This window comes from Kitasatospora sp. NPDC058032 (genome assembly GCF_042885845.1).
Taxonomy (GTDB): Bacteria; Actinomycetota; Actinomycetes; order Streptomycetales; family Streptomycetaceae; genus Kitasatospora.
The window spans coordinates 1-112,532 of record NZ_JBHVRK010000005.1 but is presented as its reverse complement, the minus strand read 5'-3'; the positions used below and the strand labels follow the sequence as shown (position 1 = coordinate 112,532).

Annotated in this window: 95 protein-coding genes, 1 tRNA gene, 1 pseudogene and 1 riboswitch (1 of these 98 running past the window's edge); of the genes and pseudogenes, 40 read left to right on the top strand and 57 right to left on the bottom strand. The window is 73.6% G+C overall.

What is annotated here, in order from left to right; all coding sequences use genetic code 11:
- On the bottom strand, window positions 1–151 hold the beginning of the coding sequence (ychF, locus tag ACFVUH_RS10550; protein ID WP_355369968.1) for a redox-regulated ATPase YchF. 923 nt of this gene lie to the left of the window's left edge; the window shows 151 of its 1,074 coding nt (coding positions 1–151); its start codon is at window positions 149–151; the stop codon falls past the left edge of the window.
- Between the two features lie 443 nt (window positions 152–594).
- Between ychF and ACFVUH_RS10545 the strand changes: the two genes are divergently transcribed.
- A complete protein-coding gene (locus tag ACFVUH_RS10545) occupies window positions 595–1,035 on the top strand; it encodes a DUF6542 domain-containing protein (RefSeq protein ID WP_355369966.1) in 441 nt (146 codons plus the stop codon).
- A gap of 50 nt (window positions 1,036–1,085) precedes the next feature.
- Here ACFVUH_RS10545 and ppgK read toward each other — a convergent pair whose 3' ends face one another.
- Together ppgK and ACFVUH_RS10535 are read right to left on the bottom strand one after the other, a co-directional pair.
- Complete coding sequence (gene ppgK / locus ACFVUH_RS10540) at window positions 1,086–1,832, bottom strand: polyphosphate--glucose phosphotransferase (protein WP_355369964.1); 747 nt, start codon at window positions 1,830–1,832, stop codon at window positions 1,086–1,088.
- A 151-nt stretch (window positions 1,833–1,983) separates the two neighbouring features.
- A complete protein-coding gene (locus tag ACFVUH_RS10535; RefSeq protein WP_355369962.1) occupies window positions 1,984–2,961 on the bottom strand; it encodes a 4-hydroxy-3-methylbut-2-enyl diphosphate reductase in 978 nt (325 codons plus the stop codon).
- 87 nt (window positions 2,962–3,048) lie between these two features.
- On the opposite strand from ACFVUH_RS10535, the gene ACFVUH_RS10530 reads away from it, so the two are divergent.
- The 4 genes from ACFVUH_RS10530 to ACFVUH_RS10515 all read left to right on the top strand — a co-directional run bounded on the left by ACFVUH_RS10530 (window position 3,049) and on the right by ACFVUH_RS10515 (window position 6,697).
- Window positions 3,049–4,419: an APC family permease gene (locus ACFVUH_RS10530; protein ID WP_355369960.1), complete on the top strand. Its 1,371-nt coding sequence runs from the start codon at window positions 3,049–3,051 to the stop codon at window positions 4,417–4,419.
- Window positions 4,420–4,429: 10 nt separating this feature from the next.
- Complete coding sequence (gene xseA / locus ACFVUH_RS10525) at window positions 4,430–5,641, top strand: exodeoxyribonuclease VII large subunit (RefSeq protein WP_355369958.1); 1,212 nt, start codon at window positions 4,430–4,432, stop codon at window positions 5,639–5,641.
- Between the two features lie 56 nt (window positions 5,642–5,697).
- The gene (locus ACFVUH_RS10520) at window positions 5,698–5,961 is read left to right on the top strand and encodes an exodeoxyribonuclease VII small subunit (protein ID WP_355369956.1); all 264 of its coding nucleotides are present in this window, start codon (window positions 5,698–5,700) and stop codon (window positions 5,959–5,961) included.
- 136 nt (window positions 5,962–6,097) lie between these two features.
- Entirely contained in the window at window positions 6,098–6,697 is a 600-nt protein-coding gene (locus tag ACFVUH_RS10515) for a malonic semialdehyde reductase (protein ID WP_355369954.1), read from the top strand.
- 69 nt (window positions 6,698–6,766) lie between these two features.
- Here ACFVUH_RS10515 and ACFVUH_RS10510 read toward each other — a convergent pair whose 3' ends face one another.
- Window positions 6,767–7,282, bottom strand: a complete 516-nt coding sequence (locus ACFVUH_RS10510) for a DUF4245 domain-containing protein (protein WP_387912772.1) — start codon at window positions 7,280–7,282, stop codon at window positions 6,767–6,769.
- Between the two features lie 235 nt (window positions 7,283–7,517).
- Here ACFVUH_RS10510 and glpX point away from each other — a divergent pair, with 235 nt between their 5' ends.
- Entirely contained in the window at window positions 7,518–8,558 is a 1,041-nt protein-coding gene (gene glpX / locus ACFVUH_RS10505) for a class II fructose-bisphosphatase (RefSeq protein WP_355369950.1), read from the top strand.
- 108 nt (window positions 8,559–8,666) lie between these two features.
- Here the strand turns inward: glpX and ACFVUH_RS10500 are convergent, their stop codons facing one another.
- Both ACFVUH_RS10500 and ACFVUH_RS10495 read right to left on the bottom strand, forming a co-directional pair.
- Window positions 8,667–9,023: a WhiB family transcriptional regulator gene (locus ACFVUH_RS10500; RefSeq protein ID WP_355370030.1), complete on the bottom strand. Its 357-nt coding sequence runs from the start codon at window positions 9,021–9,023 to the stop codon at window positions 8,667–8,669.
- Window positions 9,024–9,386: 363 nt separating this feature from the next.
- Complete coding sequence (locus ACFVUH_RS10495; RefSeq protein WP_387789822.1) at window positions 9,387–10,118, bottom strand: DUF1707 domain-containing protein; 732 nt, start codon at window positions 10,116–10,118, stop codon at window positions 9,387–9,389.
- Between the two features lie 212 nt (window positions 10,119–10,330).
- On the opposite strand from ACFVUH_RS10495, the gene ACFVUH_RS10490 reads away from it, so the two are divergent.
- The 3 genes from ACFVUH_RS10490 to ACFVUH_RS10480 all read left to right on the top strand — a co-directional run bounded on the left by ACFVUH_RS10490 (window position 10,331) and on the right by ACFVUH_RS10480 (window position 12,696).
- On the top strand, window positions 10,331–12,022 hold the full coding sequence (locus ACFVUH_RS10490) for a fumarate hydratase (RefSeq protein WP_387912430.1): 1,692 nt from the start codon (window positions 10,331–10,333) through the stop codon (window positions 12,020–12,022).
- A 144-nt stretch (window positions 12,023–12,166) separates the two neighbouring features.
- Window positions 12,167–12,439 carry a type II toxin-antitoxin system Phd/YefM family antitoxin gene (locus tag ACFVUH_RS10485; RefSeq protein ID WP_387912429.1) on the top strand — a complete coding sequence of 91 codons (273 nt, stop codon included), beginning with the start codon at window positions 12,167–12,169 and terminating at the stop codon, window positions 12,437–12,439.
- Complete coding sequence (locus ACFVUH_RS10480) at window positions 12,436–12,696, top strand: Txe/YoeB family addiction module toxin (RefSeq protein WP_387912428.1); 261 nt, start codon at window positions 12,436–12,438, stop codon at window positions 12,694–12,696. Before ACFVUH_RS10485 ends, ACFVUH_RS10480 begins: the two co-directional genes overlap by 4 nt.
- A 13-nt stretch (window positions 12,697–12,709) precedes the next feature.
- On the opposite strand, the gene ACFVUH_RS10475 is transcribed toward ACFVUH_RS10480, so the two are convergent.
- Window positions 12,710–13,471 (bottom strand): GntR family transcriptional regulator, encoded by a 762-nt coding sequence (locus ACFVUH_RS10475; RefSeq protein ID WP_355369946.1) that lies wholly within the window; start codon window positions 13,469–13,471, stop codon window positions 12,710–12,712.
- Between the two features lie 218 nt (window positions 13,472–13,689).
- Between ACFVUH_RS10475 and ACFVUH_RS10470 the strand changes: the two genes are divergently transcribed.
- Window positions 13,690–13,974, top strand: coding sequence for a hypothetical protein (locus ACFVUH_RS10470; RefSeq protein ID WP_387912426.1), 285 nt, complete (start codon window positions 13,690–13,692; stop codon window positions 13,972–13,974).
- A 351-nt stretch (window positions 13,975–14,325) separates the two neighbouring features.
- On the opposite strand, the gene ACFVUH_RS10465 is transcribed toward ACFVUH_RS10470, so the two are convergent.
- Window positions 14,326–14,568 (bottom strand): hypothetical protein, encoded by a 243-nt coding sequence (locus tag ACFVUH_RS10465; RefSeq protein ID WP_387912425.1) that lies wholly within the window; start codon window positions 14,566–14,568, stop codon window positions 14,326–14,328.
- A gap of 232 nt (window positions 14,569–14,800) precedes the next feature.
- Here ACFVUH_RS10465 and ACFVUH_RS10460 point away from each other — a divergent pair, with 232 nt between their 5' ends.
- The 3 genes from ACFVUH_RS10460 to ACFVUH_RS10450 all read left to right on the top strand — a co-directional run bounded on the left by ACFVUH_RS10460 (window position 14,801) and on the right by ACFVUH_RS10450 (window position 21,070).
- Entirely contained in the window at window positions 14,801–17,764 is a 2,964-nt protein-coding gene (locus ACFVUH_RS10460) for a BTAD domain-containing putative transcriptional regulator (RefSeq protein ID WP_387912424.1), read from the top strand.
- A 688-nt stretch (window positions 17,765–18,452) separates the two neighbouring features.
- Entirely contained in the window at window positions 18,453–19,148 is a 696-nt protein-coding gene (locus ACFVUH_RS10455; RefSeq protein WP_387912770.1) for a class I SAM-dependent methyltransferase, read from the top strand.
- 110 nt (window positions 19,149–19,258) lie between these two features.
- Window positions 19,259–21,070, top strand: coding sequence for a SpoIIE family protein phosphatase (locus ACFVUH_RS10450; protein ID WP_355369939.1), 1,812 nt, complete (start codon window positions 19,259–19,261; stop codon window positions 21,068–21,070).
- Window positions 21,071–21,125: 55 nt separating this feature from the next.
- On the opposite strand, the gene ACFVUH_RS10445 is transcribed toward ACFVUH_RS10450, so the two are convergent.
- A complete protein-coding gene (locus tag ACFVUH_RS10445) occupies window positions 21,126–23,324 on the bottom strand; it encodes an MMPL family transporter (RefSeq protein WP_387912422.1) in 2,199 nt (732 codons plus the stop codon).
- A gap of 151 nt (window positions 23,325–23,475) precedes the next feature.
- Here ACFVUH_RS10445 and ACFVUH_RS10440 point away from each other — a divergent pair, with 151 nt between their 5' ends.
- Window positions 23,476–24,099, top strand: coding sequence for a TetR family transcriptional regulator (locus ACFVUH_RS10440; RefSeq protein WP_355369935.1), 624 nt, complete (start codon window positions 23,476–23,478; stop codon window positions 24,097–24,099).
- 9 nt (window positions 24,100–24,108) lie between these two features.
- Here the strand turns inward: ACFVUH_RS10440 and ACFVUH_RS10435 are convergent, their stop codons facing one another.
- A complete protein-coding gene (locus ACFVUH_RS10435) occupies window positions 24,109–25,062 on the bottom strand; it encodes a LysR substrate-binding domain-containing protein (protein ID WP_355369933.1) in 954 nt (317 codons plus the stop codon).
- A gap of 188 nt (window positions 25,063–25,250) precedes the next feature.
- Here ACFVUH_RS10435 and ACFVUH_RS10430 point away from each other — a divergent pair, with 188 nt between their 5' ends.
- Window positions 25,251–25,802, top strand: coding sequence for a peroxiredoxin (locus tag ACFVUH_RS10430; RefSeq protein WP_355369931.1), 552 nt, complete (start codon window positions 25,251–25,253; stop codon window positions 25,800–25,802).
- A gap of 3 nt (window positions 25,803–25,805) precedes the next feature.
- Window positions 25,806–26,348, top strand: a complete 543-nt coding sequence (locus tag ACFVUH_RS10425) for an alkyl hydroperoxide reductase (RefSeq protein ID WP_355369929.1) — start codon at window positions 25,806–25,808, stop codon at window positions 26,346–26,348.
- A gap of 86 nt (window positions 26,349–26,434) precedes the next feature.
- Here ACFVUH_RS10425 and ACFVUH_RS10420 read toward each other — a convergent pair whose 3' ends face one another.
- The 4 genes from ACFVUH_RS10420 to ACFVUH_RS10405 form a co-directional block, all read right to left on the bottom strand.
- Window positions 26,435–27,838 (bottom strand): AI-2E family transporter, encoded by a 1,404-nt coding sequence (locus ACFVUH_RS10420; RefSeq protein WP_387912420.1) that lies wholly within the window; start codon window positions 27,836–27,838, stop codon window positions 26,435–26,437.
- Window positions 27,839–28,260: 422 nt separating this feature from the next.
- Complete coding sequence (locus tag ACFVUH_RS10415; RefSeq protein ID WP_387912418.1) at window positions 28,261–29,034, bottom strand: lytic transglycosylase domain-containing protein; 774 nt, start codon at window positions 29,032–29,034, stop codon at window positions 28,261–28,263.
- Window positions 29,035–29,489: 455 nt separating this feature from the next.
- A complete protein-coding gene (locus ACFVUH_RS10410) occupies window positions 29,490–30,824 on the bottom strand; it encodes a PhoH family protein (RefSeq protein WP_387912416.1) in 1,335 nt (444 codons plus the stop codon).
- A 247-nt stretch (window positions 30,825–31,071) separates the two neighbouring features.
- Window positions 31,072–31,866, bottom strand: a complete 795-nt coding sequence (locus ACFVUH_RS10405) for an isoprenyl transferase (protein WP_355369919.1) — start codon at window positions 31,864–31,866, stop codon at window positions 31,072–31,074.
- Window positions 31,867–32,289: 423 nt separating this feature from the next.
- Between ACFVUH_RS10405 and ACFVUH_RS10400 the strand changes: the two genes are divergently transcribed.
- Window positions 32,290–33,909 carry a chitinase gene (locus ACFVUH_RS10400; RefSeq protein ID WP_387912414.1) on the top strand — a complete coding sequence of 540 codons (1,620 nt, stop codon included), beginning with the start codon at window positions 32,290–32,292 and terminating at the stop codon, window positions 33,907–33,909.
- Window positions 33,910–34,032: 123 nt separating this feature from the next.
- Here ACFVUH_RS10400 and ACFVUH_RS10395 read toward each other — a convergent pair whose 3' ends face one another.
- A complete protein-coding gene (locus ACFVUH_RS10395; protein WP_387912413.1) occupies window positions 34,033–34,749 on the bottom strand; it encodes a prepilin peptidase in 717 nt (238 codons plus the stop codon).
- Between the two features lie 156 nt (window positions 34,750–34,905).
- Here ACFVUH_RS10395 and ACFVUH_RS10390 point away from each other — a divergent pair, with 156 nt between their 5' ends.
- The gene (locus ACFVUH_RS10390; protein WP_387912411.1) at window positions 34,906–35,694 is read left to right on the top strand and encodes a hypothetical protein; all 789 of its coding nucleotides are present in this window, start codon (window positions 34,906–34,908) and stop codon (window positions 35,692–35,694) included.
- Between the two features lie 111 nt (window positions 35,695–35,805).
- On the top strand, window positions 35,806–37,020 hold the full coding sequence (locus tag ACFVUH_RS10385; RefSeq protein WP_355369911.1) for a pyridoxal phosphate-dependent aminotransferase: 1,215 nt from the start codon (window positions 35,806–35,808) through the stop codon (window positions 37,018–37,020).
- Window positions 37,021–37,174: 154 nt separating this feature from the next.
- Here the strand turns inward: ACFVUH_RS10385 and ACFVUH_RS10380 are convergent, their stop codons facing one another.
- Complete coding sequence (locus ACFVUH_RS10380; protein ID WP_355369909.1) at window positions 37,175–39,016, bottom strand: phosphoenolpyruvate carboxykinase (GTP); 1,842 nt, start codon at window positions 39,014–39,016, stop codon at window positions 37,175–37,177.
- Between the two features lie 284 nt (window positions 39,017–39,300).
- Here ACFVUH_RS10380 and ACFVUH_RS10375 point away from each other — a divergent pair, with 284 nt between their 5' ends.
- On the top strand, window positions 39,301–39,975 hold the full coding sequence (locus tag ACFVUH_RS10375) for a hemolysin III family protein (protein WP_380680162.1): 675 nt from the start codon (window positions 39,301–39,303) through the stop codon (window positions 39,973–39,975).
- Here the strand turns inward: ACFVUH_RS10375 and ACFVUH_RS10370 are convergent.
- A complete protein-coding gene (locus ACFVUH_RS10370; protein ID WP_387912408.1) occupies window positions 39,946–40,473 on the bottom strand; it encodes a hypothetical protein in 528 nt (175 codons plus the stop codon). The genes ACFVUH_RS10375 and ACFVUH_RS10370 overlap by 30 nt on opposite strands.
- A 308-nt stretch (window positions 40,474–40,781) precedes the next feature.
- Here ACFVUH_RS10370 and ACFVUH_RS10365 point away from each other — a divergent pair, with 308 nt between their 5' ends.
- Both ACFVUH_RS10365 and ACFVUH_RS10360 read left to right on the top strand, forming a co-directional pair.
- Window positions 40,782–42,383, top strand: a complete 1,602-nt coding sequence (locus ACFVUH_RS10365; RefSeq protein ID WP_355369903.1) for an MFS transporter — start codon at window positions 40,782–40,784, stop codon at window positions 42,381–42,383.
- Between the two features lie 8 nt (window positions 42,384–42,391).
- Window positions 42,392–43,048: a TetR family transcriptional regulator gene (locus ACFVUH_RS10360; RefSeq protein WP_355369901.1), complete on the top strand. Its 657-nt coding sequence runs from the start codon at window positions 42,392–42,394 to the stop codon at window positions 43,046–43,048.
- Between the two features lie 83 nt (window positions 43,049–43,131).
- Here the strand turns inward: ACFVUH_RS10360 and ACFVUH_RS10355 are convergent, their stop codons facing one another.
- Entirely contained in the window at window positions 43,132–44,001 is an 870-nt protein-coding gene (locus ACFVUH_RS10355) for a hypothetical protein (protein ID WP_387912407.1), read from the bottom strand.
- 8 nt (window positions 44,002–44,009) lie between these two features.
- Window positions 44,010–44,657 (bottom strand): papain-like cysteine protease family protein, encoded by a 648-nt coding sequence (locus ACFVUH_RS10350; RefSeq protein ID WP_387912405.1) that lies wholly within the window; start codon window positions 44,655–44,657, stop codon window positions 44,010–44,012.
- A gap of 287 nt (window positions 44,658–44,944) precedes the next feature.
- On the opposite strand from ACFVUH_RS10350, the gene ACFVUH_RS10345 reads away from it, so the two are divergent.
- Window positions 44,945–45,877 (top strand): hypothetical protein, encoded by a 933-nt coding sequence (locus ACFVUH_RS10345; RefSeq protein ID WP_355375027.1) that lies wholly within the window; start codon window positions 44,945–44,947, stop codon window positions 45,875–45,877.
- 68 nt (window positions 45,878–45,945) lie between these two features.
- Here ACFVUH_RS10345 and ACFVUH_RS10340 read toward each other — a convergent pair whose 3' ends face one another.
- The 4 genes from ACFVUH_RS10340 to mca all read right to left on the bottom strand — a co-directional run bounded on the left by ACFVUH_RS10340 (window position 45,946) and on the right by mca (window position 50,150).
- Entirely contained in the window at window positions 45,946–46,806 is an 861-nt protein-coding gene (locus tag ACFVUH_RS10340; protein WP_387912403.1) for a GNAT family N-acetyltransferase, read from the bottom strand.
- 97 nt (window positions 46,807–46,903) lie between these two features.
- Complete coding sequence (locus ACFVUH_RS10335) at window positions 46,904–48,961, bottom strand: thioredoxin domain-containing protein (protein ID WP_387912401.1); 2,058 nt, start codon at window positions 48,959–48,961, stop codon at window positions 46,904–46,906.
- Window positions 48,962–49,003: 42 nt separating this feature from the next.
- Window positions 49,004–49,195, bottom strand: a complete 192-nt coding sequence (locus ACFVUH_RS10330; RefSeq protein WP_355375040.1) for a hypothetical protein — start codon at window positions 49,193–49,195, stop codon at window positions 49,004–49,006.
- A gap of 49 nt (window positions 49,196–49,244) precedes the next feature.
- On the bottom strand, window positions 49,245–50,150 hold the full coding sequence (mca, locus tag ACFVUH_RS10325; protein WP_355375043.1) for a mycothiol conjugate amidase Mca: 906 nt from the start codon (window positions 50,148–50,150) through the stop codon (window positions 49,245–49,247).
- 241 nt (window positions 50,151–50,391) lie between these two features.
- On the opposite strand from mca, the gene ACFVUH_RS10320 reads away from it, so the two are divergent.
- Window positions 50,392–50,802 carry a DUF4307 domain-containing protein gene (locus ACFVUH_RS10320; RefSeq protein WP_387912399.1) on the top strand — a complete coding sequence of 137 codons (411 nt, stop codon included), beginning with the start codon at window positions 50,392–50,394 and terminating at the stop codon, window positions 50,800–50,802.
- A gap of 272 nt (window positions 50,803–51,074) precedes the next feature.
- Window positions 51,075–51,572, top strand: a complete 498-nt coding sequence (greA, locus tag ACFVUH_RS10315) for a transcription elongation factor GreA (protein ID WP_355375048.1) — start codon at window positions 51,075–51,077, stop codon at window positions 51,570–51,572.
- A gap of 80 nt (window positions 51,573–51,652) precedes the next feature.
- Here the strand turns inward: greA and ACFVUH_RS10310 are convergent, their stop codons facing one another.
- The 3 genes from ACFVUH_RS10310 to ilvA form a co-directional block, all read right to left on the bottom strand.
- Window positions 51,653–52,510, bottom strand: coding sequence for an ABC transporter permease (locus ACFVUH_RS10310; protein WP_387912397.1), 858 nt, complete (start codon window positions 52,508–52,510; stop codon window positions 51,653–51,655).
- Between the two features lies 1 nt (window position 52,511).
- On the bottom strand, window positions 52,512–53,555 hold the full coding sequence (locus ACFVUH_RS10305; RefSeq protein ID WP_355375054.1) for an ATP-binding cassette domain-containing protein: 1,044 nt from the start codon (window positions 53,553–53,555) through the stop codon (window positions 52,512–52,514).
- A 78-nt stretch (window positions 53,556–53,633) separates the two neighbouring features.
- The gene (gene ilvA, locus ACFVUH_RS10300; protein WP_387912394.1) at window positions 53,634–54,845 is read right to left on the bottom strand and encodes a threonine ammonia-lyase; all 1,212 of its coding nucleotides are present in this window, start codon (window positions 54,843–54,845) and stop codon (window positions 53,634–53,636) included.
- Window positions 54,846–54,967: 122 nt separating this feature from the next.
- Between ilvA and ACFVUH_RS10295 the strand changes: the two genes are divergently transcribed.
- Window positions 54,968–55,456: a MarR family transcriptional regulator gene (locus tag ACFVUH_RS10295; RefSeq protein WP_355375059.1), complete on the top strand. Its 489-nt coding sequence runs from the start codon at window positions 54,968–54,970 to the stop codon at window positions 55,454–55,456.
- 26 nt (window positions 55,457–55,482) lie between these two features.
- Here ACFVUH_RS10295 and ACFVUH_RS10290 read toward each other — a convergent pair whose 3' ends face one another.
- Entirely contained in the window at window positions 55,483–56,637 is a 1,155-nt protein-coding gene (locus ACFVUH_RS10290; protein ID WP_355375062.1) for a cystathionine gamma-synthase, read from the bottom strand.
- 190 nt (window positions 56,638–56,827) lie between these two features.
- Here ACFVUH_RS10290 and msrA point away from each other — a divergent pair, with 190 nt between their 5' ends.
- Window positions 56,828–57,499 (top strand): peptide-methionine (S)-S-oxide reductase MsrA, encoded by a 672-nt coding sequence (gene msrA / locus ACFVUH_RS10285; RefSeq protein WP_355375065.1) that lies wholly within the window; start codon window positions 56,828–56,830, stop codon window positions 57,497–57,499.
- 112 nt (window positions 57,500–57,611) lie between these two features.
- Window positions 57,612–57,980: a cupin domain-containing protein gene (locus ACFVUH_RS10280; RefSeq protein ID WP_355375068.1), complete on the top strand. Its 369-nt coding sequence runs from the start codon at window positions 57,612–57,614 to the stop codon at window positions 57,978–57,980.
- A gap of 18 nt (window positions 57,981–57,998) precedes the next feature.
- Here ACFVUH_RS10280 and ACFVUH_RS10275 read toward each other — a convergent pair whose 3' ends face one another.
- The 6 genes from ACFVUH_RS10275 to ACFVUH_RS10250 all read right to left on the bottom strand — a co-directional run bounded on the left by ACFVUH_RS10275 (window position 57,999) and on the right by ACFVUH_RS10250 (window position 63,904).
- Window positions 57,999–58,499: a DUF1203 domain-containing protein gene (locus tag ACFVUH_RS10275; protein ID WP_387912392.1), complete on the bottom strand. Its 501-nt coding sequence runs from the start codon at window positions 58,497–58,499 to the stop codon at window positions 57,999–58,001.
- Between the two features lie 68 nt (window positions 58,500–58,567).
- Complete coding sequence (locus ACFVUH_RS10270) at window positions 58,568–59,461, bottom strand: hypothetical protein (protein ID WP_387912390.1); 894 nt, start codon at window positions 59,459–59,461, stop codon at window positions 58,568–58,570.
- A complete protein-coding gene (locus tag ACFVUH_RS10265) occupies window positions 59,458–60,018 on the bottom strand; it encodes a SigE family RNA polymerase sigma factor (protein ID WP_387912388.1) in 561 nt (186 codons plus the stop codon). Before ACFVUH_RS10265 ends, ACFVUH_RS10270 begins: the two co-directional genes overlap by 4 nt.
- Window positions 60,019–60,141: 123 nt before the next feature.
- A complete protein-coding gene (locus ACFVUH_RS10260; protein ID WP_387912387.1) occupies window positions 60,142–61,536 on the bottom strand; it encodes an Ig-like domain-containing protein in 1,395 nt (464 codons plus the stop codon).
- A gap of 169 nt (window positions 61,537–61,705) precedes the next feature.
- Entirely contained in the window at window positions 61,706–62,044 is a 339-nt protein-coding gene (locus ACFVUH_RS10255) for a hypothetical protein (protein WP_387912386.1), read from the bottom strand.
- Between the two features lie 456 nt (window positions 62,045–62,500).
- A complete protein-coding gene (locus ACFVUH_RS10250; protein WP_387912385.1) occupies window positions 62,501–63,904 on the bottom strand; it encodes a cystathionine beta-synthase in 1,404 nt (467 codons plus the stop codon).
- Between the two features lie 199 nt (window positions 63,905–64,103).
- On the opposite strand from ACFVUH_RS10250, the gene ACFVUH_RS10245 reads away from it, so the two are divergent.
- From ACFVUH_RS10245 to ACFVUH_RS10235, 3 genes are all read left to right on the top strand, one after another.
- Window positions 64,104–65,189, top strand: coding sequence for an SGNH/GDSL hydrolase family protein (locus ACFVUH_RS10245; protein ID WP_387912384.1), 1,086 nt, complete (start codon window positions 64,104–64,106; stop codon window positions 65,187–65,189).
- 62 nt (window positions 65,190–65,251) lie between these two features.
- The gene (locus tag ACFVUH_RS10240) at window positions 65,252–66,472 is read left to right on the top strand and encodes an acetyl-CoA C-acetyltransferase (protein ID WP_387912383.1); all 1,221 of its coding nucleotides are present in this window, start codon (window positions 65,252–65,254) and stop codon (window positions 66,470–66,472) included.
- Between the two features lie 302 nt (window positions 66,473–66,774).
- The gene (locus ACFVUH_RS10235) at window positions 66,775–67,719 is read left to right on the top strand and encodes a hypothetical protein (protein ID WP_355375092.1); all 945 of its coding nucleotides are present in this window, start codon (window positions 66,775–66,777) and stop codon (window positions 67,717–67,719) included.
- A gap of 139 nt (window positions 67,720–67,858) precedes the next feature.
- On the opposite strand, the gene ACFVUH_RS10230 is transcribed toward ACFVUH_RS10235, so the two are convergent.
- The 3 genes from ACFVUH_RS10230 to ACFVUH_RS10220 form a co-directional block, all read right to left on the bottom strand.
- Window positions 67,859–68,278, bottom strand: a complete 420-nt coding sequence (locus tag ACFVUH_RS10230; protein WP_387912381.1) for a hypothetical protein — start codon at window positions 68,276–68,278, stop codon at window positions 67,859–67,861.
- A 92-nt stretch (window positions 68,279–68,370) separates the two neighbouring features.
- Window positions 68,371–69,267, bottom strand: a complete 897-nt coding sequence (locus ACFVUH_RS10225) for a Bax inhibitor-1/YccA family protein (protein ID WP_387912380.1) — start codon at window positions 69,265–69,267, stop codon at window positions 68,371–68,373.
- Between the two features lie 142 nt (window positions 69,268–69,409).
- Window positions 69,410–69,491: transfer RNA gene (locus ACFVUH_RS10220), tRNA-Leu, on the bottom strand.
- Window positions 69,492–69,907: 416 nt separating this feature from the next.
- Between ACFVUH_RS10220 and ACFVUH_RS10215 the strand changes: the two genes are divergently transcribed.
- Complete coding sequence (locus ACFVUH_RS10215; protein WP_387912379.1) at window positions 69,908–70,681, top strand: ABC transporter ATP-binding protein; 774 nt, start codon at window positions 69,908–69,910, stop codon at window positions 70,679–70,681.
- Between the two features lie 54 nt (window positions 70,682–70,735).
- A complete protein-coding gene (locus ACFVUH_RS10210) occupies window positions 70,736–73,294 on the top strand; it encodes an ABC transporter permease (RefSeq protein ID WP_387912378.1) in 2,559 nt (852 codons plus the stop codon).
- Window positions 73,295–73,481: 187 nt separating this feature from the next.
- Here the strand turns inward: ACFVUH_RS10210 and ACFVUH_RS10205 are convergent, their stop codons facing one another.
- The 7 genes and pseudogenes from ACFVUH_RS10205 to ACFVUH_RS10175 all read right to left on the bottom strand — a co-directional run bounded on the left by ACFVUH_RS10205 (window position 73,482) and on the right by ACFVUH_RS10175 (window position 81,666).
- Complete coding sequence (locus ACFVUH_RS10205; RefSeq protein ID WP_387912377.1) at window positions 73,482–74,852, bottom strand: NAD(P)/FAD-dependent oxidoreductase; 1,371 nt, start codon at window positions 74,850–74,852, stop codon at window positions 73,482–73,484.
- A 427-nt stretch (window positions 74,853–75,279) separates the two neighbouring features.
- The gene (locus tag ACFVUH_RS10200; RefSeq protein ID WP_355375653.1) at window positions 75,280–76,221 is read right to left on the bottom strand and encodes a Ppx/GppA phosphatase family protein; all 942 of its coding nucleotides are present in this window, start codon (window positions 76,219–76,221) and stop codon (window positions 75,280–75,282) included.
- Window positions 76,222–76,370: 149 nt separating this feature from the next.
- Window positions 76,371–76,898: pseudogene (locus ACFVUH_RS10195) on the bottom strand (DUF501 domain-containing protein); the annotation flags it as partial.
- Complete coding sequence (locus ACFVUH_RS10190; protein ID WP_355375658.1) at window positions 76,870–77,382, bottom strand: septum formation initiator family protein; 513 nt, start codon at window positions 77,380–77,382, stop codon at window positions 76,870–76,872. The pseudogene ACFVUH_RS10195 and the gene ACFVUH_RS10190, both read right to left, overlap by 29 nt.
- Before the next feature lie 150 nt (window positions 77,383–77,532).
- On the bottom strand, window positions 77,533–78,819 hold the full coding sequence (gene eno, locus ACFVUH_RS10185) for a phosphopyruvate hydratase (protein ID WP_380688062.1): 1,287 nt from the start codon (window positions 78,817–78,819) through the stop codon (window positions 77,533–77,535).
- A 245-nt stretch (window positions 78,820–79,064) separates the two neighbouring features.
- Window positions 79,065–79,994: a transglycosylase family protein gene (locus tag ACFVUH_RS10180; protein WP_387912375.1), complete on the bottom strand. Its 930-nt coding sequence runs from the start codon at window positions 79,992–79,994 to the stop codon at window positions 79,065–79,067.
- Window positions 79,995–79,999: 5 nt separating this feature from the next.
- A riboswitch (cyclic di-AMP (ydaO/yuaA leader) is annotated at window positions 80,000–80,143 on the bottom strand.
- A 236-nt stretch (window positions 80,144–80,379) separates the two neighbouring features.
- Window positions 80,380–81,666 (bottom strand): cytochrome P450, encoded by a 1,287-nt coding sequence (locus ACFVUH_RS10175; protein WP_387912373.1) that lies wholly within the window; start codon window positions 81,664–81,666, stop codon window positions 80,380–80,382.
- A gap of 208 nt (window positions 81,667–81,874) precedes the next feature.
- On the opposite strand from ACFVUH_RS10175, the gene ACFVUH_RS10170 reads away from it, so the two are divergent.
- Window positions 81,875–82,300, top strand: coding sequence for an SDR family NAD(P)-dependent oxidoreductase (locus ACFVUH_RS10170; protein WP_387912371.1), 426 nt, complete (start codon window positions 81,875–81,877; stop codon window positions 82,298–82,300).
- 54 nt (window positions 82,301–82,354) lie between these two features.
- On the opposite strand, the gene ACFVUH_RS10165 is transcribed toward ACFVUH_RS10170, so the two are convergent.
- The 4 genes from ACFVUH_RS10165 to ACFVUH_RS10150 all read right to left on the bottom strand — a co-directional run bounded on the left by ACFVUH_RS10165 (window position 82,355) and on the right by ACFVUH_RS10150 (window position 88,208).
- Window positions 82,355–83,392: a MazG family protein gene (locus ACFVUH_RS10165; RefSeq protein ID WP_387912370.1), complete on the bottom strand. Its 1,038-nt coding sequence runs from the start codon at window positions 83,390–83,392 to the stop codon at window positions 82,355–82,357.
- A 111-nt stretch (window positions 83,393–83,503) separates the two neighbouring features.
- Complete coding sequence (locus tag ACFVUH_RS10160) at window positions 83,504–85,144, bottom strand: protein kinase (protein ID WP_387912368.1); 1,641 nt, start codon at window positions 85,142–85,144, stop codon at window positions 83,504–83,506.
- Window positions 85,141–85,929, bottom strand: a complete 789-nt coding sequence (locus tag ACFVUH_RS10155; RefSeq protein WP_387912366.1) for a hypothetical protein — start codon at window positions 85,927–85,929, stop codon at window positions 85,141–85,143. The genes ACFVUH_RS10160 and ACFVUH_RS10155 overlap by 4 nt, the downstream gene beginning before the upstream one ends.
- 128 nt (window positions 85,930–86,057) lie before the next feature.
- Window positions 86,058–88,208 (bottom strand): N-6 DNA methylase, encoded by a 2,151-nt coding sequence (locus ACFVUH_RS10150; RefSeq protein WP_387912364.1) that lies wholly within the window; start codon window positions 88,206–88,208, stop codon window positions 86,058–86,060.
- A 247-nt stretch (window positions 88,209–88,455) separates the two neighbouring features.
- On the opposite strand from ACFVUH_RS10150, the gene ACFVUH_RS10145 reads away from it, so the two are divergent.
- Window positions 88,456–89,088: a DUF4352 domain-containing protein gene (locus tag ACFVUH_RS10145; protein WP_387912362.1), complete on the top strand. Its 633-nt coding sequence runs from the start codon at window positions 88,456–88,458 to the stop codon at window positions 89,086–89,088.
- Window positions 89,089–89,223: 135 nt separating this feature from the next.
- Here ACFVUH_RS10145 and mfd read toward each other — a convergent pair whose 3' ends face one another.
- Complete coding sequence (gene mfd, locus ACFVUH_RS10140) at window positions 89,224–92,853, bottom strand: transcription-repair coupling factor (RefSeq protein WP_387912361.1); 3,630 nt, start codon at window positions 92,851–92,853, stop codon at window positions 89,224–89,226.
- Window positions 92,854–93,493: 640 nt separating this feature from the next.
- Here mfd and ACFVUH_RS10135 point away from each other — a divergent pair.
- Window positions 93,494–94,810, top strand: coding sequence for a nucleotide sugar dehydrogenase (locus tag ACFVUH_RS10135; RefSeq protein WP_355375685.1), 1,317 nt, complete (start codon window positions 93,494–93,496; stop codon window positions 94,808–94,810).
- Between the two features lie 96 nt (window positions 94,811–94,906).
- Here ACFVUH_RS10135 and ACFVUH_RS10130 read toward each other — a convergent pair whose 3' ends face one another.
- On the bottom strand, window positions 94,907–95,308 hold the full coding sequence (locus ACFVUH_RS10130) for a beta/gamma crystallin domain-containing protein (RefSeq protein WP_355375688.1): 402 nt from the start codon (window positions 95,306–95,308) through the stop codon (window positions 94,907–94,909).
- Window positions 95,309–95,595: 287 nt separating this feature from the next.
- Between ACFVUH_RS10130 and ACFVUH_RS10125 the strand changes: the two genes are divergently transcribed.
- Window positions 95,596–96,381 carry a hypothetical protein gene (locus ACFVUH_RS10125; protein WP_387912360.1) on the top strand — a complete coding sequence of 262 codons (786 nt, stop codon included), beginning with the start codon at window positions 95,596–95,598 and terminating at the stop codon, window positions 96,379–96,381.
- An 87-nt stretch (window positions 96,382–96,468) separates the two neighbouring features.
- Here the strand turns inward: ACFVUH_RS10125 and ACFVUH_RS10120 are convergent, their stop codons facing one another.
- The 7 genes from ACFVUH_RS10120 to ACFVUH_RS10090 form a co-directional block, all read right to left on the bottom strand.
- Window positions 96,469–97,800, bottom strand: coding sequence for a hypothetical protein (locus ACFVUH_RS10120; protein ID WP_387912359.1), 1,332 nt, complete (start codon window positions 97,798–97,800; stop codon window positions 96,469–96,471).
- A gap of 267 nt (window positions 97,801–98,067) precedes the next feature.
- Complete coding sequence (locus ACFVUH_RS10115) at window positions 98,068–100,806, bottom strand: SUKH-4 family immunity protein (RefSeq protein WP_387912358.1); 2,739 nt, start codon at window positions 100,804–100,806, stop codon at window positions 98,068–98,070.
- Between the two features lie 84 nt (window positions 100,807–100,890).
- The gene (locus ACFVUH_RS10110) at window positions 100,891–101,892 is read right to left on the bottom strand and encodes an SMI1/KNR4 family protein (protein WP_387912357.1); all 1,002 of its coding nucleotides are present in this window, start codon (window positions 101,890–101,892) and stop codon (window positions 100,891–100,893) included.
- A gap of 143 nt (window positions 101,893–102,035) precedes the next feature.
- On the bottom strand, window positions 102,036–103,151 hold the full coding sequence (locus ACFVUH_RS10105; protein WP_355370190.1) for a DegT/DnrJ/EryC1/StrS family aminotransferase: 1,116 nt from the start codon (window positions 103,149–103,151) through the stop codon (window positions 102,036–102,038).
- A 75-nt stretch (window positions 103,152–103,226) separates the two neighbouring features.
- Window positions 103,227–104,375 carry a DegT/DnrJ/EryC1/StrS family aminotransferase gene (locus ACFVUH_RS10100; protein WP_387912355.1) on the bottom strand — a complete coding sequence of 383 codons (1,149 nt, stop codon included), beginning with the start codon at window positions 104,373–104,375 and terminating at the stop codon, window positions 103,227–103,229.
- Between the two features lie 113 nt (window positions 104,376–104,488).
- Window positions 104,489–105,469, bottom strand: coding sequence for an NAD-dependent epimerase/dehydratase family protein (locus ACFVUH_RS10095; protein ID WP_387912354.1), 981 nt, complete (start codon window positions 105,467–105,469; stop codon window positions 104,489–104,491).
- Window positions 105,466–106,623, bottom strand: a complete 1,158-nt coding sequence (locus ACFVUH_RS10090) for a Gfo/Idh/MocA family oxidoreductase (protein ID WP_355370198.1) — start codon at window positions 106,621–106,623, stop codon at window positions 105,466–105,468. Before ACFVUH_RS10090 ends, ACFVUH_RS10095 begins: the two co-directional genes overlap by 4 nt.
- A gap of 380 nt (window positions 106,624–107,003) precedes the next feature.
- Here ACFVUH_RS10090 and ACFVUH_RS10085 point away from each other — a divergent pair, with 380 nt between their 5' ends.
- Together ACFVUH_RS10085 and ACFVUH_RS10080 are read left to right on the top strand one after the other, a co-directional pair.
- Window positions 107,004–107,468, top strand: coding sequence for a YwqJ-related putative deaminase (locus ACFVUH_RS10085; protein WP_387912352.1), 465 nt, complete (start codon window positions 107,004–107,006; stop codon window positions 107,466–107,468).
- A gap of 118 nt (window positions 107,469–107,586) precedes the next feature.
- The gene (locus ACFVUH_RS10080) at window positions 107,587–108,096 is read left to right on the top strand and encodes an SUKH-3 domain-containing protein (RefSeq protein ID WP_355370202.1); all 510 of its coding nucleotides are present in this window, start codon (window positions 107,587–107,589) and stop codon (window positions 108,094–108,096) included.
- A 12-nt stretch (window positions 108,097–108,108) separates the two neighbouring features.
- Here ACFVUH_RS10080 and ACFVUH_RS10075 read toward each other — a convergent pair whose 3' ends face one another.
- Entirely contained in the window at window positions 108,109–109,380 is a 1,272-nt protein-coding gene (locus ACFVUH_RS10075) for a histidine kinase (protein ID WP_355370205.1), read from the bottom strand.
- A gap of 310 nt (window positions 109,381–109,690) precedes the next feature.
- Between ACFVUH_RS10075 and ppc the strand changes: the two genes are divergently transcribed.
- Window positions 109,691–112,489, top strand: a complete 2,799-nt coding sequence (ppc, locus tag ACFVUH_RS10070; RefSeq protein ID WP_355370208.1) for a phosphoenolpyruvate carboxylase — start codon at window positions 109,691–109,693, stop codon at window positions 112,487–112,489.
- Window positions 112,490–112,532: the final 43 nt, after the last annotated feature.

The following is a 112,532-nucleotide window of genomic DNA, read 5'->3' as shown; positions in this document are numbered from 1 at the left end:
GCCGCTCGTCCGGGACGCCGACGACGCCGACGTTGGGCTCGATGGTGGCGAACGGGTAGTTGGCCGCCAGCACGTCGTTCTTGGTCAGGGCGTTGAACAGGGTCGACTTGCCGACGTTCGGCAGGCCGACGATTCCGATCGTGAGCGACATGAAGCGCAGTCCCGTGGGCTTGGAGGAGTTGGGCCGGCCCGGACGCCGGACCGATCCCCCAGTCTACGGGCAGCGGGTCCGCCGTCGGCCGCCCCGGCGGCGGCGGTGCAGTTGAGCGGCGGTCACACCAATACGCCGTCCGGGGACACGGACCAAGCCCCGACAGCCCATTACACAGTGTGGCGATGATCGGACCGTACGTTGGGTGGGTGGAGCAGAGCATCCGTACCCAGCCGCCAGGGCCCAGACGCCGACCGCCGAACGGCGCGGCCGGGGCCGCCGTCCCCGGGCCGGGCCGGGCCCGCGAGAGTGCGGGGGAATCGGCCGTTCCCGCCCTCAGGGCCAGGGGGAGAACCGCCGCGAAGGCCGCGGGCAACCCCCCCGGCAAGGCCTCGGCCAAGACCCCCGCACGGGGCGGCGGCTCCGGGTCCCGGCTGCGCGCCGTGTCCGGCCCCCCTGAGCGGCCCCGGATCACCGGGCGGCTCTACGGGCGGCGGCGCAGCGGCCGGCCGGCCCGGCTGACCGCGGTCGGCACCGGGGTGGTCGCGCTGACCGCGACGGTGGCGGTGGCCGGCCTGGACCGGCTGGCCTTCGGCGGGCTCGGGGTCCTGTTCGGCATCGGCTACCTGCTGATCTGCTTCCAGCTGGCGGTCCGGGTCCGGTACGCCGACCTGCTGGCCGCGCCGATCAGCGGGCCGATCGCCTTCGCCGTGGCGCTGCTGGCGTTCGGGCCGGTCACCTCCACCGGGATGACGGCGCAGGTGGTGGCGCTGGCGACCAACCTGGCCGGCCGGGCCGGCTGGCTGTTCTCCGGCACCGGCCTGGCCGCCGTGATCGTGCTGGCCCGGTTCGTGGCCCAGCGCCGGATCCACCGCGCGCGCTGAGGACGCGCCCGGGGAGCCGGCCAAGGGACCGACGGCGGGCCCCCGGGGGTTCAGGCGGTGGCGCGGGCCGCCGCCATGGCCGCGCCGACGATGCCGGCGTCGTTGCGCAGCTCCGCCGGGACGAGCCGCGCCCGGCGCTCGCGCAGCAGCGGCAGGAACTTCTCGTGCTTGCGGCTCACCCCGCCGCCGATCACCACCAGTTGCGGCGAGAACAGCATCTCCACCAGGTCCAGGTACTCGTCCACCCGCTCGGCCCACTGCGCCCAGCTCAGCCCGTGCCGCTCCTTGGCCGCCGAGGAGGCCCGCCGTTCGGCGTCCTTGCCGCGCAGCTCCAGGTGGCCGAGCTCGGTGTTGGGCACCAGCACGCCGTCCACGAACAGGGCGCTGCCGATGCCGGTGCCGAAGGTGAGGACCAGGACCACCCCCGCCTGCCCGCGGCCGGCGCCGTGCGCGGTCTCGGCGAGGCCGGCCGCGTCGGCGTCGTTGAGCACCACCGCCGGCAGGTCGAGCGCCTCGCGGAACAGGCCGGCCGCGTCCAGACCGACCCAGCCCTTGTCGACGTTGGCGGCGGTCCTGGTCTGCCCGTCGACGACCACGCCGGGGAAGGTCAGTCCGACCGGGCCCCGGTGGCCGAAGTGGCGGACCACCTCGCAGACGGCGTCGACCACGGCCCGGGGGTCGGAGGGCTGCGGGGTGAGGACCTTGTGCCGCTCCTGCGCGAGCGCGCCCCGGGTGAGGTCGACGGGGGCTCCCTTGATGCCCGACCCGCCGATGTCCACACCGAATACCGCCGTCATGACGACCGCCCTCCGCCGAAGGTTCTCCACAGGCCTGTGCACGACCACGGGCCCTGTGCACAGAACCTACGAGAACCCGCCTGCCCCCGCACAGCGGAGGACCCGGCACCCGAACGGGCCACCGGGTCCTCCGCCGGAACGCGGGACGGTCCTACAGCTTGCCGGCGGCCTCGGCGCGCAGGTCGCGGCGGAGCTCCTTGGGCAGCGAGAAGATCAGGTGCTCCTCGGCCGTCTTCACGATCGAGACCTCGCCGTAGCCGCGCGCGGCCAGCCACTCCAGCACGCCCTCGACCAGGACCTCCGGCACCGAGGCGCCGCTGGTCAGGCCGACCGTGCTGACGCCCTCCAGCCACTCCTCCCGGATCTCCTCGGCGAAGTCCACCAGGTGGGCGGCCTTGGCGCCGTACTCCAGGCCGACCTCGACCAGCCGCACCGAGTTGGAGGAGTTCTTCGAGCCGACCACGATCAGCAGGTCGGCCTCCGGGGCCAGCTGCTTGACGGCGACCTGGCGGTTCTGGGTGGCGTAGCAGATGTCGTCGCTGGGGGGGCTGACCAGCAGCGGGAAGCGCTTCTTCAGCTCGCCGACGGTGGCCATCGTCTCGTCCACCGAGAGCGTGGTCTGGGACAGCCAGACGACCTTGGACTCGTCGCGCACCTGCACCCCGGCGACGTCCTCGGCACCGTCCACCAGGTGGATCCGGTCCGGGGCCTCGCCCATCGTGCCGATGACCTCCTCGTGGCCCTCGTGGCCGACCAGCAGGATGTCGTAGCCCTCGTCGGCGAAGCGCACGGCCTCCTTGTGCACCTTGGTCACCAGCGGGCAGGTGGCGTCGACGGTGGCGAGCTTGCCGATCCGGGCCTCGTCGTGCACCGAGGGTGCGACACCGTGGGCCGAGAAGACCACGATCGAGCCCTCGGGCACCTCCTCCGTCTCGTCGACGAAGATCGCGCCCTTCTTCTCCAGGGTCTGCACCACGTACTTGTTGTGGACGATCTGCTTGCGCACGTAGATGGGGGCCCCGTACTGCTCCAGGGCCTTCTCCACGGCGATCACGGCGCGGTCGACGCCCGCGCAGTAGCCCCGGGGGGCGGCGAGCAGGACACGGCGCTGCGCGGTGTTGGAGGACATGGCTCCATCGTACGGGCGGAGCGCAGCCGCGCCGACGCGAGCGGCGTTCCCGTCGGAACCGGTCACGGGTGCTCAAATGTGGAAGCTATGAGCGAGCGAGTCGAGCGGGACGAGCCGGGCGGCCGGGACGGACGGGGCGGGCTGCGGCGCAGCCTGGGCGTGCGCGATCTGGTGGTGTACGGACTGCTGTTCATCGCCCCGATGGCCCCGGTGGGCGTGTTCGGGGTGCTCGACGCCAAGAGCCACGGGGCGGTCGCCGCGGTCTACCTGGTGGCCACCGTGGCGATGGGGTTCACCGCCGTCTCGTACGCCCGGATGGTGCGGGCGGTGCCGCAGACCGGTTCGGTGTACGCCTACGCGCGGGCCGGGCTGGGCGACGCGGCCGGGTTCATCGCCGGCTGGATGGCGATGCTCGACTACCTGCTGATCCCGGCGGTCGCCTACCTGTTCTCCGGCATCGCGCTCAACTCGCTGGTGCCGGACGTCTCGCGCTGGGTGTGGACGGCGCTCGCCGTGCTGCTGACCACCGGGCTCAACCTGGCCGGGGTGCGGACGGCGGCGGCGGTGGGCCTCGCGGTGCTGGCGATGGAGCTGGTGGTGCTGGCGGTGTTCGTGGTCGCGGCCGTGGTGGTGCTGGCCAGGGACGGCGCGCAGCGCGACTGGGCGAGCCCGTTCACGGCGGTCGGCGGCTTCTCGACGGCCGCCGTGCTCTCGGCGGTCTCCGTGGCCGTGCTGTCCTACCTGGGCTTCGACGCCATCGCGACCTTCGTGGAGGAGGCGGTCGGCGCCTCGGCGGCGGTGGCCAGGGCGGTGCTGTGGTGCCTGGTGCTGTCCGGCGCGCTGTTCGTGGCGCAGACCTATCTGGCGGCGCTGCTGGAGCCGCTCGCCCCGCAGCAGCTGGCGGCGGACCCGGCGGCGCAGGGATCGGCGTTCTACGACACGGTGGAGGGCGCGGTCGGGCACTGGCTGCACGTGCTGGTCGCGGCGAGCAAGGCGATCGGCGCGGCCTTCGCGGCGCTGGCCGGGCAGGCGGCGGCCGGGCGGCTGCTGTTCGCGATGGGCCGGGACGGACGGCTGCCGCGCTTCCTGGGCGCGGTCGACCCGGGCTCGGCGGTGCCGCGCCGGGCGCTGCTGGTGTCGGCGGCGATCACCATGGCGGCGGCGGTCTGGGCGGCCAACCGGGACGACGGGCTGGACCGGCTGACCTCGGTGGTGAACATCGGCGCGCTCACCGCCTTCACCCTGCTGCACGCCTCGGTGGTGGGCTGGTACGCGGTGAAGCACCGGTCCCGCAGTCCGCTGACGGACGTGGTGGTGCCGGTGCTGGGCGTGGCGGTGATCGGCGCGGTGGTGGCCGAGGCCTCGGGCACCGCGCAGGTGGTGGGGCTGGTCTGGCTGGCCGTCGGGCTGCTGGTGCTCCTCGGCCGGCGGGCTTCCGCTGTCGGCGGACGCCGATAGCCTCGTAGGCATGGCCAACCCCAGTTCCCCCGAAGCGCCGCTCCCGGTCGGCAAGGTCTCCGCGCTGATCGGGGGCTGGGTCGACCGGCTCGGCGCGGTCTGGGTGGAGGGGCAGATCACCCAGCTCAGCCGACGGCCGGGGGCGGGCGTGGTGTTCCTGACGCTGCGCGACCCGCAGGCCGACGTCTCGCTGACCGTGACGTGCTTCCGCTCCGTCTTCGACCAGGTCGCGGACGCGGTGCAGGAGGGCTCGCGGGTCGTCGTGCACGCCAAGCCGGAGTGGTACGCGGCGCGCGGCCAGCTGTCGCTGCGGGCCGCCGAGATCCGGCTGGTCGGGCTGGGCGAGCTGCTGGCCAGGCTGGAGCAGCTGAAGCGGCGGCTGGCCGGCGAGGGCCTGTTCGCCGCGGACCGCAAGAAGCCGCTGCCGTTCCTGCCGCAGTGCGTCGGGCTGGTCACCGGCCGGGACTCGGCGGCGGAGCGGGACGTCCTGGAGAACGCCCGGCGGCGCTGGCCGGCGGTCCGCTTCGAGATCCGCAACGTGCCGGTGCAGGGCGTCAGCGCGGTGGAGCGGGTGAGCGCGGCCGTCCGGGAGCTGGACGAGCACCCCGAGGTGGACGTGATCGTCGTGGCCCGGGGCGGCGGCAGCGTCGAGGACCTGCTGCCGTTCTCGGACGAGGGCCTGGTGCGGCTGGTCGCGGCCGCCCGGACGCCGGTGGTCAGCGCGATCGGCCACGAGCCGGACCAGCCGCTGCTGGACTTCGTCGCCGACCTGCGCGCCTCCACGCCCACCGACGCCGCCAAACGGGTGGTTCCGGACGTCGGCGAGGAGCTGGCCAAGGTCCGCCAGCTGCGCGACCGGGCCCGGCGGCACGTGCTGGCCCGGGTGGAGCGCGAGCAGCACGGGCTGGACGGCGTGCGCAGCCGACCGGTGCTGGCCGCGCCGCAGCGGATGCTGGACGGGCGCGGGCAGGAGGTGGACGGCCTGCTGGAGCGGGCCCGGCGCACGCTGCGCCACCGGCTGGACCACGCGCAGAGCGACCTCGGGCACACCCTGGCCCGGGTGGTGGCGCTCTCCCCGGCGGCCACCCTGGAACGCGGCTACGCGGTGCTGCAGCGGGGCGACGGCACGGTGGTGACCGATCCGGCACAGGCCCCGGCGGGCGAGGGACTGCACGCCCGGGTGGCGGGCGGCGGCTTCGACGTCACGGTGGCCGGCGGCTGAGCGGCGGGTCCGCGGGGCGGTTCGCGCTGTCGGTGCGGGCCCCTACGCTGGCTGCCATGGCAGATCAGGAACAGGACGCGACGGCGGCCCCCGTGCAGACCCCGACCCCGGACGACGCGCTCGGCTACGAGCACGCCCGGGACGCGCTGCTGGAGGTGGTCCGGCAGCTGGAGAACGGCGGCACCTCGCTGGAGGAGTCGCTGGCGCTGTGGGAGCGCGGCGAGCAGCTGGCGAAGGTCTGCCAGCGCTGGCTGGACGGCGCGCGGGCCCGGCTGGACGCCGCGCTGGCCGCCGAGGAGGGAGCCCCGCCGCAGGGGTGACGTGCGGGGGGTGAGACAGGTCACAACGGATGGGGGAACAGTTGAATGTTCATCCATGTTGGGAGTCAGTGATCGGCCCCGGCCGCTCACCGACAGACGGACCCCACCGTTCCTTCCTCCCCCGAGGTGCACAGACATGACCACCGACGCCCTGGTTCTCGACGCCGCCGCCCAGGACCTGCTGTTCCGCGAGGCCCGCACCGCCAACACCTTCACCGACGAGCCGGTCTCCGACGAGCAGGTCCAGGCCATCTACGAGCTCGTGAAGTTCGGCCCGACGGCGATGAACCAGCAGCCGCTGCGGGTCGTCCTGGTCCGCTCGGCCGAGGCCCGCGAGCGCCTGGTCCAGCACCTCGGCGACGGCAACAAGGCCAAGACCGCCTCCGCCCCGCTGACCGCCATCCTCGCCGTGGACAACGAGTTCCACGAGGAGCTGCCGACCGTCTTCCCGCACTTCCCCGGTGCCAAGGACTTCTTCTCCGAGCGCCCGGTCCGCGAGTCCTCGGCCGCGATGAACGGCGCCCTGCAGGCCGGCTACTTCATCATCGGCGTGCGCGCCGCCGGCCTGGCCGCCGGCCCGATGACCGGCTACGACGCCGAGGGCATCAACAAGGAGTTCTTCGCCGACGGCGAGCACTCGGTGCTGGCCGTCGTGAACATCGGCAAGCCGGGCGAGGGCGCCTGGTACCCGCGCTCCCCGCGCCTGGCCTTCGACGAGGTCGTCACCACCGTCTGAGCCCGAGCGCCCCGGACACCGCGAAAGGGCCCCGCACGCGCTGCGTGCGGGGCCCTTTCGCGTTCCGGACTACTTCAGCGCCTGCGCCAGCTCGGCCAGCTCCTCGTAGGAGGCGGTGCCGGTCAGCAGGGTCGTCGCCCCGCCGGACTGCACGGTGAGCGCCCGCGCCTTGGGACCCTGCACCTTCTCCCAGGTCTGCCCGGCGACGTCCACGGTGCCGTCCGGCTTGGCGTCGGAGACCGCCGACTTGAGCATGTCCTCCGGCTTGGCGTCGCTCTGCTCCACGGCCGCGTACTGGCCGGAGGGGGTGACGAAGCCCAGGTGCCAGGCGTTGCCCCGGCCGCCGCCCAGCTCCGCCGGGTTGTACGTCACCGAGGTGGCCCGCCACTGCGCGGGCAGGCCCTCCGGGGCGAGCAGCGGGTACGGGGCGGCCCGCTTGGCGGAGGCCGCGGCCACCTTGTACTCGACCGTGCGGACCCCGTCGCCGTCCGCGTCGTGCGGCAGGAACAGGTACCCGACCCAGACCACGACGCCGACCGCCAGCATCGACAGGATCATGTCCCGTACCGTCTGCCGGCCCCTCATGCCCTTGCTCTCTCCAGCCACCCCCACATGGTGACTCATGCCGACGCGCGCCCGCTCACCCGGGGTGTCCACGTCCGGGTGAAGGCGCCGGAACCTGCCGCTCCCGTCCCCGCGGGGGGACCGCGCCACAGACACCCGTCCCGGGGGCAGATACGATCGCAACACCCTCACCACGGCGTTCGACCAGGCAGTAGTCGGGCGCTCACTGGCCGTCGCGTACAGAGAGGTAACGACGATGACCACGCAGTACCCGCATCACCTGCCCAGCGCCCTGGAGGTCGCGCCGGAGGCTCCTGACCGGAACCTCGCGCTCGAACTCGTCCGGGTCACCGAGGCCGCGGCACTCGCAGCCGGCCGCTGGGTCGGCCGGGGCGACAAGAACGGCGCCGACGGCGCGGCCGTCCGGGCCATGCGCACCCTCGTCTCCACCGTCTCGATGAACGGCATCGTCGTCATCGGCGAGGGCGAGAAGGACGAGGCGCCCATGCTCTACAACGGCGAGCGGGTCGGCGACGGCACCGGCGCCGAGTGCGACGTCGCGGTGGACCCGGTCGACGGGACCACCCTCACCGCCAAGGGCATGAACAACGCGGTCGCCGTCCTGGCAGTCGCCGACCGCGGCACCATGTTCGACCCAAGCGCGGTCTTCTACATGGACAAGCTGGTCGCCGGCCCGGAGGCCGCCGACTTCGTCGACATCACCGCCCCGCCGGCCGTCAACATCCGCCGGGTCGCCAAGGCCAAGGGCATCGCCGTCGAGGACGTCACCGTCGTCGTCCTCGACCGCCCGCGCCACGAGGGCCTGGTCCGGGAGATCCGCGAGGCGGGCGCCCGGATCAAGTACATCTCCGACGGCGACGTCGCCGGCGCCATCATGGCCGCCCGCGAGGGCACCGGCGTGGACCTGCTGATGGGCATCGGCGGCACCCCCGAGGGCATCATCGCGGCCTGCGCGATGAAGTGCATGGGCGGCGTGATCCAGGGCAAGCTCTGGCCCAAGGACGAGGCCGAGCGTCAGAAGGCCCTGGACGCCGGGCACGACCTCGACCGGGTGCTCTCCACCGACGACCTGGTCAGCGGCGAGAACGTGTTCTTCGTCGCCACCGGCATCACCGACGGCGAGCTGCTGCGCGGCGTGCACTACCGCCAGGAGACCGCCACCACCAGCTCGCTGGTGATGCGTTCCAAGAGCGGCACCATCCGGCAGATCGACTCCACCCACAAGCTGTCCAAGCTGCGGGCCTACAGCGCGATCGACTTCGACCGCGCCAACTGACCCACCTCCGGGCCGCGGGGCCCGAAGGCACGACTCGGCCCGCGGTCTCGGCGAAATCCCCCTTCGCCGAGACCGCGGGCGGTCTCCTCGCCACCGGCCCGCGCCGGATCAGCCCGCGATCCGGCCGCGCGACGCCGGCACCCTGGCCGCCTCGCGCAGCTCGGCGTCCCGGCGGCGGCGGCGGGCCAGCACCACCCGGCGCTCGGCCGCCGTCAGCCCGCCCCAGACCCCGTACGGCTCGGGCTGCGCCAGCGCGTGCTCCCGGCAGTCCAGCAGCACCGGGCACCGGGCACACACCTGCTTCGCCTGCTCCTCGCGCGACAGCCGGGCCGCGGTCGGCTCCTTGGACGGCGCGAAGAACAGGCCCACCTCGTCCCGCCGACAGGCCGCGGCGGTGTGCCACGGATTGTCCTCACCCGCCGGCTGCGGGGCCGGGCGCCGCTCCAGCAACTGGGCCGCGACCACCGGCGAGGCGGCGGCGGACGGCCGCGCGACCGGAGACGGGGCGGCCGGCGCGGGGACGGCGGACGAGGTGGTGCGGGACTCGATCGGATGCAGCACGGCCGTACTCCTGACGAGGCTCTCGGACACGGGGAAGCTCGCTCCCCTGCCCAGCTGCGGGCCCCCGTTCACACCCCCGGGCCGGCCTCAGGCCGCCTCCGGTACGCAGCCGTACAAGAAGCGATGTGCCAGAGGAACTACCCCACGCCCGAGCAATTCATGCACACTGCACGCAACCGACTACAGCGTGCACTCGACGCGATGACGAGTGCCCGGCCCGGAAGTCGCCTCCCGGGCCGGGCAGCGGGCCGGTCTTCCGTGCGCGGCTCAGTCGGCGCCGAGCTGCTTGCGCACCCACTCCTTGAGCTTCTTGCCCCGGCGCGGCTTGGCCTCGCACCCGCCGAACACCGCGGTGCCCTTCACCCGCACCACCGGCGCGTACGGGTCGGCCGCGGTCTGCTCCTTGACGTCGAAGCCGCCGAAGATGCCGACGCCGCCGCCGTGCAGGCTGACGTTCTCCGGCACCTTGATCTCCACCCCGCCGAAGATCGCCACCACGTCGATCACCACCTCGGGCGACTCGAACACGGCGTCGGTCAGATCGATCTCGACCCCGCCGAAGATCGCCACGGCCCGCAGGTGGGAGCCCACCCGCCAGCGGCCCTTGCGGGACGAGCCGCCGAAGACCGCCAGCATGGTCGGCGCCTCGTTGCGGGCCGGCAGCCGCACCGGGCCCTCCGGCCGCGGGCCGGCCGCCGGCTCCGGGGCGCCCAGCGGCGGCTTCTCGAAGGAGATCTCGCGGTGCACCGGGAGGTCCCGGGTCAGCGGCACGAGCTCGCCCAGGGTCTTGGCCGCGTAGGCCGCCTCGATCCGCTCGGCGTGCTCCTCGACGTCCAGCCGCCCCTCGGCGTAGGCATCGCGCAGCAGCTCCGCGACCCGTTCGCGGTCGGCGTCCGAGGCCCGCATCTCGGCCTGCGCCACCGGGGCGTGCGCGGGCGGTGCGGGCGGCGCCGCCGCGGGCTTGGTCATCGGTACGGGCCGCTGCCCCTGATCGTCCATCCGCTGGTCCTGCGGGTCCTTCGACGGCGAGTTGTCCACGAGGGCAAGCCTAGTCACCAGGGCAAGCCCCGGGTGACCCTGGTCACGCAGGCGGACCTTCCCGCGTGCGGGAAATCGCCGGGTCCTACCCTTGAGGGTGCTTTCGCCCCTCCAGGGTGCTTCGCCGACGCAGCCGGAACACCGGCACAACTGGACACCTAAGGACCGCCCCCATGGCTCCCACGCCGGACTTCGAGTACAGCGACCTGCTCCCCCTGGGCGCTGACCCGACCCCCTACCGCAAGCTCACCTCCGAAGGCGTCTCCACCTTCGAGGCCGGCGGACGCACGTTCCTGCAGGTCGAGCCCGAGGCCCTGCGGCTGCTCACCGCCGAGGCGATGCACGACATCTCGCACTACCTGCGCCCGGCCCACCTCGCCCAGCTGCGCCGCATCCTGGACGACCCCGAGGCCAGCCCGAACGACCGCTTCGTCGCGCTGGACCTGCTGAAGAACGTCAACATCTCGGCCGGCGGCATCCTGCCGATGTGCCAGGACACCGGCACCGCCATCGTCATGGGCAAGCGCGGCCAGAACGTGCTCACCGAGGGCGGCGACGAGGCCGCCATCGCGCGCGGCGTCTACGACGCGTACACCAAGCTGAACCTGCGCTACTCCCAGATGGCCCCGGTGACCATGTGGGACGAGAAGAACACCGGCAACAACCTGCCGGCGCAGATCGAGCTGTACGCGACCGACGGCGACGCCTACAAGTTCCTCTTCATGGCCAAGGGCGGCGGCTCGGCCAACAAGTCGTACCTGTACCAGGAGACCAAGGCGATCCTGAACGAGGCCAGCATGCTCTCGTTCCTGGAGCAGAAGATCCGCTCGCTGGGCACCGCGGCCTGCCCGCCGTACCACCTGGCGATCGTGATCGGCGGCACCAGCGCCGAGTTCGCGCTGAAGACCGCCAAGTACGCCTCCGCGCACTACCTGGACAACCTGCCGACCTCCGGCGACGCGAAGACCGGCCACGGCTTCCGCGACCTGGAGCTGGAGGCCAAGGTCACCGAGCTGACCCAGAAGATCGGCATCGGCGCCCAGTTCGGCGGCAAGTACTTCTGCCACGACGTGCGCGTGGTCCGCCTCCCGCGCCACGGCGCCTCGCTGCCGGTCGCGATGGCCGTCTCCTGCTCGGCCGACCGCCAGGCGCTCGGCAAGATCACCGCCGAGGGCGTCTTCCTGGAGCAGCTGGAGACCGACCCGGCGAAGTACCTGCCGGACACCACCGACGAGGCCCTGCTGGTCAGCGGCTCCGCCGGGGGCGACGACGGCGTGGTGCGCATCGACCTCGACCAGCCGATGTCCGCGATCCGCGCCGAGCTCTCCAAGTACCCGGTGAAGACCCGCCTCTCGCTCACCGGCACCCTGGTCGTCGCCCGCGACATCGCGCACGCCAAGATCAAGGAACGCCTGGACGCCGGCGAGGGCATGCCCAAGTACCTCCAGGACCACCCGGTCTACTACGCCGGCCCGGCCAAGACCCCCGAGGGCTTCGCCTCCGGCTCCTTCGGTCCCACCACGGCCGGCCGGATGGACTCCTACGTCGACCAGTTCCAGGCCGCCGGCGGCTCGATGGTCATGCTCGCCAAGGGCAACCGCTCCAAGCAGGTCACCGACGCCTGCGCCCAGCACGGCGGCTTCTACCTCGGCTCCATCGGCGGCCCGGCCGCCCGCCTCGCCCAGGACTGCATCAAGAAGGTCGAGGTCCTGGAGTACGCCGAGCTCGGCATGGAGGCCGTCTGGCGCATCGAGGTCGAGGACTTCCCGGCCTTCATCGTCGTCGACGACAAGGGCAACGACTTCTTCCGCGAGACCACCGAGGGCCCGCTCATCACCAGCCTGCGCATCCGCTCCAAGGAGTAGTCCGCCCCGCCTCCCACCGCCCCGCCCCGGCCGCCTCCGCGCCCGGGGCGGGCCCGTCGGGCCGCCCGATTCGACCTGACAGGTCGTACCGGAAACTCGTACCATTCCAGTACGGGATCAGCCGGCTGACCGGAGGGCACACCGATGACGATCAGCGCCAGCGACGCACGCACGCAGCTCTTTCCCCTGATCAAGAAGGTCAACGACGACCACGTCCCGATAAGGATCACTTCCAGGGGCGGTGACGCCGTCCTGATGTCCGCCGAGGACTACGACGCCTGGCAGGAGACGATCCACCTCCTACGCTCCCCCGCGAACGCCCAGCGGCTCATGGCGGCCGTCGCCCGCGACAAGGCCGGCGATCCGGGCGTCACCAGGACCATGGAGGACCTGGAAGACCTGGCGGGTGAGGCGTGAGGAGCGTCCACTTCGATCCGGACGCCTGGGAGGACTTCCTGTTCTGGCTGGGCTCGAACCGGAAGGCCGCCCAGCGGATCACCCGCCTGATCGGCGAGATCCAGCGTGACCCGTTCGCCGGGATCGGCAAGCCGGAGGCCCTGAAGGGCGACCTCGCCGGCTACTGGTCGCGCCGTATCGACGACGAGCACCGCCTCGTCTACCGGGCCGACGAGAAAGAAGTGAAGATCCTCAAGGCCCGCTACCACTACCAGTGACGCGGGCGCGCGGTCAGGCGTCGAAGTCGTACTCGAGGACGTAGGAGGCCGCGTCGAGGGTCATCTCGTTCAGCTCGACGACCTGGCCCTCGTCGGCGAAGGCGGTGCGGCAGATGAGGATGACGGGGGTGCCGGCGGAGAGTTCGAGGCGGGTGGCCTCCTCGGCGCTCGGCATCCGGGAGCGGACCTCCTCGCGGAAGTGCACCGGCTTGGCGCCGATCTCGGCGAGGCGGGCGTAGGTGCCGCCGGGGCCGGTGTCCTCGCGGGTGATCGCGGTGCCCGAGACCAGGCCCGCCGGGAGGTAGGAGGTCGACAGCAGGACAGGCTTGCCGTCCAGCACGAAGCGCCGGTGGCGCACGCACATCGGCGCGCCCGGGTCGACTCCGAGCACCCGGGCCACGTGCTCCGGCGCGCCCTGCTCGGTGACCGTGACCTGGTCGACGACGAGGCTGCGGCGGTCGATGTCGGCCGACCATATCGAGCGGCCCGAGCCCCACTGCCCCTGGGCGAGCCGCTGGATCCCGCGCCGGCGCAGCGGCCGGAAGTCGCGGACGAAGACGCCCGCCCCGCGGCGGGCCTCGGCGATGCCCTCGCTCTGCAGCACCCCGAGCGCTTGGCGGGCGGTCATCCGGGCCACGCCGTAGGTGTCCATCAGGTCGTTCTCGCCGGGGAGCCGGTCGCCCGGGCGGTACTCGCCGGCGTCGATGGCCGCCTTCAGCGTGTCGGCGATCCGTTGGTACTTGGGCTGCTTCTCGCCGCTACTGCTGCCGACCATCGCCGTCTCCCTCGTCCCTCGCCGGAAATCGTAGGCGCGCCTTCGGTCTGCGGTAAGCCGATAGGACCGGTTCGACCGTTGACATCTCTAGAGATATTAGCTTCTCTAGAGATGCTGGGTAGTCGCCGAGCAGAGCCGAACCAAGCCAAGCCACGACAGCGACCAGGGCCGGCCACCACCGTCGCCGCGCCCGCACCGGAGCAGCAAGGAGCAGCGCGGTGAGCATCCGAAAGCGCGCCGCCGCGGCCTACCGGCCGCGCGTGGGGGAACCGGTCCTCGACAGCAGGACCGGGCGTACCGGCATCTACATGGACACCATCGGTGGGGAGCACTACCTCCGCCCGCCCGAGGGCGGCTGCGAGTGGACCGCCCGCCCCGAGCACGTCGCCCCCGCGGCCCCGGCCGGCGGCGGGGCGGCCCGCGAGAGCGCCGCCGCGGCCGAGCCGGCGGGACGGACCGGGCCCGCCCGCCGGGCCGGACCCTCCGCCGTCCACGCGGCCTGATGCCCGCTCCGGCGGGCAAGCGCACCGGCGAGTTCCGGCCACCGGACGCGCACCGGGCCGCCTTCCCGGCGGCCCGTCGACCATCATCGGCGCACGATCAGAATTCCCGAATACCCGTATTTCCCACCTAATCCCCCGCCCCCCACGACGTGCGCCCCGCACCACCGGGACGGCGGAGTGCGGGGCACACGGGTGCTGGATGGGCTACGGGTGACCGGTGATGACTCCGGCGAAGGCGCCGGTGGCCGTCACGAGGTAGCCGGTGGTCACCACGATCGTCGAGACGGCGACGACCGAGAGGCGACGGATCGTGTTCAAGCGTTCCCCCCTGGAACCGCTGGTACGACGTGCTTACGGGTGGCTGGAGATGACGCCCTGCGGCTCGCGCTCGGTGGCCGCCCCGCCGCCGGCCGGCACCTCGGTCTCCGCCACGTACTGGGCCTCGTCGCCGAAGAGGTCGTCCTCCAGGTCGGCCTTGCGGTCGGCGGAGGGCTCGGTGTAGCCGGCCGCGTCGGAGGTCGCGGTGACCGCGCCCTCGACGGCCTCGTCGGCCTGCACGCTCACCGCGGGGGACTCACTCTGGTCGTTGGCCATGCGTGGGCCGCCTTTCGGTCATCAAATGGTGTTCCGCCCCACCGGATCGGCGCGGGCTCGGGCTCAGTATCGTAGGGTTGATTAAATGTCCGATAAACAACGTGCGGCTGACCGTGCCGTCCGGCAGAGTCGGGCCCCCGCCTAAGCTGAGCCACCACAAGGGCGGAACCGCCGAGCGCCCTACCGGGAAATCGACACCAGGCCATCGGGGGACCACATGGAGTTGCGGGAGATGCCGCCCGCACCGGCGCTGCGCTTCCAGGTACTCGGTCCGGTCCGGGCCTGGCTCGACGACAAGCCGCTCGCCCTCGGTTCACCGCAGCAGCAGGCCGTCCTGACCATGCTCCTGCTGCACGCCGGACGCCCGGTCACCACCCAGGACCTCGTCGACGGCCTCTGGGGCGAGCGCCCGCCCACCCAGGCCGTCGCGGCGCTGCGCACCTACGTCTCCCGGCTGCGCACGGTCATCGAACCACGCCGCGAGGTACGCCGGCCCGCCGAGTTCCTGGTCTCGGTCGCCGACGGCTACGCCCTGCACATCCCGGGCGAGGCCCTGGACGTGACGGTCTTCGAGCAGCTCGCCGCCGAGGCCGCGACCGCCCGCAACGCCGGGAACCTCGACAACGCCCACCACCTGCTGCTCCGCTCGCTCGCCCTGTTCGCCGGCCGCCCGCTCACCGGCGTCCCCGGCCCGTACGCGGACGCCCAGCGGCTGCGGCTGGCCGAGCGGCAGGTCGCGGTCGCCGAGGAGCGGTGCGCGCTGGCCCTCGACGTCGGCCTGCACGCCGACGTGGTGGGCGAGTTGAACTCGCTCACCGCCGAGCACCCGCTGCGCGAGCGGCTGCGCGAACTGCTGATGCTCGCGCTGTACCGCTGCGGCCGGCAGGCGGAGGCGCTGGGCGTCTACACCGACACCCGCAAGCTGCTGATCGACGAGCTGGGCGTCGAACCGGGCGCCGGACTCTCCACCATGCACTCCCGGATCCTCGCCGCCGACCCGGCGCTGACCCTGCCCACCGTGCCCGCGCCGCCCGCCGTCGCCCGCGAGGAGGAGCCGGCCACCCCGCCCGCTCCGGCCCAACTGCCCGCCGACGTCTCGGACTTCAGCGGCCGAACGGAGATGGTCGCCGACCTCTCGGCCGTCCTGATGAACGCCACCGGCCAGGCCGTGGTCGTCACCTCGCTGGCCGGCATCGGCGGCGTCGGGAAGACCACGCTCGCCGTGCACGTCGCCCACCGGGTGCGCGCGGAGTTCCCGGACGGCCAGCTCTACGTGGACCTGCGCGGCGCCGGCGCCTCGCCCGCCGACCCGGCGGTGGTGCTCGGTGACTTCCTGCACTCCCTGGGCGTCACCGACAACCCGGACTCGCTGGAGCAGCGCGCCGCGCTCTACCGCTCGCTGCTCGCCAGCCGGCGGATGCTGATCCTGCTCGACAACGCCCAGGACGCCGAGCAGATCCGGCCGCTGATCCCCGGGGTCTCCAGCTGCGCGGTGCTCGCCACCAGCCGCTCCCGGCTGGCCGGCATCCCCGGCGCGCACCTGGTGGACGTCGAGGAGCTGACCGAGGAGGAGGCGCTGGCGCTGTTCTCCGCGATCGTCGGCGAGCAGCGCGTCGCCGCCGAACCGGAGGCAGCCATGGCGGTGGTGACCGCCTGCGGCTTCCTGCCGCTCGCCGTCCGGATCGCCGCGGCCCGGCTCGCCAGCCGTCCGCGCTGGAGCGTCTCGGACCTCGCCCGCCGCTTAGCCGATCAGCGCCGGCGCCTGGACGAGCTCCAGCTCGGCAACCTCGCCGTGGAAACCACCATCGGGCTCGGCTACGGACAGCTGTCCCCCGCCGAGGCCCGGGCGTTCCGCCTGCTCTCGGTGGTGGACTCGCCGGACCTGCCGCTGCCGGCCGTGTCGGCGCTGCTCGGGGTGAGCGAGACCGAGGCCGAGAACCTCGCCGAGGCGCTCGTCGAGGCCAACATGCTGGAGACCTTCTCCGCGGGCCGCTACCGGTACCACGACCTGCTCCGGCTCTACGCGCAGCGGCAGAACGAGCGGGTGGGGGACGTCGAGGAGCAGCAGGCCGCCGTTCTGCGGCTGCTCGACCTGCTGCTCGCCACGGTCCGCAACGCCGCGCAGGCCATCGAGCCCGACGACCAGCTGCCGGAGCCGCTCAACGTGCCCGGCTCGGCCGGCATCGCACTGATCACCAACGCGTTCGCCCGGGAGTGGCTCCGGACCGAGACCGCGCTGCTGCTCAGCGCGGTCGAGGCCGCGGTCCAGGGCCCGGGCCCACTGCTGCGACCCGCCGTCGACCTGCTGATCATCCTCGGCAGCCTGGTGGAGGACCCGACCCACGGGGCCCGCGTGCGCCGCATGCTGGAAGCGGCGGAGCAGAACGCCGGACGGTACGGGGACTCGGCGGCGCTCGCCCGGATCCACTTCGCCTTCGGGACGCTGCGGTCGATCACCAATGACTTCCAGGGCGCCGCGCAGTCGCTCCGCACAAGCCTCGGTCTGCAGGACGCGAACGACATGACCGTCCTGCGGAGCATGGCGGCCAACGACCTCGGCATCGTCCTCAGCCTCGCGAACCGGCCCGCCGAGGCGCTGCCGTTCTTCGAACAGGCCCTCGCCATCAGCCGCGTGGTGGGCGCGCCGATCGGCGAGGCGCGGCTGCTCGGCAACATGGCCCGGGCCCAACTCGGCCTGGGCATGGTCGAGACGGCCGTCCGCTCCGTCACCGAGGCGGTGGCCACCGCGCGCGCCTCCAAGAACGGTCCCTGCCTGGCCGACACCCTGTACCAGCTCGGCGTCGTCCTCTCCTCCGCCGACGATCCCGCGACCGCCGCCGAGCACCTGCGCGAGTCCCACCGGCTCTACCGGTCGCAGCAGAACCGGCTGCGCGAGGGCTACACCCTGGCCCGGCTCTCCTCCGCGCTGCTCGTCGCCGGCCAGCAGGCCGAGGCCGCCGAGGCCGCCGAGGAGTCGCTGGCGATCGGGCTGGAGATGGACTCCGCCTACTGCCAGGGCCTGGCCGACGCCGCGCTGGGCGAGGCGCTGCTCGCCCTCGCCCAGCCCGCGCGCGGCCTGGCGTGCCTGCGCGAGGCGCACGCCATCTTCATCCGGCTCGGTGTGCCCGAGGCCTCCCCCGTGGCGAACCTCATCTCCCAGCAGCACACCGAGCCCCTCTCTCCCCCCGCGCCGTGAGGCCTCCGCTCCCCCGTGTCCCCCGTGGAGGCCTTCCCCCGTGAGCGTTCGGCGCTCCCGCAGCCCCCCGGCTGCGGGAACGCCTTCAACGCTTCCCCGGCGCTGGACACCACTGTGCACCGGCCCGATTGACGTTCAATAAACGCCCGACAGGCGGCTCCCGGGACGGGTGGAACCGCAGGTCGGGGCGGTTCCGGCGGCCGGCCGCACGGCGTGCGGAGCCCGGCCGCACCACCCCGGCCCGCGCCCCGTGCTTCCGGACGGGGGTGCGGCACCGGCCAACCGCCACGAGTTGGCCGGAAACGGACCCCATGGCGGAGTGATCACGCATATTCTCGGAGGCCAGTACACACACGAGTGCACTTCTCCGGTGGAGCAATCCGGAAAAGGCAGCGCGGCGGCGCTCCCGCAGTGCAGAGTGTCTCTGTGCAAAGAGTCTGTGCAAAGTGTCAGCGTGCAGTCAGCGTGGCAATGCAGTCATTGTGACGCGGGGAGCGTGACGTACCGCCACCGGCAGCGGGCCGGCGGGGCAGCGCGGGCGCCGGGAGGAGACGGCGGTCCGGCCTCGCGTCTCGTCCGGCCGACCGGAGGCCCGGCCGAAAGGTGCCTCTCAATCGTGACGACCGGACAGATATCGGATCCGTTCCCCGTCGACGAGGACGCGGGTGGCGACGACGGGTCCGACGTCCTGCGCCGCCGGGCCGAACGCGCCCTCCAGGCGGTCGCCTTCGACACCATCGGCACCGGCTACGCGGAGGCGTTCCCCTCGAAGGACGGCCAGCTGGCCTGCGGGCGCCGGCTGCTGGCCGGGCTGGAGCCCGGGGCCGCGGTGCTGGACGTCGGCTGCGGCAACGGCGAGCCGACCGTCCGCCAGCTGACCGAGGCCGGGATGCGGGTCACCGGGATCGACCTCTCCGACGTCATGCTGACCCTGGCCCGGCAGGCCCGTCACCCGGGGCCGCACCCGCCCGCCCTGCACCGCATCGACATGTACGACCTCGCCACCGAGCGCGCCGCCTCCGCCTGGAACCTGCCGCGGCTCGGCCCCGCCGGGCGGGGCACCTTCGACGCGGTCACCGCCTTCTTCTCGCTGATCCTGCTCCCCCAGGACGAGATCCCCACCGTGCTGGGCCGGTTGCACACCCTGCTGCGGTCCGGCGGGCTGCTGGCGCTCGGTATGGTCGAGGCGGACCTCGACCACGTTCCCCTGCCGTTCCTCGGCCGGGAGCTGCGGATCAGCGGGTACCTGCGCGAGGATCTCGAACGGGTCCTGCTGGCCGCCGGGTTCGTGGTCGAGGAGCAGGAGGGCCGCCCGTACGCGCCCGCCAGCACCTCGTTGCCGCCGGAGGAGCAGCTCTTCCTCCGCTGCCGGCGGACCGGCTGACGGGCCGGACCGCAGGCCCAGGCAGTTCCAGGCAGGCCCAGGCAGTTCCCGGCAGTCCCCGGCAGTCCCCCGACAGACCACAGACCGTACCGATCCCAGGACAGGCACCCGTGCGCGACCAGCTCAAACCCGAGGCCGGACAGCCGCCTGCCCTGCCGACCCCGCGCCGCCCGTCGTCACCCCCGGAGCACGTCCCCGAACGCCTGGCCTACCTCGACTCCGCGACCCGGCGGATCAACAGCGCGCTCGACCTGGCCGCCACCCTGCGCAACGCCGGCCGGGTGCTCGTCCCCGCCCTCGCCGACGCCGCCGTCGTCCACCTGCGCGACCCGCTGCCCAACGTCGAGCGCGAGCCCGGCTTCCCCGAGCAGTTGCGGATCCACCACAGCCAGGGCACCCGGCTGGGCCGGCGCGGCCGCCCGGCCGGCGACGACCGCCGCGACCGCTACGGCAGCCGGTACGGCGCCCGCTCCACCGCCGACCCCGGCCCCGCCACCCCGGTCACCCGCGGCGGCGCGCTCGCCCACACCCTGCTCAGCCGCCGCCCCGCCGAACCGGTCGTGCTCGGCGCCGCCGAGGACAGCGGCAGCGCCCGCACCACCGAGCTGCTGCGCGAGCTGTACGGTGCCCGCGGCCTGGCCCGGCTCAGCCCCGGGACCTCGGTGCTCGCCCTGCCGCTGCGCGGGCGCAAGACCGTGCTCGGACTGCTGGTGCTGATCCGGCGCCCGTCCGCCAAGAGCGGCCGGCCCGGCTTCGACGCCACCGACACCGCCACCGCCACCCACCTCGCCACCCAGGCCGGGCTGGCCGTCGACACCGCGCTGCGCTACGCCCGCGAGTGGGAGATAGCCAACGAGCTCCAGCGCAGCATGCTGCCGCTGCGCCTGCCCCAGCCGCACGGCGTCCGGCTCGCCCAGCGCTACCTGCCCGGCGAGCGCGGCGCCCAGGTCGGCGGCGACTGGTACGACGCCGTGCCGCTGCCCGGCAACCGGGTGGCACTGATCGTCGGCGACGTGATGGGCCACTCGCTGACCTCGGCAGCCATCATGGGCCAGCTGCGCACCAGCGCGCAGACCCTGGCCGCGCTCGACCTGCCGCCGCACGAGGTGCTCTACCACCTGGACGAGCAGGCCCAGCGGCTCGGCCGCGAGCAGCACCTGGCGACCTGCGTCTACGCCGTCTACGACCCGATCGCCAACCGGGTGGTGCTCGCCAACGCCGGGCACGTGCCGCCGGTGCTCGTCCGGCCGGACGGCGCGGCCGAGCTGCTCGACCTGGAGGCCGGCGCGCCGATCGGCGTCGGCGGGGTGGACTTCTCCTCCGTCGAACTGCCCGCCCCGCCCGGTTCGGCCCTGCTGCTGTTCACCGACGGTCTGGTGGAGACCCGCAACCGGCCGCTCAGCGACGGCCTCGAACTGCTCCGCGCCCGGCTCGCCGGCGCCCAGCGGCACGCACCCGAGCACCTCTGCCAGGAGGCGCTGAGGATCCTGCCGCCCGGCGACCGCGGCGACGACATCGCGCTGCTGGCCGCCTGCTTCGACGGCATCCCGGCCGGGGACGTCGCGCACTGGTACCTCCAGCCGCGCAACGAGACGCCCGGGCGGGCGCGCCGGCTGGCCGCGCACACCCTGCGCCGCTGGGGGCTGGAGGAGCTGACCGAGGCGACCGAGCTGATGGTCAGCGAGCTGGTCACCAACGCCGTCCAGCACGCCACCCGCCCGGTGACCCTGAGCCTGGTCCGCACCACCCGGCTGCGCTGCGAGGTCGGCGACGACAGCCCGCTGCTGCCCCGGCCGCGGCGGACCGGGCCGGAGGACGAGCGCGGGCGGGGCCTGCAGATAGTGGCCCGGTGCGCCGAGCGCTGGGGCGCGACCCGGCTGGGCACGGGCAAGGTGGTCTGGTTCGAGCAGCGCCTGCCGTGACGTGCGAAGGGGCCGCCCCGGCGCGGTTCGCCGGGGCGGCCCCTTCGCGGTGGCGTCAGACCCGCTCGGGCTCCTTCACGTCCCGGGCGGCGCCGCTCCCGGTGGACTCCAGCCGGGCCATCAGCTGCTCGCCCTCCATGTCCACCCGCGGCACCACCCGGTCCAGGCTCCTCGGGAACCACCAGGCGGCCCGGCCGAACAGCGTCATCGCGGCCGGCACCAGGGCCATCCGCACCACGAAGGCGTCCACCAGCACGCCCACCGCGAGCGCGAAGCCGATCGGCTGGACGATCGGGTCGTGGCCGAAGACGAACGAGCCGAAGACCGCGATCATGATCAGGGCGGCCGCGGTGACCACCCGGGCGCCGTTCTTCACCCCGGCCACCACCGCCTCGCGCGGTGCCGCGCCGTGCACGTACTGCTCCTTCATCCCGGAGACCAGGAACAGCTCGTAGTCCATCGCCAGCCCGAACAGCACGCCGATCAGCAGGATCGGCACGAAGCTGACCACCGGGCCGACCTTCGGCACGTCGATCAGGCCGTCCAGCCAGCCCCACTGGTAGACCGCGACGACGGCGCCGAGCGAGGCCGTGATGGAGAGCAGGAAACCCGCGACCGCCTTCAGCGGCACCAGGATCGAGCGGAAGGCCAGCGCCAGCAGCACCAGCGCGATGCCCGCGATCACCGCGACGAACGGCGGCAGCGCGTCGGAGAGCTTGGCGGAGACGTCGATGTTGGCGGCGGTGGTGCCGGTGACGTCGATCCGCGCGCCGGTCCCGGCCTGGATCGCGTCCCGCTGGTCGCGGATGTCGGTGACCAGCTGCCGGGTGTCGGCGTGGTCCGGGCCGGTCTTCGGGATCACCGGGACGAGCGCGGTGCGGCTCGGCTGGTCGAGCTGCGGCGGGAGCAGTGTCTGCACGCCGGGCAGGGCGGCGAGCCGGCCCGCCACACCCTGCACCGCCTGCTCCGGCTGCGCGGCGTCCGCGGCGTCGACCACGACCACCAGCGGGGCGTTGAAGCCGGGGCCGAAGCTGCGGTCGACCAGGTCGTACGCGGTGCGGGCGTCGGTGCCCTTGGCCTGCGAGCCGCCGCCGGGCAGGCCGAGGGTGAGGCTCGCGGCGGGCACGGCGAGCGCGACCAGCGCGGCCAGGCCGGCCAGCAGGACGGCGAGCGGGCGGCGCACCACGAAGCCCGCCCAGCGCTCGCCCAGCGTCGTGCGCCCGGCGCTCCGCAGCGCGCCCCGCCAGACCGGCAGCCGGTCGATGCCGCGGCCGGCGAAGCCGAGCAGGGCGGGCAGCAGGGTGATCGCGACGAGCACCGCGATGACGACCGCGCCGGAGGCGGCCAGGCCCATCACGGTCAGGAAGGGCACCCCGGCGACGGCCAGGCCGGCCAGGGCGACCACGACGGTGAGCCCGGCGAAGACCACGGCGCTGCCGGCGGTCGCGTTGGCGCGGGCGGCGGCCTCCTCCGGCTCCAGCCCCTCGGCGAGGTGGCGGCGGTGCCGGGAGAGGATGAACAGGGCGTAGTCGATGCCGACCGCGAGGCCCACCATCAGCGCCAGCACCGGCGCGGTGGAGATGATCTCGAACGAGCCCGCCACCGTGAACACGCCGGCCATCGCGACGCCGACCCCGATCAGGGCGGTGGCCAACGGGAGCCCGGCCGCGACCAGCGAGCCCAGGGTGATCACCAGGACCAGCCCGGCCACCACGAGTCCGATCGCCTCGCCGCCGTCGACCTGGGCCATCTTGTTGTAGGCGTCGCCGCCGAAGGCGACCGTGACCCCGGCCGCGCGGGCCGGGTCGGCCGCCGCCCGGACGGCGTCGCGCTGCTGGTCGGTGATGTCGCCGAGCTTGCCGTCGAAGGAGACCAGGCCCAGCGCCACCTTGCCGTCCGGGGACAGCGCGCCGGTGGTGTAGGGGTCGGGGACGCCCGCGACGCCCGGGACGGCGGCGATCCGGGTGACCGCCTCGCCCACCGCCCTGGCGGTCTCGGGGGCGGCGATGCCGCCGGGCGCCTCGGTGGCGAAGACCACCTGGGCGGAGCCGTGGCCCTGCTCGGGGAAGGTGCCCTTGATCCGGTCCAGGGTCGCCTGGGCCTCGGTGCCGGGGACCTTGAACTCCTCGGAGGTCGAGCCGCCGAAGGCCGCCGCCGCGCCGCCGACGGCGATCAGCAGGGCCAGCCAGACGGCGAGCACGGTACGCCTGCGGCGGAAGCAGCGGCGGCCCAGGCGGTACAGGTAGGTGGCCATGCGTCACCTTCGGGTCGGGTCGTTCCGGGCTCGTCGCCCAGTCGTCCGCACCACCGTACGCGCAACTTAGTCACGTGACAAAGTCAATCGACGAGAGCGTGTGACGCAATCGATCGATCTGGTTGCGCGAACATGGCGATACCCTGGCCCAATGGCTCATGTCCCGGCCGCCGAACGGCGCCCCCAACTCATCCAGGCCGCCATCGACCTGATGGCCCGCGAGGGCGTGGCCGCCGGCAGCACCCGCGCCATCGCGGCCGAGCTGGGCGTGGCGCAGGCGACGGTGCACTACACCTTCGGCACCAAGAAGGACCTCTACCGGGCCGTCGTCGAGCAGCTGACCGCCGACTTCATCGGCCAGGTGCGGGCGTCCGCGCCGGACGAGGGCCCGTTCGGCGAGCAGGTCCGCACGATGGTCCACGCCCTGTGGGACAGCGCCGTCGGCGAGCGCGGCAGGTGTGCGCTGATCACCGAGTTCTCCGCGATGGCGCTGCGCGACCTGGACCTGCAGGAGATCATGCGGGCGGTCCAGCACGAGATCGAGGCCACCGCCGCCGAGCTCCTCACCGGGCTCGCCGCCGCCCACGAGCAGCCGCTGACGCTGCCCGCGCAGGAGATCGCGGTGTACTTCCTGGCCGGCTTCAACGGACTGACCGACCGCTACCTGGTCCTCAAGGCCGCCGGCGAGGACCCCGAGGAGGAGTCCCGCCGGGCGCTCGACCTGCTGGTCGCCACCACGGTCGGCCTCTGCCTCGGCGCCCCCGCCGGGGTCTGAGGACGCGCCCTACGGCTCGACGATCCGGACCGGCAGCTCGGCCAGCACCTCGCGCAGCGTGACGGCGAAGCGGTCGTACTCGGCGCTGCGGGCCGAGCCCGGCCGGGTGGCGAGGCCGATCCGGCGGCCCGGCGCGGGCGCGGCGAAGCGGACGGCGGCCAGCCGGTCGGCGCGGCCCGCCTCCACGTCCAGCGCCGTGGCGGGCAGCAGGGTCACCCCCAGACCGCCGGCCACCAGCTGCACCAGGGTCGACAGGCCGGCCGCCCGGGTGGTGGAGCCGGCCTGGTCGGCGCCGACCTCGCGGCAGATGTCGAGGGCCTGGTCGCGCAGGCAGTGGCCCTCCTCCAGCAGCAGCACGTCCAGGTCGAGCAGCACGTCGCGCGGCACGTCGGCCCGGCCGGCCAGCTCGTGGTCGGGCGGCGTGACCAGGACGAAGTCCTCGTCGAACAGCGGGATGTCCCGGGTCGGCGCGCTCCCGCCGGCCGGCAGCGCCAGCAGCAGCACGTCCAGCCGCCCGGCGGCCAGCCCCTCCAGCAGCGAGGGCGTCCGCTCCTCGTGGACGTGCAGCTCCAGCTCCGGGTATCGGTCGCGGACCAGCCGCAGCACGGTCGGCAGCAGATAGGGCGCGACGGTCGGGATCACGCCCAGGTGCAGCGGCCCGGTGAACGGACGGCGGGCGGCCTCCACCTCCTCGGTCAGCGCCTGCAGGGAGGCGAGCACCCGGCGCGAGTGCTCCAGTACGCGCTCCCCCAGTGGAGTGATCATCACCCGGCGCGTCGTACGCTCGACGAGCTGCGCGCCCAGCGACTCCTCCAGCGCCGCGACCGCCCCGGAGAGCGCCGGCTGGCTCGTCCCGGTGGCCGCGGCGGCCTCCCGGAAGTGCCGGTGCTCGGCCACCGCCACGAAGGCCCTGAGCTGGGCGACCGTGGGTGTCCGGGGACTGCGTGGGGTGGCGTTCGCCACAGTCGCCCCGGGTTTGCGGGCGGGAGCCCTGCGACGGGCGGGGCGGGAGGGGGGTACGGGGCCGTTGATAACTCTCTCCGATCAGACACATCGAGTGTAGCTATTTCCCTGATCAGTCCACGATGTGGAATGGTGGAACCCGTTCCGCAAACCGGACAAACTCCCCACCCCTCACAGGAGAAGCTAACGTGCTGACGATCGGTGACCAGTTCCCGGCTTACAACCTCAAGGGCGTGGAAGGCCCGTCCGCCGACAAGCTGGAGTTCAAGGACTACACCTCGGAGGACCAGAAGGGCTGGAAGGTCGTCTTCTTCTGGCCGATGGACTTCACCTTCGTGTGTCCGACCGAGATCGCCGCGTTCGGCAAGCTGAACGAGGAGTTCGCCGACCGCGACGCCCAGATCCTCGGCGTCTCCGGCGACTCGGAGTTCGTGCACCACGCCTGGCGCAAGGACCACAAGGACCTCAACGACCTGCCGTTCCCGATGCTGGCCGACATCAAGCACGACCTGATGCGCGCCTGCGGCATCGAGAACGCGGACGGCACCGCCCAGCGCGCCGTCTTCATCGTCGACCCGAACAACGAGGTCCAGTTCGTCATGGTGACCGCCGGCTCCGTCGGCCGTAACCCCAAGGAGGTCCTGCGGGTGCTGGACGCCCTGCAGACCGACGAGCTGTGCCCGTGCAACTGGAACAAGGGCGAGGACACCCTCGACGCCCAGGCCCTCCTGGCGGGCTGACCCATGGCCCTCGACGACCTGAAGTCCGCCCTCCCGGACTACGCCAAGGACCTCAAGCTCAACCTGGGCTCGGTCATCGGCAACTCCGACCTCCCCGCCCAGCAGCTGTGGGGCACCGTCCTCGCCTGCGCGATGGCCACCCGCAGCCCCGCCGTCCTGCGCGAGCTGGAGCCGGAGGCCAAGGCCAACCTCTCCCCGGAGGCGTACAACGCCGCCAAGGGCGCGGCCGCGGTCATGGGGATGAACAACGTCTACTACCGGACGCTGCACCTGCTCTCCGACAAGGAGTACAGCAGCATGCGGGCCGGTCTGCGGATGAACATCATCGGCACTCCGGGCGTCGAGAAGGTCGACTTCGAGCTCTGGTGCTTCGCGGTCTCCGCGATCAACGGCTGCGGTCAGTGCCTCGACTCCCACGAGGCCGTCCTGCGCAAGGCCGGCGTCGACCGCGAGGTCGTCCAGGCCTCGATGAAGATCGCCGCGGTCCTCCAGGCCGTCGCCGGTGTCCTCGACTCCGAGGCCGCCCTCGCGACCGTCACCGCCTGACCCGTACCACCCCGAACGGGCCCCTCCCCCGGACTCCCCCCGAGTCCCGGCGAGGGGCCCGTTCGCGTGGACCGGGGGGACGGGGGTCAGGGGGTCGGGGGGCGGGTGGCGGCTTCGCGGGCGGCTTCGAGGGCGGTGAAGACGGCCTGGCCGGCCTCGTTGCGGCGGCGGAGGTGGGTGACCACGGTGTTGGTGACGGCGATCAGGGGGACGGCGACGATGGCGCCGCCGATGCCGCCGATGATGGAGCCGGCGGCCACGCCGAGGACGACGCCGAGCGGGTGGACGCGCACGGCGCGGCCGAGGATCAGCGGCTGGAGCACATGGCCCTCGATCTGCTGGACGGCGATCAGGACCACCAGCACCATCAGCGCCGTCCACGGCGTCGTGGTGACCAGCGCGATCAGCACCGCGACCGTCCCGGTGACCAGCGCGCCGACCAGCGGGACGAAGGCGCCCAGGAAGATGATCACGGCGAGCGGCAGCGCCATCGGCACGCCGAGCAGCTGGATACCGGTGCCGATGCAGACCGCGTCGATGAAGGCCACGCAGACGGTGCCGCGGACGTAGGCGGTGAGCGTGGCCCAGGCCTTCGGGCCGGCGCCGGCCATCGCGTAGCGGGAGTGCCGGGGCAGGCCGCGCAGCGCCCAGTTCCAGATCCGCTCGCCGTCGTAGAGCAGGAAGAAGGTGGTGAAGAAGGCGAGCAGGACGGCGGTCAGCACCTCGACGGCGATCTGCGCGCCGGTGATGCTGGCCGAGGTGATCTGCTCGGTGTTGGTGCTGATCGCCTTGGTGATCTGGTTGGCGAAGTCGGTGATCTGCTGCTCGGTCAGGTGCAGCGGCCCGGTGATCAGCCAGTCCCGCAGCTGGTCGACACCGGCCTTGACCTTGCTGGTGACGGTCTCCAGGTTGGTGGTCACCTGCCAGACCACGAACCAGCCGACCAGCCCGATGCCGGCCAGTCCGCTCATGAACACCCCGCCGGCGGCCAGCGAGCGCGGGACGCCGTGGCGGCGCAGCCAGGAGACGGTGGGCTCCAGCAGCGCGGAGATCAGCAGCGAGGCGAGCACCGCGAAGGCGACCAGCCGCAGCATGTCGACGATGTAGAAGACGACGTACAGCGCGGCGCCGAGCAGCAGCAGCCGCCAGGTGGACTCGGCGGCGACCCGCAGGCCCCACGGCACCGCCTCGGCGGGGGTGGCGGGCCGGCCGAAGTGCCCGTGGGAGGGAACCGGAGGGGACGAGGGGGCCGGCGCGGGCGCGGGAGCGGGAGCGGGGACGGCGGGCGCCACCGGAGCGGCCTCGGTCCGTGGCCCCGGCAGCGGGTCGGACGGCAGCGGGTCGGACGGCGGGGGCACCGGGGCGAGCGGCGGTTCGTGGAAGTCGGCCGCCATCGCGGCCCGTCGGCGTCGCTCGATCACGGCCGCCGCGCTCGCCGCCACGGCCATGCCCTTGGCCACGGCCTTGAAGGCCTTTCCGCCCCGCGCCATGCTCGCTACCACTTCTCCCCGCCGGAGCCGCCCGGTGCGGCGGCACGCCGTGGGTCCCGCCACGGCCGTCAGGGAGACGCTACCCGGCCGGGGCGCGGTGAGTCCGCTCCGCGGGTGCGATCCGTGCGGGATCTTCGGGGCCGATTCCGGGGCAAAACAGCATGTCCCGGGTGGTTTCAGGCACTCGGTGGCGGGGAGGAGTCGGTCGGGAACCCAGAGCCAACTGTCGGCGGACCGGCCGGCGCGGGGAGCTACCAGGACCCCTCCCCGTCCCCGCGTCCGCACCCGGGTCCGCACCGCCCGCGGGCGCACTGGTCAGCGCGACACGGGCGGCGCGGCCCGTCGACGAGTCCAGGCCCGTCGACGAGTCCAAGAGACCGCGGTGCGAGACACCGCGGCGGCGTTCCCGGTACCGGGTGTTCCTAGTACCAGTGGTGCGACTGCCAGAACGACCAGGCGCCGCAGGGGCTGCCGTAGCGGCTGTTCATGTAGCCGAGACCCCACTTGATCTGGGTGCCCGGGTTGGTGCGCCAGTCGGCGCCCGCCGAGGCCATCTTGGAGCCGGGCAGCGCCTGGACCAGGCCGTACGCGCCGGAGCTCTTGTTGGTGGCGGTGTAGTTCCAGCCGCTCTCGCGCTTCACGATCTGGCTGAAGCACTGGAACTGGGCGTCGTTGCCGATGATCTGCTGGGCCAGCTCCTGCACCGAACCGGGGCTGACCGAGACCGCCGGGGCGGACGGCGCGGCGCCGTCGGTGGCGGCCATCGCCGAGCGGGCCTTGGAGCGGTTGGCGGCGGCCTCGTCGGCCTTGCGCTTCTCCTCGGCGGCCTTCGCGGCCTTCTCCGCCTCGGCCTTGGCGGCCGCGTCGGCGGCCTCCTTGGCGGCGGCATCGGCCTTGGCCTGCGCCTCGGCGGCAGCCTGCTGGCGGGCGGCCTCCTCGGCCGCCTTCTGCTCGGCGGCGGCCTTGGCGGCGGTGTCGGCGGCGGCCTGCTGGGCGGATGCCTGCGTGCCGATGTTGTCGCTGATGGTCTGCGCCTGGGCGCCGGAGGGGACTTCGGCAAGCAGCGTCGCGCCGGCGACATCGACCGTCTGCGTCGTCTTGCCCTCGCTGCCCGACGCCATTCCCACCACGGCACCGACAGCGGTGACGGCGGTGGCGGAGGCGACAGCAACTCCCCGGACCGAGATCCGAGTCACATGGATTCCTTCCAGCATCGCCCACGCGTGACCGTACGGGCGCAAGATGCCCCTTGGCGCGGCCCTCCGTACGGTGCTGGTCACGGGAGGGACTGACCCGGCGTCCGGCCGAGGTGAGGCGACCGGGCGTTGCGATCGGGCGGCGTACGGCTCACGGTCTTCAATTGTGCGCCCACCGACCGGAGTTGGTGGACCGTCCGGGCCGGACCCCCGGTCTCCCGGAAGCCCTGCCATGCCGTACGCGGGGCCTGACAGAACCCTCACCATGCCGCACGGGGACCTGTCGACGCAATTCCCCGTTGCGTGGCGGATGTCACAATCGCCGAACCGGCGTTCGTCCAACGCAGGCCACTCGATGTGATGAAAAGGGCGGAGCCCGCTCCCTCAGGAGCGGGCTCCGTGCTAGGAATTGATGCTTTTGTCCGCTGATGTCCGGAACATCGGACATCGGCGGATCACGGGTTGACGTCCTCCAGCATCTCCGTCACCAGCGCCGCGATCGGCGAACGCTCCGAGCGGGTCAGCGTGATGTGCGCGAAGAGCGGATGCCCCTTCAGCTTCTCCACCACCGCCACCACACCGTCGTACCGGCCGACCCGGAGGTTGTCCCGCTGCGCCACGTCGTGGGTGAGCACCACCCGCGAGCCCTGGCCGATCCGGGACAGCACCGTCAGCAGGACGTTGCGCTCCAGCGACTGCGCCTCGTCCACGATCACGAAGGCGTCGTGCAGGGAACGCCCGCGGATGTGGGTGAGCGGCAGGACCTCCAGCATGCCCCGGGAGATGACCTCCTCGATCACGTCCGGGGTGGTGACCGCCGAGAGGGTGTCGAAGACCGCCTGGGCCCAGGGGCTCATCTTCTCCGTCTCGGTGCCCGGGAGGTAGCCGAGCTCCTGCCCGCCGACCGCGTACAGCGGCCGGAAGACCATCACCTTGCGGTGCTGCTGCCGCTCCAGGACCGCCTCCAGGCCGGCGCACAGCGCCAGCGCGGACTTGCCGGTACCGGCCCGGCCGCCCAGCGAGACGATCCCGACCTCCGGGTCGAGCAGCAGGTCCAGCGCCACCCGCTGCTCGGCGCTGCGCCCGCGCAGGCCGAACGCCTCGCGCTCCCCGCGCACCAGCCGCACCCGGCCGTCCCCGGCCACCCGGCCGAGCGCCTTGCCCCGCTCGGAGGTGAGCACGAGCCCGGTGTGCACCGGCAGCTCGGCGGCGCCCTCGACGTCCACCCCGGCGTCGTGGCCGGCCGCGAACAGCGCGTCCACGTCGTCGGCGGGCACGTGCAGCTCGGACATGCCCGTCCAGCCGGAGGTGATCGCCAGCTCGGCCCGGTACTCCTCGGCGAGCAGGCCGACCGAGGACGCCTTGATCCGCAGCGGGAGGTCCTTGGAGACGACGGTGACGTCGTACCCCTCGGCCTGCAGGTTGCGGGCCACCGCCAGGATCCGGGTGTCGGCCTCGCCGCCACCGGCCCGGTAGCCGGCCGGCAGTATCGACGGGTCGGAGTGGTTGAGCTCCACCCTGATGGTGCCGCCGAGCTCCCCGACCGGGATCGGCTCGTCGAGGCGGCCGAACCGGATCCGGTAGTCGTCGAGCAGTCGCAGCGCCTGCCGGGCGAAGTACCCCAGCTCCGGGTGGTGCCGCTTGGCCTCCAGCTCCGTCACCACGACCACCGGGAGGACGACCTCGTGCTCCTCGAAACGGGTCATGGCGAGCGGGTCCGCCAGGAGCACACTGGTGTCGAGAACGTACGTGCGCCGGTCTGGTGTCCGGCGGCTCTTGGAACTGACCACTAGGCCTCCAGGGCGGATGACCCTGCGTCATCCGCGGCAAGCCGGCCCCCGCTGCCCCGGTGGCCTCGGGGCCGGTCTGATCGGAGTATTCCCAGGCGGGGGGCGGTGCATTCGCGCCGTCGGCGAACTGACGGATCATTGCGGGTGAACGTTTGGCCTCGCCCGGCCGCCGGGTAAGCCAGCCCCTACGGTGGTCAATCCGGCGCGCCGCGCCGGTCCGGTCCCCCGGAACCGCCGTACGCCCCGGTCAGAGGCCCATCCGCCGGTTGCGCTGCTCGAAGGCGCGCAGCGCCCGCAGGAAGTCGACCTTGCGGAAGGCCGGCCAGTACGCCTCGCAGAAGTAGAACTCGCTGTGCGCGCTCTGCCAGAGCAGGAAGCCGGAGAGCCGCTGCTCCCCCGAGGTGCGGATGACCAGGTCGGGGTCGGGCTGGCCCTTGGTGTAGAGGTGCTCGGCGATGTGCTCGACGTCCAGGATCTCGGCCAGTTCCTCGATCGAGGTGCCCCGGCCGGCGTGCTCCTGGAGCAGCGAGCGGACGGCGTCGGCGATCTCGTGCCGGCCGCCGTAGCCGACGGCCACGTTCACGGTGATGCCCTCGATGCCCGCGGTCTCCTCGGCGGCCCGCTTCAGGACGTCCGAGGTGTGCTGCGGCAGCAGGTCCAGGGCGCCGACCGGGTTGATCCGCCAGCGGCGGGCGGCGGCGAGGTTGGTGACGGCGTCCTCGATGATGCCGAGCAGCGGGACCAGCTCGTCGGCCGGGCGGTCGAGGTTGTCGGTGGAGAGCATCCACAGGGTGACGACCTTGACGTGCGTCTCGTCGCACCAGCCGAGGAACTCGCTGATCTTGTCGGCGCCGCGCTGGTGGCCGTAGGCGGTGGAGCCGCCGGTCGCGCGGGCCCAGCGACGGTTGCCGTCGAGGATCACGCCGATGTGGTGCGGGGTGCGGGCGAGGTGCACCTCCACCCGGCGACCGTAGAGGCCGTACATCCCGTCCAGCAGGACGCGCAGACCCGGCGTGCGTTCGACGACATCGCGCAGACCCATGGTTTTTCGGCCCCTCCGTACTCACTTCACCGGGTGCTTCAGAACCCCCGGCGCAGCCTACTCCCGCGTCGTGGTGGCACGGAAAGCCGCAGGTCGCGGGAGGGTCACGGTCCTGTGCGAAGTCTGTCGCGACGGGCGTGCCGGAGGTGGCCTGAACGCGCCGGCACGACGTCCCGGGGACGCTCCGGGGAACGGCCGGCGGCCGGATACGGAACGGTCTCCGATTCCTTAAGGAATCCGTAAGCCGACGGTTCAATGCTTGACGACCCCCAATGGTCTAGTCCAGCTTTTGTTCCCAGGGCGGAACAGAACACCGGACCCGCCCTCGTCAAGGCAGTACTTCGGACGCAATGCCCTCCCCCACACGCGGCCGCCGCGCCCCCCACCGCGGCGGCCGCTCCTCCCCCACAGGAGCGCACCTCCATGGCCCGTACGCTGAACCGGCCCGTGTCGCACAAGCGCCGCCGCGGCCCCGTCCCGGCCCTCGCCGCGGGCGCCACCGCCCTCGCCCTGGCCGGCACCGGCCTCGCCCTCTTCGCCGGCGGCGCCAACGCGGCCGCCGGGAACCTGGTCACCAACGGCGGCTTCGACGGCTCGCTGAGCGGCTGGGTCTGCGCCGGTGCCGCGAGCGCCGTCACCACGCCGGTCCACTCGGGCTCGGGCGCGCTGCAGGCCACCCCGAGCGCCGGGGACACCGCCGAGTGCACCCAGACCATCAGCGTGCTGCCCAACACCAGCTACACCCTGAGCGCCTGGGTCCAGGGCCCGTACGCCTACCTCGGCGCGCGGGGCACCGGCGGCACCGACCCGAGCGTCTGGTCCAACCAGAACAGCTGGAACCAGCTCTCCACCACCTTCACCACCGGTGCGAGCGCCAAGACCGTCACGGTGTACCTGCACGGCTGGTACGGCCAGAGCGCCTTCTACGCCGACGACGTCGTGCTGAGCGGCCCGGGCGGCCCCACCACCCCGAGCCCGACCGCGACGGTCACCCCCACCCCGACCGTCACCCCCACGGTCACGCCGACCGCGACCGCCTCGCCGACGGCCACCGCCACGCCGACCCAGACCGTCACGCCGACGCCCACCCAGACGGTCACCCCGACCCCCACGGCGACCAGCACCGGCAACCCGAACACCGGTGTGCCGAAGCACGCGATCACCGGCTACTGGCACAACTTCGACAACAAGGGCAACAACCTCCAGAAGCTGAGCGACGTCCAGAGCGCGTACGACATCATCGCGGTCTCGTTCGCCGACGCCGTCCCCAGCCGCGCGGGCGCCATCACCTTCAAGCTGGACCCGGAGCTCTCCGCCGGCCTCGGCGGCTACACCGACGCCCAGTTCCGCGCCGACGTGAAGGCCAAGCAGGCGGCCGGCAAGAAGGTCATCATCTCGGTCGGCGGCCAGAACGGCGCCATCTCGGTCAACGACGCCACCGCCGCCCAGACCTTCGTCGACACCGCCTACGCCGTCATCAAGGACTACGGCTTCGACGGCATCGACATCGACCTGGAGAACGGGGTCAACCCGACCCACATGGGCAGCGCCCTGCACAGCCTCCAGGCCAAGGTCGGCTCCAACTTCGTCCTGACGATGGCCCCCGAGACCATCGGGATGTACTCCACCGCCGGCGCCTACTTCCAGCTGGCGCTGAACACCAAGGACATCCTGACCGTCGTCAACACCCAGTTCTACAACTCGGGCGGCATGAACGGCTGCGACGGCAAGGTCTACACCCAGGGCACCATCGACTTCATCACCTCGCAGATCTGCACCCAGATCCAGGGCGGTCTGCGGCCCGACCAGGTCGGCATCGGCGTCCCCGCCTCCTCCAAGGCGGCCGGCGGCGGCTACGTCGCGCCGAGCGTCGTCAACAACGCGCTGGACTGCCTCGCCACCGGCAAGAACTGCGGCAGCTTCGTCCCGCCGGCCAAGTGGCCGACCATCCGGGGCGCGATGACCTGGTCCACCAACTGGGACTCCGTCAACGGGAACGCCTTCTCCAACACGGTCGGCCCGTTCGTCCACCAGATGCCGTAACTCCCCCCGGCGCGCCGCTCCTTGAGGGTGGGGCCTGCGCGTCGGCGCCGGGCCCGCCGTACCTACCGGTACGGCGGGCCCGTCCGCTTTCCCGGGCGGTGCGCGCCTCGGGCCGGGAGTGCCTCAGGAGTGCCCGAGCACCGCCAGCAGGGTGCCGAGCAGCAGGAACGGGCCCAGCGGCACCTCCCGGCCGCGCACCGGACGGCGGCGCACCAGGGAGGCCAGCAGCACGCCGACCGACCAGAGCCCGGCCAGCAGCACGAAGGCCGCCAGGCCTGCGAACGCGGCGGACCAGCCGTAGCGGCCGAGCAGCGCGCCGAGGCCGAGCGCCAGCACGGTGTCCCCGCCGCCCACCAGCCCCATCTGGAACGGGACTTCGAACAGCACCCCGGCGGCCAGTGCCACCAGCAGGCAGCGCGTCAGCACACCGGGGGCGCCCTCGGCCAGCTGCACCACCGGCAGCAGCACCGCGAGGCCCACCGCCAGCGTCCAGGTGAGCGGGTAGGGCAGCCGGTGCACCCGGGCGTCGGTGAAGCCCAGCACCACGCCGGGCCCGGCCAGCCAGAGCAGCAGCAGCGCGTCCGCCGGATGCGCGGCGGCGAGTGCGGCGGCGGCGGCCGCGGCGGTGACCGCCTCCACCAGCCAGGCGCCGGGGCCGAGCCCGGTCCGGCAGCCCGGACACCGGCCGGTGGGCGGCAGGCCGCGCAGCTCCCGTCCGCAGGACGGGCAGGCCAGGCACCACGGTTCGTCCTGCGGCACGGCGTAGCGCACCACCAGGCCGCGCAGTGCCGGCGCCACCAGCAGACCGGCCAGTACCGCTCCCAGCGCGCTCGCGATCACGGCTCTCCCCCTCCTCGCCCCGGTCCGGCCGCCGACCCGCCGCCGACCGGCCCGGACCCTGCCCGGAACCGGCCGGACACCGTCCGCGTCCGACACTCACGGCACCGCACAACCCGGGTGCCGCACCGACCACATCATCCACGGGGGAGACACACCTTGACGAAGCTTCGGAGCACTCTGCGCGCCGCGGCCCCGGTCGCCGTACTGGCGCTGGCGCTGACCGCCTGCGGACCGGAGAACGACGACCCGGCGGTCGTCGCCGCCCCGACCGCGGCGCCGACCACGGCACCGCCCGCCGCCGACACCCCGGCCGCCACCCCCACCGGCGCCGCGACGTCCGCCCCGACCTCCGCGCCCGCGTCCGCCCCGGCCTCCGCCCCGGCCGGCGGCGCGGGCGGCGCGGCCGGCGGTGCGACGGCCCCCAACCCGCTGCCGACCGCCGCGACCAGCGGCAACCCGATCGGCGGCACGAGCGGCGGAAAGAGCGGCGGAAAGAGCAAGATCACCTTCGAGAGCCCGCTGCCGCTCACCGCCACCGGCAGTTACCTGGGCAGGACCAAGGCCGACGTCACCCCGGTCTCGGTGGTCAAGGGCACCGCCGCCGAGATCGCGCCGTACCGGTTCAAGCCGGCCGACACCGCGGGCATGACCCCGTATTACGTGACGGTCAACTTCACCAACCGGACCGGCACCCCGCTGCAGGACGAGTACTTCATGATGCGGTTCAAGGTGCAGACCGACCCCGCGGGGAGCGGCATCCTGCCCGCCCCGACGATCCTGAAGTCGATCCCGCAGTGCGACACCGGCAAGCAGCCGGGCGTGCTGAACGACGGCCAGAGCCAGCAGCAGTGTGCCGTCTATCTCGTTCCGGACGGCACCCCGCCGCAGTTCCTCGTCTTCGGCAGCGTTCTGGACACCGAGCCGCTGATCTGGAAGGCGAGCTGAGGCCTCCGCCTCCTGATCGAAGGCGGCGCGGAACGACAGCGTCCGGGCGGTCCGACGGGTGTCCCACGACACGCGCCGGACCGCCCGTTCGTACCCCTAAAGTAGGCAGGCATGCAGGTCATCCAGTCCAGCAAACTCGCCAATGTCTGTTACGACATCCGCGGTCCGGTGCTCGACGAGGCGATGCGGCTGGAGGAACAGGGCCACCGCATCCTGAAGCTCAATACCGGCAATCCCGCGCTGTTCGGCTTCGAAGCGCCGCCGGAGATCCTCCAGGACATCCTGCGCAACCTCTCCACCGCGCACGGCTACGGGGACTCCAAGGGACTGCTCTCCGCGCGCCGCGCCGTGGTGATGCACTACGAGGAGCGCGGCCTGGACGGCCTGACGGTCGAGGACGTCTTCCTCGGCAACGGCGTCTCCGAACTGATCCAGCTGGCGATGACCGCGCTGCTGGACGACGGCGACGAGGTGCTCGTCCCGGCCCCGGACTACCCGCTGTGGACGGCCTCCGTCTCGCTGGCCGGCGGCACGGCCGTCCACTACCGCTGTGACGAGCAGTCGGAGTGGTACCCGGACCTCGCCGACATCGAGTCCAAGGTCACCGACCGGACCAGGGCGCTGGTGGTGATCAACCCCAACAACCCGACCGGCGCGGTCTATCCGCGCGAGGTGCTGGAGGGGCTGGCCGCGATCGCCCGCCGCCACCGGCTGGTGATCTACGCGGACGAGATCTACGACAAGATCCTCTACGACGACGCCGAGCACGTCCCGCTGGCCACCCTGGCGCCCGACCTCTTCTGCGTCACCTTCAACGGCCTGTCCAAGGCCTACCGGGTGGCGGGCTTCCGCTCCGGCTGGATGGTGCTCTCCGGTGACCGGAGCCGGGCCCGCAGTTACGTCGAGGGCCTGACCGTGCTCGCCTCGATGCGGCTGTGCGCCAACATGCCGGCCCAGCACGCGGTGGCCGCGGCGCTCGGCGGGCGGCAGTCGATCAAGGACCTGATCCTGCCCGGCGGACGGCTGCTGGAGTCCCGGGACGCCGCGTTCCGGCTGCTCAACGAGATCCCCGGGGTCAGCTGTGTGAAGCCGAAGGGCGCGCTGTACGCCTTCCCCCGGCTGGACCCCAAGGTGTTCAAGATCAAGGACGACGCCCGGATGGTGCTCGACCTGCTGCGGTCCGAGCGGATCCTGCTGGTCCAGGGCACCGGCTTCAACTGGCCCGAGCCGGACCACTTCCGGCTGGTCACGCTGCCGCGCGCGGAGGAGATCACCGACGCGGTCACCCGGATCGGGATGTTCCTGAGCGGCTACACCCAGCCCTGACGGGCGGGTGGAAAAGCTACGGCCGGAGTCCCGGTCGGACGATCTCCTTGGTCGGGGAAAGATCGTCCGTCGGGGCTCCGGCCGTCCTGTCGCCGACCGGTGCGCGGTTCGTGCAGCGCACCGGCCTCTCTACCGCTCCTGCTGAGGCTCAGGCTCAGCCGAGGCGGGCGACCAGGTCTCGGTACTCGTCCCACAGCTCGGTCGGCGTGTGCTCGCCGAAGAGCTCCAGGTGGGCCGGGACGAGCGCGGCCTCCTGACGCCAGATGTCGGCGTCGACCGTGAAGAGCAGGTCGAGGTCCTCCTTCGCCAGCTCCAGGCCGTCCAGGTCGAAGCCCTCGACGGTCGGCAGCACGCCGATCGGGGTCTCGACGCCCTCGCCGGTGCCCTCCAGGCGCTCGACGACCCACTTCAGCACGCGGCTGTTCTCGCCGTAGCCCGGCCAGACGAACTGGCCGTCGGCGTTCTTGCGGAACCAGTTCACGTAGTAGATCTTCGGCAGCTTGGCGGCGTCCGCCTGGGCACCGATCTTCAGCCAGTGGGCGAAGTAGTCACCCATGTTGTAGCCGCAGAACGGCAGCATCGCGAACGGGTCGCGGCGCAGCTCGCCCACGGTGCCCTCGGCGGCGGCGGTCTTCTCGGAGGCGATGTTGGCGCCCAGGAAGACACCGTGCTGCCAGTTGAAGGACTCCGTCACCAGCGGGACGGCGGTGGCGCGACGGCCGCCGAACAGGATCGCCGAGATCGGCACGCCCGCCGGGTCCTCCCACTCGGGGGCGATGGTCGGGCACTGCGCGGCCGGGACGGCGAAGCGGGCGTTCGGGTGGGCGGCCGGGGTCCCGGACTCCGGCGTCCAGTCGTTGCCGCGCCAGTCGGTGAGGTGGGCCGGCTTCTCGTCGGTGAGGCCCTCCCACCAGACGTCACCGTCGTCGGTGAGCGCGACGTTGGTGAAGACGGTGTTGCCCCAGAGGGTCTCGATCGCGTTGGCGTTGGTGTCCACGCCGGTGCCGGGGGCGACACCGAAGAAGCCCGCCTCGGGGTTGATGGCGTACAGGCGGCCGTCGGCACCGAAGCGCATCCAGGCGATGTCGTCGCCGATCGTCTCGACCTTCCAGCCCGGGACGGTGGGCTGGAGCATCGCCAGGTTGGTCTTGCCGCAGGCGGACGGGAAGGCCGCCGCGACGTACTTGGGCTCCGAGTCGCCCGCGGGGCCCGCCGGCGGGGTGAGCTTCAGGATGAGCATGTGCTCGGCCAGCCAGCCCTCGTCACGGGCCATGGTCGAGGCGATGCGCAGCGCGTAGCACTTCTTGCCGAGCAGGGCGTTGCCGCCGTAGCCGGAGCCGAAGGACCAGATCTCCCGGCTCTCCGGGAAGTGCGAGATGTACTTGGTGGTGCTGCACGGCCACGGCACGTCCGCCTGGCCCTCGGCGAGCGGGGCGCCGACGGTGTGCACGGCCTTGACGAAGTCGCCGTCCTCGCCGAGCTGGTCGAGCACGGCCCGGCCCATGCGGGTCATCACGCGCATCGACACGGCGACGTAGGCGGAGTCGGTGATCTCGACGCCGTAGGCGGCCAGCGGGGAGCCGACCGGGCCCATCGAGAACGGCACGACGTACATGGTGCGGCCCTTCATGGCGCCGCGGAACAGGCCCTGCTCACCCTGGAAGATCTCGCGCATCTCGGCGGGAGCCTTCCAGTGGTTCGTCGGGCCGGCGTCCTTCTCCTGCTCGGAGCAGATGAAGGTGCGGTCCTCCACGCGCGCCACGTCCGAGGGGTCGGAGGCGGCGTAGTAGGAGTTGGGTCGCTTCTCCTCGTTGAGCTTCTTGAAAGTGCCCTGGGCGACGAGCAGATCCGCGAGGCGCTGGTACTCCTCCTCGGAACCGTCGCACCATTCGACGCGGTCCGGCTGGGTGAGCTCCGCGATCTCGCTCACCCAGGCCAGCAGGCGCTGGTGGCGGGTGGGCGCGGCGCTGAGAGCAGCCGAGTTCTCGTTCGACACGATCGCTCCGTTTCACGCCATCCCGGCGGGGAGACGGCGTAGCGGGGGTTGAGGGTGCTTCGAGCGTAGCTCCGGACCCCCGCCCCCAATGCGGCAGATCGGCAGAGTTGACGCATCTTTTACTACAGTACGGATGATTACCAGCCAGTAGGACAACACCTTCGGCACCTCCGGAGGCCGATCAACCCCCCTCCCAATGCTCCAAAACGTCCAAGTCGTGATGAGCGCCACTTCCTACGGCCGGGTAACCTACGGACCCGTAGGTAGCGGGTAGCATGCCGCTCATGACTGCTGAGCTCCTGGAGAGCACGGGGCGTGCCGAGCACAAGCCGAAGTGGCGCGGCTGGCTGCACGCCGGAATGTTCCCCGCCACGGTGGCCGCCGGGATCGTACTGATCTGCCTGGCCGAACCGGGCCCCGCGAGGATCGCGTGCGCGATCTACTCCGTCAGCGCCTGGCTGCTGTTCGGGGTCAGCGCGGTCTACCACCGCTTCCACTGGGGCCCGCGCGGCGACGCGATCCTGCGCCGGCTGGACCACGCGAACATCTTCCTGATCATCGCGGGCACCTACACCCCGTTCACCATCCTGCTGCTGGACGGCGCCGCCCGGCAGGTGCTGCTCTGGGCGGTCTGGGGCGGCGCGCTGGCGGGGATAGCCTTCCGGGTCTTCTGGGTCGGCGCGCCGCGCTGGCTCTACACGCCGGTGTACCTCGCGCTGGGCTGGGCCGCCGCGTTCTTCCTGCCGGACTTCCTGCACACCGGCGGCGTCGCGGTCCTGGTGCTGATGATCGTCGGCGGCGTGCTCTACAGCATCGGCGGCGTGGTGTACGGACTCAAGCGGCCGAACCCCTCACCCCGCTGGTTCGGCTTCCACGAGGTGTTCCACGCCTTCACCCTCGGGGCCTTCATCACGCAGTACGTCGGGGTCTCACTGGTGGCCTACAGCGCGGCCGGCTGAGCCCGGCGCCCCGTGACGGGCGGTCGGCCGGTCGTGCGACCGGACGGCCGCCCGTTCCGCCGTCCACTCCCGGACCGGGTGCTCGTGCGCCCGGTCGTGCGGCGTGCGGTCGTACGCGGCCCGCTCGTGGGTCCCGTCGTGCCGGCGCTCGCGCGGCCGGTCGAGGCGCTCGTGGGTGTGCGGGACGCGGACCGGCCGCCCGGCCTGGCGCGCGTCGATCGCCTCCCGCGCCCGGCGGCAGCGCTCGCAGTGCGCCGCGTCCACCCTGCCGGCGGGCGGGCGCTGCCCGCGCGGAGACGACCGGCGGTCCGGCTCGGGCGCCTGATGGAGCAGCTGCCAGCGCCGCCCCACGTAGACCATCAGCAGCAGCACCTCGACCCCGGCGACCACCAGCACCAGTGCGGCACCGTGGATCAGGTAGGCCGCGACCACGGCCAGCGCCGAGCCCACCACCGCCGCGGCGCCCCAGATCTGGGCACCCGACTCCCGAACGGCCATGACGGCTTCTCCTTCCTGCGCCGGGCTCGTGGTCGGCCCCTGCCGCCCCACCCCTTCTCCGCTCTCGGCACGCGCCGGTCCGCACTGACCGACGGCCACATCGTATCTACCGACAGTCACTCGCAGCCGCCGGAAAGCGGCGAACGACAGATCAACGTTGCGTCAATTCCCCGTGCGGAACGAGCACTTCCAGGACACATCACGGAGCGTGACCAAAGCTGACGCCTTCCGGACATTGACGGCGGCCATCTTTTGAGAGTTACTGTCATTTGACAGAGACTCCCTTTGCCGGTCCCCGGAGGTTTTCCGTGCCAACTCCGCCCGTCGAGCCCACCGCGTCCCCGGCGTCCGCCGAGGACCGGGCGGCCCCGCCCGGCCCGGACCCACGGCGCTGGCTCGCGCTCGTCGCGGTCGCGCTGAGCGTCCTGGTGATCAGCCTCGACATGACGGTGCTGAACGTCGCCCTGCCGACGCTGGCCTCGCAGCTCGGGGCCACCACCGGGCAGCAGCAGTGGATCGTCGACTCCTACACCGTGGTCTTCGCCGCCGTGATGCTCCCCGCCGGGCTGATCGGCGACCGCTTCGGCCGCCGCTTCACGCTCACCCTGGGCCTCGCCCTGTTCGGCCTGGCCTCGGCGGTCGGCATGCTGGCCGACAGCCCGGCCACGCTGATCGCCGCCCGCGCCGCGATGGGCCTGGCCGGCGCGCTGGTGATGCCGATGTCGATGGCGGTGATCCCCGGCCTCTTCCCGCCCGGCGAGCAGCGGCGCGCCACCGCGATCCTGGCCGCCTCGCTGGCCGTCGGCACCCCGCTCGGCCCGCTGATCGGCGGTTTCATCCTCCAGCACTACTGGTGGGGCGCGATCTTCGTGATCAACCTGCCGCTGGTGGCCATCGGCATCGCCGCCTGCGTCCTCCTGCTGCCGGAGACCCGCAACCCCATCGCGCCCCCGATCGACGTGCCCGCCACCCTGCTCGGCGCCGGCGGACTGGCCGCGCTCACCTACGGCATCATCGAGAGCCCCGAGCGCGGCTGGGCGGACCCGCTGGTGCTCGGCACCGTCGGCGGCGCGCTGGTCGCGCTCACCCTGCTGGTCCTGCGCAGCCGGCGCCAGTCGGCCCCGATGCTCGATCTCTCGCTGCTCGCCGACGCCGCCTTCCGCTGGTCGACGGTGGCCGCGACGCTGGTCTCGCTGGTCCTGTTCGGCGCCTTCTTCGTGCTCCCGCTGTACTTCCAGAGCGTGCTCGGCGCGGACGCCTTCGGCACCGGGCTGCGGCTGATGCCGATGATGCTCGGCCTGATGGTGGCCGCCCGGCTCAGCGACAAGCTGGTCGCCCGCAGCAGCCCCCGGACGGTGATCGTGCTGGGGCTGGCCCTGCTGGCCGCGGCCCTGCTCATCGGCAGCCGGACGGAGGTCTCCGACGGCTACGCCCTCGCCGCCGGCTGGCTCACCCTGCTCGGGGTCGGCATGGGCCTGTCCCTGATCACCGCGCAGGCCACCGCGCTGCTCACGCTGCCGCCCGCCCGGGCCGGGGTCGGCTCCGGGCTGCTGCAGACCTTCCGCCAGGTCGGCGGGGCGATCGGGGTGGCCGTCTTCGGCAGCCTGCTCGCCAACGTCTACCGGGGCGCGCTGGACACCGGCGGGCTGGCGGCTGGCGCGGCCGACCAGGCCGGCCGGTCGGTGGTCGCGGCCGACGCGGTCGCCGCCGCGGCCGGCGACCCTGCGCTCGCCGCCTCCGCGCACGGCGCCTATGTGCACGGGATGACGGTGGTGCTGCTGGTCTCCGGGGCGATCGCGGTGCTGTCGGCGGTGCTGGTCGCGGTGCGGATGCCCGCCGTCGAACCGGCCGGGCCCGCCGGGCCTCCTGTCCCGGAGACCGGCCCGGTGCCCGCGACCGATCACGGATAATCGAAGACATGAACGCAACGCGGCCGGCGACGGCACCTCCGGCGGCACCGGGCAACCCGATCCAGGTGATGCTGGAGGCGCCGCTGTCGCTGCGCGAGCGGAAGAAGCTGAAGACCCGCCAGACCATCCGCCGCGAGGCGTACCGGCTGATCGCCGAACAGGGGTACGAGAACACCACGGTGGACCAGATCGCGGCCGCCGCCGAGATCTCCCCGTCCACCTTCTTCCGGTACTTCGCCACCAAGGAGGACCTCGTCCTCACCGACGAGTACGACCCGGCGATGATCGAGGCGCTGCTCGCCCGACCTTCCGACGAACCGTTTCTGCGTTCCTGCCGGGAGGCCGTCATCGGCATGATCCGGCACCTGCTGGAGCACGAGCGCGAGGAACTGCTCGTCCGGATGCGGCTGGTCAGGGACGTCCCGGCGCTGCGCGCCCGGATGATGGACAGCGCCAACGACCCGCGACAGCTCTACCTCACCGTGCTGACCCGGCGGGCCGGCGTCCCGGAGCCGACCTTCACGATGCGGATCGCCGCCACCGCGCTCGCCGCGGCCACGACGGAGACGGTGCTGCAGTGGGCCGAGTCCGAGGGCGCCGAGGACATCGCCGACCTGGTCGACCGCACCTTCGCCGTCCTGGAGAACGGCTTCGCCGGCCTGTAGGACGCGGCGGACGGCGGGCCCCGCCGTCCGCTGTGCGCTCTCCGTCGTCCGCGCTCCGACGTCCGCGCTCCGACGTCTGCGGGCTACCCGTTCCGCAGGGCCGTCCGCCGACGCAGGGCCACGCCCGCGCCCGCGAGCGCGGTGGCGCCCAGGGCCGCGGCCGCCGTCACGGCCGGCAGCGCCGTACCGCCCGCCGTCCGCTCGGCGGCGGGCTCGTAGCCGCCGCCCCGGCCCGCCCGGTCGTACGCCGAGCCGGGCAGCTTGTCGCCGTACCGCTGCCGGACCAGGCCCTGGTACGCGGCCAGGCTCACCCCGGCCTCGCCCACCGAACGGCGCGCCTCGTCGTCCAGCGGCAGCACCCGGCCGTCGCGCAGCACGTACCAGGCGTTGATCTGCGGCTCGCGGAACGCCGTTCCGCCGCCGCCCTCCGCCGCCCGCTGCGCGAAGTCGCCCTCGTCGCCGCCGGTGGCGATGTTGACGACCCGCCAGCCGCCGCCCTGCTTCACCGTCCAGACCGAGGCGACCCGGCCGTCGGCGGCCACCACCCGGCTCGCGGTGAACTCGGCCCGGGCCACCGGGGCGCCCGGCGTGCCGGACACGAAGGCGGCGTCCAGCGTGTACACCGGCACGGTGTCCCCGGCCAGTCGGGGTGCGGTGGCGGCGGGCGCCGCCTTCTCGGCCGCCCCCGGGGCGAGTCTGCCGGTCGGCGGGAGGCCCTCGCGGGCGAAGAAGCGGCCCACCTGGTCGAGCACGGCCGGGTTCTGCACCGCGCCGCGGGCCTCGGCCAGCTCCGCGGCCGGCACCGGCTCGGGCACCCCGGCGCCACCGGACCCGCCGACCGCACCGGCCGGACCCGCGGCGGACGCGGCCGGCGCGAGCGCCAGACCCAGACCGGCGGCGAGCAGGACGGCCGCCGCGCCGCGGACCAGCGCGGCCCTCTGCATGCTGCTCATGTCGCCCCTCACGCGCCGATCCGGTACAGGGAGTGGGTCCAGGAGAACGTGCCGTTCGACACGTAGTAGGTGTAGTCCGCCCAGTTGTAGCGGTAGTTGGACGGCCACGGGTCGCCCCAGTAGACCCAGTTGTTGCCGGTGTCGTACCCGTACACGACGTGCATGTGGCCGCCGCCGGAGCTCCACTGGATCCGGGTCTCGACCGGCCGGTCGGCGTTCACCTCGGTCTGCACCGTGCTGTAGCGCAGGTAGCCGGTGACGTACGAGCCCGGGCTGATCCCGATCCGGCTCAGGCCGTTCTGCACATCGCCCAGCGTGGCCTGGCTGTTGGGGCAGGCCGAGCTGCCGGAGCGGCCGAACGCGGCGTTGCAGAACTGGTTCTGGCTGTAGTTGTAGCCGTAGAAGGTGGCGATGGTGTTGCCGCTCGCCGCCCAGCACCAGTTGGTCTGCTGTTGCTGCTGCATGGTGATGTCGAGCGTCTTGTAGGTGCCGGCCAGATCGGCCGTGGCGCCCGCGGCGGCGGGCCTGACCCGCGGCAGGGGGGCCGCGGGAGCGGCCTGGGCGGGGGTGACGGCCGCGGCGCTGAGCGCCGGGCCGAGGACGCCGAGCGCGAGCACCGAGACGGCGCGGCGCAGGCGTATCCGTGTGACGGACATGGGGGATGGCCTCCTTGCGGCAGGCAGAGGAGTCGAGAGGTGTGGGGGTGCGGTCCGGATCGCGTCACCGAGCATCGCGCTGTTGACATGGCCGGTCAACGGCCCTCGGGCCCCGCCCGTCCGGGTGTGAACGGGCCCGCCCCGCTGTGAACGCCGGCCCCGGAACCCCCGCCGGGAGCGTCAGGACCGGTGACAAACCCCCCTCCACATGTGAACATTCACGACCCGGGCCCACCGCACGGGCCCCGCCGGGCCGCCCCCACCGCCCCGCCATCCGAGGAGGCCGCATGCAGCGGACCGACCGACCCGACCTCGTCACCGCGCTGCGCACCGGCCCCTTCGACCTCGCCCTGCGCACCGCCATCGCCGCCCGCGGCCTCGCCCTGCACCGCATCCGCGACCACCTCGCGCAACGCGGCGTCCACATCGGGGTGACCAGCCTCAGTTACTGGCAGCAGGGCCGCCGCCGCCCCGAACGGGCCGAATCGCTGCGCGCGGTCCGGGAGTTGGAGAAGGTCCTGGACCTCCCCGCGCACTCCCTCACCCGGCTGCTCGGCCCCCGGCGGGCCGCCCCCACCGCCCCGGCCGGCCCGCCCGTCCGCCCCTACCGCGACCTCATCACCCCGCCCACCGCCGTCGACGACCTGCTCGCCGAGCTGGCCGGCCCGCGCGACAGCGGGCTGCACACCATCACCCACATCGAGCGGATCCGGATCGGAGCTGACCGCCGGCTCCGGCGCCGCGACTCCCAGCACGCCCTGCGCGCCCACCGCGACGGCATCGACCGCTACCTCGCCATCCACCAGGGCGACCCCGGCAGCGACATCACCCGGGTCGGCGTCCGCGCCGAGGAGAACTGCCGCCCCGGCCGCATCCGCCGCGACCAGGCCCACGACCTGCTGATCGCCGAACTCCTGCTGGACCGGCGGCTGCGCGCGGGCGACACCCATCTGCTCGGCTACGGCTTCGACGACGCCCCGGCACCCGAGCCCAGCTGCGAGTACCTCCGCGGCTTCCACTCGGGCGCGGGGCAGTACGTCCTCCAGATCACCTTCCACCCGGCCGCGCTGCCCGTGCGCTGCCACCGCTTCGCCCGCCGCTCGCCCGAGGAGAAGCCCTACGAGAGCGAGGAGCTGACCCTCGACGGCCACCGCTGCGTGCACCTGGTCGCCACCGCCGTCGGGCCCTGCATCCTGGGCATCGGCTGGGACTGGGAGTAGCCCCGGCCGATGCCCGGGGCGTGGGTTCCGGGTCTTCGCCGGTCGTCGTCGGCCGCCGTCGGTCGCGGTCAGCCGCCGAAGGCCAGCTCCAGACAGTCCTCCACCGGCCGGTAGCCGATCTGCTGGTAGATCGAGTTGCTGGTCGGGTTGGAGAGGTCCGTGTACAGCAGCACCTCCGCGGCCCCGTCGGCCAGGGCGGCGGCCGAGGCGGCGGCCGTGACGCCGCTGGCGTAGCCCCGGCCGCGGGCCTCGCGCGGCGTGTAGACCGGGCCGATCCGGGACATCCCGGCGACGACCGCGCTGGCCCCGGCCACCGCGACCGGCCGGCCACCGTCCTCCCACAGGTGCAGCTGGCCGCCGGCGGTCCGGTCGTCCACCACCATCGCCGTGTCGGGGATCCGGATGTCCACCTCGGCCGCGAACGCGTCGAACCAGCGGATCAGCAGCTCGCGGTCCGCCGCCCCGGCGAGCCGGGGGCGACCGGCCGGCGGGCGCGGCGGGTCGGTCAGCTCGCCGAGCCGGTAGAGGCGCTCCTCGGTCTTGACGGTCGGGGTGGCCCCGGTGGCCCCGGCCCACGCGTCACCGAACGCCCGCACCGCCGCCACCCCGCCGCCGACCCCGGCGAGCGCGGTGAACCCGGCCCAGGCTCCGGCGAGTTCGACGGCCAGTTCGGCCGCCGCCCGCTCGGGCATCAGCCCCAGCCGCGGGGCGAACGGCGGGGTCTGCAGGAACACCCCGGCGACCGGCCCGTCCGGCTCGGGGCGCCACCAGCCGAACACCGGCGCGCCGGCGCCGTAGTAGTGGAGGCCGCGGGCCGCCAGCCGGTCCGTGATCGTCAGCAGCACGGTGTTCTCGGCCGGGTTGGCGCCGAGGAAGCCGCCGGCCCGGGCGCGGAAGTCGTCGAGGGAGGTACTGAGAGTCCAGGGCATGGCCCATCCTCCCCCGCCTCCCCCGGCGCCGACCACCGCTTTTACCCGGCCGGCCCGGCCTGCCCGCCCGCCCTCCCGCCCTCCCGCCGTACTCGGCCTACTCGACCGCGGACGCCCCCAGCCGCTCGGCGAGGGCCGCCGGGTCGGTGGTCGGCAGCTCGCAGGCGAAGTTCCGGCAGACGTAGGCGGCGGGCGCACCGTCGACCAGCGGCCGGCCGGCCAGCAGCGGCACCTCGTCGCTGCCGGCGCCCGGCTCGCCGAACGCGACCACGGCGCCGGGCGCGGTGCCGAGCAGCGCGGCCCGGTGCAGCGCCGCCGTCCCGGGGTCACCGGCCGGGCCGATCACCGCGACCTCGCGCGGCCCGTCGGCCACTGCCTCGGCGGCGGCCAGGCCCCAGCCGATGAACCGCGGCGCGCGCGAGGCGAGCGCCCCGACGATGCCGAGCGCCCGCTCGGCGGCGGTCCGGTGGCGGTCCGAGCCGGTGTACGCGGCGTAGCCGAGCAGCGCGGCCGCGGCGGCGGTCCAGCCGGACGGAGTCGCGTTGTCGGTCGGGTCCTGCGGGCGCCGGATCAGCTCCTCGGCGTCGTCGGCGGTGTCGTACAGCGCGCCGCTCTCCTCGTCGGCGAAGTGCTTGAGCACGGTGTCGAGCAGCCCGCCGGCCAGCTGGAGCCACTCGGCCTCGCCGGTGACGGCGTACAGCGCGAGGAAGCCCTCGGCGGTGTCGGCGTAGTCCTCCAGCACGCCCGCGTTGGCGCCGGGGCGGCCGTCCCGGGAGGTCCGCAGCAGCCGGCCCTCGGGGGTGAGGTGGACGGCGAGCAGCAGGTCGGCGGCGCGCTCGGCGGCCCGGACCAGGTCGGGGCGCTCCAGCAGGGCGCCGGTCTCGGCGAGCGCGGCGATGGCGAGGCCGTTCCAGGCGGCGACCACCTTGTCGTCCCGGGCGGGCGCCGGGCGGGCCGCGCGGGCCGCCAGCAGCCGCTCCCTGATCGCCTCGTACTCGGCGAAGTCCTCGGGGTCGGCGAGGAGTTGGAGGACGGAGCTGCCGTGCTCGAAGGTGCCGTCGGCGGTGACGGAGAACAGCCGGGCGGCGGTGGCCGCGTCGGCGGGGCCGAGCAGGTCGACCAACTGGCCCGGCTCCCAGACGTAGTAGGCGCCCTCGGCGGTGGCCCCGGTCTCCTCGTCGAGGCTGTCGGCGTCCAGCGCGGAGGCGAACGCGCCCTCGGGGGTGCGCAGTTCGCGCAGCAGGAAGTCGGCGGTGGAGAGCGCGACCCGCCGGGCCAGCGGCGAGCCGGTAGCCCGCCACAGGTGCAGGTACGCACGGAGCAGCAGCGCGTTGTCGTACAGCATCTTCTCGAAGTGCGGCACCACCCAGCCGGCGTCCACCGCGTACCGGGCGAAGCCGCCGCCGAGCTGGTCGTGGATGCCGCCGCGGGCCATCGCCTCGCCGGTGCGGACGGCCATCTCCAGTGCGGCCTGCGAGCCGGTCCGGGCGTGGTGGCGCAGCAGGAACTCGATCACCATCGCCGGCGGGAACTTCGGCGCCCCGCCGAAGCCGCCGTGCCGCGGGTCGAAGTCGCGGCTGAGCGCGACCAGCGCCTGGTGCAGGTCGGCCTCCCCCGGCGGCTGGTGCACCCCGCTGCCGACCGCGTAGACGGAGGACCGCTCGGCCAGGTCGGCCCGGATCCGCGCGGCGACCTCGCCGACCTCCTCGCGCCGGTCCCGCCAGGCGGCGTGCACGCCCTCCAGCACCTGCCGGAACGACGGCATGCCGTGCCGGGGCTCGGACGGGAAGTAGGTCCCGAAGTAGAACGGCTCCTTGCCGGGCGTCAGGAAGACGGTCATCGGCCACCCGCCCTGCCCGGTCGCCGCCTGCACCGCCTCCATGTACACGGCGTCGACGTCCGGCCGCTCCTCCCGGTCGACCTTGACCGCGACGAACCGCTCGTTGAGGTACTCCGCGGTGACCTCGTCCTCGAACGACTCGTGCGCCATCACATGGCACCAGTGACAAGCGGCGTACCCGACGCTCAGCAGCACCGGCACACCGCGCCGCTCCGCCTCCTCGAACGCTTCGGGCCCCCAGGGCCACCAGTCGACCGGATTGTCGGCGTGCTGCTGCAGGTACGGCGACGTCGCGTCGGCGAGGCGGTTCGGCATGCCCCCATCCTTGCGCATCCGCGCGGTGGAGGGGGCGCGGCCTCACTCCTTCGGGGACTCCGGCTCCTCGGCGAAGTCCACCCGCTTGAACTGCTTGTTCATCGACTTGGCCAGGAACCAGGTGGCCACGCCGAGGGCGGCGAAGACGAGGAAGCCCAGCAGGCCGGGGGTGACCTTGGCGTCGTCGACGGCGAGCTGGGCGGCGAGGTGGGTGAGGTTCACGGGGGCACTCATATCTCTATGGTGGCCCGGCTCACGGGGAGCCGGGCCGTCGGGGGGTGCTTCAGTCCCGCGTGTCGGCCGACTCGGCCGTCAGGCTGGGGGTGCGCAGGCCGGCGAACAGGTCGTCCTCCGGCAGGTCCACGTCGACCAGGGTACGGGCGAGCTCGTAGTCCTCGGTGGGCCAGACCGTGCGCTGGACCTCCAGCGGGACGCGGAACCACGGGCCGTCCGGGTCGATCTGGGTGGCGTGCGCGATCAGCGCGCGGTCCCGGGTCTCGAACCAGTCGTCGCAGCGGACCCGGGTGGTGATCTCGCGCTCCGCGCGGCCGCTCTTCTCCCAGCCGGCGATCCACTCGCCGTAGGGGGACTCGTGGCCGTTCTCGGACAGGTACGTGTGCAGGGCGCGGATCCGGCCCATCGGGAAGCCGTGGTTGTAGTACAGCTTCAGCGGCTGCCAGGGCTCGCCGGCCTCGGGGTACGCGTCGGGGTCGCCGGCGGCGTCGAAGGCGAGCATGGTGATCTTGTGGGTCATGATGTGGTCGGGGTGCGGGTAGCCGCCGTTCTCGTCGTAGGTCGTGATGACCTGCGGCTTGAACTCCCGGATGAGGCGGACCAGCGGTTCGGCCGCCTCCTTGACGTCCTGCAGGGCGAAGCAGCCCTCGGGCAGCGGGGGCAGCGGGTCGCCCTCCGGCAGGCCCGAGTCCACGAAACCCAGCCAGGCCTGCTTGATCCCGAGGATCGCGCGGGCCTCGTCCATCTCCTTGCGCCGGACCTCGTGGATGTTCTCCTCGATCTCCGGCTTGCCCTGCAGCTTCGGGTTGAGGACCGAACCGCGTTCCCCCCCGGTGCAGGTGGCCACCAGCACGTCCACCCCGTGGTCGACGTACATGGCCATGGTCGCCGCGCCCTTGCTGGACTCGTCGTCCGGGTGGGCGTGCACCGCCATCAGTCGCAACTGCTCAGTCAACGCGTGCGTTCCTTCCACAAAAATGTCCGGGCGTACCGCGCAAGCCGGTCTGCCCACCGTCTGAGCCGCTCTCGGGGCCGCGTGACCGCGGGACCGGCCGCCGCGCGGGGCGCCGACACGGCCGAGCCCGCCCCCGCCGGACCGGCCGCGGGCGTGCCCCTCCTATAGTGACGGACTGGAGGAGCACCGCATTCCCCCGTACCACCCGCGCGGCCCCCTCCCCACGAGAGGACTGAGCCCCATGAGCGCCGGCACCCGGACCCCGCAGCTTCCCGAGGACCGCTACGGGCGTCGCGGCGACCGCGAGAGCGACCGCCGGCTCAAGGTGGTCGGCGCGGTCTGCGCGGTGGTGATGCTGGGCCTGATCGTCTGGCTGGGCGGCTCCTACCTGATCCGCGAGACGAAGATCAACGGCACCGTGCCGACCTTCCAGGCGCTCTCCGACACCGAGCTCCAGCTGCACCTGGCGGTGCGCAAGAGCGACGGCACGGCCGGCAGCTGCACCGTCCGCTCGCAGGGCGAGGACGGCGCGGTGGTCGGGGTGGCCGACTTCGCCGTCCCGGCGGAGGGCTCCGAGTACGACGCGGTGGTCAGTCTGCGGACCACCGCCCGCGGCACCACCGCCGAGCTGCTGGGCTGTACGCCCAAGTAACCGCACGGCAGGCATATTCGCGCAGGGGAACGGGCATCCGTAGGGGAGCCCGGCCCACCGATCCTGTACACCTCGGCGCAACGCTGTCGTCAATGGAACGCCAACGACCCTCCCGCTTGTCGGCAGGAGTTGTTAGGCTCGTGGTTTCGCCCCTTCCGCACCAGCTGGTACGGGAGCGGGCGTTGCTTTGTAGTTAAGACCGATATCAGCACCACTCAACACGCTGACGACTCACACCCTCAGCACAGCCCCAGCACCTACGAGGAGCACCCGTGACCCAGACCAGCGAGAACGTGACCTGGCTCACTCAGTCCGGCTACGACCAGCTCAAGGCCGAGCTGGATCACCTGACCGGCCCCTGGCGGATCGAGATCGCGCAGAAGATCGAGGCCGCGCGCGAGGAGGGTGACCTCAAGGAGAACGCCGGCTATCACGCCGCCAAGGAGGAGCAGGGCAAGTACGAGCTGCGGATCCGCCAGCTCACCCAGATCCTGGAGCGCGCCAAGGTCGGCGAGGCCCCGGCGGACTCCGGTGTGGTGGCCCCGGGCATGGTCGTGACGGTCGCCTTCGACGGCGACGAGGACGACACCATGAAGTTCCTGCTGGGCTCGCGCGAGGTCGGCGACGACGACCTGGACATCTACTCGCCGCAGTCGCCGCTGGGCCGCGCGATCGACGGCAAGACGATCGGCGACGAGGCGACCTACGAGCTGCCGAACGGCAAGCAGGCCATGGTCAGGATCGTCGAGGTCAAGCCCTACGCCGGCTGATCACCCCCGACACGCCGAAGGCGGCCGCGGATTCCCGCGGCCGCCTTCGCGCGTCCGCCCGCACGCGTCCGGGCCGCCGGTCAGCGGGTGGAGGAGCGGTACTTGCGCACCGACAGCCAGGAGAACACCGCGGTGATCACCACCGACCAGAGCACCGACACCAGCTCGGCGTGCTGCATCGGCCACACGTCGTCCACCGGGCCCACCTGGTTGCCGAACAGGTTGCGGCAGGCCTGCACGGTGGCGCTGAACGGGTTCCAGTAGGCGACCCCCTGCAGCCAGCCCGGCATCGAGCTGACCGGCACGAAGGCGTTGGAGACGAAGGTCAGCGGGAAGAGCCAGATCAGCCCGGCCGAGGTGGCCGCCTCCGGGCTGCGCACCGACAGGCCGATCAGCGCGCCGATCCAGGAGAAGGCGTAGCCGAGCAGGAGCAGCAGCCCGAACGCGCCCAGCGCGGACAGCAGCCCGTTGTGGATCCGCCAGCCGACCAGCAGCGCCACCAGGGCCAGCACCACCAGGATGAACGCGGTCTGGCAGAGGTCGGCCAGGGTGCGGCCGACCAGCACCGCCGAGCGGGCCATCGGCAGCGAGCGGAACCGGTCGACCAGCCCCTTGGACATGTCCTCGGCGATGCCCGCCGAGGCGCCGGCCACCGCGAAGGTGACGGTCTGGGCGAAGATGCCCGCCATCAGGAACTGGATGTACGCCGAGGAGCTGGACTGCGCCCCGGGGATCTTGATCGCGCCGCCCATGACGTACGAGAACAGCAGCACGAACATGACCGGCTGCATCAGGCCGAACACCAGGATCTCGGGGATCCGGGTCATCCGGCGCAGGTTGCGCCGGGCGACCACCCAGGAGTCGTGCCGCACGGCGTCCACGCCCCGGCGCTGCTTGGGTACCGCCCCGCCGATGGCGTGCTCGGTCGCGGTGGCCATCTCAGACCTCCTTCCCGGCCGGAACCGCCTGCTTGCCGGTGCCGGAACCGGAGCCGCCGCCCCGCCCGCGACCCTTGCCCCCGGCGGCGCCGTCCTCGTCCTCGGTCTCGGTGTGGTGGCCGGTGAGCGAGAGGAAGACGTCGTCCAGGGTCGGCCGGCGCAGGCCGATGTCGTCGATCTGGATCGAGCGGGCGTCCAGCTCGCGGATCACGTCGGCGAGCACCCGGGCGCCGCCGCTGACCGGGACGGTGATCCGCCGGGTGTTCTTCTCCACGGCCGGCTCGCCGAGCGCGTGGGCGGAGAGCGCCGCGAGCGCCTCGCCGACCAGGTCGGGCCGCTGCACCACGACCTCGATCCGCTCGCCGCCGATCTGCGCCTTGAGCTGGTCGGCGGTGCCGCGCGCGATCACCCTGCCGTGGTCGACCACGGCGATGTCGTGGGCGAGCCGGTCGGCCTCCTCCAGGTACTGGGTGGTGAGCAGCAGCGTGGTGCCCTGCTCGACCAGCGTCTCGATGACCTCCCACAGGGCGAGCCGGTTGCGCGGGTCGAGGCCGGTGGTGGGCTCGTCCAGGAACATCACCGGCGGGCGGACGACCAGCGCCGCGGCGAGGTCCAGGCGTCGGCGCATGCCGCCGGAGTAGGTCTTGGCGGTGCGGTCCTTGGCCTCGGTGAGGTTGAACCACTCCAGCAGTTCGAGCGCCCTGGCCTTCGCCGCACGGGCCGGCATCTGGTACAGCTCGCCGACCATCTGGAGGTTCTCGAAGCCGGTGAGGTACTCGTCGACCGCCGCGTACTGCCCGGAGAGGCCGATCAGGCTGCGGACGCGGTTCGGGTGCTTGAGGACGTCGACGCCGGCCACCGTCGCACCGCCGGAGTCGGGCTGGAGCAGCGTGGTGAGCACGCGCACGGTGGTGGTCTTGCCGGCACCGTTCGGGCCCAGCAGCCCGAGCACCGTGCCCTCGGGGACGTCGAGGCTGACACCGTCCAGGGCTCGTACGTCACCGAAGGTCTTGACCAGGTTCTCGGCTTGGATGGCTGGCGCCATGGGCCTGCCTCATCTCCTCGGAGGAACGGGCGGAACTGCGTACTCCGTCCCACTCTGCCCCGGATCCCCCGTTCGGGCCTACCGGGAGACCACGTACCCCGCGCCCCGCAGTTCGCCGAGCACCGCCGCGCAGTGCTCCGGCCCCTTGGTCTCCAGGTGCAGGTCCACCTCCACCTCGGTCAGCCCCAGCTGCGGATCGACCCGCACGTGCGCCACGTCCAGCACATTGGCGTCCACCCGGGTCAGCACCGCCAGCAGACCCGCCAGCGCGCCCGGCCGGTCGGCCAGCCGCACCCGCAGCGACAGGTACCGGCCGGCCGCCGCCAGACCGTGCCGCAGCACCCGCTGCATCAGCTGCGGGTCGATGTTGCCGCCGGACAGCACCGCCACCACCGGCCCCTCGAAGGAGTCCGGCCGCTCCAGCAGCGCCGCGACCGGGGCCGCCCCGGCCGGCTCCACCACCAGCTTCAGCCGCTCCAGCCCCAGCAGCAGGGCCCGGGACAGCGAGTCCTCGGAGACCGTCCGCACGCCGTCCGCCAGGGTGCTGACGATCTCGAACGGGACGTCCCCCGGCCGGCCGACCATGATCCCGTCCGCCATCGTGGCGAACCGTTCCAGCGAGACCGGGTGCCCCGCCGCCAGCGAGGGCGGGTACGCGGCTGCGGCCGCCGCCTGCACCCCGATCACCCACACGTCCGGCCGCAGCGGCTTGACCGCCGCCGCGATCCCGGCCAGCAGGCCGCCGCCGCCCACCCCGACCAGCACGGTCCGCACCTCGGGGCACTGCTCCAGGATCTCCAGCCCGACGGTGGCCTGCCCGATCACGACGTCCCGGTGGTCGAACGGGTGGATGAAGACCGCGCCGCCCGCCTCCGCGAAGCGCTGCGCCGCCCGCAGCGCCTCGTCGACGGTCGCCCCGTGCAGCCGCACCTCGGCGCCGTACTCCCGGGTCGCCGCGATCTTCGGCAGCGGCGCGGACACCGGCATGAAGACGGTCGAGCGCACCCCGAGCAGCGAGGCGGCCAGCGCCACCCCCTGGGCGTGGTTCCCGGCACTCGCCGCCACCACCCCGCCCGCCCGCTGCACCGGCGAGAGGCCGGCGATCCGCACGTAGGCGCCGCGCAGCTTGAACGAGCCGGTGCGCTGGAGGTTCTCGCACTTCAGGTGGACCGGCGCACCGACCAGCGCGGAGAGGTGGCGGCTGCTCTCCATAGGCGTCACCCGGGCGATCCCGGCGAGCATCTTCTGGGCGCCGCGGACGTCGTCGAGGGTGATCGGCCAGCTGTGCATGACAGCAGCCTAGAGTCTCGCGACACGTGGTTCGGGGACGTCGGCCCTGTTCCCGGGCCCGCCCGGCCCGCGTACGCTGCTGCTCCTGAGCCTTCCTCACCGCACGACGATCGTGAGCCGCGATGACGACGACCTCGCCCCAGGCCACCGACCTCACCGAACCCGTGCACACCCAACTCCAGTACCAGCTGGCGGTGTTCGCCCGCCGTATGGAACAGGTCCGCGGATCCGACGGGGTGGCCGCCCTGGTCCGCGCGGCCTACCTGCTGCTCGAACGGCTGGAGCGGCTCGGCCCCGCCAACGTCAAGGCGCTGGCCGACGCCCTGGGTGTCGACTCCTCCACCGTCACCCGGCAGGTCGCCCCGCTGGTCGCGGCCGGCCTGGTCGGCCGGGTGCAGGACCCGGCCGACCGGCGCGCCGTCCGGCTCGCGCTGACCCCGCTCGGCGCCGGACGCCTGTCCGAAGTGCGGGCCGGGAGAGCCGAGTTGACCCGCCGGCTGGTGGCCGGCTGGCCACCCGAGGAACAGCGGGCGTTCTGCGCCCTGCTGGCCCGCTTCAACCACTCCATGGAGGAGTACACGGCGGGCCGGCAGGGCGCGGGCGGCGCCTAGCGCGCCGCCCGGGCCCGGGCAGGGCCTCAGCCCAGCGCCTGCTTGAGGTCGGCCAGCAGGTCGTCGATCGACTCGATGCCGACGGAGACGCGCACCAGGTCGGCCGGCACCTCCAGGGCCGAACCGGCGACCGAGGCGTGGGTCATCCGGCCCGGGTGCTCGATCAGCGACTCCACGCCGCCCAGCGACTCGCCGAGGGTGAAGAGCTGCGCCCGGTTGCAGACCTCGACCGCCGCCTCCTCGCCGCCGTTCACCCGGAACGACACCATGCCGCCGAAGGCCTTCATCTGCTTGGCGGCGATGTCGTGGCCGGGGTGCTCGGCCAGGCCCGGGTACAGCACCTGGCTGACCTTGGGGTGGCTCGCGAGCAGCTCGGCGACCTTCTCGGCGTTCGAGCTGTGCCGGTCCATCCGCACGCCGAGGGTCTTGATGCCGCGCAGCACCAGCCAGGCGTCGAACGGGCCGGAGACCGCGCCCATCGCGTTCTGGTGGTAGGCGACCTCCTCGCCGAGGCCCGCCTCGGCGATCACCAGGGCGCCGCCGACCACGTCCGAGTGGCCGCCCATGTACTTGGTGGTCGAGTGCACGACCACGTCGGCGCCGAGCGCGATCGGCTGCTGCAGGTAGGGGCTGGCGAAGGTGTTGTCGACCACCAGCAGCGCGCCGGCGCCGTGCGCGATCTCGGCCAGCGCGGCCAGGTCGGTGATGCCCAGCAGCGGGTTGGACGGGGTCTCCACCCAGACCGCGCGGGTGTTGGGGCGCAGCGCCTCGCGCACGGTGGCGAGGTCCTGGGTGTTGGCCACCGAGAACTCGACGCCCCAGCGGGTCAGCACCTTGGCGAAGAGCCGGAAGGTGCCGCCGTAGGCGTCGTTGGGGATGACGATGTGGTCGCCCGGCTTGAGGACGGTGCGCAGCAGGGTGTCCTCGGCGGCGAGGCCGGAGGCGAAGGCGAGGCCGCGGGAGCCGCCCTCCAGCGCGGCGAGGCACTCCTCCAGCGCGGTACGGGTCGGGTTGGCGCTGCGGCTGTACTCGTAACCGCCCCGCAGGCCGCCCACCCCGTCCTGCTTGTAGGTGGACACCTGGTAGATCGGCGTGACGACGGCCCCGGTCTGGGGGTCTGCTTCCTGACCCGCGTGGATGGCGAGGGTCTCGAAGCCCTGGGGAAGCTGGTGCTCGGTCATGCTCCGAGCGTAGTCGGCGAACCGCCGGGTGCCGTCCGCGAGACGCGGGCGCCCCGCCGGAGCGGCACCGGGGCACCGTCGGGACGCCGTCGGGACGTCGCCCGGGGGACACCGTGGGGCGCCCGGAATCCCCGGCCGTCCGGCCGCGTTGGAACCTGCGCAACACTCCCCGAACCCGTTGGAGCAGGCCGTGCTGTTCAACCGCCACAAGACCTCGCTCGTCCCCGCCGACCAGGCCCTGCCCGGCCGCCCGGCCCCGGCGTTCACCCTGCGCGAGCCGCACACCGTGCTCGGTCACCCGCTGACCGGCCCGTACCCCGAGGGTCTTGAGGTCGCGGACTTCGGCCTGGGGTGCTTCTGGGGCGCCGAGCGGACGTTCTGGCGGCTGCCCGGCGTCTGGACGACGCTGGTCGGCTACCAGGGCGGCCACACCCCGAATCCGACGTACGAGGAGGTGTGCAGCGGCCTGACCGGGCACACCGAGGCGGTCCGGGTGGTGTACGACCCCGCGGTGGTCTCCTACGAGCGGCTGCTGAAGACCTTCTGGGAGGCGCACGACCCGACCCAGGGCAACCGCCAGGGCAACGACGTGGGCACCCAGTACCGCTCCGCGGTCTACACCCACTCCCCGGCCCAGGCCGCCGCCGCGACCGCCACCCGGGACGCCTTCCAGCCGGCGCTGACCGCGCTCGGCCTCGGCCCGGTCACCACCGAGATCGCCCCGGCCGGCCCGTTCTACCCGGCCGAGCCGTACCACCAGCAGTACCTCTCGGACGCCAAGAACCCGAACGGCTACTGCGGCCTCGGCGGCACCGGCGCGAGCTGCCCGATCGGGGTGGCCCGCACGGGCGCCGAGGGCTGAGGTCACTCAGGGTTCCCTGCCCCGGCCCCGCGGGCGCAGACTGGAAGGACCGGTAGGGCGGCCGCGTCACCGTCCCTGGTGACGGGGCCGCCCCTGTCCCGAGGAGCACCTCATGGCCGGTCTCATCCGCAGGAACTTCGACACCGATCCCGAGGAGATCCGCCCGTTCGAGGCGGACAAGGGCGAGCTGCGCCTGGTCAACCTGGACGGCGGAGCCGTCGGCCGGGCGGTCTTCCAGCCCGGCTGGAAGTGGTCCGAGCACGTCAAGCCGATCGCCAAGACCGACAGCTGCCAGGCGGCCCACGTCGGCTACGTCGTCTCCGGCCGCATGAAGATCGTCATGGACGACGGCGAGGCGGCCGAGTTCGGTCCCGGCGACTTCATGCTCTGCCCGCCCGGCCACGACGCCTGGGTGATCGGCGACGAGCCGATGGTCGTCGTGGACTGGCAGGGCTTCGGCGACTACGCCCGGCGCTCGTGAGCACCCGGCCGGCGGCGGTCAGCCCCGCCGGACCTCGTGCATGAAGCACCCGAAGTCCATCGCCCGCACGTGCAGCACGGCCACCTCCGGGTCGGTGAGCAGCCGCGCCGCGACCGTCTCGGCGGTCTCCGGCACGACCAGCTCGCCGCCGAGGATGTTCCCGCGCCGGCCGTACGCGCGCACCACCCGCCGGCCGCCGTGGAAGCCCTCCGGCCAGCCCTCTCCGGCCGGGCCGGCGCACGGGCCGTCGTGCACGAAGACCGGGCCGACCTCGTCGTACGGGCCGGGCTCGGCCCCCGTCTCGGCGGCCCAGCGCCGCAGCGGCGCGTAGCTCACCAGGGCGATCCGCTCCCCGGCCCGCGCCCTGCTGAGGCAGCAGCGCAGCGGGGCGCCGCCCTCCTCGTCGACGGACCGCACGGGCGCCCGCCCGGCGTCGTCGCGCTCCAGCAGGTCGCGGTGGACGGCCGGGTCGATCGGCCGGACGGTGAGCACGGACGGGGCGGTGGAGGTTGTCGTCATGCCCCCACCCTCCCGCCCGGGCCACCGCGAGTCCGGCGGATTTCGGCCATCGCGTTCGCCCCGGGCTGTCAGCCCGCGGACGGCGTACCCGTCCCGCTGCCGACGGTGGCCCAGGGGTCCGGCCTACGTGGATCGATCAGGTCCGCGAGCCTCGTCCCGTCGGCCGCCCAGGCCGCGACGGCGGCGGAACCGCTGGGCCCGTTCGGACCGGAGGGCGAGAGGACGACGCCGGGGACAACCGCGTAGTAGGCGGTCCAGCCCTTCATCCCGGGAGTGGTGACCAGGGTGGCGATGACCTGCGCGCCCTTGAGTTCGACCACGATCCGGGCCGGCGCCACCGGGCCCAGGTACATTCCGGTCACCACGGTCCGTTCCCTGCCACCGGCGCTCTGCGCGGTGATGGTGGGCCGGCTGTGGTCAAGGTTGTCACTGGTCGCGTCTCGGCAGCCGAGCGGTCTGCCCCCCGCACCGACGACACTCTCCCCCTGCTCGACGCAGGACTCGGTCGCGGTGACGCTCATCCGGAAGCCGTCGACGATGGCGACCCGCTCGCCGGGCGCCACCCGTTTGACCGGCGAGTCCGGCCACTGCTTCGGCCGGGCACCGGGCTGCTCGCCGGGCCCGGACGCCTCCGGCGCGACGGGCGACACACGTGCGGGCGCCGGCCCGTCGACCGGGATGGGGGTGCCCAGGTCAGGCAGCGGGCTGACGCCAGGCAGCCCGACGGCCGTCGGTGCCCCCGCCGCCGTCACCACCCCGCCCGACCGACCGTCCCCCAGTGTCAGCGTCGTGCCGCCGACGATCACCGCCACGGCCAGCGCGGCCGCCCCCGCGCCGACCCTGCGCCGGGCCCCGCGCCGGCGCGCCCCGGCAATCACCGTCACCGGCTCGGGAGCAGCCGTCCGGCCCTCCTGCTTGAGCAGCTCGTCGAGCCGCCGTTCGAAACTCGTGCCGTCGCTCATACCGCCACCTCGATGTCACTCGGGTCGTGGCCCGCCGGACCGCCGGTGCGGTCGGCGAGCTCGGGGCGTGCACGCAGCTTCGACAGCGCCTGGTGCAGGGTGGACTTGACCGTCCCGGGCGCGATGCCCAGTTCGGCGGCGGTCTCGGCCTCGCTCAGGTCCGCGTAGTACCGCAGCACCACGACGGTCCGCTCGCGCCGAGTCAGGGTGGCGAGCGCCTGGTGCAGCAGCGCCCGCTGGGCCTGCTGCTCGGCGAGGTCCACCGGTCCCGGCCGCTCGGGCGCGCGGTCGGTGGGCAACTCGCGGTTGCGCAGCCGCCGCCACCAGTCGCGGTGCTGGTTGACCACGATCCGCCGCACGTAGGCGGCCGGGTCGTCCGCGTTCGCGGTGATCCGGGGCCAGTGCAGGTAGGCACGTTCCAGCGCGGACTGCACGACGTCCCGGGCCCGGTGCGGGTCACCGGTCAGCAGTTCGGCCAGCCTGCTCAGCTGGGGTCCGACGCCGACCACGAAGGCGCTGAACTCTGCATCCAGGCGCTCTCTCTGCTCGCGTTTCACACCCCCCTGACTCCTCGGGGGGCGGCGGAGGTTCTGTCGCCCCGCGCGGGAGTTCCGGCGGGAGTTCCGCTCCGGACCGCAGCGGGAATCGCGCCGGGCCCCACGACGGCCCGGTGGGAGGCGTCAGATCGCGCTGCCGGCCTTCCAGTCGGCCCAGCCCATGTTCCAGCCGTTGAGGCCGTTGGACGGCAGCACGGTCTTGTCGCCGGAGTTCACGACCTCGACCACGTCGCCGACCATGGAGCTCTTGAAGAACTTGTAGCCGTCCGCGCTCGCGTCCTGGCCGCCCTTGACGTCGCGCAGGCCGACGCAGCCGTGGCTGGTGTTCTGGCTGCCGAAGGTCGAGGCCGGGGACCAGTAGTTGCCGTGGATGAAGGTGCCGGAGGTGCTGAGCCGCTGGGCGTGCGGCACGTCGGGGATGTCGTACTCGCTGCCGAGGCCGACGGTCTGGGAGTTCATCCGGGTCTGCTGGTACTGCTCGGTGATCACCATCTTGCCGCCCCAGGTGCGGAACTCGGGCGAGCCGCCGGAGATCGCGTAGACGGCGCTGACCTGGCCGTCCGTGGTGACGGTGAGCTTCTTGGCGGCGAGGTCGGCGACGCTGGTCTGCGCCCGGCCGATGGTGAAGCGGACGTCCTTGGACTGGGTGCCGTAGACGCCCTTGGCGCCCTGGACGTCCTTCAGCCGGAGCTTGACGGTCACCTTGGTGCCCTTGGCCCAGTACTGCTGCGGCCGGAAGTCGAGGCGGGTGCTGGAGAACCAGTGCCCGACGATCTCGACGCCCGGCTCGGCTATCACGGTGATCGCCTGCTGGACGGCCTTGCGGTCGGTGACCGGCTTGCTGAAGTTGATCGAGACCGGCATGCCGACGCCGACGACCGAGCCGTCCTCGGGGGTGAAGTAGCCGACGAAGGTGTTGGCCGGGGTCGCCGTGGTGAAGACGGCGTTGGCGTCGGCCTCCAGCTTCTCCTTGTCGAAGGCGACCGCGGACACGCTGTACTTGGTACCACTGGCCGGGGCGGCGGCGGAGGTCCAGAGCGTGCCGTCGGCGGACAGCTGGCCGGCCAGCGCCTTGCCGGTGGAGTCGGCGACCTTGACCGTGCTGAAGGTGCCGCCGGCGACGGCGACCCGGACCGGCTCGCTGAAGCTGGCGGCGGCGGCGCCGTCGGCCGGGGTCACCGTGATCACGGCGGCCGAGACCTTGGGGGTCGGGGTGGGGGTCGAGCTGGGGGTGCTGGTGGCACTGGCTGCGGGCTGCGGGCTGCCGGTGGCCGTACCGCCGGCACCGCCGGTGTCGCCGCCCGTGCCGCCCGATCCGCCCGATCCGCCCGATCCGCCCGATCCGCCGTTGCCGCCGGTACCGGGGCCGCTGCCGGCGCCGTTGTCGGTGCTCTTGGTGTCGTTGCAGGCCGCGAGCAGCAGGACCGGGGCACCGATCAGGCCCGCCAGCACACCGCGCCGGCTCCAGTTGCTGCCGGTCCCTCGACCCTGGCCTTCCCGTGCCGTCACGTCGCCCACTCCCTGCTGATCATCCGGGCATTACGGATACAGAAACGCACTTTGTGCGTTCACGGTTCCATCACCAACGGCTTGCGATCGTACGAGAATCCGAAACGCGGCGCCAAATATGGACAAATGCCCGGTTCGCGAGCGGAACCGGGCATTCACGGGCGGTGACGGGCAGGCCCTACTCGGCGGACTCCTCCACCGCGTACTCGTCCCACTCGTCGCTCTCCGGGTCGAAGTCGGTCTTCGCCGACTCCCAGGTCGCCGAGGCGAGCTCGACCCCCGGGACGTCGCCGAGAAGCGCCAGCGGGTCGATGAAGTGGGCGAGCGAGCCGGACGGGTCCACCTCGATGGCCTCGACGGACTGCGCGCGCTCCTCGTCGTCGAGGTACTCGTCGGCGGCCACCTGCTGGAGGGCCGCCGCCTTGAGGGCACCCTCGTCGGTGATCTCGGCGATGAGCTCGATGCTGAGCCGGACGTAGCGCGCGTCGTCCTGGCCGGTCGTGTCAGTGCTGGTCATGCCAGTGAGACTACGGGAAACCGGCCCTGCCGACGGCGCGGACGTGGGCGGGCCCGGCCCCCTCCGGAGAGGGGACCGGGCCCGCCGCCTCCGCGGGGCTCCCCCACCCGGGAGCCACGGAGACGCGCCAAGCGGCGCGGTCGCCCGGGAGCCGCCACCCCCTGGCAGCCGGCCGGAGCCGGACCGGGGCGGGACGACGGCGCCTCCGCGGGCAGGGACACCACCGACCGGATCAGGACCGGCCGTCGTGCCCGAGACGGCCGCGCCGCCGGGGAGCCGCTCCCGGTCGGTCACCGCCGTCTCGCTCGGCGTCTTGCCGTGAGCACAACGATGCCGCAGCCGTGTTAAGCCCGTGCTGCACGGAGATGACGCCGGTGTACCAGTTCGCCCGGAAACGGAACCTCCGCCCCGCAGGTCCGCGGCCGCCGGGTCGGGGTCGGCGGCCGTGCCCCGGACTCAGTGGCCGGCGCGGCTGCCGGTCAGGAAGCCCAGCAGGTCCTGGCGGGTCACGATGCCCTCCGGCTTGCCCTCCACCAGCACCACCGCGGCGTCGGCCTTCTCCAGCACCGTCATCAGGTTGGTGACGGTCTCGCCCGAGCCGACCACCGGCAGCGGCTTGGACATCACCTTGTCCAGCGTGTCGGTCAGCTGGATGTCGCCCGCGAAGACGCCCTCCAGCAGCAGCTTCTCCACCACCGAGCCGATCACCTCGCCGGCCATGATGTCGGGGTGGCCGGCGCCCGGCGAGACCACCGGCATCTGCGAGACGCCGTACTCGCGCAGCACCCGGACCGCCTCGGAGACCGTCTCGTTGGGGTGCATGTGGACGAACTGCGGGATGCCCTCGTGCTCGATGGCGTCCTTGCGGGCCAGCACCTCGCCGATGTGCGCCTCGTCGGTGGCGGACGGCAGGAAGCCGTAGTCGGCCATCCAGTCGTCGTTGAAGATCTTCGACAGGTAGCCGCGGCCGCCGTCCGGCAGCAGCACCACGACGACGTCGTCCGGGCCGAGCCCGCGGGCGACCTCCAGCGCGGCGACGACCGCCATGCCGCAGGAGCCGCCGACCAGCAGGCCCTCCTCCTTGGCCAGGCGGCGGGTCATCTGGAAGGAGTCCTTGTCGGAGACGGCGACGATCCCGTCCGCGACGGCGCGGTCGTAGGCGGTCGGCCAGAAGTCCTCACCGACGCCCTCGACCAGGTACGGCCGGCCGGTGCCGCCGGAGTAGACCGAGCCCTCCGGGTCGGCGCCGATCACCTTGACCTTGCCGCCGGAGACCTCCTTCAGGTAGTTGCCGGTACCGGAGATGGTGCCGCCGGTGCCGACGCCCGCCACGAAGTGGGTGATCCGGCCGCCGGTCTGCTCCCACAGCTCCGGACCGGTGGAGTGGTAGTGCGAGGCCGGGTTGTCCGGGTTGGAGTACTGGTCCGGCTTCCAGGCGTTCGGGGTCTCACGGACCAGGCGGTCGGAGACGTTGTAGTACGAGTCCGGGTGCTCCGGTGCGACGGCGGTCGGACAGACGACCACCTCGGCGCCGTAGGCGCGCAGCGTGTTGATCTTGTCGGTGGAGACCTTGTCGGGGCACACGAAGATGCACTTGTAGCCCTTCTGCTGGGCCACGATCGCCAGGCCGACGCCGGTGTTGCCGGAGGTCGGCTCGACGATGGTGCCGCCGGGCTTGAGGGCGCCGGAGGCCTCGGCCGCCTCGATCATGCGCATCGCGATGCGGTCCTTCACCGAGCCACCGGGGTTGAAGTACTCGACCTTGGCGAGCACCGTGGCGCTGATCCCCTCGGTGACCTTGTTCAGCTTGACCAGCGGCGTGTTGCCGACCAGGTCGATGATCGAGTTGTGGTACCGCACGGGGGTCCTCCCGGTCTGTGGGCATGCAGTGGCTTTCGGTACTGCAAAGCGTAGGCCGTACCAGCAGCCCCGGAGGGCCCGTGCGCACCACGAACGGCCCACCCCCGTCGTAGGCCGGGGCGTTCGCGGGTACTAGGGGTGTACACGCATCGGGAGCGGCCCTTCACCGGGTGGCACGAGGACGCGAAGGGGGCACCGGATGTCAACGGCACAGGGGTCACGGGCCCGGGTGGCCCGCCGGATCGCCACCGCCGCGGCGTACGGCGGCGGCGGGCTCGGCGTACTGGGCGTGGGCCTGGTGGGCCTGCTGCTGACCGAGAGCAAGCTGGCCGTCCAGGCCATCGGCATCCTGGACGGCGACCCGCCCAAGGCCGACGGCGTCTACGGCGAGGCCTTCGCCGATACCTCCGCCGCGCCGCAGCGGCCGCTGGTGCTGGCCTTCCTCGGCGACTCCACCGCGGCCGGCCTCGGGGTGCTGCGGGCCCGCGAGACGCCGGGCGCGCTGCTCGCCGCCGGGCTCGCCTCGGTCGCCGAGCGCCCGGTCCGGCTGGTCAACGTGGCGTTCTCCGGCGGCCGGTCCGCCGACCTGGCCGGCCAGCTGGACCAGGCCCTGGCGCACCGCCCGGACATCGCCGTGATCATGGTCGGCGCCAACGACGTGACCCGGCACAGCCCGGCCGAACTCGCGGTGCGCCAGCTCGGCGCGACGGTCGCCGCGCTGCGCGCCGCCGGCTGCCAGGTGGTGGTCGGCACCTGTCCCGACCTCGGGACGATCAAGCCGGTCCGCCCGCCGCTGCGCTGGGTGGCCCGCCGGCTGAGCCGCCAACTGGCCGCCGCGCAGACCATCGCGGTGGTGGAGGCGGGCGGGCGGACCGTCTCGCTCGGCTCGCTGCTCGGGCCCGAGTTCGCGGCCCGGCCGGAGATGTTCGCCGCCGACCGCTACCACCCCTCGGCCCAGGGCTACGCGACGGCCGCGATGGCCGTGCTGCCCTCGGTCTGCGCCGTGCTGGACCTCTGGCCGCAGGAGGACCGGGGGGACGGGCAGGTCCCGGGCGAGGCGGTGCTGCCGGTGGAGGTGGCCGCGGCGGCCGCGGCCGGACGGTCCGGCTCCGAGGTGGCGGCGGTCGGCGGCGAGGCCGGCGCGACCGGTCGCTGGGCGCTGCTGCGCCACCGGTTGCGGGCCGGCCTGCCGGGTTCCCCGGCCTCCGGGGAGCCGCCCGCGGGGGGTGCTCCGGGCACCGGGAACACGTCGGCCAGCTCACACACCGGGGCGGGTGACGACTGACCTACCAGACGGTAACTTTCCTCCCGGACGCCTGTCCGCCGCCACTCAGCGAGGAGCCCGCCATGCCCGAAGCCGTCATCGTCAGCGCCGCCCGTTCGCCGATCGGCCGGGCCTTCAAGGGCTCGCTGAAGGACGTCCGCCCGGACGACCTGACCGCGCACATCATTCGGGCCGCCCTCGCCAAGGTGCCGCAGCTCGACCCGCGCGAGATCGACGACCTGATGCTCGGCTGCGGTCTGCCCGGCGGCGAGCAGGGCCACAACCTGGCCCGCATCGTGGCCGTGCAGATGGGCATGGACTACCTGCCCGGCGCCACCATCACCCGCTACTGCTCCTCCTCGCTGCAGACCACGCGGATGGCGCTGCACGCGATCAAGGCCGGCGAGGGCGACGTCTTCGTCTCGGCCGGTGTGGAGACCGTCTCGCGCAGCGTCCACGGCACCTCGGACGGCATGCCGGGCACCATGAACCCGCTCTTCGACGAGGCCCGGGGCCGCACCGCCAGGCGGGCGGAGGAGGGTGGCGGTGAGTGGCACGACCCCCGCGAGGACGGGCTGCTGCCGGACGCCTACATCGCGATGGGCCAGACCGCCGAGAACCTGGCCGCCCTCAAGGGCATCACCCGCGCCGAGCAGGACGAGTTCGGCGTGCGCTCGCAGAACCTCGCCGAGGCCGCCATCGAGGCCGGCTTCTGGGAGCGCGAGATCACCCCGGTCACGCTGCTGGACGGCACCGTGGTCAGCAAGGACGACGGCCCGCGCGCGGGCGTCACGCTGGAGGGCGTCTCCGGCCTGAAGCCGGTGTTCCGCCCGGACGGCACGGTGACCGCCGGTAACTGCTGCCCGCTGAACGACGGCGCCGCCGCGCTGGTCGTCATGTCCGACACCAAGGCCCGCGAGCTGGGCATCACCCCGCTCGCCCGGGTGGTCTCCACCGGCGTCAGCGCACTCTCCCCCGAGATCATGGGCTACGGCCCGGTCGAGGCCTCGAAGCAGGCGCTCAAGCGGGCCGGCCTGAGCATCGGCGACATCGACCTGGTCGAGATCAACGAGGCCTTCGCCGCCCAGGTGATCCCGTCCTACCGCGACCTCGGCGTCGACCTGGACCGGCTGAACGTCAACGGCGGTGCGATCGCCGTCGGCCACCCCTTCGGCATGACCGGCGCCCGGATCACCACCACCCTGATCAACTCCCTCCAGTGGCACGACAAGCAGTTCGGCCTGGAGACCATGTGCGTCGGCGGCGGCCAGGGCATGGCGATGGTCATCGAGCGGCTCAGCTGAGCCCGGACACCCCCTCCCCCGTCAACTCCGAAGGGTCCAGACCACCCGTTTGGAGTGACGCAGCGTAATTGAGGGCCGGATCACACCGCGAGGTCGATCCGGCCCTCTTCCGCGTCATTTCCGGACCGGAAATCGACGGTGCGGAGCGGATCAACTCCGCAGCGTAGAGCGGGACTACCTAACAATTTGGGGACAAGAACGAAAGTCGGCGACAAAGTGGACATTCGCCACTGCGGTAACAGGGCCGGATGCGGCAGTGTGGAGAGGTAACCCCGTTCCGCTCCTCGCTAGGAGTACGTTCCGTGAGCGCCGTCTACACCATCCTGCTGCTGATCCTGATCGCCGTGTCGACCGCCGTGCTGCTCCACCTCCGGGGAATCTCCCGTCGGCTGGACGAGCGGGCCGCCGCCGCCCCGGCCGTCGACGAGGCGGCGATACGCCGGGCCGTCGCCGCCGCCCTCGCGGCCGACCGCGAGCGGGAGATCACGGAGGCCCGGGCGTTCTGGGCCGAGCAGGAGGCCCGCGCGGCCGAGGACGCGCCACTGTTCGACTCCCCGTTCGCCAGTGTCTTCAGCACCACCGACGAGTGGCCGCTCTTCTTCCCCCGCCCGACCGGGCCGAGCGAGGCGGCCGACAACGCGGGCACCATGGACCCGGAGTTCGGCGAGGCGCTGCGCTCCGCGCTGGAGGACCTCATCAACGAGGGCGGCGTCCGCCCGGCCGAGCCGGAGCCCGAGGGCGGCGCCCCGCTGCGCCCCGGCCACCCGGCCGGTGCCCCGGCCGCCGAGACCGCCGGCGACGCCCGGGCCCGCCGCGAGGCCGACCTGCTGGCCACCGGCCTGGAGGCCGGGCTGCTCGACGCCGAGGCGGCCGTCGAGGAGGCCCCGGTCGCCGCGCCCGACCCGCGCCGCCACCCCTCGCACCCCGACTTCGTCCCCAGCCAGGCGCCGTCCCGGGAGTGGACCGACACCCGGCTGAGCGCGCTCGCCGAGGAGGGCACCGCCCTGGTCGATGTCCGCCCCGGCCCGCTCGGCACCCTGGACGTCTACGCCTTCGCCGACGGCACCACGCTCTGCGTGGCCCCGGGCGACCGCGAGGCCGCGTACCGGCTGATCGACGCCGTCCGGGCCGGCGAGAACGTCCGGCTGCTCGGCGGCTCCCGGTTCTCCGGCTCCTACTCGCTGACCTTCTCCACCGACGAGGACGCCGTCTACGTGCTCGCCGACCGGGTGGTGGCCAGTATCTGAGCGGTCGGCACCTGAGCGGTCGGCATCCGGCCCGAGCAGCGGAACGGCCCGGGGGCCGGCCGGATCAAGGGGTTACCGATCCGGCCGGCCCCCCGGCCTTTGTGCTGCTCCGGCCCTCGACCGCCGGACGGTCGGCCGGTCAGACGGCCGCGCCGGTCTCCGCCAGCCACCGCAGGGCCCGCGCCCGGACCTCCTCCGCCGTCGCCGCTCCGTCGGCCGGTGCCACCACGGCGTCCGCGGGCAGCGCGTCCAGCGCCACCGCCAGATCGTGCCCGACCACCGCGAGCTGGTCGCCGACGGCGAACGCGCCGGCGTCCGGCAGCTCGCGCAGCGGCCCGCCCGCCCCACCGCCCGACCGCGCCGCCCCACCGCCCGACCGCGCCGCCTCGGCCGCCTGCGCCGCGGCCGCCAGCCGGCGGGCCAGCGCCAGCCCGGCCGCCGCCCGCGAGGGGTGCCCGGGAACGGCGCCCAGCAGCCGGCTCTGCGGCATCGCGCGGAACCGGTCCGCCAGCGCGTCGACGGCTTCCACCAGGGTCTTCTCATCGGGCGTCTCGGACATGCCGCGAGCATACGGGCCACCGGCAGGCCAAAGCCGCCGGGCCCCGGAGCAGGTGCTCCGGGGCCCGGCGGCAGTGATGGTGCGACGGAGGATCAGTCGTCGCCGCGCAGGATCGCGATCAGCCGCAGCATCTCGACGTAGATCCAGACCAGCGACAGGGTGAGCCCGAAGGCGGCCCGCCAGGACTCCTTCTGCGGGGCGCCGTGCGCGATCGCCTCCTCGATGGCCGCGAAGTCCAGCGAGAGGAAGAACGCGCCGAGGCCGATGCCGACCAGGCCGACCACGATGCCGAGCGGGCCGGAGCGCAGCCCCATGTCGGCGCCGAAGACCATGGAGGCGACCATGTTGACCAGCATCAGCAGCACGAAGCCCATGGCGATCGCGATGCCGATCCGGGTGTAGCGCGGGGTGACCCGGATCCGACCGGTCTTGTAGGCGATCAGCATCGCCGCGAAGACCGCCGCGGTACCCAGCACCGCCTGGATGGCGATGCCCGGCCAGATGGTGTTGAACACCTTGGTGATCGCGCCGAGCGCGAAGCCCTCCAGACCCGCGTAGAGCAGGATCAGCGGCGGGCTGACGCTCCGCTTGAAGGAGATCACCAGGCCGACCACGAAGGCGACCAGCGAGGCCCCGATGGCCAGACCGAAGTTGCGGTCCGGCAGCGCGAACCAGGCCAGGCCGCCGGCGGCGACCAGGGTGAGCAGCGTCATCGCGGTGCGCGCGACGACATCGTCGAGCGTCATCCGGCCGGTCGCCGTCGGACCGGCGGACGGCGCGTTGTACATCTCGACGAGCTGCTCGTCGGTCAGCGGCTGCTGGCCCTGCGGCTGCTGGGCGTAGGGGCTGTTGGCGTACGGGTTGTTGCCGTACGGGTCGGTGGCGTACTGGCCCCCGGCCGGCGGGGTCTGGGTGGTCCCGAAACCCGCGTAGCCGGACTCGCGGGTGAAGGACCCCTCCCGCGAGAAGACCGGGTTGCTGCTTCTCATTGCTCATTCCCTCCGTGGCGGCACTGCACCGCCCGAAGCACCAGGGTAATGGCTTGGCAAAGAAATCGGCATCCGCCGCGAGAAGGATTCGGCCGCTGACCTCCGGCGGGGACGCCGGAGGGCGTCCCCGCAGGCAAGTACGTGCCCAGAGCCGGACTCGAACCGGCACGGCCTTTCGGCCAAGCAGTTTTAAGCTGCCCGTGTCTGCGTTCCACCATCTGGGCGTCCTGCGGACCCGGCCCCGCCGACGGAGCGGAGAGCAGCGCTCCGCCGCCCGTGCGGACCACCCCTGAGCCTAGTCTCCCGGCATCCCCTTTCGCATGTTCCGAGGCGGGGAAGTTGTCATGTTTCCTTGCCATCTGACGAACTGTTCGTGATTTGGCCACCGAACCCGCTCGATCCGGCCACCGCCCTCCCGTTCAGGGTCGGTGTCATACCGCAGGAGGAGGGTGCCACCTGGGTGTACACCCAGCGGTGGTCAGGCCAACCGTCCGGCGGAGCGACGAGAAACCATGATCATCCGTCGGAGCATGGAGGTACGTCCGGACGCCCCTCGAAAGGGCCCGGCCGTCCCGCACCCTTCCGCGCCGCACCACCGGCGCGCCCCACTCTGCCTGCCGAGAACCCGAGGAGCACCCCCGTGAGCACGTCGACCGCAACCGCCGTCCGCACCGGCCGGGCGGCCGCCCGCGCCACCGGCCTGAACAAGGTCTACGGGGAGGGCGAGACCCGCGTCGTCGCCCTCGACAACGTCAGCGTCACCTTCCCCCAGGGCGAGTTCACCGCGATCATGGGCCCCTCCGGCTCCGGCAAGTCCACCCTCATGCACTGCATGGCCGGCCTGGACACCGTCTCCTCCGGCTCCTCCACCATCGGCGACACCGAACTCGTCGGCCTCAAGGACAAGCAGCTCACCCAGCTGCGCCGCGACCACATCGGCTTCATCTTCCAGGCCTTCAACCTGCTGCCCACCCTCACCGCCCTGGAGAACATCACCCTCCCGATGGACATCGCCGGCCGCAAGGCCGACAAGCAGTGGCTGGACAAGGTGGTGGAGACCGTCGGCCTCTCCGGCCGCCTCTCGCACCGCCCCAGCCAGCTCTCCGGCGGCCAGCAGCAGCGCGTCGCCTGCGCCCGCGCCCTCGCCGGAAAGCCCGACATCATCTTCGCCGACGAACCGACCGGCAACCTCGACTCCCGCTCCGGCGCCGAGATCCTCTCCTTCCTGCGCAACTCCGTGCGCGAACTCGGCCAGACCGTCGTCATGGTCACCCACGACCCCGTCGCCGCCTCCTACGCCGACCGCGTCGTCTTCCTCGCCGACGGCCGCATCGTCGACGAACTGGCCCAGCCGACCGCCGACGCCGTCCTGGACCGCATGCGCCGCTTCGACGCCAAGGGCCGCACCAGCTGACGCCGCGCGTCCGCCGCCCGCCCCTTCGCAGACCCCAGGACCCCAGGACACCCCATGTATCGCACCGCACTGCGCAATGTGCTGGCCCACAAGGGCCGACTGCTGATGACGGCGCTGGCCGTCATGCTGGGCACCGCCTTCGTGGCCGGCACCATGGTCTTCTCCGACACCTTCGGCAAGGCCATGCGGGAGAACAACTCCACGAGCTACTCGGACGTGGCGGTCCAGGTCGTCGACACCGCCGCCGGCGCCACCGCCTCCCCCGAGTCCAAGAGCGAGAAGAGCCCGGTCACCCTGACCGACGCCACCGTCCAGCAGCTCACCGCGCTGCCCGGCACCGCGAGCGCCCGCGGCGTGGTCGGCGGCTTCACCGGCGTCGCGGACAAGAAGGGCGATCTGATCGGCCAGGCCTGGACGGCCCGGGGCGCCAACTTCGCCCCCGGCCCGGACGGCAAGGACGCCCGCTACCCGATGGCCGAGGGCCAGGGCCCGAAGAACGGCAAGGAGATCGCCCTCGACCGGAAGACCGCCGACAAGGGCGGCTACAAGGTCGGCGACACCGTCCGGGTCGGCTCCAACGGCCCGGTCCTGGAGGCGAAGCTCACCGGCGTGTTCACCACCGACGACCCGGTGGTCAACAGCGGCGGCTCGCTCACCCTGTTCGACCGCGCCACCGCCCAGCAACTGCTGCTGGAGCCCGGCCGCTACAGCAGCATCGTGCTCGCCGCCAAGCCCGGCACCAGCGAGGACACCCTGCTCTCCCAGGTGAACCAGAAGCTCCGCCCCGAGCAGCAGATCGAGGTCCGCACCGGCGCCGATCTGAAGGCGGAGGACGAGCAGCTGATCACCAAGAGCTCCGAGAACATCCGCACCATGCTGCTCGCGTTCGCCGGGATCTCGCTCTTCGTCGGCATCTTCATCATCGCCAACACCTTCACCATGCTGATCGCCCAGCGCACCAAGGAGCTGGCGCTGCTCCGGGCGATCGGTGCCAGCCGCAAGCAGGTGACCGGCTCGGTGCTGGTCGAGGCGCTCGCCATCGGCGTCATCTCGGCCGGGGCCGGCCTGGTCGCCGGGGTCGGCGTCGGCGCCGGGCTGCAGTCCCTGGTCGCCTCGCTGGACGACGGCATGCCGACCGGGTCGCTGGTGATCAAGCCACTGACCGTGGTGGTCACCCTGCTGGTCGGCGTCCTGGTGACGGTGCTCTCCGCCCTGCTGCCGGCCGTGCGCGCCGCGCGGATCGCCCCGGTCGCCGCGATGAGCAGCGGCGACCAGCCCACCAGCCACAAGTCCCTGATGGTCCGCAACGCGATCGGCTCGGCGCTGGCCGCCGCGGGCATCGCCCTGGTCGCCTTCGGCGCCTCGAAGGGCAACGCCGACGGCCGGATGCCGGTCGCCTTCGGCGCGCTGCTCGCCGTCCTGGGCGTCTTCGTCCTGCTGCCGCTGCTCTCCCGTCCGGTGATCGCGCTGGTCGGCCCGGTGCTCGGCAGGCTGTTCGGCACGCCCGGCAAGCTGGCCCGGCAGAACGCGGTGCGCAACCCGCGCCGCACCGCCGCCACCGCCGCCGCGCTCACCATCGGCCTGACCCTGGTCAGCGGTCTGACGGTGATCGGATCCTCGCTCACCGACACCGTGGACCGGGCCGTCACCAGCTCGATGAAGGCCGACTTCCGGGTGGCCGCCGCCAACCGGATGAGCCTGTCCGACAAGGTCCCGGCCGAGATCGCCAAGGCCCCCGGGGTCACCGCCTCCTCGCCGGTGACCCTCGTGACCTGGCAGCTCAACGGCACCAAGCGGGACATCGTCGGCCTGAACGCGGACAGCCTCGACAAGCTGGTCGAGGTGACCATGACGAGCGGCTCGATGGCCGCCGCCGCCCAGGGGCAGCTGCTGGTCGACCAGGACCTCGCGAAGAAGCTGGGCGCCACCACCGGCTCGGCCGTCGAGGTCACCTACGGCGACGGCTCCAAGGGCTCCCTGACCGTCGGCGGCGTCTACAAGCAGGGCGGCATGCTCGGCGGCGCGGTGCTGGCCAACAGCGAGATCCTCAAGCACGACCAGCAGCCCTACCTGAACCAGGTCCTGGTCAAGGGCACCGGCGGGGAGACCGAGGCGCTCAAGCAGGCGCTGAAGGACGCCACCGGCGCCAACCCGGTGATCGAGGTGCAGTCGCGCCAGGAGGTCCGGGACGGCTTCAGCCAGACCATCACCTTCGCGCTGAACATGATGTACGGCCTGCTCGCGATGTCGGTGATCGTCGCCATCCTCGGTGTGATCAACACCCTGGCGATGTCGGTCTTCGAGCGCAAGCGCGAGATCGGCATGCTGCGGGCGATCGGCCTGGACCGCTCCGGCATCAAGCGGATGGTCCGTCTGGAGTCCGTGGTGATCTCGGTGTTCGGCGCCGGCATCGGGGTCCTGCTCGGCTGCTTCACCGCCTGGGCGATCAACGGCACCCTGAAGTCCAGCCTCCCGGACATGGCCACCGTCGTCCCCTACGGCCAGCTGCTGCTCTTCCTGGCCCTGGCCGGCGTGGTCGGCCTGGTGGCCGCCTTCTGGCCCGCCCGCCGGGCCTCCAGGCTGGACATCCTGGACAGCATCAAGACCGACTGACCGCCGGACGGCGGTACGCGAGAAGGCCCCTGCCGGAGGGTTTCGGCAGGGGCCTTCTTCGCACTTCTGTACTCCGCCCGACTCGCACAGCCGGCTGAGCACCACGGAGGTCGTGGTCCGGCAGCACTGCCGGGCGGAGGGCCTCCGACTCATACCCCGGTGCTCCCACACCGGGGTCCGCAGTCGCTTACTTGCTGGCGAGCTCCTTGTCGGCGGCCGGCTTGGCGGCCTCGACGGCGGGCTTGGTGGGGGCCGTGACCTCCTGGATCGGCTGGTACGGGTTCTCCATCTGCGACAGGCCGACCATCTCGCGCTTCAGGAACATGGCGAGGGTCCAGTCGGTGAAGACCCGGACCTTCCGGTTGAAGGTGGGGACCATGGCGCCGTGGTACAGGCGGTGGAACCACCAGGCCGGACGGCCCTTCAGCTTGTACTTGCCGAAGAGGATCGCGACACCCTTGTGCAGGCCGAGACCGGCGACCGCACCCAGGTTCTTGTGCTTGTACTCCTGCTGCGGGAAGCCGCGCATGCCGGAGATCACGTTGTCACCGAGGACGGCGGCCTGGCGCACGGCGTGCTGCGCGTTCGGCGGGCACCAGGCGCCCTCGCCGGCGGCGAGGTCCGGCACCTGGGCGTTGTCGCCGGCGGCCCAGACGTAGTCGAAGCCCTGGACCTGGAGGGTCGGCGCGGTGTCGACGTGGCCACGCGGGCCCAGCGGCAGACCGAACTCGGTCAGCACCGGGTTCGGCTTCACGCCGGCCGTCCACACGATGGTGGAGGCGTCCATCTCCATGCCGTTCTTCAGCACGACGTGGCCGTCGACGCAGGAGTCCATCGAGGTCTCGATGTAGACCTCGATGTTGCGCTCCTCGAGCTTCTCCTTGGTCCACAGACCGAGGTCCGGGCCCATCTCGGGGAGGATCCGGTTCGCGGCCTCGACCACGACGAAGCGCATGTCGTCACGGCTGACGGTCTTGTAGATCTTGGAGGCGTCGCGCGCCATGTCCTCGATCTCGGCGATCGTCTCGACGCCGGCGAAGCCGCCGCCGATGATGACGAAGGTCAGCGCCTTGCGGCGGATCGCCTCGTCCGTGGTGGACTCGGCCTTGTCCAGCTGCGCCATGACGTGGTTGCGGAGGGCGATGGCCTCCTCCACGGTCTTCATGCCGATGCCGTTCTCGGCCAGACCCGGGATCGGGAAGGTGCGGGAGACCGAACCGGTCGCGACGACCAGGTAGTCGAAGGGCAGCTCGTACGAGTCGCCGGCCGCGGGCTGGATCGTGGCGATCTTGCGCTCGTGGTCCACACCGGTGACCGCACCGGTGAGCACCTCCGCGTTCTTCAGCGCGGTGCGCAGGGGCGCGACGAGGTTACGGGGCGCGACGTTGCCGCCGGCCGCCTCGGGGAGGAAGGGCAGGTACGTCATGTACGACCGCGGGTCCACGACCGTGACGGTCGCTTCGCCGTAGCGCATCTTCTTGAGGATGCGCATCGCGGCATACAGGCCGACGTAACCACCGCCGACAATGAGGATGCGAGGACGCTCCGTGGTGCTCATATCCGAAAGTATCCAGCACCGCTCGGAGCAGCCTTCGTGAGCCCACTCACAAGCTTATGGGGACCTTCTGCTACACTGCGCGCCCCCGTTTCGGCTCCCCGCCCACCCTCTGGCGGCCCACGCGGCCCCCCGGTGGGCACGCCCGTTCGGACGGCCCCGCTGAGCAGCAACGATCCATGGCACAGCCCGGTTCCCGCATGAGATTTCGAATTTCAAACCTCCAGCGGCCCAGAACCTGCGATCCAGCGGCCATCACACCCAGCGAGCCTTCGGTCCCACATATCGGACGGACCGGGCCGCCGGGCACGCCGAAAGACTGGATCCTCATGTGAAGAAATTCACGAACATTCCGCGGCGCCCCGCGCGCGCCCCGGCCCCGGAGCCCCAGGGGGGCTGCCGGGGCCGGGGCGGTAAGTCCCACGACTGCTCAGCGGGCGATACTCCAGGCGATTCCGTCCAGGATGTCGTGCTCGCTGACGACCACCTCGGCGGCGCCGGTGCGCTCCATGATCTCCAGCAGCTCCAGCGCGCCCGCCGCGATCACGTCCACCCGGCCCGGGTGCATCGACGGGATCGCCGCCCGCTCCGCGTGGGTGGCGTGCAGCAGCCGGTCGGCGATCTCGGCGACCCGCTCGCGGGAGATCCGGGAGTGGTGGATCGCCTCCGAGTCGTACCGCGGCAGGTCCTGGGCGATCGCCGAGATGGTGGTGACCGTGCCGGCCAGGCCGACCAGGGTGGCCGCGCCGGTCAGCGGGACGGCCTCCTCGGCCCGGTCCAGCTCGGCCCGGACGTGCGCCCGGGCCTCGGCGACCTGCTCGTCCGACGGCAGCTCGGCGCCGCCGAAGTGCCGCTCGGTCAGCCTGACGCAGCCGATGTCCACCGAGCGCGCCGCCCGGACGTCCTCGGCCCCGAGCACGAACTCGGTCGAGCCGCCGCCCAGGTCGAAGACCAGGTAGGGGGCCGGGAACTGACCCCCGGTGAGCTCCTTGGTGGCGCCGGTGAAGGACAGGTGCGCCTCCTCCTCCCCGCTCACCACCTCGGGCTCCACGCCCAGGGCCGCCCGCACGCCGTCGACGTACTCGGCGCTGTTCTCGGCGTCCCGGGAGGCGCTGGTGGCGACGAAGCGGATCCGCTCGGGGCCCACCCCGAAGCCGGAGATCACCTCGGCGTACTCCCGGCAGGCCGCGAAGGTGCGCTCCAGCGCGTCCGGGTGCAGTCGCCCGGTGCGGTCCACGCCCTGGCCCAGCCGGTTGATGATCATCCGCCGGTCGAGGTCGGTGATCTCCCCGGTCCGCGGGTCCAGGTCGGCGACCAGCAGCCGGATCGAGTTGGTCCCGCAGTCGATCGCCGCCACCCGGGTGGTGCTCATGCGCCGGCCTCCCCCGCCTCGTCCGCCTCGTCCGACTCCTGCGCGGCCCGCTTGGCGGCGCGATCGGCGGTCTTCTGCTCCTTGGCCGCGATCACGGCCGCGTGGTCCTGCTCCTTGGCCCGGTTGCGGGCCACCCGCTCGCCGGCCTCGGCGACCTCGGCGGCGGAGACGCAGGGGCCCTTGGCCCACCAGTCCTCCAGCATGCCGAGCGCCTCGTCACCGAGCGGGTTGACGCCCTCGCCGGCCGCCAGCGAGTGGCCGACCAGCACGTGCAGGCACTTGACCCGGTCCGGCATGCCACCGGCGCTCGGGAAGCCCTCCAGCACCTCGATGGCGTCCCGGCGGGCGATGTAGTCCTCGTGCGCCTTCTGGTACGCCGCGGCCAGCTCGGGGTCCTCGGCGAGCCGGGCGCTCTGCTCCTTCATCACGCCGTCCGCCTCCAGGGTGCCGATCAGCGAGGCGGCCTTGGGGCAGGTCAGGTAGTACAGCGTCGGGAACGGCGTGCCGTCCGGCAGCCGGGGGGCCGTCTCCACGACGTCCGGGTTGCCGCACGGGCAGCGGTGGGCCACGCCGCGCAGGCCGCGCGGGACCCGGCCGAGCTGCGCGGCGATCGCCGCGACGTCCTCGTCGGAGACGGTGGGGTGGTTCTCAGTGGTCATGGGAGGAGCTGTCTCCAGCGGGGGCGGGGGCGGGTGGTGAGGGAGGGGCGGGCTGCCCCGGGGTGGCGGGGGTCACCGGCGCGGGAGCGGCCAGGGGTGCGGCGGCGGCGTCCACGGAGTCCCAGACGCTGGCGTACCAGGGCCGGGCCGCCTCGGCCGGACCGGCCGCCGGGCCCGCCGCGGGCGCCGGAGCACCCAGCGCGGACTTCGCCGCGTCCTGGGCCGCCGGGTCCACCGCGATGTACGGGGTCTCCCCCGGCATCGCGTAGTGCAGCCGGGTGCGGGCCTGCGCCTTGACGTACTCCGGGTCCTGCCAGCGGGCCTTCTCCCGGCGCAGCTGCTCGACCTGCTGCCGGGCGTGCTCGGCCCGGGCGCGCTGCGCCGAGATCTCCGAACGCTGCGAGATGAACTGCCGGGTCGGGTAAGCGAGGATCGCCACCAGGGAGCAGAGCACCAGGACGAGGACGGTCGCCCGGCTCGTGAACCGAGGCCGGGCCGCCAAGCCCGGGATCCTCCAGCCTGCCATCTGCGGTGTCCCCTCCTGGTCGCGACGGTGCCCCGCCGTCCACCCTACGGGGTGAACGGCGGGGCACCGGTCAGGCGTGCGCTACCTGGCGTCCCGGCGATACCGGCCGGGCGCCGCAGGTCGGGCTCAGCCCTCGTGCTTGAACCGCGGGAACGCGCCGCGGCCGGCGTACTCGGCGGCGTCGTCGAGGATCTCCTCGATGCGCAGCAGCTGGTTGTACTTGGCGACGCGCTCGGAGCGGGCCGGGGCGCCGGTCTTGATCTGGCCGCAGTTGGTGGCGACGGCCAGGTCGGCGATGGTGACGTCCTCGGTCTCGCCGGAGCGGTGCGACATCATGCAGCGGTAGCCGTTGCGCTGGGCCAGCTCGACGGCGTCCAGGGTCTCGGTCAGCGAGCCGATCTGGTTGACCTTCACCAGCAGCGCGTTGGCGGTGCCGGTCTCGATGCCGCGGGCCAGACGGGCCGGGTTGGTGACGAACAGGTCGTCGCCGACCAGCTGGACCTTGTCGCCCAGCTTCTCGGTCATGGCCTTCCAGCCGTCCCAGTCCGACTCGTCCAGCGGGTCCTCGATGGAGACCAGCGGGTAGGCGGCGACCAGGCCGGCGTAGTACTCGATGAGCTCGGCGGAGGAGAGCGCCTTGCCCTCGAACTGGTAGGCGCCGTCCTCGTAGAACTCGGAGGAGGCGACGTCCAGGGCCAGCGCGACGTCCTTGCCCGGCACGTAGCCGGCCTTCTGGATGGCCTCGACGATGAGGTCCAGGGCCTCGCGGTTGGAGTCCAGGTTCGGGGCGAAGCCGCCCTCGTCGCCCAGGCCGGTCGACAGACCGCGCTCCTTCAGCACGCCCTTGAGGGTGTGGTAGACCTCGACGCCCCAGCGGACGGCCTCGGAGAAGGACTCCGCGCCGATCGGGGCGATCATGAACTCCTGGATGTCGACGTTGGAGTCCGCGTGCGAGCCGCCGTTGAGGATGTTCATCATCGGGACCGGCAGGACGTGCGCGTTGGGGCCGCCCAGGTAGCGGAACAGCGGCAGGTCGCTGGCCTCGGAGGCGGCGTGCGCGACGGCCAGCGAGACGCCCAGGATGGCGTTCGCGCCGAGCGAGGACTTGTCCGGGGTGGCGTCGAGGTCGAGCATGGCCTGGTCGATCAGGCGCTGCTCGGTGGCGTCGTAGCCGACCAGCTCGGGGCCGATCTGCTCGATGACGGCCAGGACGGCCTTCTCCACGCCCTTGCCGAAGTAGCGGTTCTTGTCACCGTCGCGGAGCTCCAGCGCCTCGAAGGCACCGGTGGAAGCACCCGACGGGACGGCGGCACGGCCGGTGCTGCCGTCGTCGAGGCCGACCTCGACCTCGACCGTGGGGTTGCCGCGCGAGTCGAGAATCTCACGAGCGACGACGACATCGATGGACGGCACGAGGCATCTCCTAGCGGAAGCAGGTTCGGCTGACGGTGGGGTGCAGTCGGCCGGACGATTGCGGAGTCGTTACGACCAGAGCCTAACCGCACGGGCTGTCCGGGCCACGTCGACCTCGGTTCCGTCTCAGCGTGTGGCCGTGCTACCCACCGGTAGTTCACCTGGTTGCCCGACCTGCGGGGTCCGGATGCGGACGAAGGGGACCGATCGGCCCCCTCCGTCCGTCCGCAGGATCGGACCGGCCGTCAGCCGAGGGTCAGGACCTGGCCCGGGACGATCAGGTTCGGGTCGCCGCCGACGGTGCCGCGGTTGCCGTCGTACAGCGCCTGCCAGCCGCCGGAGACGCCCTGGGTGGTGGCGATCCCGGCGAGCGTGTCGCCGGACCGGACGGTGTAGCCCTGGCCGGCCGACTGCTGCTGCGCGGCGGGGGCGCTCTGGACGGGCTGGGCGGCCGGCTGGCCGGCGTACTGCTGGTAGACGCTCTGGTGGCTGGTCCAGTACCAGGCGCCGTTGTTCTGGTACCAGTACACCTTGGCGTCGGCGTCCCAGCCGGCCTTGCCGGAGAAGGCCGGCGCCTGCGGGGCCTGCTGCTGGGTCTGCTGCGGGGCCTGCTGGGTCTGCTGGGCGCTCTGCGGCGCGTACTGGCGGGCCTGCGGCTTGGCGGCCTGCTGCTGCGGCTGGGCCTGCGGCGTGGCGGCCGGCTTCGGGGCGGCGAGCTTCGGGGTCTGCTGCTGGGCCTGCGGCTTCGGGGCGGCCGGCTTGGCGTCCGTCGAGGTGTCGACCGCCGCCGGGGCGCCACCCTTGGTCAGGCCCGCCTTCTGGGAGCAGACGGGCCAGGCGCCCGGGCCCTGCGAGGCGAGGACCTTCTCGGCGACCGAGATCTGCTGCCCCTTCGAGGCCTGGTTGGCCTGCGGCGCGTAGGCGGTGCCGCCGTACGCCTTCCAGGTGCTGGAGGTGAACTGGAGGCCGCCGTAGAAGCCATTGCCGGTGTTGATGCTCCAGTTGCCGCCGCTCTCGCACTGGGCAACCGCGTCCCAGGTGGAGGCCGGGGCGGCGGAGGCGCCGGTGGCGCTCAGGATGGGCATCGCCAGCCCGACGCCGGCGACACCGGCGACGGCGATGGCCTTCTCGGCCTGGGTACGGCGACGGTGACGACCGGTTCCAACGAACAGCATGAAGAGGTCCCTCTCCGCACGCCTGCGAGGTGAGCTGTCGGGTTCGGACCGGGAGGTGGCCCGGCCGCGCGGAGGCGGCTTCACCCCTAGCCGTGGGAGACGGCGCAAAACCTGGGTCCCCCGCCCCTGCCCAGGGTTCTGATCGGTTTCCCGTGGTGCGGCGGGCAGGACTCGGCGTTCCGCGCACGGGGCTCGCAGCTGCGAACTCCACGGAGAGTAGACAGATCTTCAGAGCAATCACAAGCTCATATCGCAGATATCACATCAACATCACGTCATGTGATTGATTGCCTACCAACCGAGGCGGTATGTCCGGATTGAGGATGGTTCAGACCCCCTGAAAGTGGGCAACGGAGAGTCCCCATCAGCCGGTTGTGCTGGTTCGTCAGCTCCCCGAACCGGCCTCCGGAACCGCTCCGAGCTGCGCTTTCTCCGGCGTGAATTCCACCGGAAGCTCACGGAGTCCACGCATGATCAGACCGCCGCGCCAGCGCAGGTCGTCGGGGTCGGCGGCCAGCCGCAGGTCCGGCAGCCGGGTCAGCAGGGTGGCCAGCGCGGCCCGCCCCTCCAGCCGCGCCAGCGGCGCGCCGATGCAGTAGTGGATGCCGTGCCCGAAACCCAGGTGCGGGTTGTCCGCGCGGGCCAGGTCCAGGGTGTTCTCGTGGGCGAACCGCGCCGGGTCCCGGTCCGCCGCCGCGAGCACCACCAGCACCGGGTCGCCGACCGGGATCGCCACCCCGCCGATGGTCAGCGGACTGGTCGCGAACCGCCAGGTGGCCAGCTCCACCGGCCCGTCGTACCGCAGGAGTTCCTCGATCCCGGTCTCCAGCAGCGCGCTCTCGCCGCGCCCGACGGACTCCTGGAGCAGGGCCCGCTGGCCCGGGTTGCGCAGCAGCGCGTACACGCCGTTGCCGATCAGGTTGACCGTCGTCTCGAAACCGGCGAACAGGAGGATGAAGGCCATCGCCGCCGCCTCGTTCTCGGTCAGGTGCTCACCGTGGTCGCTGGCCCGGATCAGCCCCGAGATCAGGTCGTCGCCGAGGTCGGCCCGCTTGCGGTGGATCAGCTCGGCCAGGTACGCCCGCATCCGCTTCACCGCGCGCCCCACCCCGCCGCGCCGGCCGCCACCGTGACGGATCATCATCCCGGCCCAGTCCCGGAAGTCGTCCTGGTCCTCGGCCGGCACCCCGAGCAGGTCGCAGATCGCGTAGATGGGGAGCGGGAAGGCGAACTCGTGGATGAGGTCGGCCGAGCCGCGCGCCGCGAAGCCGTCGATCAGCCGGTCGGTCAGCTGCTGCACCCGCGGCTCGAAGGCCGCCACCCGGCGCGGCGTGAACGCCTTGGACACCAGCCGGCGCAGCCGGGTGTGGTCCGGCGGGTCGATGTTCAGCAGGTGCGTCATCAGATCGGCCTGGCGCTCGCCCGGGATGCCGACCCGGCCGGTGCGGTGGGCCTGCTCGCTGTGGTGCACCGGGTTCTTGGAGAGCCGGCTGTCCGCGAGCGCCTGCCGGGCGTCCGCGTACCGCGTGACCAGCCACGCCTCGACCCCGCTCGGCAGGGCGGTCCGGTGCACCGGCTCGTGCTCGCGCAGCCACGCGTACGCGGGGTACGGATCGGCGGCGAACTCCCAGGTGAACAGGGGCGGACGGGCGGAGGCGGGCTGAGCTGGCATGGGTCGACGGTATCCCGGGCGTGTCCCGGTGACCGCACGGCGTGCACAGGGGCTCTCGGGGCACCGGGCGAAGCCCTTCCGCGTGGCAGGCGTGAGCCTGGTCACCTGAGGGGTAATTCCTGTTGCGGAGGGTCAGGACCTGCCTACGATCCTCCGCAAGATGTCCGTGGGCGACGGTGCGGAGCCGCCCACAGGGAGGAGCAAGGCCATGCGGGTCACCGGTTCGGTCGTCGTGATCACCGTCCTCGCCGGCGGGTCGGGGGCGGACCTCGCCCGCCGCCTCACCGCGGCGGGCGCCGCCGGCGTGCTGATCGCCGACCAGCAGGTCGGGGTCGCCGAGGACCTCGCCACCGAGCTCGACCGGCCGGGCTGCCCGGTCGTCGGCGTCTGCGGCGACGTCCGCCGCCCCAGTGACGTCGCCGCGCTGGTCGACACCGCCGAGAAGCACCTGGGCCCGATCGACCTGTTCTGCGTGGCCGGGCCGGACGGCGAGCGGATCGTCTCCCTCTCCGACCTGCCCGACCACCTCGACCTGGAGCGGCTCGCCGAACTCGTCGCCCTGGTCGGCGAGGCGATCGGGGAGGTCGTCGTCCCGGCGCAGCGCCGTCCGGTGGAGGACGTCGCCGCCGTCTGAGGCGCCGCCGTCCGGGTGGGGCCGCCCGGGGTGGGGTACCCGGGTGCGTGACCGCTACTCCTCCGGCTTCAGGCCCTCGGCGGCGCGCACCGCGTCCCGGTAGCCGCGGGCCGCGGCCCGCAGGGCGGCGTCGACGTCGACGCCGGCATCGTGCGCGCGCTGCGCCACCGCGAGCAGCAGCCGGCCCGCCGACTCCGCCGTGAGGTCGGCGGGCAGCTCGTAGGGCTCGTCCGGCACGCCCGCGAATCCGGCCCGGCGCACCCGGGACACCAGCTTCGCCGCGTACGCGAGCGAGGGCAGCCCGGCCGGCACGCCGTCCAGCACCGATTCGCGCTCCGACTTCTCGGCCGCCTTGAGCGCCTCCCAGCTGGCCTCCACCTCGGCCGAACCGCTCGCCTCGGCGTCGCCGAACACGTGCGGGTGGCGGTACATCAGCTTGTCGACGATGTCGCCCGCCACGTCGTCGATCGAGAAGGCGCCGGTGGGGTGCTCCTCGGCGATCCGGGAGTGGAAGAAGACCTGGAGCAGGACGTCGCCCAGCTCCTCGCGGAGCATGTCGCGGTCCCCCTCCTCGATCGCCTCGACCAGCTCGTAGGCCTCCTCGACCAGGTACTTCACCAGGCTGGCGTGGGTCTGCTCGGCGTCCCACGGGCAGCCGCCCGGCGAGCGGAGCCGGTCCATCACGGAGACCAGGTCCAGCAGCCGCGCGCCCGGCAGGTCGTAGGAGCCGGGCAGCACCTCGATCTCCGGCACCTCGCCGGCGTGCTCGACGGCGAGGCGGGCCAGCGCGTCGGTCAGCCCGGGGTCGCCGTCCGGGCTGCCCAGCCAGACCGTCGGGCCGGCGGTGGCGGGCAGCTCGGCCGGGGCCCCGGTGAGCAGCCGGGCCAGCGCGGGGGCGGAGCCGGGGGTCACGATCCGGACCTCGACGCCGGCCTGCGTCACGGCGGGCAGCTGCGGGTGGGCGGGGTCGGCGGCGAGCACCCGGCCGGCCGACCGCAGCGCCTCCCAGGCGGGCCAGGAGAGCAGACCGGGGGCCACCCGGTGGGTGGTGATGAGGAGGATCAGCTTCGCACCCGGGGGATTCGTCGTCACACCCCGAACCTACCCGCCCGGCCCGCGGCCCCGCCCCCCGGTTTGTGCGCCCGCCGCGGCCTGCCCGGTGCGTGCCCCGCCCGTGCGGCCCCGCCCTTCGCTCGCCCCCGGTCAGCCCTGCGGGGGCCAGGGGGTGGCGGCGGTGCGGTGGGGCTGGAGGGTGTCGAGGGTCCGGCGCAGACGGCGGACGGCCGGGTGGTGGGGCCCCTCGCGGCGTTCGCGGTCGAAGAGCAGCTGGAGCAGCCACGACCAGGCCGCCTCCGTCTCGCCGAGCGAGGCCAGCAGCACGCCGATCCGCTCCCGGAGGTCCAGCAGCCGCTCCGGTTCGCTCTCCGGCCACACCGCGTGCAGGGACTGGAACTCGGCGAGCGCCTCCGCGCCCCGCCCCAGCTGTTCGAGGCACTCGGCGGCCCGGTAGCGCGGTTCCAGCGCCCGCCGCCCGTGCGGCCCGCCCTCGGCGGTGGCCGCGAGCAGCCGGTACTCCGGCAGGGCCTCGTGGTGGCGCCGTTCCTGGAGCAGCGTGCGGGCGTAGATGGTGCGGACGGTGCGGACCATCGCCGCCCCGTCGCCGAGTTCGGACCGGCCGCGGGCCAGCAGCCGGGCGGCGAGGTCGAGCACCTCGGCCCGTCGGCCCGCGTCGACCAGGTCGGAGAGCCGGGCACAGGCCGCCGCGAAGTCCTCCCCCGCCGCGACGGGCACCGCGGGAGGCGGCGCGGCGGCGGGCGGGTTCGGCACCGCGGCCATCAGGAACGGCGGCGCCACCCGGGCCGACGCGGCCGGTGCGGCGCCCGCCGGCCGGGGCTGCGGCTGGAGCGGGTGCCGGTACGGGCGGGCCGGATCGGGCAGCGACCCGTACCGGGGCTGCGGCACCGCGAGGGCGGCGGGCAGCAGCGGAAGCAGCCGCTCGTGCACCGCCTGCGCGTCGGCCGGGCGGTCCTCCGGCCGCTTGGCGAGCAGGTCGAGGACCAGCCGCTCCAGCGGGGCCGGCACGTCCGGGCGCAGCTCGCGCAGCGGCACCGGCGGGTCGTCGACGTGCCGACGCAGCAGGCCCAGGGCGGTGGGGGCGCGGAACGGCCCTTCGCCGGCCAGCATCTCGTGCAGCAGGCAGCCGAGCGCGTAGAGGTCGCTGCGCGGGTCGACGGTGGCGGACAGGGCCTGTTCCGGCGCCATGTAGGAGGGGCTGCCGATCGGGACGCCGGTGAGGGTGAGGCGGGTGGCCGTCGGATCGATCGCGGTGGCGATGCCGAGGTCGAGCAGCACGGTCCGGCCGTCCTCACGGACCATCACGTTGCTGGGCTTGAGGTCCCGGTGGACGACCGGCACGGCATGGACCGCGGCCAGTGCGGCGCACAGCTGGGCGGCCACCGAGACGGCGCGCTCGACCGGGAACGGCGCGTCCTCGGCGATGAGGTCGGCCAGGCTGACGCCGGGCACGCGCTGCATGACGAGGTACAGCTCGCCGCCGTCCTCGCCCGCGTCGAAGACGGTGACCAGGCCCGGGTGGTCGAGGGCGGCGGTGGTGCGGCACTCGCGCAGGAAGCGGTGGCGCAGTTCGTCGCCGGGGCCGAGGTGTCCGGCGCGGGCGGGGCCGGTGGCGCCGGTGGCGGCGAGCAGGTGGTCGGTGCGCAGCAGCTTGACCGCGACCGGGCGGGCGAGCCGCTCGTCGCGGCCGGCCCAGACCTGGCCCATGCCGCCGTGGCCGATCTTCTCGGTGAGGTGGTAGCGGCCGCCGATCACCCGGGCGGCGGTCACGGGCGGTCCTCGCGGGCCTGACGGCGCAGCAGCTCGCCGAGTTCGCGCAGCTCGTCGGAGGTGGCGGGGCCGGCGGGAGTGGCGGGAGTGGCGGGGCCGGGACCCGCGGCGCGGACCGGCGGGTGCGAGATGGCCGACGGGTGGGAGTCTGCGACCGGGTAGGGCCGGGCCGTCTGCGGGTACGGGGCGGCGCTCCCGTACGGCTGGGCGGCGGGGTAGGGCTGCGCGGGCTGCGGGTACGGCCGGGCGACCGGGTACGGCTGGACGGGGGCGGCGGGCGCCGGGTAGCCGTACCCGGCGGGCGGCGGCGCGTAGGAGCCGGCCGGAACGGGCTGCCGGCCGGGCCGGGCCGCCGACCAGACCGCCTGGCGGTCCATCAGCAGGAAGTGCACCGGCGGGGTGAACGCCAGCAGCAGCATCATCGTGGTGCCGACCGTGTCGGCGGTCGGGGCGTCGCCCTTGGGGTAGCTTCCGGCGACCCCTGCGGAGATGAAGAAGGTGAGGAAGAGCCCGGCGTAGACCACCGCGCCCAGGACGTCGTACCACCGGCGCCGACGGATCGCCAGCAGCAGCGAGGGGACCATGCCGAGCAGACCGAAGGAGAGCACCGGCGCGAGGACCACCAGGATCCGGCCGAGCACGCCGTACGGCCCGGGCTTGCGGCCACGGCCCTGCGGCGGGACGGCGACGGTCGGGGCGTAGGCCTGCGGTCCGGTGCCGGGTATGCCGCCGGCCGGCGCGCCACCGGGCGGTGGGCCGAACTGCCCGGGGTACTGCCCTGACATGCGCGCTCCTGAGCGGGTGAGGACGACGGCGGTCCCGATCACCGAATCGGTCCCGCACACCGTACCGCCCGGGCCTGTCGGGCGACCCCGGCGCGGGACGTCGACCGGACCGGCCTCCGGGGCGGGCGTCAGGGTGCCGACGGGGGCGCGGCGGTGCCGGCGGCGAGGGCGTCGGTGGCGGCCTGGGTGAGGGTGTGAGCCAGGGTGGCGGCGCGCTGCAGGGCGGTGTCGAAGGCGGCGAGCCGGGCGAACGCCGCGCCCAGCCCGCGCTGTTCGGCGACCGGCAGACGCGGCAGCTCGACCCGGCGGATGTCCAGGCGGGTGGTGGTGGAGGCGTGGCTGGCGGCCCGGCGGGCGGCGGCCGTGGAGCGCAGGTGGCCGGCCAGGAACTCCGGGTCGAGCGCGGCCGGGTCGGGGCGCAGCAGGTGGAGCTGGCGGCCGAGGGCGGCTCCGGCGGGCGGGCCGTCCGGGCCGACGACGCGGGCGGTGCCGCCGCCGAGGGCGGGGACGAGGACGTCGCCGGGGCGGGTCAGCGGGACGGCGTCGGCGGCTTCGGCGGTCCGGTCCAGGACGGCGCCGGGGGCGCTGCCGGTGAGCAGGTCCTGCTCGGTGAGGACGGGGGTGCCGCCCGGGTCGGCGGCGGCCGGGCGGGAGGGCGCGCCGGCCCCGGAGGAGTGCACCTCCAGCAGCCCGGAACGGACCAGTTCGGCCAGCGTGACGACCGCGCCGCCACCGCTGCTCGCGCCGCCGCCCGCTTCGCCGGTCGGCTCGGGCAGCAGTGCCGCGGGGTCGGCGAGGCCGGCCAGCAGCTCGGCCAGCCGGCCGCCGAGGTGGGAGAGCCCGGCGGCGCCGCCGGGCGGGGCGGCCGGCGGGACGTGGCGGGCGGGCGAGAGGTCGGTCTCGTCGTCGAGCAGGTCGATCGCCGCCACGGTCCGGTGCCGGCCGGGGCGGTCCGCGGGCAGCGGCAGGCCCTCGCGGGCGGCGAGGTCGAAGGCCCGCCAGGCGTCCAGGACGGTGCGGCGCAGCTCGGGCCAGCGGACCTTGTCGCGGCCGCCCTCGGCGGCCTCGGCCGAGCCGGGCGAGGCGGAGGCCGCGTCCAGCATCAGGACCTGGCGGAAGTCGTCGCCGGGGCGGGGGGCGCGCAGCACCCAGAGGTGGAGCGGCACCCCGTACGGGGGCGCGGCGCCGGCCGGGAGCGCGACGACGGCGCGCAGCGCGCCGGAGCGCAGCAGCTCGGCGCGGACCCGGCGGCCGGCCCGGCGGGCGGCGACGGTCGGCGGGAGCAGCAGGGCGGCGAGCCCGCCGGGGCGGGTGTGGGCGAGGCAGTGCAGCACCCAGGCGAGTTCGGACTCGCCGCGCGGCGGGACGAGACCGCCGGGCCAGCGCCGGTCGAACTGCAGCTCGTCGTGGCCCCAGTCCCGCTCGTTGTAGGGGGGCTGGCAGAGCACCGCGTCGAAGGTGTGGCCGGTGTAGGCGTCGGCGCGCAGGGCGTCGCCGGGGCGGAGCTCGACCGGGAGCGGGGCGGGGTCGGCGGCGGGTGTGCGCAGCACGAGCCGGAGCCCGGCGAGCGCGGCGGTGACCGGGTCGGCGTCCTGGCCGTAGCGGTCGGTGGTGGGCGGCAGGGCGAGCAGCAGCGCGCCGAGGCCGGCGGCGGGGTCGAGCACGGTGGCGGGGACGCCCGCGACGGCGGCGAGCAGTTCGGCGGCCTCCGGCGGGGTGGGGCTGAGCTGGCGGGTGTTGGCCTCGGCGTAGCGGGCGAGGAGCTGTTCGAAGGCGCCGGCCGGGCCGGCCGCGGCGGCGAGTTCGGCGAGCAGGCGGGCGAGGTCCAGCTCGGTGGAGCCGAGCAGGCCGGGCTGCCGCAGGCCGGCGGCGCCGTCGGGGCCGAGCGCGGCACGGGCGGTGTCGGCGAGGGCGCGCGGCAGGCCGGTGGCGAGCCTGGTGTCCGGCTGGTCGGCGAGCGCGCCCCAGCGCTCCGGCGCGCGATGGTGCAGCAGCAGGACGGAGCCGGCCAGGACCAGCGGGGCGGCCGGGTGGCCGCCCGGGTCGCGCAGGGTCTCGACGAGCCGCCAGACCCGTTCGAGCAGCGGCAGTTCGGCGATCTTGCCCTGGGCCCGGAGCCAGGACTCGACGTCGGTGAGCGCGAAGGTCGGGCTGCTGTCGGTGCCGCCGACCGGGCGGGGGAAGTCGGGGTGGCGGCGGCGCCAGTTGCTGACGGCGGCGCGGCCCACCCCGGCGAGACGGGCGATCTCGACGGCGGTCACCTCGGGACGGTCCGGCATGGGTGCTCCTTCGGCGGCGGCAGCGGGCGACGACGGCGGGACGACGCGGCGGCGGACGACGCGGCGGCGGCATCGGTGTGACCACACAGCATAGCCAGCACCTTCCGTCGATCCGTTCACACGTGAACGGAGAGGTTTCATGAATCCCTGTTGACTCGGTTCACAGCACATGGTGTGATCTCTCCTGTCGACAGCACGCCAGGTCGGCACCGGGAACCGCGAGTTCGCAGAGACCAAGGAGACAGCCATGTCCGCCACCACCCGCCGCACCCGCCGCACCGCCGTCCTGCTGGCCGGCGCCGCGCTCGTCGCCCTCACCGCGACGGCCTGCGACTCCACCGGCGGCACCTCCGTCTCCACCGAGGCCAAGCAGACCGCCGCCGCCCCGGCCCCGGCGGCCACCGACGGCGGCACCCCGGCCAAGCCCGCCGAGAGCAAGCCCGCCGAGGCGGCCAAGGCCCCGGCCAAGGTCGGCGACACCATCGCCCTCAAGGGCACCCTGGAGAAGGGCAACACCGCCGACGTCAGCGCGCTGAAGGTGGTCGACCCCGCCGCGAGCAGCAACGAGTACCTCACCGCGGCGGCCGGAAAGCACTACGTCGCCGTGCAGTTCCAGATCAAGGCGACCGGCTCCAAGGCGTACGGCGAGGCGCCGTGGAGCAGCGCCAAGCTGATCGACGACCAGGGCCAGGCGTACGGCCCGACGTTCGCCGAGACCAAGGCCGGCCCGTCCTTCCAGACCCCGACCAACATCGCCGCCGGCGACTCGGGCAAGGGCTTCGTGGTCTTCGAGGTCCCCGACGGCACCAAGCTCGACAAGGTCCAGTTCGCCCTGGACAACGGCTTCGCCGACCAGGTCGGCCAGTGGAAGATCGGCTGACGGCTCTGTTCACGGCCCGCACGCCCGCCGACCCGGCCCACCGACCCACCGGCCCACCGGCCCACCGACGACAACGGCGGTCCCGGGCGCATCGCCCGGAACCGCCGCACCTCCCGCCCCGCCCCCCGGGGGCCGCTACTTCTTGGCCCCCGCCAGGTCGTCGAACATCGTCGACAGGAACTCCCGGCACCACGCCAGCAGCTCCCGCCCGACCAGCGGCTTGCCGCCGATCCGCCCGGTGGACGGCCTCGGCACCAGCAGCTGCTGGGTCGCCGCCTTCACCTGGCTGCGCGGGTAGAGCCGGTTCAGCCGCAGTTGCTGCGACTCCCGCAGCTCGACCGGCCCGAACCGGACGTTGGAGCCCTGCAGCGTGATGTCCGCGATGCCGCACCGCCGCGCGTACAGCCGCAGCGCGGCCACCAGCAGCAGGTTCTCCACCGGCTCGGGCAGCTTGCCGTACCGGTCGACCAGCTCGTCCCGGACCTGGGTGATGTCCTCCTCCGAGTTGACCGCCGCGATCGAGCGGTAGGCCTGGAGGCGCAGCCGCTCCCCCGGCGCGTAGTCGTGCGGCACATGGGCGTCGACCGGCAGCTCGATCTTCACCTCCAGCGGCTCCTCCTCCGGCTCGCCGCCGCCCGCCAGCGACTCCCGGAACTCGGCCACCGCCTCGCCGACCATCCGCATGTAGAGGTCGAAGCCGACGCCCGCGATGTGCCCGGACTGCTCGCCGCCGAGCAGGTTGCCCGCCCCGCGGATCTCCAGGTCCTTCATCGCCACGTACATGCCGGCGCCCATCTCGGTGTGCTGGGCGATGGTGGCCAGCCGCTCGTGGGCCGTCTCGGTCAGCGGCTTCTCCGGCGGGTACAGCATGTACGCGTACCCGCGCTCCCGCCCCCGGCCCACCCGGCCGCGCAGCTGGTGCAGCTGGGAGAGGCCGAAGGTGTCGCCGCGCTCGACGATGAGCGTGTTGGCGTTGGAGATGTCGATGCCGGACTCCACGATCGTGGTCGACACCAGGACGTCGAACTCCTTCTCCCAGAAGTCGACGACCACCTTCTCCAGCTGGGTCTCGCCCATCTGCCCGTGCGCGGTGGCGATCCGCGCCTCGGGCACCAGGTCCTTCAGCCGGGCGGCCGCCTTGTCGATCGACTCGACCCGGTTGTGGATGTAGAACACCTGGCCCTCGCGCAGGAGTTCACGCCGGATCGCCGCCGAGATCTGCTTCTCGTCGTACGGTCCGACGAAGGTCAGCACCGGGTGCCGCTCCTCCGGCGGGGTGGTGATGGTGGACATCTCGCGGATGCCGGTGACGGCCATCTCCAGGGTGCGCGGGATCGGGGTCGCGGACATGGTGAGCACGTCCACGTTGGCCCGCAGCTTCTTCAGCTGCTCCTTGTGCTCGACGCCGAAGCGCTGCTCCTCGTCGACGATGACCAGCCCGAGGTCCTTGAAGCGGGTCTCCGAGGAGAACAGCCGGTGGGTGCCGATGACGACGTCCACCGACCCCTCGAACAGCCCCTCCAGCACGGCCTTGGCCTCGCTGTCGGTCTGGAACCGGGACAGCGCCCGCACGTTCACCGGGAAGTTGGCGTACCGCTCGGCGAAGGTCGAGAAGTGCTGCTGCACCAGCAGCGTGGTCGGCACCAGCACCGCCACCTGCTTGCCGTCCTGCACCGCCTTGAAGGCCGCGCGCACCGCGATCTCGGTCTTGCCGTAGCCGACGTCGCCGCAGATCAGCCGGTCCATCGGGACGGACTTCTCCATGTCCGACTTGACCTCGGCGATGGTGGTCAGCTGGTCCGGCGTCTCCGCGTAGGGGAAGGCGTCCTCCAGCTCGCGCTGCCACGGGGTGTCCGGGCCGAAGGTGTGGCCCGGCGCGGCCATCCGGGCCGAGTACAGCTTGATGAGGTCGGCGGCGATCTCCTTGACCGCCTTCTTGGCCCGCTGCTTGGTCTTCGCCCAGTCCGCGCCGCCGAGCCGGTGCAGCGTCGGGGCCTCCCCGCCGACGTACTTGGTGACCTGGTCGAGCTGGTCGGTCGGCACGAACAGCCGGTCGCCGGGGTGCCCGCGCTTGGCCGGCGCGTACTCCAGCACCAGGTACTCGCGGGTGGCGCCCTGCACGGTGCGCTGCACCATCTCCACGTACCGGCCGACGCCGTGCGCCTCGTGCACCACGTAGTCGCCGGCCGCCAGCGCCAGCGGGTCGATCGCGTTGCGGCGCCGGGACGGCATCCGCCGCATGTCCTTGGTGGAGGACTTCTGGCCGGACAGGTCGGTCTCGGTGATCACGGTCAGCTTGAGCGCCTCGTCGACGAAGCCGTGCTCGATCGAGCCGCAGGAGACGTGCACGACGTCCCGGGTCGGCGCCTCGGACAGGTCCGCGACCAGCCGGGCCGGGATGCCCTCGTTGCCGAGCACCTCGGCGAGGCGCGAGGCCGGGCCGTGCCCCTCGGTGACCATGACGACCCGCCAGTCGGAGGCCAGCCGCTCCTTGGCGTCGGCGATCGCCCGCGCGGTGTCGCCCCGGTACGCCTCGACCGCGTGCATGCCGAGGGTCAGCGTGTTGGCGTCGAACTCCAGCACCTCGTGGACCGCGGCGTCGCTGGTCGCGAACGGGCTGACCGACCACCACGGCAGGCCGATCTCGGCGGCGTGCTCGCGCACCTCGGCGAGCGAGCGCAGCGAGGCGGCCGAGACGTCGATCGCCTCCAGGTCGATCGGCCGGTCGCCGCCGGCCGCGGCCGCCACCCAGGAGGCGTGCAGGAACTCCTGGCTGGTCGCCACCAGGTCGGCGGCCCGGGTGCGGACCCGCTCGGGATCGCAGACCACGGCGACCGAGCCGAGCGGCAGCACGTCCAGCAGCAGCTCCATGTCGTCGACCAGGACGGGCGCCAGCGACTCCATGCCCTCGACCGCGATGCCCTCGGCGATCTTGTCCAGGATCTCGGCCAGCCCCGGGTGCTCGGCGGCCAGCTCGGCGGCCCGGGCCCGCACCTCGTCGGTCAGCAGCAGCTCACGACAGGGCGGTGCCCACAGACCGTGCTCGGCGATCTCCAGCGAGCGCTGGTCGGCCACCTTGAAGTACCGGATCTCCTCGACGTCGTCGCCCCAGAACTCCACCCGCAGCGGGTGCTCCTCGGTCGGCGGGAAGACATCCAGGATGCCGCCGCGCACCGCGAACTCGCCGCGCTTCTCGACCAGTTCGACCCGCGAGTAGGCGGCTGCGGCAAGCTTGCGGGCGATCTCCTCCAGGTCGTGCGACTCGCCCCGCTGGACGGCCACCGGCTCCAGCTCGGCCAGCCCCTTCACCTGCGGCTGGAGCACCGAGCGCACCGGCGCCACGATCACCTGCACCGGCCCGGCCGCGGCGTCGTCGGCACGCGGGTGGACGATCCGGCGCAGCACGGCGAGCCGGCGGCCGACCGTGTCGGAGCGCGGCGAGAGCCGCTCGTGCGGCAGCGTCTCCCAGGCCGGGAACTCGGCGACCGCGTCCGGCGGCAGCAGCGAACGGAGCGAGGCGGCGAGGTCCTCGGCCTCCCGGCCGGTGGCGGTGACGGCCAGCACCGGGCGGCCCCGCTCCCCGGCCGCCTGCCCGGCGAGCGCACGGGCCAGCGCGGCGATCGCGAACGGCCGGGCGGCGGGCGGCCCGACCAGGTCGAGGTGCCGGCGGCCGCCGGCCGCGGCACCGGTGGCGGTCGCGGCCTCGATCGCCTCGGCGAGGGCCGCGTCCCGCGCGACGACATCGAGCAGTCCGGTCAGGCTCATCTGGAGTCTCTTCTTCGTCCCGTGGCTGGTGCTGCCCTGGGGCCGGGGGCCCGTCCGGGCAACGCGAACGGCCCGGCACGCCGAGCGGCCGGGGGTCTCCAGGGTACGCCGCGGGGCTGACGCGCACCCGGCACACGGCCGGGGCGGGGCGGGGTGCGGTCAGGCGCAGGCGAACCACCGGCCGCGGCCTGCCGCTCCGCCCGTTTCGCCGGACCGTTTCCCGACCGTCGCGTTCTGCCACGAACTGGACATACTCCTGTCACTGCCCGTCCATGGAGATCGCGCACCATGGTGAATGTGCCCGCCGCACCCAACCGTGGGGGATGGCTGCGGAAGGCACGGTCGCACACCCGATGGGGGTCGGGGGTGCGAGGCCGGGCGGCCCTGGGTGGGGGCGCCCGCCCACGCGCCGGGAACCGTGGCGTCCTTTCCTGGAGGACGCCACGGGTCTCGGCCTCAGTCTTTTTCCCGGCCGACGTCCGGGCTCTCCGCCGCCCTCCCCGGCCCTTCCCCCGGCCCCTCGCGGCGCAATCCCGGGAAAACCCGCGCGGGCAGGCCCCGCTCCCTACCCTGATGTGAAGACCGTGTGGGGGACGCCCGGAGGGGCCAGGGGGCGTCGCGATGGAGGGGGTTCTTCGTCATGCGCGTTGTCATCGCAGGCCAGGGCTACGTGGGGCTGCCGCTCGCGGTCCGCGCGGCCGAGGTGGGGCACCGGGTGGTCGGCTACGACGTGGACGAGCGCCGGATCAAACGGCTGGCCGTCGGCGAGTCGTACGTCGAGGACATCCCGGCCGAGCGGCTGCGGCCGCTGCTGGAGAACGGGAGCTACCTGCCGTCCGCCGAGCCGTCCGACGTGGCGGGCTTCGACATCGCGGTGATCACCGTGCCGACGCCGCTGCGCGACGGCGTGCCCGACCTGTCGTTCATCGAGGCCTCGGCCGCCCTGCTCGCCCAGCACCTGCGGCCCGGGGCGGGCGTCGTCCTGGAGTCGACCACCTACCCGGGCACCACCGAGGAACTGCTCGCGCCGCTGCTGGAGCAGGGGTCCGGGCTGACCGCCGGGCGGGACTTCCACCTCGGCTACAGCCCCGAGCGGATCGACCCAGGCAACCCGACCTGGCGGCTGGAGAACACCCCGAAGGTGGTCTCCGGGATCGACCCGGCGTCGCTGGCGGCGGTGGAGGGCTTCTACGGCGGGCTGGTCGAGCGGACCGTCCCGGTCTCCTCCTGCAAGGAGGCCGAGCTCACCAAGCTGCTGGAGAACACCTTCCGGCACGTGAACATCGCGCTGGTCAACGAGCTGGCGATGTTCGCGCACGACCTCGGCATCGACGTCTGGGAGGCCATCGACGCGGCCTCCACCAAGCCGTTCGGCTATCTGCGGTTCACCCCCGGCCCGGGGGTGGGCGGGCACTGCCTGCCGATCGACCCGTCCTACCTGTCCTGGCGGGTCGAGCGGGCGCTCGGCCAGTCGTTCCGGTTCGTCGAGCTGGCCAACGACGTCAACAGCCACATGCCCGACTACGTGGTGCGCCGGCTCGCCGAGGCGTTGAACGAGCGGCAGCGCTCGGTCAAGGGCTCGCGGATACTGCTGCTCGGGCTGGCGTACAAGAAGAACACCGGCGACGCCCGGGAGACCCCGGCCGCCCGGGTCGCCGAGCTGCTGGTCCGGATGGGCGCCGAGGTCCGGGCCGCCGATCCGCACGTGGTGGTCGGGGTGCACGTGCCCGAGCCGGTGATCCCCGGCCAGCGCGCCGCCGAGCACGACCCGCACGGGGACCCGTTCGGCGCGGTCCGCCGGGTGGAGGCGAGCCCGGAGGAGCTGGCGGCGGCGGACGCGGTGGTGCTGCTCGCCGACCACGACGACTTCGACTACGGGGCGGTCACCGCCCATTCCCGGTACGTGCTGGACTGCCGGCGCCGGCTGGCCCCGGGAGCCGCGGTCGAGGTGCTCTGACCCGTCGGAACGGTGCCGGGCGACCGCACCCGCCCGGCACCGCGGGTCAGCGGGCCTCCTCGCCCGCGCGGCCCCGCGGGGCCCGTCCCCCGGCCGCTACCAGCGGGAGAGGTTGATGTCGTACATCGTCACCTCGTGGCCCACGTGGCCGTTGAAGTCGTACTGCTCCCAGGTGAAGACGGTCCACGAGCCCATGCCGCTGCCCAGGTACGTGATGACCTTGTTGTTCCCGGCGTCGATCCGGTCGACGTTGTAGATGCGCACCGCCATCCACCCGTCGTTCGCGAAACAGAGCGAGCTGCCGTAACCGTAGTTGTAGACCTTCGCGAAATCGTTGCGGTTCCCGCAATCGATCCGGTTGATGGCCTCGGCATTCGCGGCCGGCAGCAACGTCGCGGCCGCCGCGGTGAGCACGGCGAGTGCGCCGATCCGGCGACTCAGGACATTTCCGGAGCGATGCCCGGAAGAACGTTCCGAAAGATTTGTGCGGCGAATCATGAGAACCCTCCGAAGGGGTAGCGGCTGCGACTCCAGAGGCTGACATGACGCCGCACGACCGAACAGTTCTTTTCCGGCCAAGCCGCACGGCCCCGACGCCCGACAGGCCGCTCCGCACAGGCATGCGCTAGGGTCCGAACAGTCCTGCCGTTCCTGAGGATCGGAGCTTCCACTTGGCCCGCCCGCCACATTTCGGACGATTCACCGCCACCGCCACGGCGGTCGTTTTATCGGCCTTTCTCGCAGGCTGCGCCGGACCCTCCGGAGGAGGTTCCGCGGATTCCGCCATGACCCCGCCGGTGATCGACGTCCCGAAAGCCCCGGAATCCGGCCGGGCCGGAATGACCGGACTTCCGCTTTCCGCTTATCAGGCCGACGACGAAGCCTCCGTCAAGGAGATTCGGGTCCGCAATGCGCTGGTCGTCTCGTGCATGCGCCGGGCCGGTTACACCGGCTTCGGCGGCGACGGTCTTCAGGAGGCCCGGCCACCGGACAACGCCACCGCCCTCCCGGCCGGCGCCTGGGGGTACCTCGGCGCGCAGGCCGCGGGCACCCAGGGCTTCCACGCGCCCCGGCGGAACCTCCCCACCGTCGTGACCGGACCGGCGGCCGGGGCCGGCGAGGCCTACGACGCCGCCCGGGTCGACTGCGACCGGCAGGCCGCCGAACGGATCGGCTCGCCGCCCGGGCCGGGGGCCGACCTCATCGGACGGCTCTTCGCCGACTCCATGGCTGCCACCGGGCGGGACGGACGGGTCACGGCGGCGACCACGCGGTGGGCCGCCTGCATGACGGCCGCGGGCTTCCGGACCGACGACCCGGCGACCTTCCCGGACCACTTCCGCACCGCGGCGGAGACCACCCCGGCCGAACTGGCCGCCGCCCGGGCCGACGCCGACTGCACCGCCGACAGCAACCTGGCCGGGGTCTGGTTCACCGTCCTGGCGGGCTACCAGCGCCAGCAGATCGACCGCAACGGCCCGGCCCTGAACGCCCACCGCGCGGCCGTCCGGGCCCAGGACGCCAAGCTCACCCGGCTGCTCGCCGAAGGGGACGCCGGGCCCACCCCGTGAGCCCCGGGGCGCCGGACGGACGCGTCGCGAACGGGCCGGGCCCCGGGCGCCGGAGGGCACCCGGGGCCCGACGGGCCGCGGAACGGATCAGCGGCGGTGGTAGCCGACCGTGTTCGGGGTGGCGTAGTCACTGCCGTCGTCGATGATCACGATCTTCGGGATGATCCGGGTCTCCTCCTCGGCCGGCCGCTCGGCCGGGGCGGCCGGGCCCTCCCCGGCGTCCGTCGGCGCCGACGGCGGGGTGGCCGGGCGCGGCGGCACCGGTCCGGTGGCGACCGCGGCCGCCGGGGCCGGGGTGATTCGCCCCGGGGTGACCCGCAGCACCGCCGTGGCCGCCTCGCTCGCCGGCGCCGGGAGCGCCTCCTTGCGGAGGTCGGCCCGCGGGTCCGCGAGGACCGGCAGCGGGATCTCCCCGGTGTCGGCCTCCGAGTCCACCACCGGTGCCCGGCCCACCACCGGCGCCCGGTCCACCGGCGCACCGTCGACCGGGACGGCGGTGGCCGGGACGGCGGTGGCCGCCGCGAGCGCCGCGGGCTCGATCGCGCCGACCGCGGCACCGGTGAGCGAGGCCAGCGTCGCCTTGATGTGGTCGAGGTGCTGCTGCACCGTCTCCAGCCTGGTCGCGTACTCGCGCTGCTCGCGGTCGCTGGCCGCGTTGATCCGCTCGGCCTCGCGCCGGGCCTGCTCGACCAGCTGGTCCGCCCGGGCCTGCGCCTCGGCGTCGCTCTGCTTGATCTGGCCGAGCACCGTCTCGCGGAACTGCTCGGCCTCCTTGACCCGCCGCTCGGCGGTGGCGGAGACCGTCGCGTCCTCGGCGTCGGCCTCGGCCTGCGCCTCGGCGAACATCTCGTCGGCCTTGCGGCGCAGCTCGGCCAGCTTGGCCTCGGCCCGCTCGGAGGCCTCGGCGGCCGCGACCCGGACCTTGGCGGCGTGCCCGGTGGCGGCGTCCCGGACGGACCGGACCTCGCGGTCGGTCTCGGCCCGGATGGTCTCGGCCTCGGCCCGGGTGCGCTCGTCGGTGCGGCGGACGGCGGCGTCGGCCTCGGTGCGGGTGGTGGCGGCGTACTCCTTGGCGGCGCGGTCGAGTGCCTGGCCGGCCTCGTACACCTCGTCGCGGAGGTCCTCGGCGAACCGTTCGGCCTTGTCGCGGACGGCGCGCGCCTCGTTCTCGGCCATCCGGGCCAGGCCGGCGGCCTCGTCGCTGAGCACCTGGTAGTCGGGCTCGGGGGCGTCGGCGGCGGCCTGCTGGATCTCGGCCAGCCGGCGCTCCATCTCCCGGAGTCCGGCACCGAGCACGCTCAGCCGTTCCCACCCCTCGTCGCGCTGCGCGGTGAGCGCGGTCAGGGCTCGGTCGACCTGCTCCGGCGCGTAACCGCGCCGGGCAACGGTGAAGCCGTACTGGGGGACGGCGTCGCTCATGGGCTCTTCCCCTCGTGTCGCGGGCTGCGGAGCCCATGATCGGACGGATCGGTCCGCTCGGGGACCGGGTCGGCGAACCCGGTCGGGAATCGTGCGTCGGGCGGATCGAAACATGTCGAGAATGGACGACAGTGACCATCCTCTTGACCTATTTTGCGCGGATCTGGACGAAACCCCAACGAGGCACCGCCGCGCCGGTACGCCGAAGGGGCCGTTCCGGAGACCGGAACGACCCCCTGCCACCTGCGCGGATCCGGCACGGCCTGCTCAGAGCAGACCGTCCCAGAACTGCTCCAGCAGCACGGCCCACCAGGTGTCCGCGGACTGCAGCGCAGCCGGGTCGATCGCGGCCAGCTGGGCCTGGAAGTCCGTCGTCCAGCGACCGGCCTGGTCCGGGGTCAGCCCGTACCGCAGCCGCCACATCCGCCCCAGCAGGGCCAGCGAACGGGCGAACTCCGGTACACCGGTGTTGACGAACCGGGGGGGCTCGCCGGTTCCTTCCAGATCCACCGCGACCACGTGCGCGGTGCCGTACTGCACGCAGAGCTGCCGGCCGTAGTCGTTGCCGAGCACCAGGTAACCGCCGAAGTCCGGGCCGCCCGGCAGGCCGCGCTCGGCGGCCAGCTCGGCGAGCGTCGGGATCGGCCGGCCCTCCTGGGCCTGCGCCCAGAAGAACGGTCCGAACTCGCGCGGCAGACCCGCCCACATCAGCGTCTGCGCCACCGGCTCGGGCACGCCCTGACGGGCCACCGCGCGCTGCTCGAAGCGGAACACGTTCGGCCCGAAGGCCTGGCCGAGCTCCGAGGCGAGCTGCTGCGGGGCGAGCGGCGGCAGCGGCGGGACGGTGCCCGGCGCGGGCAGCGGCACCCGGAACGGCCGGACCCGCTGCTGGCCGGAGGCCAGCTGGTGCAGTTCGTCCAGGTGGTCGAGCAGCTGGGCCATGCCGGCCTGCCGGGAGTGGTGGTCGCGGCCGTAGTCGGCGGTGTGGGTGAGCCGGACGTTCGGCCAGGAGGCGGCGATCATCCGGTTGCAGTACCCGCCGGGCAGATCGCACGACTCCAGCTCGGTGTAGAGCTCCAGCACCTGCTCCGGCGGCACGTTCAGCCGTCGCAGGTCCTGCAGGATCTTCCACTCCGGGTGCGGGGTGCCGGGCTCGCTGCGGTGCAGCAGCTTCTGCTCCGAGCCGTCCGGGCCCCGGTAGCTGAGCGCGGCGAAGTAGCCCGGGCCGACGGCGGGCACGCCGGGCGGCACCGGAGCGGCCGGCGGCGGCCCGGGCACGGGCACGGGCGCCGGCGGGGCGGCCGGGGCCGGGGCGGGCTCCGGGGGGCCGACGGGCGCCGGGCCGCCCGGGTAGCCGTAACCGGCCCCCGGTGCGTCGACGGGCGCGCCCGCGCCGGGCGGCGGCGGGACGGCGGGGCCGCCGGACGGCGGGGTGCCCGGGTCGGCGGGGGCACCGAGTTGCGCCGGGTCGATCGCGCCCGCCAGCTGGGTGCGCTCGTACGCCACACCGGCGCCCGGTACGGGCGCGGCGGGCGGCGCGGGCGGGGCGTCGCCGGGCCGCAGACCCGCCGGGGGCGGGGGCGGCGGGGCGCTGGAGGCGCTGCGACCGCCGGACGCGGCGGGGGCCGGGCCGGAACCGCCGAGCAGATCGGCGGGCGGGGGCGGCGGCGGGGCGGACGCCGGGTTGCGGCCGAGGCCGACGGGAGCGGAACCCGCGCCGGGGCCGGACGGGCCGCCGAGCAGACCGGCGGGCGGGGGCGGCGGCGGGGCGGACGCCGGGTTGCGGCCACCGGCCGACGCGTCGGCGGGCGACGGCACCGGAGCACCGGGCGCGGGCGCGCCGGGCAGGCCCGCCAGGCCGGGCAGGCCGTCGGGCGAGGCGAGCATGGTCGGGGCGTGCTCGACCGACGGCGCGGCCGGCGGCGGGACCGGCGCACCCGGCAGACCCGCCATGCCCGGCGGACCGTCCGGCGGCGCCAGCAGCGTCGGCGCGGGCTCCACGGCCGCGGCCTGCGGCGGGACGGGCACGCCCTGCGGCGGCACCGGCGTGCCCGGCGCGGGCGTGCCCGGACCGCCGGGCGCACCCGGCAGACCCGCCAGCCCCGGCAGACCGCCCTCGGGCAGCAGCACGGTGGCCGCTTCGGAGCCGGCCCGCGGCTCGCCGGGCAGGCCGGCGCCGTTGGTGCGCAGCCCGTCCGGCAGCAGCACGGTCGCCGCCTCGACCTCCGCACGCGGGGCGGGCGCGACGGCCGGCTCCCGGTGGCCGGGCGGCGGGGCGAGCATGGTCGGCGCGTCCCCGGCGGGCCGCTCGGAGACCGGCGGCGTGGTCAGGACGGCGGGCGCGGGCAGCTCTCCGTACTCGGGCGCGACGGGCGCGGCACCCGGTGCGGCACCCGGCACAGCGGCGGGCGTCACAGCGGCGGGCGTCACAGCGGCACCCGGCACAGCGGCGGGCGGAACGACGGGCGGCACGACCGGGGCGGCCGGCGGCGCGGCCGGAACCGGCGGCGCCACCGGCGGAACGGCCGGCGCGCCACCCCGGTCGGCGGCCCGGTCGGCAGCCCGGTCGACGGCCCGGTCGACGGCCGGCTCGGCGTCCGGAGCCCCCGTCCCCAGCCGCTCCGCCTCCGCGGCAAGCGCCGCCTCACCGGCCTCCTGCAGCCACTGCGGTGGGCTGAGCAGGAAGGACGTCGCCTCGACCGGTCCCGGCGCGGGCCGGGCCGCACCGGCCGGATTGGCCGCGACCGGCCGCCCGTAGGCCTCCTCGTACTGCCGGACCACCTCGTTGACGGGCAGCGCGGGCCAGAGCGTGCTCGCGCCGGAGTCCCGGGCGATCACCAGCCGGGCCTCCCCCTCGGCGGGCGCCGCGCCGTCACCCGGCTGCACCGCCCAGCAGACGAAGCCCAGGTCGAACTCCCGGACCCGCACCTCGCGCTGCCGCTCCCGCAGCACCCCGCCGTTGATCCACTCCTCGGCGAGCTCATGCGCCTGCGCGTACGTCACCACGCCCGGTTCACCCCTGTCCCCATCGTCCCCGCTCGTTCCACGCCCTCGGCGACCGTCCGGGCCGCACGGCCCGACGCCGCCACGTCAGCCCACCGGGACGGCACGGGCGAAGCCGCCGTCCACCATCAGCCCGGCCACCGTCTCCAGCTCCGCCGGGCTCCCCGCCAGCCGCAGCAGGAAGTCGTCGAAGTCCTCCCCGCAGGGCAGCAGCAGCCGCCCGACCCGCTCCTCGGCCGCCTCCGGCGCACCGGTGTCCCGGGCGTCGTCGTAGAGGCAGAACCAGACCGACCCGGTCCGCTCGCCGCGCACCTTCAGCGCCACGATGCCGCCCTGGGCGTAGGCGATGCCCAGGTAGTCCTTGGTGAGGTGGTCGCGCAGGCACTTGTTGGCGTAGACGACGTCCGCGGTGCCGTACTCCTCGGTGAGCGTCAGGAAGGGCTGGTCGAGCAGCAGCCCGAGCTCCGCGTCGAGCGCCACGCCGACCGGGGCGCGGCCGCCGCCGAGCTTGAGGAAGGTGCGGTAGGCGCCGGGCAGCCGGTACCCGAGCCGCTCCTCGGCCCGCTGCACGAGGTCCTCGGAGACGCCGATCGGGTCGCCGCCGTCCTTGGCGAGCGAGAAGTGCACCGGCCGCTTCTCCTGCAGCGGCCGGGTGCCGCGGCGCGCGTGGTCGGCGGAGGAGGTGGCCAGGCCGCCGTGGTGCCGCAGCAGCGCCTTGACCTCGACCGGGACCAGCTCCATCCGCCGCCAGCCGGGCGCGGCGCGGCCGACCGCGTGGTGCCAGGTCCAGCCGGGCGGGGTCGCGACGGCGGTCTCCAGGTCGGCCCAGAGCGGGTGGCCCTGGGTGAACTGCGCGACGTTGGCCGAGACGTAGTCGGTCAGCCGCAGCTCGTCGACGCCGAAGCCGGCCGGCGGGTCGGCGACCTCGGCCGCCGCGGCGGCGTACGGGCCGAAGTCCGGGTAGCCGTACTCGTCCACCCGGACCCCGGCGGGGTGCCGCTCCGCACGGACCGGGTCCGGGAAGTGCACCACCTGACCTGCGTACGCCGCGTTCGGTGCGGCGGCGACGCCGGGCCGACCTGTCGTCATCTGGGAGCCCCCACTGGCTGCTGCATGTTCTCGGTGCGCCTGTCGGAAACCAGCGTAGGGGGTGCGCGCGCGGCCCGGCCCCCCGCCCGGCACGCCCGCGCGCGACCCGGGGCGAGCGGTGCGGGGACGGCGCGCGCCGCGGCTCAGGCCGCGAGTGCCTTGGCCAGCGCCTCCACCACCCGCTCCTGCTGCCCGGCGGTGATCTGCGGGTAGAGCGGCAGCGTCAGCAGCTCCCCGGCGGCCCGCTCGGCGACCGGGAACGCGCCCTCGCCGTGACCGAGGTGCCGGAACGCCGGCTGCAGGTGGACCGGCACCGGGTAGTGCACGCCCGCGCCGATCCCGGCCGCGTTCAGCGCGGCCAGCAGCGCGTCCCGCCGCCCGCGGCCGGCGCCGACCCGGACCGCGTACAGGTGCCAGACGTGCTCGTTGCCGGGCGCGGTGCGCGGCACCGACACACCGTCCAGCCCGGCCAGCAGCCGGTCGTAGCGGGCGGCGGCGGCCCGCCGGGCCTCGTTCCAGCCGGCCAGCCGGCGCAGCTTGGCCCGCAGCACGACGGCCTGCAGCGCGTCCATCCGGGAGTTGAAGCCGAACCGCTCGTGCGCGTACTTGCGCGCCGAGCCGTGGTCGCCGATCAGCCGGACGGCGGCGGCCAGGTCGTCGTCGTCGGTGACGACGGCGCCGGCGTCGCCGTACGCGCCGAGGTTCTTGCCGGGGTAGAAGCTGGTCGCGGCGATCCGGCCGTGCAGGGACCGGCCGTCCTGCCGGGCGCCCTGGGACTGCGCGGCGTCCTCCACCACCGGCCGTCCGCCGGCCAGTTCGAGCAGCGGCGCCATCGGGGCGAGCTGGCCGGTGAGGTGGACGGGCAGCAGCGCGACGGCGTCGGCGAGCACCTCGGCGACCCGGACCGGGTCGATCAGCAGGTGCTCGGGGTCGGCGTCGACCAGCACCGGGCGCAGGCCGGCCCGCTGGACGGCCTCGGCGGTGGCGACGAAGGTGTTGGCGGGCAGCACCACGCCGCCGCCGGGCGGCAGGTCGAGGGCGCGCAGGGCCAGTTCGAGCGCGTCGGTGCCGTTGGCGGCGCCGACGCAGTGCCGGGCTCCGGAGAAGGCCGCGTACTCCTCCTCGAAGCCGGCCACCTCCGGTCCCTTGACGTAGCCGCCGCTCGCGAGCACCCGGTCGAAGCCGGCCCGGACCTCCGCCTCGATCTCGGTGTGCGCGGCCGCGAGGTCGACGAGCGGGACGGGCTGGTCGGTGGTCATCCTGTGGTCTCCCCTGGGCCGGTCGGTGGGCGTGACGAGCGGACGGACGGACAGCAGCACGGGCGGGCCGCGGCCTCAGCCGAGTGCGGCCCGCAGCGCGGCCACCACCCGGTCCTGCTGCTCCTCGGTCAGCGCGTGGTACAGCGGCAGGATCAGCGAACGCCGGGTGAGCAGCTCGGTGGCGGGCAGCGGCACCCGGGCGGTCCCCTTGTACGGGGCCTCCAGGTGGGCGGCCATGATGCCGCGCCGGGCCGAGACCCCGGCCCCGGCGAGCCGGGCCAGCAGCTCGGCGCGCTCCGGGGCACCGTCCGGCGGCAGCACCCAGCAGGACTGGTAGTTGGTGGTGCCGTGCGCCGGGTCCTCGACCAGCCGCAGGCCGGTGCCGGCCAGCAGCTCCCGGTAGCGGGCGGCGAGTTCACGCCGCCGGGCGACCATCGCGGGCAGCTTGCCCAGCTGCACCAGGCCGACGGCGGCCTGGATGTCGGTCATCCGGTGGTTGAAGCCGATCTCGTCGTAGGTCTCCAGCAGGCTCGCGCCGCCGGCCGCCGCGTGCCGATCGGCCGCCGAGACGCTCATCCCGTGCTCGCGCAACCGCCGAAGCCGGGCGGCGAGTTCACCGTCCCGGCAGGTGACCATGCCGCCCTCGCCGGTGGTCAGCAGCTTGCGCGGATGGAAGGAGTACGCGGCGAGCTCGGCGCCCGCGCCGGCCGGCCGGCCCCGGTACACCGAGCCGGCCGCGCAGGCGGCGTCCTCGACGACGGTGACGCCGCGCGGCTCGACGGCGGCCCGCAGGCCGTCCAGGTCGACCGGCACCCCGCCCTGGTCGACCGCGATCACCGCCCTGGTGCGTTCGGTGAGCAGCGGCTCGACGGTGTCGGCGGTGAGGTTGCCGGTGGCCGGGTCGACGTCCGCGAAGACCGGCACCGCACCGACGTAGGTGACGGCGTTGGCGGTGGCGATGAAGGAGAACGAGGGGACGACCACCTCGTCGCCCGGCCCGACACCCGCGCCGATCAGCGCCAGGTGCAGCGCGGTGGTGCAGGAGGAGACCGCGACCGCGTGCTCGACGCCGAGGTGCTCGGCGAAGGCCCGCTCGAACGCGGCGACCCGGGGGCCCTGGGCCACCCAGCCCGAGCGGACCGCCTCGGCGGCGGCCTCGGCCTCCTCCTCGCCGAGCCAGGGCACCATGACCGGGATGGTGGACGGGACGGGGTTGCTGGACACAGGGGTGCTCCGAAGGCTGGCTCGGGCGTGCTCGGTACGAGGGGACAAGGGACGAGGAACGGGGACGGGGACGGGGAACGGCAACGGCAACGGCAACGGCAACGGCGGCTCGGTTACTGCTCGCGCCACCAGGCGACCAGCCGGCGCAGGCCCTCGTCGAGGCCCAGCTCGGGCTTCCAGCCGAGGTCGCGCTCGGCGGCGCCGATGTCCGCCAGCCGCCGGACCACGCCGCCGGCGGTGTCCCGGGCCGGGCCGTGCTCGACGCCCAGGTCGGTGCGGTCCATCGCGCCGAGCAGCGCGTCGGCCAGCCCGCGCAGCGAGACCTCGCTCGCGCTGGCGATGTTGTAGACCCGGTCGGTGACGGGCGCGGCGGCGGCCAGCAGATTGGCCCGGGCGATGTCCTCGGTGTAGACGAAGTCCATGGTCTGGGCACCGTCGCCGAAGATCAGCGGCGGTCGGCCGGCGGCTATCCGGTCCATCCAGCGGATGAACACCTCGGTGTACCGGCCGTGCACGTCCATCCGGGGCCCGTACACGTTGAAGTAGCGCAGTGCGACGTAGTCCAGGCCGGCCATGGCGTGGAAGGAGCGCAGCAGGCCCTCGTTGAAGACCTTGGCCGCCCCGTACAGGGTGTCGTTGTTGTAGGGGTGGTGGGTCTCGGGCGTCGGGAAGACCTCGGCGAGGCCGTAGACGGAGGCGGTGGACGAGGCGACCACCTTGCCGACGCCCGTCTCGGCGGCGGCCTCGACCACGTCGAAGGTGCCGTCCACCATGACCTCCAGCGCCAGCCTGGGCTCGCCGGCGCACTGGGTGATCCGGATCGCGGCCAGGTGGAAGAGCAGGTCGGTGCCCGGGTCGAGCAGCCGGCGCAGCAGGGCGCGGTCGCGGATGTCGCCCTCCACCACGCGCAGCTGCCCGGGGGCGGCGATCCGCTGGGCGTACCCGAGGTTGGCCGTCCGGCCACGGACGAAGTTGTCGAGCACGACCACCTCGCGGGCGCCGGCCTCGATCAGCTGGTCGACCACGGTGGAGCCGATGGTGCCGGCCCCTCCGGTGACCAGGCAGCGGGAGCCCTCGATCTGTACAGCGTTCACCGGGTGGCGGCCCTTTCCTGAGCTTCGGACAGTGCGGAGTCGAGGCCGGTGCCCACCGGGACGGTGGCACCGCCGAGTTCGAGGCTGAGCGAGGCCGCCTCCAGCAACTGGAGCACCCGCAGGCCGGCCCGGCCGTCGGTGAGCGGGGCGCGGCCCTCGGTGATGGCGGCGGCGAACTCGGCCATCACGTTGCGCAGCGCCTCCTGCTCGACCAGGGCGGGGGCGACCATCGAGCCGACCCGGTACGAGATGAGCGCCTGGTGGCGGATCGCGTCGGTCAGTTCGTCGGGCGGGGTGAGGTCCACGCCGCGGTCGTGGACCGCGAGCCTGGCCTGCGGGTTGAGGTCGTCCCAGACCAGGGTGCGCCGCGAGCCGCCGATCAGCGTGGTGCGCACCTTGGTGGGCGAGAGCCAGTTGACGTGGCAGTGCGCCAGCGCGCCGTTGCTCAGCCGGACCGTCAGGTACGCCACGCAGGCCCGTCCGGCGCCGATCGGGTCGGCTCCCTGGGCGGAGACGCCGACCGGCTCGACACCCGGTGGCAGGACGAAGTCCAGGATCGACAGGTCGTGCGGGGCGAGGTCCCAGAGCACGTCGACGTCCGGCTGGACCAGCCCGAGGTTGATCCGCACCGAGTCGAAGAACTGGACGTCGCCGATCTCCCCGCCGTGCACGAGTTCCCGGATCCGGCGCACCACCGGGGTGTAGCAGAAGGTGTGGTCGCACATCAGCACCAGGCCGCGCCGCTCGGCGAGCGCCACCAGCTCGGCGGCCTCCGCGGCCGAGGTGGTGATCGGCTTCTCCACCAGGACGTGCTTGCCGGCCTCCAGCGCGGCCCGGACCAGCCGGTAGTGCGCGGCGGCCGGGGTGGCCACCGCGACCGCGGCGACCCGGTCGTCGGCCAGCACCTCCGCGAACGAGGTGGTGGCGCGGACGGTGCTGTACTCGCCGAGCACCCGGCGGGACTTCGCCTCGTCCAGGTCGCAGAGCCAGTGCAGGCGCAGCGCCGGTGTCTGCTGCGCGTTGCGGACCAGGTTCGGACCCCAGTAGCCGGCCCCGACCACCGCGATCCCGATCCGGTGCGCGGGCACCGGCTGCGGCGGTGTGCCCGGCGTGGGCACGTGCTCGCCCGGTGCCTCGTTGGCGGTTTCCGTCATCGCAAGACCCCCCTTGCTAGGCGTCAGGGCCCCCCGGCCCCGGCGGCCCCAACGGCCGTGGCAAGCGGAGGCGTTGCCGTTTCCCCCCGGTGCCCCCACCGGACCGGCCGACCCCTCGCTCGCTGCTGGAACGCTACCGGCCGCCGCGGCCACCGGGGGCGGATTCGGGAAAACCGGGGACGAGTCGTGATGATGCCGTGCCGATCCGGCCAACGTCGCGTGCCCGCCCGCCGGTCGGCTCCGCCCTCCGCACCCCGGATGTGCGGTTGTCAGTGTCGTTTGACAGGCTGGCCCCTGACAGCCGTGCCACCACCGGGCCGGGCGGAAGGGCCGGGCGGGAGGCGGACGAACGACCAGCGGGACGACGAGGAGGGCGCGCCATGACCACCGGGGAACCGGCCGAACCGCCGGTGCTGCGCCACCACCGCGACAGCCTGCTGCCCGCCGTCGCCGCCGCGCTCTCGCTGAAGGGCGGCGAGGTGCAGACCCTGGCCGGCGACAAGTCGGACCGCCGTCCGGTCCTGCACCCACTGGTCGGCGACTTCCTCGACGCGCTGCCGCCGGAGCACCGCGAGCGCTTCACCGGCCGCTGCCCGGAGGCGGTCCTGCTCTCCCGGTACCTGACGGCGGTGGACGGCCGGCGCTCCAAGCGCGCCGCCCGCAAGCCGATGACCCTGCACGAGGCCCGCAAGGCGCTCAAGGGCGCCCGGCTGACCACCGTACGGATCCGCGAGGAGCACGATCCCGCGCACGGTACCCATGCGCCGCCCTGCCGTTCCTGCGCTCCGCTGCTGGACCACTTCACCGTCCAGAGCGTCGCGGTCGGCCCGGCCGCCGCCGGCTGACCGGTCCGCCGCACGGCCACCCCGTGCCGGCCGTGCGGCGCACCGCCCGTCCCCCGTCCCCGAGCCACCGGAGCCCGTCCTGAATCCGCCCGCCCCCTCCCCGACCCCGACCTCGGCCGTGCTCGGCGGTCCCGCGCCGCGGACCCGCCCGCGCTTCCCGGCCGACGTCGCCGCCGAGCTCAAGGCGGCCGGCTGGCACCCCGGGCGCTGGCAGATCCGGCAGGCCGAGGAGTGGGCCGACGCCCTGGTCGGCCACGGCAGCCCCGCCGGCGTCCAGCACGCGGTGTTCCCGGCGGCGGTGGAGGCCTGGGCCGAGTTCGGCGGCCTCGCCTTCGACCTGACCGGGCCCGGCCGGCAGCTGGCCCGCACCCCGTTCCTGATCGACCCGCTGCGCGGCCTGCACCAGCCGCGCACCCTGGCCGACCTGGGCCGCGCCCTGGACGTCCGGATCGCCCCGCTGGGCGAGGAGGCGTACGGGCAGGCGCTGCTGGCGATCGACGAGCGGGGCCGGGTCTACAGCCTGGACCACACCGGTGAGTGGTACCTCGGCCCCGGCGTCGACCAGGCGATCAGCACGCTGGTCCTGGGCACCGCCCCGGAACGGCTGCGCACCGCCGACGAGGTCTGACGGACCGGAGGCTCAGACCAGCCGGTCCCGGCGGACCACCAGCCGGGACGGCAGCACCGCCTCCACCCGGAACCCGCCGTCCCGCTCCGGCCCCGCCGAGAAGGTGCCGCCGAGCGCGACCACCCGCTCGCGCATTCCGACCAGCCCGTTGCCGCCGCTGGGCAGCGCGACGGCGGCCCGCTCACCGCCCGGGCAGGCGTTCACCACGCTCACCCGCACGCCGTTCGGCGCGTAGGCGAGCAGCACCGACACCTGCGCGCCGCCGGCGTGCTTGTGGGCGTTGGTCAGCCCCTCCTGCACCACCCGGTAGGCGGTCTGCTCGGCCTCGCCGGTGAACTCCTGCCGGCTGCCGCTGACGGTCAGGGTGACGGCCATTCCGGCCGCCCGGGACTGGTCGACCAGCCGCGGCAGGCCGGACAGCGAGTCCGGCTCCGGCGCGCTCTCGTCGGACATCCGCAGCACGCCGAGGATCTCCCGCAGCTCGTTGAGCGCCTGCCGGCCGACCTCGCCCATCAGCTTGGCGCTCTGCGTCGCCTTCTCCGGGTCCTTGACGACGATCCGCTCCAGCGCCCCGGCGTGCACCACCATCAGCGAGACCCGGTGCGCCACCACGTCGTGCATCTCCCGGGCGATCCGGGTGCGCTCCTCCAGCCTGGCCCGGCGGGCGCGCTCCCTGGCCTGCTCGGCCAGCAGGTCCAGCTCGGCCTCCAGGCCGTGCGCGCGGTCCTGGAGCGAATCGATCAGCCGCCGCCGGGCGCCGACGTACAGGCCGGTCACCACCGGAGCCGCCGTCGCGCCGGCCGCCACCAGCAGTGAGAACACCAGCTGGCCCCAGAACGGCGGCTGGTCGGTCACCGACTCGCCGGGGTTGAGCATCGACATCAGGATCACCCCGGCCGCCTCGGCGTAGGCGAGCGCGGAGAGCGCCACCACCCGCCGGCGGCGCGAGGGCCACTCCCAGGTCTCGGCCAGCGTGAAGAGCGCCACCAGCAGCAGCACCATGCTCGGCACGGCCGGCATCACCAGCAGCGCGACCACCACCGGGACGGCCGGCCAGCGCCGCCGCAGCACCAGGCTCGCGCCCGCCATCGCGGCGAACACCCCGAGCACGATCTCCGCCGCCGCGCCGAGGTGGACCCGGCTGCCGACGTTCGCGATCGAGCTGCCGGTGCACTCCAGCGCCGCCAGGGCGGCGAGCCCGGCGTCCAGGAGGGCGCTGCGCCGCCGCTGCCACCACAAGAACGACGACCGGTCCCGCGTGCGCTCCCCAGGCGACTTGCTCATGCCCCACAGACTACGGCGCGTCCCGGGCCCGTCCCCACCGGGTCGCGCCGAGAAACCGCCCGGCTGCCGCCCGGCACCCGGCCCGGCCGCCCCCCGGACCGGCCGCGGACCGGCCCCGAGTGGTCCAGACCACATACGGTCCGGGGCATGGCTGTCCGCCATCCGGCCACTTCGCGGACAGCGCCCCGGCCGACACCTATGCTGGTCGCGTCGGACAGCGCGGTCCGCACGCGTCACACCCGCCACACACGGGGCAGCCCTGTGACGATGAGCCGTTGCCGAACACCCCACCACCCCGAGGGAGCCAGCCGTGACCGCTCCGGTCCCCAGCCAGGCGGACAACCCGACCCCCGTGGTCGCCGACAACGCCGCATTGCGCGCGGACATCCGTCGCCTCGGCGACCTGCTCGGCGAGACGCTGGTCCGCCAGGAAGGTCCCCAGCTGCTCGGCCTGGTCGAACAGGTCCGGCTGCTCAGCCGCACCAACGGCGAGGCCACCGCCGAACTGCTCTCCGACATCGACCTGGAGACCGCCGCCAAGCTGGTGCGCGCCTTCTCCACCTACTTCCACCTCGCCAACGTCACCGAGCAGGTGCACCGCGGCCGCGAGTTCGCCACCCGCCGCGCCCGCGAGGGCTCGCTGCTCGCGCAGACCGCCGACCAGCTGGCCGAGGCCGACGCCAAGCACCTCAAGGACACCCTGACCCACCTCGCCGTCCGCCCGGTCTTCACCGCGCACCCGACCGAGGCGGCCCGCCGCAGCGTCCTCAACAAGCTGCGCCGGATCGGCGAACTGCTCGACCGCATCCATCGCGAGGAGATCGCCGCCGGCCTCTCCCAGGCCGATCCGGCCCGCACCAGCTCCGCCCGCCGCCAGGCCGACCGCCGCCTCGCCGAGGTCATCGACCTGCTCTGGCAGACCGACGAGCTGCGCATCGCCCGCCCGGAGCCCACCGACGAGGCCCGCAACGCCGTCTACTACCTCGACGAGCTCTACCGCGACGCCGTCCCGCAGGTCCTGGAGGAGCTGCACGAGGAACTCGCCCGGGTCGGCCTGGAGCTGCCCGACGGCGTGCGCCCGCTCACCTTCGGCACCTGGATCGGCGGCGACCGGGACGGCAACCCCAACGTCACCCCGCAGGTCACCTGGGACGTCCTCAACCTCCAGCACGAGTACGGCATCAAGGACGCCCTCGCCGCCATCGACGACCTGCGCAGCACCCTCTCCACCTCGGAGCGGCTGGCCGGCGCCTCCGTCGAACTGCTCGCCTCGCTCAACAGCGACCTCCACCTGCTCCCCGAACTGAGCCCGCGCTACAAGCGGATGAACGCCGAGGAGCCGTACCGCCTCAAGGCCACCTGCATCCGGCTCAAGCTGGAGAACACCCGCGAGCGCCTGGCCGGCGGCACCCCGCACGTCGAGGGCCGCGACTACCTCGGCACCCGCGAACTGATCACCGACCTGCGGATGATCCAGGACTCGCTGCGCGCCCACCGCGGCGAGCTGATCGCCGACGGCCGGCTCGCCCGCGCCATCCGCACCATCGAGGCGTTCGGCCTGCAGCTCGCCACCATGGACGTGCGCGAGCACGCCGAGGCCCACCACCACGCGCTCGGTCAGCTCTTCGACCGGCTCGGCGAGGAGGCCTGGCGCTACGCCGACATGCCCCGCGAGTACCGCCAGCGGCTGCTCGCCAAGGAGCTGCGCTCGCGCCGCCCGCTCGCCCCCACCCCGGCCCCGCTGGACTCCGCCGGCTCCAAGACCCTCGGCGTCTTCACCACCATCCGCGAGGGCTTCGAACGCTTCGGCGACGAGATCGTCGAGTCGTACATCATCTCGATGTGCCAGGGCGCCGACGACGTCTTCGCCGCCACCGTGCTGGCCCGCGAGGCCGGTCTGATCGACCTGCACGCCGGGATCGCCAAGATCGGCATCGTGCCGCTGCTGGAGACCACCGACGAACTCCAGCAGGCCGACCGGATCCTCGACGAGATGCTCTCCGACCCCTCCTACCGGCTGCTCGTCTCACTGCGCGGCGACGTCCAGGAGGTCATGCTCGGCTACTCCGACTCCTCCAAGTTCGGCGGCATCACCACCTCCCAGTGGGAGATCCACCGCGCCCAGCGCCGACTGCGCGACGTCGCCCACCGCTACGGCATCCGGCTGCGGCTCTTCCACGGCCGCGGCGGCACCGTCGGCCGCGGCGGCGGCCCCTCGCACGAGGCCATCCTGGCCCAGCCGTGGGGCACCCTGGAGGGCGAGATCAAGGTCACCGAGCAGGGCGAGGTCATCTCCGACAAGTACCTGCTGCCCTCGCTGGCCCGGGAGAACCTCGAACTGACCCTCTCCGCCACGCTGGCCGCCTCCGCGCTGCACACCGCCCCGCGCCAGGCCCCCGAGGAGCTGGCCCGCTGGGACGCCGCCATGGACCGGGTCTCCGAGGCCGCGCACACCTCCTACCGGGCCCTGGTCGAGCAGGACGACCTGCCGAAGTACTTCTTCGCCGCCACCCCGGTCGACCAGCTCGCCTCGCTGCACCTGGGCTCCCGCCCGTCCCGCCGCCCCGACTCCGGCGCCGGCCTGGACGGCCTGCGGGCCATCCCGTGGGTGTTCGGCTGGACCCAGTCCCGCCAGATCGTGCCCGGCTGGTACGGCGTCGGCGCCGGCCTGGCCGCCGCCCGCGAGGCGGGCCTGGGCGACGTGCTCGACGAGATGTACGGCCAGTGGCACTTCTTCCGCAACTTCCTGTCCAACGTCGCCATGACGCTGGCCAAGACCGACCTGCGGATCGCCCGCCACTACGTCGAGCAGCTGGTGCCCGCCGAGCTGCACCACGTCTTCGAGCAGATCCAGGCCGAGCACGACCTCACCCTGCGCGAGGTGCTCCGCCTCACCGGGGAGAACGAGCTGCTGGAGCACAACCCGGTGCTCAAGCAGACCTTCGCGGTCCGCGACGCCTACCTCGACCCGATCTCCTACCTGCAGGTCGCACTGCTGCGCCGGCAGCGCGAGGAGACCGCCACCGGCCGCCACGAGGACCCGCTGCGGGCCCGGGCGCTGCTGCTGACCGTCAACGGCGTCGCCGCCGGCCTGCGCAACACCGGCTGACCTCCCCCGGACGCCACAGGGCCCCGCGACGCGTGTGCACGCG

What these genes read in the sequence shown, in the direction of transcription:
- ACFVUH_RS10210 (WP_387912378.1), top strand. Translation starts at nt 70,736, where the DNA reads ATGTATCGCACCGCACTGCGCAATGTGCTGGCCCACAAGGGCCGACTG.
- ACFVUH_RS10085 (WP_387912352.1), top strand. Translation starts at nt 107,004, where the DNA reads ATGACCACCGGGGAACCGGCCGAACCGCCGGTGCTGCGCCACCACCGC.
- ACFVUH_RS10135 (WP_355375685.1), top strand. Translation starts at nt 93,494, where the DNA reads ATGCGCGTTGTCATCGCAGGCCAGGGCTACGTGGGGCTGCCGCTCGCG.
- ACFVUH_RS10120 (WP_387912359.1), bottom strand. Translation starts at nt 97,800, where the DNA reads ATGAGCGACGCCGTCCCCCAGTACGGCTTCACCGTTGCCCGGCGCGGT.
- ACFVUH_RS10340 (WP_387912403.1), bottom strand. Translation starts at nt 46,806, where the DNA reads ATGCCCTGGACTCTCAGTACCTCCCTCGACGACTTCCGCGCCCGGGCC.
- ACFVUH_RS10130 (WP_355375688.1), bottom strand. Translation starts at nt 95,308, where the DNA reads ATGATTCGCCGCACAAATCTTTCGGAACGTTCTTCCGGGCATCGCTCC.
- ACFVUH_RS10355 (WP_387912407.1), bottom strand. Translation starts at nt 44,001, where the DNA reads ATGAGCAGCATGCAGAGGGCCGCGCTGGTCCGCGGCGCGGCGGCCGTC.
- ACFVUH_RS10335 (WP_387912401.1), bottom strand. Translation starts at nt 48,961, where the DNA reads ATGCCGAACCGCCTCGCCGACGCGACGTCGCCGTACCTGCAGCAGCAC.
- ACFVUH_RS10370 (WP_387912408.1), bottom strand. Translation starts at nt 40,473, where the DNA reads ATGGCCGTTCGGGAGTCGGGTGCCCAGATCTGGGGCGCCGCGGCGGTG.
- ACFVUH_RS10520 (WP_355369956.1), top strand. Translation starts at nt 5,698, where the DNA reads ATGGCAGATCAGGAACAGGACGCGACGGCGGCCCCCGTGCAGACCCCG.
- ACFVUH_RS10425 (WP_355369929.1), top strand. Translation starts at nt 25,806, where the DNA reads ATGGCCCTCGACGACCTGAAGTCCGCCCTCCCGGACTACGCCAAGGAC.
- ACFVUH_RS10490 (WP_387912430.1), top strand. Translation starts at nt 10,331, where the DNA reads ATGGCTCCCACGCCGGACTTCGAGTACAGCGACCTGCTCCCCCTGGGC.
- ACFVUH_RS10420 (WP_387912420.1), bottom strand. Translation starts at nt 27,838, where the DNA reads ATGGCGCGGGGCGGAAAGGCCTTCAAGGCCGTGGCCAAGGGCATGGCC.
- ACFVUH_RS10295 (WP_355375059.1), top strand. Translation starts at nt 54,968, where the DNA reads ATGACGACGACCTCGCCCCAGGCCACCGACCTCACCGAACCCGTGCAC.
- ACFVUH_RS10385 (WP_355369911.1), top strand. Translation starts at nt 35,806, where the DNA reads ATGCAGGTCATCCAGTCCAGCAAACTCGCCAATGTCTGTTACGACATC.
- ACFVUH_RS10175 (WP_387912373.1), bottom strand. Translation starts at nt 81,666, where the DNA reads ATGCCAGCTCAGCCCGCCTCCGCCCGTCCGCCCCTGTTCACCTGGGAG.
- ACFVUH_RS10270 (WP_387912390.1), bottom strand. Translation starts at nt 59,461, where the DNA reads ATGAGCGACGGCACGAGTTTCGAACGGCGGCTCGACGAGCTGCTCAAG.
- ACFVUH_RS10440 (WP_355369935.1), top strand. Translation starts at nt 23,476, where the DNA reads ATGGCTCATGTCCCGGCCGCCGAACGGCGCCCCCAACTCATCCAGGCC.
- ACFVUH_RS10105 (WP_355370190.1), bottom strand. Translation starts at nt 103,151, where the DNA reads ATGACCACCGACCAGCCCGTCCCGCTCGTCGACCTCGCGGCCGCGCAC.
- ACFVUH_RS10530 (WP_355369960.1), top strand. Translation starts at nt 3,049, where the DNA reads ATGAGCGAGCGAGTCGAGCGGGACGAGCCGGGCGGCCGGGACGGACGG.
- ACFVUH_RS10485 (WP_387912429.1), top strand. Translation starts at nt 12,167, where the DNA reads ATGACGATCAGCGCCAGCGACGCACGCACGCAGCTCTTTCCCCTGATC.
- ACFVUH_RS10360 (WP_355369901.1), top strand. Translation starts at nt 42,392, where the DNA reads ATGAACGCAACGCGGCCGGCGACGGCACCTCCGGCGGCACCGGGCAAC.
- ACFVUH_RS10110 (WP_387912357.1), bottom strand. Translation starts at nt 101,892, where the DNA reads ATGACGACAGGTCGGCCCGGCGTCGCCGCCGCACCGAACGCGGCGTAC.
- ACFVUH_RS10465 (WP_387912425.1), bottom strand. Translation starts at nt 14,568, where the DNA reads ATGGCCAACGACCAGAGTGAGTCCCCCGCGGTGAGCGTGCAGGCCGAC.
- ACFVUH_RS10245 (WP_387912384.1), top strand. Translation starts at nt 64,104, where the DNA reads ATGTCAACGGCACAGGGGTCACGGGCCCGGGTGGCCCGCCGGATCGCC.
- ACFVUH_RS10170 (WP_387912371.1), top strand. Translation starts at nt 81,875, where the DNA reads ATGCGGGTCACCGGTTCGGTCGTCGTGATCACCGTCCTCGCCGGCGGG.
- ACFVUH_RS10310 (WP_387912397.1), bottom strand. Translation starts at nt 52,510, where the DNA reads ATGGCCACCGCGACCGAGCACGCCATCGGCGGGGCGGTACCCAAGCAG.
- ACFVUH_RS10155 (WP_387912366.1), bottom strand. Translation starts at nt 85,929, where the DNA reads ATGTCAGGGCAGTACCCCGGGCAGTTCGGCCCACCGCCCGGTGGCGCG.
- ACFVUH_RS10205 (WP_387912377.1), bottom strand. Translation starts at nt 74,852, where the DNA reads ATGAGCACCACGGAGCGTCCTCGCATCCTCATTGTCGGCGGTGGTTAC.
- ACFVUH_RS10460 (WP_387912424.1), top strand. Translation starts at nt 14,801, where the DNA reads ATGCCGCCCGCACCGGCGCTGCGCTTCCAGGTACTCGGTCCGGTCCGG.
- ppgK (WP_355369964.1), bottom strand. Translation starts at nt 1,832, where the DNA reads ATGACGGCGGTATTCGGTGTGGACATCGGCGGGTCGGGCATCAAGGGA.
- ACFVUH_RS10330 (WP_355375040.1), bottom strand. Translation starts at nt 49,195, where the DNA reads ATGAGTGCCCCCGTGAACCTCACCCACCTCGCCGCCCAGCTCGCCGTC.
- ACFVUH_RS10320 (WP_387912399.1), top strand. Translation starts at nt 50,392, where the DNA reads ATGAGCGCCGGCACCCGGACCCCGCAGCTTCCCGAGGACCGCTACGGG.
- ACFVUH_RS10475 (WP_355369946.1), bottom strand. Translation starts at nt 13,471, where the DNA reads ATGGTCGGCAGCAGTAGCGGCGAGAAGCAGCCCAAGTACCAACGGATC.
- glpX (WP_355369950.1), top strand. Translation starts at nt 7,518, where the DNA reads ATGACCACGCAGTACCCGCATCACCTGCCCAGCGCCCTGGAGGTCGCG.
- mfd (WP_387912361.1), bottom strand. Translation starts at nt 92,853, where the DNA reads ATGAGCCTGACCGGACTGCTCGATGTCGTCGCGCGGGACGCGGCCCTC.
- ACFVUH_RS10375 (WP_380680162.1), top strand. Translation starts at nt 39,301, where the DNA reads ATGACTGCTGAGCTCCTGGAGAGCACGGGGCGTGCCGAGCACAAGCCG.
- ACFVUH_RS10230 (WP_387912381.1), bottom strand. Translation starts at nt 68,278, where the DNA reads ATGTCCGAGACGCCCGATGAGAAGACCCTGGTGGAAGCCGTCGACGCG.
- ACFVUH_RS10515 (WP_355369954.1), top strand. Translation starts at nt 6,098, where the DNA reads ATGACCACCGACGCCCTGGTTCTCGACGCCGCCGCCCAGGACCTGCTG.
- ACFVUH_RS10255 (WP_387912386.1), bottom strand. Translation starts at nt 62,044, where the DNA reads ATGACCAGCACTGACACGACCGGCCAGGACGACGCGCGCTACGTCCGG.
- ACFVUH_RS10125 (WP_387912360.1), top strand. Translation starts at nt 95,596, where the DNA reads ATGACCCCGCCGGTGATCGACGTCCCGAAAGCCCCGGAATCCGGCCGG.
- ACFVUH_RS10150 (WP_387912364.1), bottom strand. Translation starts at nt 88,208, where the DNA reads ATGCCGGACCGTCCCGAGGTGACCGCCGTCGAGATCGCCCGTCTCGCC.
- ACFVUH_RS10345 (WP_355375027.1), top strand. Translation starts at nt 44,945, where the DNA reads ATGCAGCGGACCGACCGACCCGACCTCGTCACCGCGCTGCGCACCGGC.
- ACFVUH_RS10350 (WP_387912405.1), bottom strand. Translation starts at nt 44,657, where the DNA reads ATGTCCGTCACACGGATACGCCTGCGCCGCGCCGTCTCGGTGCTCGCG.
- ACFVUH_RS10400 (WP_387912414.1), top strand. Translation starts at nt 32,290, where the DNA reads ATGGCCCGTACGCTGAACCGGCCCGTGTCGCACAAGCGCCGCCGCGGC.
- ACFVUH_RS10225 (WP_387912380.1), bottom strand. Translation starts at nt 69,267, where the DNA reads ATGAGAAGCAGCAACCCGGTCTTCTCGCGGGAGGGGTCCTTCACCCGC.
- ACFVUH_RS10280 (WP_355375068.1), top strand. Translation starts at nt 57,612, where the DNA reads ATGGCCGGTCTCATCCGCAGGAACTTCGACACCGATCCCGAGGAGATC.
- ACFVUH_RS10200 (WP_355375653.1), bottom strand. Translation starts at nt 76,221, where the DNA reads ATGAGCACCACCCGGGTGGCGGCGATCGACTGCGGGACCAACTCGATC.
- ACFVUH_RS10495 (WP_387789822.1), bottom strand. Translation starts at nt 10,118, where the DNA reads ATGGACGATCAGGGGCAGCGGCCCGTACCGATGACCAAGCCCGCGGCG.
- ilvA (WP_387912394.1), bottom strand. Translation starts at nt 54,845, where the DNA reads ATGCACAGCTGGCCGATCACCCTCGACGACGTCCGCGGCGCCCAGAAG.
- xseA (WP_355369958.1), top strand. Translation starts at nt 4,430, where the DNA reads ATGGCCAACCCCAGTTCCCCCGAAGCGCCGCTCCCGGTCGGCAAGGTC.
- ACFVUH_RS10305 (WP_355375054.1), bottom strand. Translation starts at nt 53,555, where the DNA reads ATGGCGCCAGCCATCCAAGCCGAGAACCTGGTCAAGACCTTCGGTGAC.
- ACFVUH_RS10145 (WP_387912362.1), top strand. Translation starts at nt 88,456, where the DNA reads ATGTCCGCCACCACCCGCCGCACCCGCCGCACCGCCGTCCTGCTGGCC.
- ACFVUH_RS10510 (WP_387912772.1), bottom strand. Translation starts at nt 7,282, where the DNA reads ATGAGGGGCCGGCAGACGGTACGGGACATGATCCTGTCGATGCTGGCG.
- ACFVUH_RS10445 (WP_387912422.1), bottom strand. Translation starts at nt 23,324, where the DNA reads ATGGCCACCTACCTGTACCGCCTGGGCCGCCGCTGCTTCCGCCGCAGG.
- ACFVUH_RS10240 (WP_387912383.1), top strand. Translation starts at nt 65,252, where the DNA reads ATGCCCGAAGCCGTCATCGTCAGCGCCGCCCGTTCGCCGATCGGCCGG.
- ACFVUH_RS10405 (WP_355369919.1), bottom strand. Translation starts at nt 31,866, where the DNA reads ATGGGTCTGCGCGATGTCGTCGAACGCACGCCGGGTCTGCGCGTCCTG.
- ACFVUH_RS10075 (WP_355370205.1), bottom strand. Translation starts at nt 109,380, where the DNA reads ATGAGCAAGTCGCCTGGGGAGCGCACGCGGGACCGGTCGTCGTTCTTG.
- ACFVUH_RS10290 (WP_355375062.1), bottom strand. Translation starts at nt 56,637, where the DNA reads ATGACCGAGCACCAGCTTCCCCAGGGCTTCGAGACCCTCGCCATCCAC.
- ACFVUH_RS10535 (WP_355369962.1), bottom strand. Translation starts at nt 2,961, where the DNA reads ATGTCCTCCAACACCGCGCAGCGCCGTGTCCTGCTCGCCGCCCCCCGG.
- ACFVUH_RS10090 (WP_355370198.1), bottom strand. Translation starts at nt 106,623, where the DNA reads ATGACGGAAACCGCCAACGAGGCACCGGGCGAGCACGTGCCCACGCCG.
- ACFVUH_RS10275 (WP_387912392.1), bottom strand. Translation starts at nt 58,499, where the DNA reads ATGACGACAACCTCCACCGCCCCGTCCGTGCTCACCGTCCGGCCGATC.
- ACFVUH_RS10180 (WP_387912375.1), bottom strand. Translation starts at nt 79,994, where the DNA reads ATGCTGTTCGTTGGAACCGGTCGTCACCGTCGCCGTACCCAGGCCGAG.